Source organism: Leisingera sp. JC11 (genome assembly GCF_040704725.1).
Classification (GTDB): domain Bacteria; phylum Pseudomonadota; class Alphaproteobacteria; order Rhodobacterales; family Rhodobacteraceae; genus Leisingera.
In genome coordinates, this window is record NZ_JBFCVS010000001.1 from 1 (window position 1) to 109,250 (window position 109,250).

Consider the following 109,250-nt stretch of genomic DNA (forward strand, 5'->3'; position numbering starts at 1 on the left):
CCCCCTGCGCGGGCGCCCAAAATGCGCTATACTCCATGCGTACCGCGAGACGCGCGCCCCTTGGCGGGAGACACAAGCACAGGAGGACGATCCGCATGGATGCAATCAAAGCCGCTGAATATGCCCGCGCGCTCTACAGCGCGCATGGCGACAAGGCCGAGGCTGAAGCCGCGCAGAAAATGCGCGAATGCGAAGAGGCCGGCAAAGACAGCGAGGCGGCGGACTGGAAAGCCGTGCGCCAAGCCGTCCGCGCAATGCGCGGGCCGAACCAGACCTGAGCAGCAGCAGCGCTGGAGGGCCATGCCACGTGGCGCTCCAGCCCTCTTCATTCCCGTTTACCACGATTGAAAACGGCACCGGATTGCGCCATAGTACGGCCAATTCCGCGGGCAGCAGACCCGCTTGCCAAGAACGGGGCATGAGCAGATGAAACATTTCCTGACTTCCGCGCTTTGCGCAGGCTTTCTTGCAGCACTGGCGCCGGCGGGCGCCGAGGCCGGCGCGATCGAGCGCGCCTGCCGCCAGTCGGACCGCACCGCGGCCTCGCCCGGCTTGTGCAACTGCATCCAGAAGGTGGCCAACCGCAGCCTGACCCGGTCCGAGCGCAAGACCGTCTCCAAATGGTTTGCCGATCCGCACCAGGCCCAGGTGGTGCGCCAGTCCAGCAACCGCAACGACGAGCGGCTGTGGCAGCGCTACAAGGCCTTCGGCGATCACGCGGCGCGCAGCTGCGGCTGAACCGGCGGCACAGCAGTAAGGCAAGCGAGGGCGTCCCGGCGGGGCGCCTTTTTCGTTTGGATCTCCGGTGCGTGAAGTGCCGCGCCGGAACGCCGTTTCATTTGATGCATCGGCGCTGCGGCATTTTCGCAAGGGGGAAAGGCTGCGGCATTGCCACCCTTGACCGGGCCGGCTCAAACCGCAAAGAACGGCGCAAGGTATTGGAGCAGTTCATATGTTGATCAAGGGCGTTACCCTGCGCGGGCTGGAAGTGTTTGAAGCTTTGGCCAAAACCGGATCCGTGGCGCAGGCCGCCGAGATGACCGGCCTCAGCCAGCCCGCGGTCAGCCAGCAGATGCGCAACCTGGAAAAGGCATTGGACAGCGAGCTGATCGACCACGGCCGCCGCCCGATGGTGCTGACCGCCGCCGGGCGCAGCTTTCTGGCCCGGACCGAAGCGGTGCTGGGCGAGCTGCGGCTGGCGCAGAGCGAGCTGACGGTGATGGATCTCACCCACCTGCAGGCGCTTTCGATCGGGCTGATCGACGATTTCGACAATGACCTGACGCCGAGGCTGGCCACCATCCTGGCCGACAGCCTCACGCAATGCCGGTTCAAGATGATCACCGCCTCCAGCCACGACGTGGTGCGCGCGATGGAAGCCCGCGAGCTGCATATCGCCATTGCCGCCACCGCCGGGGGCTTGCACGAGGGTCTGGTGGAATACCCGCTGGTGCGCGATCCCTTCATCCTGGTGGCGCCGCGCGGCACGGTTTCCGATGCGGCGCAGGCGGCGGAGCAGCTGCAGGCGCTGCCGTTCCTGCGCTATGCCCGCGAGCAGCTGATCTCGCAGCAGATCGAGGGGCTCTTGAGCCGCCAGAAGCTGGAATTCGAGAACCGCTTCGAGGTCGGCTCGCACCTGGCGCTGATGGCGATGGTGGCGCGGCGGATCGGCTGGGCGATCACCACGCCGCTGGGCTACATGCGCGCCGGCCGTTTCCACGACCAGATCGACGCTTTCCCGCTGCCGTTCGGCGAGATGTCCCGCACGATCTCGCTGTTCACCGCCGCCGACTGGGCCGACCGGGTGCCGCGGGACGTGGCCGAGACCGTGCGCCGCCTGGTGCAGACCCAGATGATCGACCCGGCGGTGCAGCAGCTGCCGTTCCTGGCGGGCGGCTTCCGGGTGATCGCTGACTAAGTCAGAGTGCGGTTTTCAGCCCTCTCGCTGCCGCCTCGATCAGGTCGAGGCAGCCGTCGAAATCGCGGGTGTAATAGGGATCGGGCACGTGGTCCGCGCCGGTTTCCGGCGCATAGCCCGTGAACAGATGCACAGGGGTCTCGCTGCCAGAGGGGCGCAAGGCCTCGATGTCTTCCAGGTTGCTGGCATCCATCGCGATGATCAGGTCGAAAGCCTCGAAATCGCCGCGCCGGAACTGCCGCGCGCGCAGGTCGGAGATGTCCAGCCCCCGCGCCCGTGCCGCCGCCTGCATCGGGCCGTAGGGCGGCTCGCCCACGTGGTAGGAAGCGGTGCCTGCACTGTCGGTCTCCGCCTCGGGGCAGAGCGCGCGGAACACGCCCTCGGCGGCCGGGGAGCGGCAGATGTTTCCTAGGCAGACGAAGAGAATACGGGTAGGCATTGGCAAACGGCTCCTGTGATCCGGGGGTAGTGATAGGAGGTTTGCGGCCGATGGAAAAGAGCGCGAAGATCGTGATCCTGACCGGCGCCGGGATTTCCGCCGAGAGCGGGCTGGGCACCTTCCGCGACGAGGGCGGGCTCTGGGCGCGGCACCGGATCGAGGATGTGGCGACGCCGGAGGGCTTCGCGCGCAATCCGGACCTGGTGCACGGCTTCTACAACGCCCGCCGCACCCAGGCTGCAGCGGCAGCGCCCAATCCGGCGCATCAGGCGCTGGCGCGGCTGCAGCGGGAGCACAAGGGCGAAGTGGTGATCGTGACCCAGAATGTGGACGCACTGCATGAGTCCAGCGGTGCCGCGCAGGTGCTGCACATGCACGGCACCCTGGCAGGCGCGCTTTGTTCCGCCTGCGGCCACCGATGGGCTGCGCCGCTGCAGATGCAGACCGGCCAGCCCTGCCCCGCCTGCGCCGCGCCTGCGGGGCGACCCGACGTGGTCTGGTTCGGCGAGATGCCGTATTTCATGGAGGAGATCTATGCCCATCTGGCCGGGGCGGATCTGTTTGCCGCCATCGGCACCTCGGGCGAGGTCTACCCGGCGGCGGCCTTTGTCGATGAGGCACATCTGGCAGGCGCACATACGGTGGAATTGAACCTGGAGCCGTCGGCCACCGCCTCCCGCTTTGCAGAGCGCCGCTTTGGCCCGGCCAGCGAGATTGTTCCGGACTGGGTGGCTGAGCTGCTTACCTAGCACCAGATGGCAAAAAGCCCGCCAAAGGGCGGGCTTTGGGCGCGAAGGAGGGCTGCAGCGCGGCCTGACGCCGCGCCCGCCCTGCCCTGCGGCGCTTAGTTCGAGTGGCCGGAGTGATCGCCGTGACCGTGGCCTTCGGCCTTGCGCTCCAGATCCACCGGCACCTCGATCTCGACCTCACCCGCCTTCTCAAAGACCAGCGTGACCTTGACCACGTCACCGTGGTTCAGCGACTGGTTCAGCCCCATGAACATAATGTGATCGCCGCCGCGCTTCAGCATGTGGGTTGCGCCTGCGGGCACGGCAAAGCCTTCCTCCACATGCATCATCTTCATGACGCCGTCGTCGCCTTCCTTGTGGGTGTGCAGCTGCACCTTGGCCGCCACATCGGAGCGCACGTCGATCAGCTGATCGTCCGCTTCGCCCTTGTTCATGATCTCCATGAAGGCGGCGCCGGCCTTGGCGGTGGGCGACGAGACGCGCGCGTACTGGTCGTGCACCATGATCATGGCGTCGCCTGCAAAGGCGGAGGTGGCAAAGGCAGCAGCAGCCGCGGCTGCAAAGACAACAGACTTCAGGGACATGTTCTGTCTCCTCATTAGTTGGGTTTTCAAATGTCAGATGGGAAAGGGGGTGGCCGGTCAGGCGTAGGATGGCGGCGCGCGGGCGCTGGCATTCAGGATATGCTGAATGGAGGGTGGAATGGCCTGCCGACCCGCCGTGACTGAGCCGCAGAGCTCAACCGGCAGCACCAGCCCCGCGGGCTGCGCCACCGCGTCCAGCACATGCATCACGCAGTCGGGGCAGCTGTGCGGCGGCTTGGCCGGCTGGCCTTCGCTGTCCACATAGATGGTGACCGGGCCGGTGCCGGTGCAGATCACCATCTGCCCCGCCGCATCGCGCTCCCCCTGCCGGGCGGCGGCGCTGTGGGCGGTCAGGGCAACCGTCAGGGCCAGGAACAGGCCGAGGCATATGCGGAAGGCATGCATCATCACCGCAAGGTATGCCCCCAAGGCGTGCCGCCTGCAAGGCCCGGCTCTGCGGCAGATTGCGCAAACGCAAACACCGCGCAGGGGTGCCCCTGCGCGGTGTGTGTAATCCGATCCGGTGAAGGGATCAGGCCAAGGAATTAAGCCTGTGCGGCTTGTGCCTTGGCGATCTCTTTCTTCACCTTCAGCGCGTTTGCCGACAGCTCTTCGTCCTTGGCTTTGGCCAGGAACGCGTCCAGGCCGCCGCGGTGATCGACAGAGCGCAGGGCAGCTGCGGAGATGCGCAGCTTGACGCCGCGGCCCAGAACTTCGGACTGCAGAGTCACGTCGTTCAGGTTGGGCAGAAAGCGGCGCTTGGTTTTGTTGTTGGCGTGGCTGACATTGTTGCCAGTCATCGGGCCTTTTCCGGTCAGTTCGCAACGGCGCGACATATCTTCATCCTTCGTTTTTTGGAGGCTCCGGCAGTCCGGCGCCAAATCACAAGGGGCGCGGCCATTGGCTGCGCCCGAAAACTGGTCCGCTGCTCTTACGCTCAACCGGCAACAGCGTCAAGTGATTCAACTCAGCTTTCTTGCCGCGCTTACTGCACCTTTTCCTGCGCCGCCGCAAGCCTCTCCAGACCGGCTTCTGCAGCGGCCCCGAGCCCCGGCCGGCCGCGCTGCCGGGCCACCCGGGCGAGCTTCTGCCAATAGGTCTGCGACAGCCTGCGCCGGCTGCGGTGCAGCTCCAGCACCCGCGCCGCGTTCAGCGGGCCGTCGCGCAGCAGCGACTGCAGGTCCCAGAAGCTGCCGCCCTCGCGGATCACCTGGCTGGCCGGATGGCCGCCGCAGGACAGCCGGCACAGCTGCAGGTCCGGGAACACCGCCTGAATGAACAGCGCGTGGCTCAGGTCCATCTTGCGGAACGGGTCGAACAGCACCACCCCTTGCAGGTCATGGCGGCCATAGCGCACCAGATCGCCGAGCGCCGCATCAAAGGCCTCTGCCTCCTTGCGGCGGCGGTCGTGCGGCACTGCGCCCGGCGCAATGGTGTATTGCGGCGAGACCGCGATCAGGCGCCGCAGGTTCAGCGCCGCCGAGAACCGCAGCGCCCCGTAGCCGCCCATGGAAAACCCCATGGCAGAGACCTCGCCAAAGCCCTTGGACAGTGCCTTCAGGCTGCGCGACAGCGCCTTGGTCTCGCTGTTGATGTACCAGTCGTTGTGGCGGGGCTGGATGTGCAGATGGGCATAGCCGTGCCTGGTCATGTTCCTGACCGGGCCGCGGTCCTCGAACTCCCCGGCCACGGCAACCCGCTGGCGGAAGGTCACGAACAGCCGCTCTGCCTGCGGGTTGAACAGAGAGGCGCGCAGATGCGCGCCATCAAAAACCCGGGTTTCCTGCATGCCGCTCAGCCCTTCAAATGGTCCTGCAGCATCTGCTGTGCCGCCACCGCCGGGGTCAGCGCACCCTCCGCTACCTGGCCGGACAGCTCTGCCATCGCGGCCTGGGCGCTGGCGGTGTGCAGCCGCGCCAGCAGCGCCTGGCGCACCTCCTGGTCGAACCAGTAGCAGGACTGATCGGCGCGGCGGCGGTCCCAGTGGCCGTTCTCCTTGCGCCAGTCGGTCAGCATCTGCATTTCCTCCCAGGCCTGTTCCAGACCGTGTTCTTCAACAGCGGAGACCATCAGCGCCTTGGGAAAGCCCTCCGGATCCTGCGGGCGCTTGCGCAGCAGCCGCAGGGCGCCCGCGTAGTCGGCGCAGGTGCGGGTGGCGACGGGTTTCAGGGGGCCGTCGGCCTTATTCACCAGGATGAGGTCGGCCATTTCCATGATGCCGCGCTTCACCCCCTGCAGCTCATCGCCGCCGGCAGGCGCCAGCAGCAGCAGGAACAGGTCCGACATTTCCGCCACCACGGTTTCCGACTGGCCGACGCCGACGGTTTCGATCAGCACCACGTCAAAGCCTGCCGCCTCGCACAAGGCGACAGCTTCGCGGGAACGGCGGGCGACGCCGCCCAGGTGGCTCTGGCTCGGCGACGGGCGGATGAAGGCGTTCCTTTCGCGGCTCAGGCGCTCCATCCGGGTCTTGTCGCCCAGAATGGACCCGCCGGAACGGGCGGAGCTGGGATCGACCGCCAGCACCGCCACCCGCAGGCCGAGCCCGGTCAGCATCATGCCGAAGCTTTCTATGAAAGTGGATTTGCCGACGCCGGGCGTGCCCGACAGTCCGATGCGCAGCGACTGGCGCTTGTGCTTGGCCAGCTCCGACAACAGCTCGCCCGCCTTGGCACGGTGATCCTCGCGGCCGCTTTCCACCAGGGTAATGGCGCGGGCCAGCGCCCGGCGGTTGCCATCGAAGATCTTCTGAGTCAGCTGTTCGGTGTCCATGCGCGTCTTCCTGATGTGTTGGGCGGACCTTGGCGCAAGCCGTGCCGCAAAGTCCAGCCCCTGCCGTCTGCGGCGCACCCTACATCAGCGCACGCCGCAGGAAAGGCGGCAAATCCGCCGCGCCTGATGCGGTTTGCGGAGTGAAAGAATGGCGATTTGGCGCAGGAGAACCAAATTGCTACTGCGATCAACCGCCCGGCGGCACCGTCGGGCAGCGCCCGTCCGCCCCCACGGGCGGGCGCTTTGCTTCCCGCCCTCGGACGGCCACTGCCCTAAGTGGAGATTTCAAAGGCAGTTATCACGGACACACTGCTAGACCTCCCGCCCCCCTTTGGCGATAAGGCGGCATGACCAGATTGCCGATCGAAGACGCCCTCCCCGAACTCTTGGACGCCCTGCGCGCCCGCGGCCGTGCAGTGCTGCAGGCGCCGCCCGGCGCGGGTAAGACCACACGGGTGCCGCTGGCGATGCTGGAGGCCGGCCTCACCCGGGGCCGCATCGTGATGCTGGAACCGCGCCGCCTCGCCGCCCGTGCCGCGGCGGAGCGGATGGCGGAAACGCTGGGGGAGAAGCCCGGCCAGACCGTCGGCTACCGGGTGCGCGGCGATGCCAAGGTCTCCAAAGCCACCCGCATCGAGGTGGTGACCGAGGGCATCCTGACCCGGATGCTGCAATCGGCCCCGGACCTGCCCGGCGTCGGCGCGGTGATCTTCGACGAATTCCACGAACGCTCGCTGAATGCCGATCTGGGTCTTGCCCTGTGCCTGGAGGTGGCGGGCGCGCTGCGCGATGACCTGATGCTGCTGGCGATGTCGGCGACGCTGGACGCGGAGCCGGTGGCGGCCTTGATGGACGCGCCGATGGTGACCTCCGAGGGCCGCAGCTATCCGGTGGAGACGCGCTGGCTGGAGCGCCCCCTGCCCGCGCAGGCCCGCCGTGTCGATGCGCTGACGGATCTGGTGGTTCAGGCGGAGAGAGACACAAAGGCCCCAGGACCAAACAGTGGCGGCGGCATTCTGGTGTTCCTGCCCGGCGAGGGCGAGATCCGCCGCGCCGCCGGTGCGCTGGAAAAACGCCTGCCCGGCCACTGCCACATCCGGCCGCTGTTCGGCGCCCTGCCCTTTGCCGAGCAGCGCGCGGCGATCCAGCCGGAACCGCAGGGCCGCAAGGTGGTGCTGGCGACCTCGATCGCCGAGACCTCGCTGACCATTCAGGACATAAGGGTGGTGGTCGATATGGGCCAGGCGCGCCGGGCGCGGTTCGATCCCGGCTCCGGCATGTCGCGGCTGGTGACGGAGAAGGTGACCCGCGCCGAGGCCACCCAGCGCCAGGGCCGTGCGGGCCGGGTGGCGGAAGGCATCTGCTACCGGCTGTGGACCAGGGGCGAGGAAGGCGCGCTGATGGCGTTTCCGCCTGCCGAAATCGAAAGCGCCGACCTCACCGCGCTGGCGCTGGAACTGGCCCTGTGGGGCGCCGCGCCGGACGATTTGATGTTCCTGACCCAGCCGCCTGCGGGGGCGCTGGCGGAGGCGCAAGCGCTGCTAACCATGCTGGGGGCGCTGGATGCGCAGGGGCGGATCACGGAGCATGGCAAGGCGCTGGCCGCCCTGCCGCTGCATCCGCGGCTTGGGCATATGCTGCTGCAGGCCGGGCCTGCGGCGGCACCCTTGGCGGCACTGCTGGGCGAACGCGACCCGCTGCGCGGGGCACCGGCAGACCTTTCGCTGCGGCTGAAGGCGCTGCGGGACCCCAAGGGGTTTATGCGCGACCATCCTTATCAGCTGAACCGCCCCGTCGTGGAGCGGATCAAGAGCGAGGCGCGGCGGCTGGAGAAACAGGCGGGGCGGCGCGATGCCGGGCTGTCTGCTGCAATGATGGCCGCGCTGGCCTATCCCGACCGTATCGGCCAGCGCCGCAAGGGCGATAATCCTCGGTTCGTGCTCTCGGGCGGCAAGGGCGCCATTCTCGACGGCGGCGACACGCTGGCAGGCGCGCCGTTCATCGTGGCGCTCGATACCGACGGCAACCCGCGTGAGGCCAGGATCCGGATGGCGGCGCAGATCTCTCAAGGTGAAATCCGCGAGCTGTTTGCCGATCAGATTGCCTGGGAGGACAGCTGCGAATGGTCCAAACGCGACCGGCGGGTGGCGGCGCGCCAGCAGGAGCGCTTTGGCGCGGTGGTGCTGGACGACAGGATCTGGAAGGACGTGCCGCCGGACGCCGTGGCGCGGGCGATGCTGGACGGCGTGCGCGACCTGGGCCTGCGCCTGAGCGGGGCCGCAGCACGGCTGGCGGCGCGGGTGGAGCTGGTGCGGGCGGAAGGCTTTGACCTGCCGGATTTCTCCCTCCCCGGCCTGACGGAAACGCTGGAGGACTGGCTGCTGCCGATGCTGGACGGAGTGAAATCCGCGGACGACTGGAAACGCTTCGACCTGCTGCCCGCGCTCAAGGCCGCGCTCAGCTGGGAGCAGACGCAAGTGCTGGACCGCGAGGCGCCGGGCAGTTTCATCACCCCGCTGGGCCGTAAAATCCCGATCAGCTATGACGGCGAGATCCCGGAAATCTCGGTCCGCCTGCAGGAGATGTTCGGGGTGACCCGGCATCCGTCCGTTGGCGGCGTGCCGCTGAAGGTGTCGCTCCTGTCGCCGGCCCAGCGCCCGATCCAGATCACCCGCGACCTGCCCGGCTTCTGGGCCGGCTCCTATGCCGATGTGAGAAAGGACATGCGCGCCCAGTACCCCAAGCACCCTTGGCCCGAGGACCCCACCCAGGAAGACCCGACGCTCAGGGCCAAGCGGCGCAAGTAGGGGAACGCAGCGCGCCACAGGCGCGCTGCCCGGCCCAACGGCTGGCGGCGCATCTGTGATGCGCAGATCAGCGGGCGGGAGCGCCCCTGCCCTCCGCAGCCCGCGGTTTAACGGCAGTTTCACGGTTTCCTGCGGTAATGGGCGGCATCCGCCACGCGAGCGCAAAAAATATCTTTCCGATGCAGGATTTTCCGCCTGCCGGATGCGGCAATCTTGAAACTCCGGGCAATCAGGCATACTTTCCCACAACTACGCACAAAAACACGGGGCCAACCCAACACCAAAGGCTGAGCAGACATGACCCGCACCCTGACCCGCGCCTGGGAAGAGATCCTCAGGCCGATGCTGAAACGACCCAACCGCCTGCAAGTTGCCGCCCTGTGCTACCGCACCGGCGCGGACGGCAAGGAAGTGCTGATGATCACCAGCCGCGGCACCGGCCGCTGGATCATCCCCAAGGGCTGGCCGGTCGACGGCAAGGACGGGCCCGCATCCGCGCTGCAGGAAGCCTGGGAAGAAGCCGGCGTCAGGGCCGCGCGCATCTCCAAGCAGCCGATCGGCGAGTACCACTATGTCAAACGCCGCGAGCAGGGCCTGGATGAGCCGGTCACCACGCTGATCTTCGCCGCTGAGGTGGAGCAGCTGGAGGAGGACTATCCGGAATCCGCCGAACGGACCCGCCAGTGGATGACCCCGGCACAGGCTGCGGACCTGGTGCAGGAACCGCAATTGCAGGCCGTTTTGCGCCAATTGTAAAAGTTATGTGACATTTTTATGTCGAACGCTTGAACCGTCCCGGTGGCGGCGTTAGGCGCGTGCGCAGACCTCGGAATCAGGAATGCGACAATGAGCGACGCACCGCAGCGCACGCAATGGAACACGCTGGACAAGGATCTGAACAGGATCTCCCAGCTTGAACTGGCCGCGAGCTATGTCTCCCGCCCGCTGGTAGCGCCCGGCATCGCCCTGGCCTTCATCGTGCTGGCGGGTCTCGCCGCCGGCGTCTTCTTCGGCGGCTCGGCGATGAGCATGGTGGTGATCGCCGCCGCCGCCTTCGGCGCCTATATGGCGATCAACATCGGCGCCAATGACGTCGCCAACAACATGGGGCCGGCGGTGGGCGCAAACGCGCTGACCATGGGCGGCGCCATCGTGATTGCCGCCGTGGCCGAAAGCGCCGGTGCGCTCTTGGCGGGCGGCGACGTGGTCTCGACCATTTCCAAGGGCATTGTCGACCCCGCCGCGGTCTCCAGCAGCAGCGTGTTCATCTGGGCGATGATGGCGGCGCTGATCTCCTCGGCGCTGTGGGTGAACCTGGCAACCTGGGTCGGCGCGCCGGTCTCCACCACCCATTCGGTGGTCGGCGGCGTGCTGGGCGCTGGCGTGGCTGCTGCCGGCACCGCCGCGGTGAACTGGCCCACCATGGGCAAGATCGCTGCCAGCTGGGTGATCTCGCCGGTGCTGGGCGGTGTTATTGCAGCGCTGTTCCTCGCCTTCATCAAGGCCAAGATCATCTATCAGGACGACAAGATCGCCGCCGCGCGGCGCTGGGTGCCGGTGCTGGTCGCGATCATGGCGGGCGCCTTTGCCTCTTACCTGGCGCTGAAAGGCCTGAAGAGGATCGTCAAGATCGACCTGCAGACCGCGCTGCTGATCGGCGCCGGCATCGGGGCGCTGGCCTATGTCGTCACCGCGCCGCTGATCAAGCGCCAGTCCGAGGGCATGGAGAACCGCAACAAGTCGCTGAAGGCGCTGTTCGGCCTGCCGCTGGTGATTTCCGCCGCGCTTCTGTCCTTTGCCCATGGCGCCAACGACGTCGCCAATGCGGTCGGCCCGCTGGCCGCCATCGTGCACGCCACCGAGTTCGGCGATTTCGCCTCCAAGGTGGCGATCCCGACCTGGGTGATGGTGATCGGCGCCTTCGGCATCTCCTTCGGCCTGTTCCTGTTCGGCCCCAAGCTGATCCGCATGGTCGGCAGCCAGATCACCAAGCTGAACCCGATGCGCGCCTACTGCGTGTCGCTGTCGGCAGCCATCACCGTGATCGTGGCCAGCTGGCTGGGGCTGCCGGTCTCCTCCACCCACATTGCGGTGGGCGCGGTGTTCGGCGTCGGCTTCTTCCGCGAGTGGCACATGGAGCGCCGCCTGAAGAAATCCGCCGCAGGCCGCCCCGAGGCCAAGCGCATCGCGCCGGAGGAACGCCGCCGCCGCAAGCTGGTGCGCCGCAGCCACTTCATGACCATCGTGGCCGCCTGGGTGATCACTGTTCCGGCAGCGGCGCTGCTGTCGGCCGTGATCTACCTGCTGCTCAACACCTTCGTCGGCTGAGCCGCACCGCATTCACACAAGGAACCCCCGCGCCGTCCGGCTGCGGGGGTTTTTCTTTGCTTTCAGGGTCAGCCCCTAGAACCGCTCCACCCAGGGCCGCAGCACCAGCTCGTCGCTCCAGGCGGAGCGGTGCTGGCAGATCAGATGCATGTATTCCCGGGCGATGGCCTCCGGGTCGAGCATGCTGTCGGGATTGTCCGCTGCCTCAGCCCGTTCCGGCCGCGAGGCATTGCGGATGCCGCCGTCGATGTTGACCCAGGCCACATGGATGCCCTTGGGATGCAGCTCCCGCGCCATGGATTGCGCCAGGCCGCGCTGCGCGAATTTGCCCATCGCAAAGGGCGCGGAGTGCGCGAACCCCTTCACCCCGGCAGAGGCACCGGTGAACAGGATGGTGCCCTGCCGCCCGTTTTCCGGCTGCTGCGCCAGCATCCGTTTGGCCGCCGCCTGGCCGAGCACAAAGGCGCCAAAGGCTGTGATCTCCACCGCCTTGCGCACCGCCGCCGGGTCCAGCTCTGCCACCGGGCCGCGCAGCCGGGCCGACGGGTTGTAGCAGGCCACCCGCAAATCGCCCGGCAGACTGTCTATGAGTGCCGCGGTTCCCTCGGCATCGGTGCCGTCCAGCACGTGCAGCTCTGCCCCGGTTTCCGCCGCCAGCAGCTCCAGCTTGGCGGTATTGCGCGCTGCCAGATGCAGCGCATAGCCCGCGCCGGCCAGCTGCCGGGCAAAGGCCGCGGACAGGCCGGTCCCGGCCCCGACGATCAGCGCCTGCGGTGTTGCGGATGTTCCGTCCATGATGCACCTCCTTTGCTAAACAAGGAAATGCTGGCGGCAATCCGGTGCCGGCACAAGGGGTAATGGGACCCAGCCGTGGCTGGCGGCCCTGTCAGGCCTCTGCCCCGGCGGGCAGCTGCGCAAGCACATCCGCCGCCGTGACCACCTTGCCAAAGCCAGCGTGAAGGGCCGACAGGGTGACCTCCAGAACGGTCCCTGCGTCCAGCATGCCGCCGTTGCGCGCGGGCATGTCAAAGGCGATCAGCGCGTCCTCCGCCACCTCGACGCCGAACCCCAGATTGGCGGCAGAGCGCGCGGTCGAGTTGACGCAGAACGCCGCCACGCCGCCAACGATCACCAGCCGGCTGACGCCCGCGTCGCGCAGATGGCTGTCCAGCCCGGTGCCGTAGAACCCGGAAGAGCCGGTTTTCCAGAACACCGCCTCGCCCGCCTGCGGCACGGCGCAGGGCAAGGGCTGGCCGCTGGGCAGATCGCGGCGGAACTTGCTTTCGGGGCGCGGATCGTCGTGCATCACATGCACCACCGGCAGCCCCGCCGCACGGAACGCCGCGGCCAGGCCTGCCACCACCTCTTCCGCCTGCGGGTTGGCCTGCGGACGGCCCGAGGCGGCCACATTGGCCATCTCCTGCTGCATGTCGACGATCAATAGGGCGGTGCTGCGGTCCATGGGAAAATCCTTGTGGTGAAATCCATGGCAGAAGGTTTGCCGATCACGGCGGCAAGGGCCAGCGCAAAAGCCGGTGCCCCCGCGTCACGGGCGCTGTCCGCATGAAAAAGGCGCGCAGCAGCCCCGGCTGCGCGCGCCCTTCCAAATCAAATACCGCCTGCGGCTCAGCCGCCCAGGCACCAGCGCATGATGGCCTTCTGCGCGTGCAGACGGTTTTCCGCCTCGTCGAAGATCACCGACTGCGGGCCGTCCATCACGGCGCTTGTCACCTCTTCCTCGCGGTGGGCCGGCAGGCAGTGCATGAACAGCGCATCCGGCTTGGCATGGGCCATCAGCGCATCGTTGACCTGATAGGGGCGCAGCATGTTGTGGCGGCGCTCCTTGGAGGACTGGCTGTCATGCATCGACACCCAGGTGTCGGCGACCACCAGGTCGGCGCCTTCAACGGCCTTGGCCGCATCCCGCTCGACGACGATCTTGGAGCCGGCCTTGCGCGCCAGCCCCATGAACTCCTCCTCCGGGTCCAGCTGCGAGGGACCAGTGAAGGTGAGGTCGAAGCCGAACTGGCCGGCCGCATGAATGAAGGAGGCGCAGACGTTGTTGCCGTCGCCGCACCAGACCACCTTCTTGCCTTTGATCGAGCCGCGGTGCTCCTCGTAGGTCTGCACGTCGGCCATGATCTGGCAGGGGTGGGTGCGGTCGGTGAGACCGTTGATCACCGGCACGTCCGAGTATTCCGCCATCTCGGTCAGCACGGTCTCGTCGAAGGTGCGGATCATGATCATGTCGACATAACGGCTGAGCACCCGGGCGGTGTCGGCGATGGTCTCGCCATGGCCCAGCTGCATGTCCTTGCCTGACAGAACCATGGTCTGGCCGCCCATCTGCCGCACGCCGACGTCAAAGGACACCCGGGTCCGGGTCGAGGGTTTCTCGAAGATCAGCGCCACCATCCGGTCCTTCAGCGGCAGCTCATCATCCAGCGCCGCCTTGGGGCGACCCAGGCGCGCCTGCTTGGTGGCTTTGGCCTGGTCGATGATCGCCCGCAGGTCGGAAGGATCGGTTTTATGGATGTCGAGGAAATGGTTCATGGTCGTATCGCTTTGTTCTGACGAAGGCCGGGGGCTGCCTGCCCCCGGACCCCCGGGAGTATTTCTGCAAAGGTGAAGATCAGGAGGCTTCGACCTGGGCGGCGGTTTTTTCCAAGCGGCTGACGGCCTCGGCGATGTCCTCGTCCGTCAGGGTCAGCGGCGGCAGCAGGCGGATCACGTTGTCCGCAGCCGGGACGGTGATCAGCTCATTGCCGTAGCCGGCCTTCACCACATCGGCATTCACCGCCTTGCACTTGAGGCCCAGCATCAGGCCGGAACCGCGCACCTCCTCGAAGACGTCCGGGTGGCCGGCCACCAGCCCCTCCAGCTGCTGGCGCAGCAGGCCCGCCTTGCGGTTCACCTCGGCCAGGAAGGCCTCGTCGGCGATGTGGTCCATCACCGCGCAGCCCACCGCGCAGCCCAGCGGGTTGCCGCCGTAGGTGGAGCCATGGGTGCCCGCGGTCATGCCGCTGGCGGCCTCTTCCGTGGCCAGCACCGCGCCCAGCGGGAAGCCGCCGCCGATGCCCTTGGCCACCATCATGATGTCCGGGGTGATGCCTGCCCATTCATGGGCAAACAGCTTGCCGGTCCGCCCGACGCCGCATTGCACCTCATCCAGGATCAGCAACAGGCCGTTGTCGTCGCAGATCCGGCGCAGCGCCTTCAGCTCTGCATCCGGCACCACACGGATGCCGCCCTCGCCCTGCACAGGCTCGATCATGATCGCGGCGGTCTTCTCCGAGATGGCATTGGTGACGCCATCCAGATCGCCGAAGGTCAGATGCACGAAGCCGGGCAGCAGCGGGCCGAAGCCCTTGACCATCTTCTCGGACCCTGCGGCGGCGATGCCGGCCGAGGACCGGCCGTGGAAAGAGCCGTCGAAGGTGATGATCTCCACCCGCTCCTCCTGGCCCTTGTCATAGAAATACTTGCGCGCCATCTTCACCGCCAGCTCGCAGGCCTCGGTGCCGGAGTTGGTGAAGAACACGGTGTCGGCAAAGGTATGCTCCACCAGCTTGTCGGCCAGCGCCTGCTGCTGCGGGATCTGGTAGAGGTTGGAGACGTGCCACAGGTTCTGCGCCTGCGACGTCAGCGCCTCCACCAGCGCCGGATGGGCATGGCCCAGTGCGTTCACCGCAATGCCGGAGCCCAGATCCAGGAAGCGTCGCCCGTCCGCCGTGGTCAGCCAGGCGCCTTCGCCTTTGACGAACTCAAGCGGTGCACGGTTGTAGGTCGGCAGAACGGACGGGATCATCGGGATCATCCTTTTCAAAGGTGGAAGCCAAAGCTGTGACGTAAGCCTGGCCTTGGGTCAACGGTGGATCAATGGATTTCGAATGGGGGATGTGCTGCACGGCAGGCACAGGGGATCAGGGGCCGGTCACGCCAGGCGGCGTCGGCGTCGCAAAACGGGGGTATGTGCGCGTTTGATCATGGTGGGGTTCCATAGTGGAGGTTTCGGGGAAAGAAAACCCCTTTTGTGCAGCCCGCCCTGCCAATCCGCCGCAACCCGCTTCCATTTCACCTTTGCGCAAATACTCCGGGGTGAATTGGCCGCCAGGCCAAGAGGGGCAGCGCCCCTCTGAACTCAAGCCTGAGGGGCAGCGCCCCTCCCCCTGCCGGCAAAATGCGTCACCGGCCGGATCCTTTCCCCTTGCATCCCGCGGCGGCTTGCCGCACCGCTTGCGCCATGAGCATCGCCACACCGCAGAACCCGGCCCTGGCCGCCGCCCTGATCCTGGCGGCAACCACCTTCATTGCGGGCACCACGCTGATGGCCAAGGCGCTGGGAACGGATCTGCTGGGGGCGCCGCTGCACCCGCTGCAGATCAGCCACGGGCGGTTCCTGTTTGCCTTTATGGCGATCTCGACAGCGGTGCTGATCCTGCGGCCCAGGTTCATCCGGCCGCATTGGGGCTATCACATCGGGCGCACCTCCTTCGGCTGGGCCGGGGTCACGCTGATGTTTGCCTCGGTCGCCTATATCCCGCTGGCCGATGCCACCGCGATCACCTTCCTGAACCCGGTCTTCGGCATGCTGCTGGCGATCCCGCTCCTGGGCGAGCGGGTCGGCCCCTGGCGCTGGGGCGCGGCGCTGGTTGCGATGATCGGCGCGATGATCCTGCTGCGCCCCACCCCCGCCAGTTTTCAGCCCGCCGCACTGCTGGCGCTGGGGGCGGCGGCAGTGATGGGGCTGGAGCTGATTTTCATCAAGAAGCTGGCGGGCCGCGAAGGGCCGCTGCAGGTGCTGTGGTTCAACAACCTTCTGGGGATGATGATTGCCAGCTGCGCGGTGCTGCCGGTCTGGCAGATGCCCAGCCCGGCGCAATGGGGCGCGCTGGCCGCGCTGGGGCTCTTGATGGCCTGCGCCCAGGCCTGTTTCATCAACGGCATGGCGCGGGCCGATGCCTCCTTCGTGGCGCCGTTCAGCTATGCCACGCTGGTCTTTGCCGCGCTTTACGACTTTCTGGGTTTTGGCGCGGTACCGGACGCCGTTTCCTTCCTCGGCGCCTTCATCATTCTGGCCGGCGCGGCGATTCTGGCCTGGCGCGAAGGCCGGGTGCGGCCGCCTGCAGGCCGCGCGGCGGCGGCCGGGAAGTAACCCGCGCCCGCCCTCCTCACGAAAAGTTATTTTATTCCAATGACCCGGCGGCGACGCCGAGGTCGAAAACCGGCAATTTCCGCCTGCCCGGCGCGCCACCCTGCCTGTTAGCAGGACAGGAGAATACAGATGCACGAAAGGCGAATCCCCGAATGGCTGCGCCACGCGCCGGTGCCCTCGGTCCGGGATTTCGGGATCCTGGCGGGGCTTGAGGCAGTGGTGCGCGGCATCCTGATTTCGGTGTTTCCGCTGATCATGTACCGGGCGCTGGGGGATGCCGGGCTGGTCTCTGCCTCCTATTTCGCGATTGGCATCCTGTCGCTGCTGGCCGGGCTGATGGTGCCCGCGCTGATCCGGCTGGTGCCGCGCCGCTGGGCCTACAGCCTGGGCGCCCTGATGTTCGTGGCCTCGGCAGCCCTGGCGGTCGAGGGCAGCCCGGTTGCGGTGCTGGCGGCGCTGGCGCTCAACACGGTGGCGGCGGTCGCCACCTTCATCTGCTTCAACGCCTATGTGCTGGACTACATTGCCCGGGTCGAGCTGGGCAAATGCGAGACCTCGCGGATGTTCTATTCGGCGCTCGGCTGGACCGCCGGGCCGATGGCCGGCGTGCTGCTGCTGGAGGTCTGGGCGCCCGCCCCGTTCCTGATCTCCGCCGCGGCGGCGCTCATGATGCTGGCGGCCTTCTGGTGGATGCGGATGGGCAACGGCAAGCAGATCGCCCGCGCCCGCGGCCCCGCCTCCAACCCGCTGAAATACCTGCCGCGGTTTCTGGAGCAGCCCCGGCTGATCACCGGCTTTCTGTTTGCCGTGATCCGCTCCTCCGGCTGGTGGATCTATGTGGTCTACCTGCCGATCTTTGCCATCGAAAAGGGGCTGGGGCAGGAACTCGGCGGCATCCTGCTGTCAGTGACCAATGCCAGCCTGTTTGCCGCGCCGCTGCTGCAGCGCTGGGTGCAGCGGCATTCGATCCGCTTTGCGGTGCGCACAGGGTTCCTGGCCGTTACGGCCTGCTTCGGCGCCGCAGCAGCGCTGCAGGGCTGGCCCGATGTCTCCGTGGCCTTGCTGATGGCCGGTTCCGCGGCGCTGATCCTGCTGGATATCTGCGGCGGGCTGCCCTTCCTGATGGCGGTGAAACCCTCGGAGCGCACCGAGATGTCTGCGGTCTATTCCAGCTACCGGGATATCTCCGGCATCTTGACGCCGGGGGCCGCCTGGCTGGTGCTGATGGTGTCGCCGCTGGCCGGGATCTTTGCGGCGGGGGCCGCCGCCACCGCCTATGCCGCCTTCCTGGCCGGCAAGCTGCATCCGCGGCTGGGGCGCAAGAAGCCGGAGTCCCCGCCCGCGGACGGCGCGCTGCCTGCGGAATAGCGGCGTCAGGGTTTCAGCCGGTAGCCGGTGCGCAGCATCCCCCAGGCCAGCAGGCAGACGGCAAAGGTGGCGCCGCTGCACACCGCCAGCCCCAGCAACGGCGGGCTGTCGGAGGTGCCGATCACCCCGAATCGCACCCCGTCGATCAGGTAGAACACCGGGTTCAGGTGCGAGATCACCTTGAGAACCGGCGGCAGCGCCTCCACCGAGTAGAAAGTGCCGGACAGGAAGGCCAAGGGCGTCACGATAAAATTGGTGATCGCCGCCATCTGGTCGAACTTGTCCGCGAACACGCCGGCGACGATGCCTAGGCCGCCTAGGAACGCCGCCCCCAGCACGATGAACACCAGCGCCGTTACGGGATGCGCGGGCACGATCTGCAGCACCGCCATCAGCCCCAGCCCGATGCCCAGCGCCACCAGTGTGCCGCGCGCCACCGCGCCGGCCAGATAGCCCAGCAGGATCTCCAGCCCCGACAGGGGCGGCATCAGCGTGTCGACGATATTGCCCTGCACCTTGGCAATAACGATGGAGGATGAAGTGTTTGCAAAGGCATTCTGGATCACCGTCATCATCATGATGCCCGGCGCCAGGAAGGTCAGGAACGGCACCCCCATCACGTCGCCGCGCTTCGGACCGATGGCGATGTTGAAGATCATCAGGAACAGCGCCGCGGTCACCAGCGGCGCCAGCAGGGTCTGGGTCCAGACCGCCAGGAACCGCTTCACCTCGCGCCAGGCCAGCGCCTTGAGCCCCAGCCAGTTTACCCGCCCGAAGCGGCGCGCGCCCAATTCCACCTGATAGCCCTGGTCTGCCATGCTGCCCCCTGAAATTCCTTGGCCTGACTGCATAACGGCTGTGCCAATAGGCGCAAGATGCCTTGTAACTCCGCCCGCAGTGATTAGAATAGGGCGATCACACGGAATATGATGGCGGCCGCAGAACCCCTGGGGCCGCTATTAGCTTGGAAAGGCAACAGATGTCCTGGACAGACGAGCGCGTCGAACTGCTCAAGAAAATGTGGGGCGAGGGCCAGTCGGCCAGCCAGATCGCCAAGGAACTGGGCGGCGTCACCCGCAACGCCGTGATCGGCAAGGTGCACCGGCTCGGCCTGTCCAACCGCAACAGCGGCGGATCCAAGGCGGCCGAGCCCAAGGAAAAGCCGGCAGCCGCCCCCGCAGCCGCCGCGCCGAAACCAGCCGCCGCCGCCAAGCCCAAGCCGCAGCCCAAGACCGAACCGGCCCGCCCGGCCGCGGCGCAGCCGGCAGGGGACGCCAAGCCGGCAACGCCTGCGCGCCGCCAGATCATCCCGGCCGGCCAGCCGCTGCCGCCGCAGCCCTCGGCCAATGAGATCAGCCCGGAAGCGCTGGCCAAGGTCAACGAGATCGAGAAGAAAGCCAAGAAGCTGGGCCTGATGGAGCTGACCGAGCGCACCTGCAAATGGCCGGTGGGCGACCCGGCGACCGAGGACTTCTGGTTCTGCGGCCTGCCCGCCCAGCAGGGCAAGCCCTATTGCGAGGCGCATGTGGGCGTGGCGTTCCAGCCGATGTCCTCGCGCCGCGACCGCCGCCGCTGAGGCCGGCACGGCTTTTGGAGATTTGAAGGCGTCCGCAAGGGCGCCTTTTTTCTGTCCGGGCGGCTTGCCGGCCTCTCCGCCTCCCGGAAACATGCAAAAACGTGTATGATCGCGGGGTCCGCCACTGCCCTGGCGGCGGCGGGCCTGACTCTGCGAGGAGGCCACCATGAAACGCACAGCATCCGCGGCCTGCGCCGCCCTTGGCACGGCGATTGCCCTGTCTTTTGCCCCGGCATCAGCCGACACCGTATCCGAACCGGTCCTGAAGACTGAGCTGGAAGGCATGCCTGGAACCGAAGCCAATATCGTTGTCTTCGACGTTGATCCGGACTGGGAGACCGAGCACCACTACCACCCCGGGCACGTCTTCGTCTATGTGATCGAGGGGACGGTGAAGATTGATATCGACGGGGAAGACCCTGTCGAATACAGCGCCGGTGAAGCGTTTTATGAAAAGCCGAACATCAGCATGATCGGTTCAAACGCCAGCACCACGGAGCGGGCCAAGATCGTTGTCTTCCAGGTCGGCGAGGCCGGCAAGCCGCTGATGGTGGCCAACTAGCCTGCCTCCGCCGCAGAAGCCCAGCGCCTGACGCCGCCCGATGCTGCCTGCGCAGCCGGGAGCGGCGCCAGCGGATCTGTGCCCTCAGTTCGCGACCGGGCCTTCGGATGTGAATTTCGGGATCACGCTGTCAGAGGCCGCTTTCCCCTCGATCCCCGGCCAGTTGCCCTCGGCCAAGGTGATGTTGCCGGGGATGTCCTCTTCCCAGAAGCCGACCACCACATCGGTGATGTTCAGATAGAGCTTGTCGTCGACGATGCGCCACAGGTTCGGGTTGGCCGGCACCTTGCCGCCCTTGGAGACGCCATAGGCGCAGTGGCCGTCATACTGCGGCGCGTAATAGGCCGGGTTTTCCAGGAAGGTGTCGCGGTTCTCTGCCGAGGCGAAGGCCCAGGTTGCGCCGTTGTAGTCGGCGGTGAACGCGGTGCTGCCGCGCACCGGCGCCGTCTGCGGCGTGCCGACCGGGTTCATTTCCAGGCTGCGGTAGGCCACCACGTCATAGCCGGAAACCGCATAGCCGGTGCCGTCGACATACTGCTCGCCGGCAAAGGCCGGCAGGGCAAAGGACAGCGCTGCCGCAGCAGCAAATGCAAGACGCTTCATGAAATCATCCCTTTCCTCGGTGATCGCTTCAACTTGGGCACCGGCTCTCTGCACCGGCTTTGGCATCGACATTACCGCCCCGGCGGCAAATGCGAAGGGGGGCTCACGGCTCTGTGTCCGCGGACGAGAGGATGTGAGCGGATTGTAAAATTTCCGCGCGCAGACCTTCCAGTCATTGGAATTTCCGAAAATCCCCTTATCTCTGCCGGAACCGGTCGCCGCAGCGCGTGCGATTGAAACGCAACAGGAAACAATGAGAGCAAGGCCGACAGATGAGCGACACCCCCTATACCCCGCCGAAAGTCTGGAAATGGGAACAGGCGAACGGCGGCGAGTTTGCCTCCATCAACCGCCCCATCGCCGGCGCCACCCATGACAAGGAGCTGCCCGCGGGCAAGCATCCCTTCCAGCTCTACTCGCTGGCGACGCCGAACGGGGTGAAGATCACCGTGATGTTCGAGGAGTTGCTGGCGGCGGGCCACGCGGGGGCCGAATATGACGCCTGGCTGATCAAGATCGGCGACGGCGACCAGTTCGGCTCCGGCTTTGTCGAGGTGAACCCGAACTCCAAGATCCCGGCGCTTTTGGACCGCAGCGGCGCAGAGCCGGTGCGGGTGTTCGAGAGCGGCTCGATCCTGCTGCATCTGGCGGAGAAGTTCGGGGCGTTCCTGCCCAAGGAAGGCGCGGCCCGCACCGAGACCCTGAACTGGCTGTTCTGGCAGATGGGCAGCGCCCCCTACCTGGGCGGCGGCTTTGGCCACTTCTATGCCTATGCGCCGGAGAAATGGCAGTATCCGATCGACCGTTTCACGATGGAAACCAAGCGCCAGCTGGATGTGCTGGACCGGCAGCTGGCGGAGCACGAGTTCGTCGCAGGCAGCGAATACACCATTGCCGACATCGCCATCTGGCCCTGGTACGGCCAGCTGGTGCTGGGCCGCAACTATGGCGATGCCGCCGAATTCCTGGATGCCGGAAGCTACAAGAACGTGGTCCGCTGGGCCAAGGCCATCGACGCCCGCCCGGCGGTGCAGCGCGGCCGCATGGTGAACCGCACCTCCGGCGACCCGGCGTTCCAACTGCATGAACGCCACGACGCCAGCGATTTCGACACCCGCACCCAGGACAAGCTGGAACCGGCGGAGTAACCGCCCCGCCTGCAAACGGCCAGTTCAAGAGATGCCAAGCGCCCGCCAAGCTGCGGGCGCTTTTTGATCGGGACCTACATCCAGCCCAGCTGGGTCAGCGCGTGCACATCGTTCCAGACCTTGGTCATGTGGCGGATCTTGCCGCCGTCGAAATCCAGCACATAAACGTAATCCGAGGCCACTTTCTTGCCCGTCGGCGCGCCGTTGCCGGCATCCACCGTATGGGTGCCGTGGAAGACCGAAAACAGGACTGCGCGGCTTGCGTCCTCATCCACCGTGAGGGATTTGAATTCGGCATGGGCGTCCGGCATCGGGGTCAGCAGCCCCTTGGCCCATTCGGTATAGCCCGCAAGCGTCGTGATCTCCGCCAGCGCGTCCGACTGGACCGAGAATGTGGCGTCCGGCGTGCACCATTCCTGGCACACGTCCCATCCCTTCCCCGCGTCACAGGCCTCGCAGAAATCATGTGCGGTCTGCTTGATGGACATCGTTTTCTCCCTCCCGGCTGTGTGGCGGGCATGGCGCCTGGCCATGCCCTTGCAGCAGCAGATAAGGCGAAAACGGCAAAGGGCGAGGAATGCCTATTTCAGCCGCGGCGGCTTTTCAGGGTCGCTGCCGGGTTTCACCGGCTTCAATTCCTGCGGCGCCTTCGGCTGCGGCAGGTCGAACCGCAGGCCGACCCGGGCCAGGCTGGCCGCCACCGGATCCTCGGCCTCGAAGAAACCCACGTCCATCGCTCCGGCCTCGATGCCTGAGAATGTGAGCGCCTCGCTGGCGGCCTTGGCGAGCGAGGCCTGCGCGGCCTCCTTGGCGCCGACAAAGCCCAGCAGATGCCCCTGCCCGCCGCCGGCATAGCGCACGCCCGCAAGATAGGCCGCCGCGGCCAGACCGCCCGCGGTGGCGAGCTTGGCATCCAGCGCGGTCAGCAGCGCCTCCGGCAGCCCTTTGGGCGCGGTGAACTCCGTCACGCCGGCCTCGACTTCCTCCGGCGCATGGCCAAGGGTCTGGTGCAGCCAGGCGATGGCCTCCGCCGGGATCAGGAAGGCAGAGGGCGCCACCTCCAGGTTCAGCCCCAGCCCGATCCCCTGCCCGGCCAGCATCTGCGCAACCACCCGGCCCGACAGCGCCGCATAAGGAACAGGCTTGCCGGCAAATTGCGCCAGCCGCTCCTCGCGGTCGAACACCAGGACAAAAGCCCCGTCCGGCGTCTCGAACAGCTCCGGCGAGATCTGCTCCCCCGCGGCCTCTTCCGTCAGCATCAGGAACAGCTCGGCATCCGCCAGCCGCTCATAAAACCGCAGCCGGGCGGCATCGTCCTGCGGCGCGGCCTCCATCGCGGCATGGGCCAGATCCAGCGGGGTTTCATCTGTCATCGCATCAGCTCCTTCACCCGGGCCTGCAGAACCGGCAGCAGCTCCGCCTCGAACCAGGGGTTCTTCTTCAGCCATCCGGTATTACGCCAGGACGGATGCGGCAAGGGGAAGACCTGCGGCGCATGATCCCGCCAGCCGCGGACAACATCCGTCACCGGCCCTTTCAGCCCCAGGTGATAGCGCTGCGCATGGGCGCCGACCAGCACCTTCAGCTGCACATCCGGCAGATGCTCCATCACCTGATGGTGCCAGGTTTTTCCGCAGACGGCAGGCGGCGGCAGGTCGGCCTTCCTGTCGTTGTAGCCGGGAAAGCAGAAGCCCATCGGCACCACCGCCACCCGGTCCTTGTCATAGAACTCCGCCTCCGTCAGCCCCAGCCAGGCCCGCAGCCGGTCGCCGGAGGGATCGGTGAAGGGCCGCCCGCTTTCATGCACCCGCAGCCCCGGCGCCTGGCCGGCAATCAGGATGCGGGCGGAGGGGCGGAACCACACCACCGGGCGGGGGTCATGCGCGGTGGCGGTGGCGGCAAACCGCTCCGCACAGATCCGGCAGGCGCGAATCCGGTCCTTCAGCCGCCGGCTGGCCTTGATTGTTTCAGAACTGGAAACAGCCATCTTGCGCCCCGCAAATCTGTTGTGCCTGCAATTTCCGTCCCCTGCGGCCCGGATGCGGGGCAAATTGGTTAACACTTGGTTGATGATTTATGTCACAGTTCGACATAATAAGGCCAAATTCGCGGCGTAGGCCATTAACACTCTTTTGATATGAAGGGGCCAAGGGCGCGCCGCACGCGCCCGGGCAAGAGGCACACGAGAACCCGCGACAGGGCCGCACGGGCAGTACCGGAACAGGCGATGCTTGAGTTTGAAGACGTCAGCAAGTCCTTTTGGACAGGAACCCAGCGCAAGGTGATCCTTGACCGCGTGTCGTTCCGCATCGAGCCCGGCAATTCGCTGGGCGTGCTGGCGCCGAACGGCACCGGCAAGACCACCCTGATCAACATGATGGCCGGCCTCGAAAAGCCCGATGAGGGCGAGATCCGCCGCAACTGCAAGGTCTCCTTCCCGCTGGGGTTCATGGGCGGCGTCATCAGCCGCCTGTCGGCAATGGAAAACTGCCGCTACATCGCCAAGCTCTACGGCCTCGACCCGGATTACGTGGAGGCCTACTGCCGCTGGCTCTGCGGGCTCAAGGAGTATTTCGACCAGCCGGTCGGCACCTACTCGTCCGGCATGCGGGCGCGGTTCAGCTTTGCGCTGATGCTGGCGCTGGATTTCGACATCTACCTGATCGACGAAGGCATGCCCTCCACCACCGATGCGGAGTTCAACCGCAAGGCCGGCGAGATCCTGCAGGAACGGCTGGCGACCACCACCATCATCATCGTCTCGCACCAGGCCAGGACGCTGGAGAAATTTGCCCGTTCGGCTGCCGTCCTTCTGCAGGGGCAGCTGCATATGTTTGACACTTTGGAAGAAGCGAAACAGCTCTATGACTACGAAACCGAGAGCTAAGAAGTTCCGCATCCGCCGCAGCACCCCTGCCGGCGGCAGCGCCGCCGCCCAGCCGCAGGCGCCGGAGCAGCCGGCCGCCCCGGCCGCTGCAGCCCCAGGGGGCGCAGGCGCCGCAGGCGCGCCGCTGTCCGGCATGGTCAGCTCTGCCCGCGAAACCAGAATGGAAACCGATATCGACGCCATCCGCCAGGAGGGCCTGACCGGCCGCCAGCTGCGCCTGGCGCGGCGGATGGCGCAAAAGCACAACCTGCCCGCCACGTCCGATTTCGAGGCGGTGCGGATGCTGCGCGAGCGCGGCATCGACCCGTTCAAGCGCGCCAACATGCTGGAGCTGGTGGTGCCGCAGAACAAGGCGCAGCCCGCAGGCGCCCCGCCCGCCCCCGGCAAGGTCCAGCTGCCGCAGACGGTTCCCGCGGCCAAGACCACCCTGCCCTCGACAGAGCTGAGCCCGGCAGAGCGCCGCGCCCGCGAAATCCAGGACATCCAGCGCGACATCGCCCGCCGCCGCCGCCGCAAGCTGACGCTGCTGGCGGCGCGGCTGGCGTTCTTCGTGATGCTGCCGACCCTGGCCGCGGGCTATTACTTCTATTCGGTGGCGACGCCGATGTATTCCTCCAAGTCGGAATTCCTGGTGCTGAAGGCCGACAGCGCCGCGGGCGGCGTCGGCGGGCTGCTGTCCGGCACCCAGTTCGCCACCAGCCAGGATTCGATCGCGGTGCAAAGCTACCTGATGTCGAAGGAGGCGATGCTGCGGCTGGACCGCGAGGTCGGGTTCAAGGCGCATTTCACCCAGGAGTGGCTGGACCCGATCCAGCGGCTGGAGAGCGCGCCGACCAACGAGGAGGCCTACGCCACCTACAACCGCAATGTGAAGATCGGTTATGACCCGACCGAGGGCGTGGTGCGGATGGAGGTGTCTGCCGCCGATCCCGAAGTGGCGGCAGAGTTTTCGCGCAAGCTGATTTCCTATGCGCAGGAAAAGGTGAACAACCTGTCGCAGCAGAAACGCGCCGACCAGATGTCCGAAGCCGAAACCGCGCTTTCCGACGCCGAGGCCCAGCGCCGCGCGGCGCAGGAACGGCTGGTGGTGCTGCAGCAGCAGGGCGCGGTGCTCGACCCCGAGGGCGTGGTGGCCTCGCTGCGCACCCAGATCAGCACCTTTGAAATCCAGCTGGAGGAGAAACGGCTGGAGCTGGCGGCGCTGATGGACAACGCCCGCCCCAACCGCGCCAAGGTGTCCGGCGCCGAAGCCGACATCAAACGGCTGGAAGCGGTGATCGCCAGCCTCAACAACCGGATGGTCGATGCCTCAGCCGGCGAAAATTCGCTCGCCAATCTGCGGATCCAGATCCAGATGGCCCAGGCCGACCTCGCCACCCGCGACCTGATGCTGCAATCGGCCTTGCAGCAAGTGGAAACCACCCGCATGGAGGCCAACCGCCAGGTCCGCTACCTGACCACCGCGGTGGAGCCGGTCGCCAGCCAGGAACCCTCCTATCCGCGCAAGTTCGAGAATACCGTTTTGGCATTCCTGATCTTTTCCGGTATCTACCTGATGTGTTCGCTCACCGCGTCCATCCTGCGGGAGCAGGTGTCATCGTAAAGCCATCGGGTACCCATGAAAAACATCGATATCGCCGGCCTCACCGTTGGCAATGACCGTCCGCTGACCTTCATTGCCGGCCCCTGCCAGCTGGAAACCGCAGACCACGCCCGGATGATTGCCGGGCAGCTCAAGGAAGCCTGCGACAAGGCAGGCGCCCAGTTCGTGTTCAAGGCCTCCTACGACAAGGCCAACCGCACCTCGCTGTCGGGCAAGCGCGGCCTTGGCATCGACGAGGGGCTGAAGGTGCTGGACACCATCCGCCGCGAATTCGGCGTGCCGGTGCTGACCGATGTCCACACCGAGGCGCAATGCGCGGTGGCGGCTGAGGCCGTCGACATCCTGCAGATCCCGGCCTTCCTGTGCCGCCAGACAGACATGCTGCTGGCCGCAGGCAACACCGGCAAGGCGGTGAACATCAAGAAGGGCCAGTTCCTGGCGCCCTGGGACATGGCCAATGTGGTCGCCAAGGTCGAAAGCACCGGCAACCAGAACATCCTGCTGACGGAGCGCGGCACCTCCTTCGGCTACAACACGCTGGTGGCCGACATGCGCTCGCTGCCGCAGATGGCGCAGGGCGGCTACCCGGTGGTAATGGATGCCACCCATTCAGTGCAGCAGCCCGGCGGCAAGGGCGGCTCCACCGGCGGCCAGCGCGAGTTTGCGCCGCTGATGGCCCGCGCAGCGGTCTCGCTGGGCATCGCGTCGGTCTTTATCGAGACCCATCAGGACCCGGACAACGCACCGTCCGACGGGCCGAACATGATCTACCTCGACCAGATGCCGCAGCTGATCGAAAGCCTGATGCGCTTTGATGCGCTGGCCAAGGCCGACCCGATCCGTATTTGACCCCAAAAAGAGATTTCAAAAATGACCAAACCGCAGCCTGAGGTGACCCCGAACACCTGGAGCTTCCTGCGCGACGCGATGATCAAGCCCACCGGCTTCCGCGAATATGACGCGCGCTGGAAATACCCGGAGGAAATCAACCTCCCCGGCATGACCGCCCTGGGCCTCGGCCTCGGCACCCAGATGCGCAAGCGCGGCATCGAACCGGTGATTGCCGTCGGCAACGACTACCGCGACTATTCGCTGGCCATCAAGAACGCCCTGATCCTGGGCCTGATGCAGGCCGGCATCCAGGTGAAGGACATCGGCCCGGCGCTGTCGCCGATGGCCTATTTCGCCCAGTTCCACCTGGATGTGCCCGCGGTCGCCATGGTCACCGCGTCGCACAACCCCAACGGCTGGACCGGCGTCAAGATGGGCTTTGACCGCCCGCTGACCCACGGCCCGGACGAGATGGCGGAGCTGCGCGACATCGTGCTGAACGGCGAAGGCCGGCCTGCGCCCGGCGGCTCCTACGAGTTCGTCGACGGCGTCAAGGAAGCCTACATCGACGACCTGGCCGGCGATTTCAGAATGTCCCGCCCGCTGAAGGTGGTCTGCGCCACCGGCAACGGCACCGCCTCGGCCTTTGCGCCGGAGCTGTTCAAGCGCATCGGCGTGGAGGTGGTCGAGAGCCACAACCGGCTCGACTACACCTTCCCGCATTACAACCCCAACCCCGAAGCGATGGAAATGCTGCACGACATGTCGGCCAGCGTGAAAGCCTCCGGCGCCGATCTGGCGCTTGGCTTTGACGGCGACGGCGACCGCTGCGGCGTGGTCGATGACGAGGGCGAAGAGATCTTTGCCGACAAGGTCGGCGTGATCATGGCGCGCGACCTCAGCAAGCTCTATCCGAATTCGACCTTTGTCGCGGATGTGAAATCCACCGGCCTGTTTGCCTCCGACCCGGAGCTGCAGAAGAACGGCGTCACCGCCGATTACTGGAAGACGGGCCACAGCCACATGAAGCGGCGGGTCAAGGAAATCGGCGCGCTCGCAGGGTTCGAGAAATCCGGCCACTACTTCCTGGCCGAGCCGGTGGGCCGCGGCTACGACTGCGGCATGCGGGTGGCCGTCGAGGTCTGCAAGATGCTGGACCGAAACCCGGATCAGTCGATGTCGGACCTCAGGAAGGCGCTGCCCAAGACCTGGTCCACCCCGACCATGTCGCCCTACTGCGCCGACACCGAAAAATACGCCGTGCTGGAGCGGCTGGTGCAGAAGCTGGTGGCCAAGCATGAGGCAGGCGAGCAATTCGCAGGCCGGGCGATCAAGGACGTCGTCACCGTGAACGGCGCCCGGCTGATCCTGGACAACGGCTCCTGGGGGCTGGTGCGGGCGTCCTCCAACACGCCGAACCTGGTGGTGGTCTGCGAAAGCTCCGACAGCGAGGCCGAGATGCGGGCGATCTTTGCGGATATCGACGCGGTGATCCGTACCGAGCCGCTGGTCGGTGACTACGACCAGACCATCTGACCTTGGCAAGAGGTATTTCGCCTGCTGACGCAGGCGATCCGCGCCCGCCTCCGGCGGGCGCTTTTTCACTTGCTGAGAAGCGATGCAAGGGCAGGTCTGCCCTTGCATGCGCCAAATCAAGTGCAAGGTGCCTGCAGCCGCGTCAAGGACAAGCCGGGCGTTGCCCGGAGGCCTGCGGCCTTCCTTGACCCGGCCTCCGGCCGGGGGGCGTCAGTCGCCGCCCAGGAGCTTCAGCAGCTGGTCTCGGGCCTCCTGCTCGATGCGCTGCTGCAGCACATCGTTGATGTCCTGTTCCGGCGCGATCTCCGTTTCCAGGTTCAGCTCCTCGGCCAGCTTCTGGCGCACCCGGTCCTTGGCCTCCTGCTCGACGTCGTCGATCCGGGTCTGCAGCGCCTGGCCGAAGTCCGGGCGGATGTCCGGGTCCTCCCAAGGGCCGGTGATCCGCACCGGGATGGTCAGCACCTGGTCGCGGCCCGCCCGGACGATCTGCGGCGTGAACAGGTAATCGAGGTCGCGCGCCCCCAGCCCGATCCTGCCCTTGCCATCGGCCCGGAAGCCCTTGAGCAGCACCAGCAGGTCCTCGTTGCGCAGGTTGCCGCCCTCGATCGTATAGCTGGCGGTCAGCTGGTCGAACACGGTGCTGCCGCCGTTGCCGCCCGAGCGCATCAGCTGCTCCAGGTCGAAGCCGGTGAAGAACCCCTTGCCCGCCTCCAGCCAGCCCTTGCCGCTGAGGGAGCGCATGATGGCCGCAACCGAATTGCCGGAGCCGAGGAACTCCAGCGCGCCCAGCGCCTCGCCGTTCAGCCGGTCATATCCCGCGGTTTCGCCCAGCGCGCGCTCCAGCCGGATGCCGGTGAAGGTCAGATTGCCGCCCACCGACAGCCCGCTGCGGTTGTTGGCGACCACCTGCCCCTGCACCTGGCCGCCGAACATCGCCGCAGGCAGGAAATTCAGCACCGCGCGGCTGCGCTCTACCGTCAGGTTCAGCTTGCTGGCGCCCAGGGTCAGGCCGCCGGTGCGAAGGCTGTCAAACGTCAGGTCGACCGCCGCATCCGCCAGCCCCAGCGCCGAGGCGTCGATCACCCCCTCCGGCCAGCCGCGGCTTGCCGGTCCGCCGCTGCCGGCACCGCCCTGCCCGGCTGCATAGCGGGAGAAATCCAGCGCCCCGCCCTGCAGCTGCGCGGTGATGCTGGGACGGTCATTGAATTCCACATCAGCCGCGCCGGTCAGCCGGTTGGCGCCCAGCTCCAGCGCCAGGTCCCGCATCGACAGGCGCCCGTCGGCGGTATAGGTCACGTCGGCGCCGAACACCGCCTTCTGCGCCAGCGCATCGGGCAGGAACACCCCCAGCGCCACACCGGTCTGCAGCGCGTCTTCGGCGCCGAAGGTCAGCCGCCCGCTGGCCTCGCCGTTGATATCGGCGTGGCCGTCAAACCGCCCCTTGCCGCCGGGCGCCGTCACCGTTGCCCCGACCGAGGACACCTCACCGGCCAGAAAGGCCGCAAAGGTGCCGATCTCGGCGTCCACCTCCACCGGCTCCCCCGCCGGGCGCAGCGTGGCCTTGGCGTTCGCGGTGCCGGCCGGGTCCGGCCACAGCAGGCTGAGGTCGATGTTCTTCATTACCACCGGCTCCTGCCCGTGCGCCGCATAGCGCAGCGAGGCGCCGGTCAGCTCCACCGCCTCGATCCGGAGCGGCAAGGCACCGCTGCCGCCGCCCGGGGCGCTGCCGGGCGCCGCGCCGGTGCCGCCCATGACCCAGTTGCCGGTGCCCTCCGCGTTGGTGGCGAGGTTCAGATGCGGCAGGATGGCAGAGACCTCAGTGACCCGCACATCGCCCTGCAGCAGCTCTGCCGCGGAGACCCCGATGGTCAGCCGTTCGGCCCGCAGCATCGGCTCCGGCCCGGCCCAGTCCGCATTGGACAGCGTCACCGCATCGGCCTTGACGCCCAGCGTCGGCCAGAAGGTGAAGCGCACCTTGCCGCCGAAGTCCAGCTTGCGCCCGGTCTGGGTTTCCAGCTGATCGGCGGCCAGCCGCGCGATCTTCTCGCCCGGCAGCAAGAGCACCAGCGCCGCCAGCACGACCACCGTCAGCACCAGCGCCGTCACGACCCGGATTATCAGCTTCATCATCCCGCTCCTCTTGCCTTGTCCCCCTGTTCCCCGAGGGTCTTTTCCCCAGCTTACCGCCTGAGCGCGGGGGCGCAATGCATAGAGGGGTCAATGGATGGTGTTGTCACGTCTTCGAGAGCTCCGCGCCCGCCCCGGGGCGGGCGCCCTTCCGGCGTAACGGGGCGGGGAGAACCGGGCCGCAGCGGCCCGGGACGTTCATGTTTTCACCGCAGCCGGAACCGCTGCCGCAGGGCTTTCCGTGGAACGCCCAAAGCTTCGTCAGAACTCAACCTCGACATTCGGGTAGCCCCAGGGAAGCGTCGAACTCAGCCGGCCGGTCAGAACAACTGACGTGGGCTGGGAGTACGTCCCGGTGGATGCGTTGTACGTGGACACGCCTTGCGTCACAGCATGCCCCCGCCCCGATGCGGCCTCGGTCGTGAGCGTCACCACCTTGCCCTGGTAGGAGCACCGCCAGTTCAGTGCCGGGGGTTTGCCCTTTTTCGGGAACCTTTCCGCCTGCAGGTACATCGGCGTTTTCACCAATGCGGGGGTCGTCACGTTTTTCACCCTGATCAAGGCGTTCGAAGCCGAACAAACGGCCCCTTCGACCTCAACCCGTTTGCCGTCCTCGCCAGTGGCAAAGCTCCTGACCAGGGTGGAGTGCGATTTAAACTCATTCCCCAGCGCAGCCCGGCGGCTGGCAGTAAACGTCTCATCCACCGGAATAGAAGTTGCTCCGCACGCAGAAAGTGCAAGAACCGGGATCAGGTGTTTCCACATCATTCGACGCCTACCGCAACGGTTTCAGCATAACGCCAGTCGGCGGTGGTTGCCGCAATTGCGGATCCGGTGATCAGGATCAGGTCGGCAACAAGGTTGCCGGACCCGGAGATGATCTGCCCGGGTTTCGCGGCAAGCAAGGTTGAGCCTTTGAGGTCGCCGGCCTTGCAGGAAATCAGGATCGACGGCGGCACACCGCGCGCTTCCAAATCAGGGTCCTGATCGTACTTGGGCAGGACAACCTGTTGCGGGGTAACGATTTCCGCCCGCAGGTGGTCTGAGGTCAGAGTGCATTTCGCGCCCTCGATTTCCTTTCTGACCGTCTTTCCGCCGCTGTCCTGCACGCTCTTGTATGCACGAATGGTGGTTTTGGTGGTGCCGTCGCCCAGACGCTCCTTGGGAGCGCCGGCCAGGAATGCAAAGGATGCCGGTTCGGATTCGATTTCCAGCGCAGGCTCGACACAGGCAGTCAGAGACGTCAGCGCGAGCAGGCAAAAGGCTTTTTTCATCAGGTGTCCCTCAATTTTTCGGGGAAAATTTCATGAGCGAAAATACGGGTCAACCAAGCAGGCCCGAGATTGCCTTGGTGTGGCATTTTTCCCCTAATGCGTGAAATCTCAATAGCCGCTAGCCAAGGGCTTCAGCAGGCGGCGGGGCAGCCCCCTCCCGTTTTGCCACAGGCAAACCTCCGGCTTGACGGAGAGGCCGGGCGAAGGGCATTTGGCAGCCCCCCGGTGCACAGGGGGTGTACAGGCGGTGCACGGCTTGCACCCCCCGTTTTCCTTGCCTCCTGCCGCATTCCTGATATATGCGCGCGCATGACCAGTACCCCGTCCAGCAACCCGCCCAGCCTCCGCCCCGACCTTGCTCCGGAACCGCAGTTCCGCGAGGCGCCCCGTGACGGCCAGCCGACCCTCGGCATGGTGTCGCTCGGCTGCCCCAAGGCGCTGGTGGACAGCGAGCGCATCCTGACCCGGCTGCGCGCCGAGGGCTACGGCATCTCGCCCGACTACGCCGGTGCCGACGCGGTCATCGTCAACACCTGCGGCTTCCTCGACAGCGCCAAGGCGGAAAGCTTGGAGGCGATCGGCGAGGCGCTGAAGGAAAACGGCAAGGTGATCGTCACCGGCTGCCTCGGCGCCGAACCGGACTACATACGCGAGCATCACCCGCGCATCCACGCGGTGACCGGCCCGCACCAGTATGAGCAGGTGCTGGACGCGGTGCATTCCGCGGTGCCGCCCAGCCCGAACCCCTATGTGGACCTGCTGCCCGCGGCGGGTGTGAAACTGACCCCGCGGCACTTCAGCTATCTGAAGATCTCCGAGGGCTGCAACCACAAGTGCAAGTTCTGCATCATCCCGGACATGCGCGGCAAGCTGGCGTCGCGGCCGGTGCACGCGGTGCTGCGCGAGGCGGAGAAGCTGGTGGAGGCCGGCGTGCGCGAACTCCTGGTGATTTCGCAGGACACCTCCGCCTACGGGCTCGACCGCAAGTACTCCGCCCATCCCTGGAAGGGTGCCGACGTGCGCAGCCACATTCAAGACCTCTCCCGCGAGCTGGGCAAGCTGGCCCCGGCACAGGACCTGTGGGTGCGGCTGCACTATGTCTACCCCTACCCGCATGTGCGCGAGCTGATCCCGCTGATGGCGGACCCTGAGAACGCGCTGCTGCCCTATCTGGACATCCCCTTCCAGCACGCTCACCCGGATGTGCTGCGCCGCATGGCCCGCCCCGCAGCGGCGGCCAAGACGCTGGACGAGATCAACGCCTGGCGCGCGACCTGCCCGGACATCACCCTGCGCTCCACCTTCATCGTCGGCTTCCCGGGAGAGACCGAGGCGGAGTTCCAGCACCTGCTCGACTGGATGGACGAGGCGCAGCTGGACCGGGTCGGCTGCTTCAAATACGAAAACGTCGACGGCGCCCGCTCCAACGATCTGCCGGACCATGTGCCGGAAGAGGTGAAGCAGGAACGCTGGGAGCGGTTCATGGAGAAGGCCCAGGCGATCTCCGAGGCCAAGCTGGCGGCCAAGGTCGGCCAGACCCTGCAGGTGATCGTGGATGACATCGACGAAGACGGCATCGCCACCTGCCGCACCAAGGCCGACGCACCGGAGATCGACGGCAACCTGTTCATTGACGAGGGGACCGAGGGGCTGCAGGCCGGTGATCTGGTGACGGTCGAGGTGGACGAGGCCGGGGAGTATGACTTGTGGGGGTGCTTGCCGCAGTAGGCGGCTGCCCTGACATCAGTACCTGCACCAAAGGCGGCCCCGAACCCGGGCCGCCTTTTGCTTATCAGCTGCACCACTACGAAAAACCCGTTCCCGAATCTCCACTTTTAGTTATGTTTATTTCCTGACAGGAAATTCACAAACACAACCAGAAGACCCCAACAGTGGAGACAACCGTGACCAAACCTGCATTTACCAAACTGCCTGACCGCTCTGTCGATCCGGTTCTGGATGACCTTGAAGGCTGGACCAAAGCCGAGGGCAGCCCCACGATGAAAACCTGGATCGAATACACATCCGAGGACGGCGGCATCATCAGCGGCTGGTGGGAAGCCACGCCGGGCACCTATCACGCCACCTATGACGCCTGGGAATTCGTTCACATGATCGAAGGCCGGATCGTCATCACGGCTGAGGGCGAAGACCCGAACGAAGTTGGCCCGGGCGATGCCTTTGTTGTCGAAAAAGGCTTCGCTGGCACCTGGGAGATCAAGGAAAAAGTGCTGAAGCACTTCGTGATCAAGCTAAAGTAATCTTGCAGGGTGGCTGTAAAGAGCCGCCCCGCCCAAAGAATACAACCAGCCAGGGAGAGCGCCCAGCCATGTCAGATACTCCGGAAATCGCCCAGAAAGCCCCCTTCCCGGTCGAGGTGAAGGAGGGAAAGACCTATTTCTGGTGCGCCTGCGGCAGGTCCAAGCGGCAGCCGTTCTGCGATGGCTCGCACAAGGACACGGCGTTCGAGCCGGTGAAGTACAAGGCGGAAAAGGACGGCAAGCTGTTCTTCTGCGGCTGCAAGCACTCGGGCAAGAAGCCGCTGTGCGACGGGACGCACTCCAAGCTGTAGCAGGCCAAGCCGCAGGCGCCGCGCGGGCGGCGGATCAGGGCATCAGCCGCCTGAAGGCATCCGCGCTGGGGCAGAACTCCGGCACAGCGGGCGTATCGCCGCCCCGGCGGGCGGACAGCCACAGGGCGCAGGACTTGCCGCAGCCCGCGCCGCGGCAGCTTGTCACCATCCGGGCATAGTCCAGGCCGCCGAGGCGGCCCGCCTTCACCGCCTGGTCCAGATCGACGCCCGCGGCCTCTGCCACGGCACGCAACAGCCACAGGTGGCGGAAGATATTGCCGAGGCCTTCGGCCTCCGCCGCCATATCCTTCATCGGGCCTGCTCCTTGAGGCGCAGCAGGTCTTCGGTATTCAGGCAGCCGGGCATCGGGGCGCTGGCGTCCTCATGCTCTGCCAGGAAGGCAGCGCATTGGCCCGGTGCGCTGCAGCCGCGGCAGCGGGTGACCATGTCGGCCCAATCCTGATTGCTGATCCGGCCTGCGGCCAGGGCGCCGGACAGGTCGGCGCCGATGGCCTGTCCCATCCGGGACATCAGCCGCAAATGGCGCAGCGGCTCACCCAATGGCTTCATGTTTCGATCTCCTGGGATGTGGCGGAGCGGTCAGGCCTGCTGCTCGTTCAAATAGCCGAGCAGATCGCGGTTGCGGCAGAAATCCGGCGCGTCGGCGCCCGGGCGCAGGCCTTCGGCCAGCCATTTGCGGCAGGCGCCCACACCGCCGCAGCGGGTGCAGCGCAGCACCGCTTCGGCAATCTCGTCAAAGCGCAGATGGCCGCTGACTGCCTCTTCCTCCAGGTCCAGGCCAACGGCGCAGGCCATCCGGTCGAACAGTTCGGCGTGGGTTTTCAGATCAGCTTCGGCGGTCATCGCGCATACCCCGTAATCATGCATTGCCGGGGCAGCTTAGCGATTGGCGACGGGAGCGGATTTGACTCAGGTCAACCGGAGAGAATTTTCACGCGGGCTTACCGCCCCGGTGGTCCAGATAGGCGCGCACTGCATCCTGCACCCGGCGGAAACGGTCGCCGCCCAGCTTCTTGCCGCCATACCAGCGGGTGACGATGATGACGTGATCTGTGATCCCCTCGCGCTCCAGCATCCGCAGGATCACCATGCCCGCGCCGCTTTCGCCGTCATCAGCCTTGAGCCCGCCGCTGGGCAGCATCGCCGCCCAGGTGTTGTGGGTGGCCTTGGCATAAGCGCGCTCGCTCTTCAGCTCCGCCAGCACCGCATCCACCTCCTCGCGCGAGGTCACACGCGCGCCGCTCACCGCGTATTTCGAGCCGCGGTCGGTCAGCACCACGCCGAGCTTTTCCAGCCCGGGGGCAGAGGTGTCCCTGGCCGCCACGGTCAGTTCAGGTTGTTGCGTGCGATGGTGGCCTGCACCACCCGCACCCGGTCCGGGTTGGCCGGGTGGGTGCCGAGGAAGCGGTCGCCGGGATCCGGCAGCCGGTTGAAGAAGCGCACGCCGACGCTGGGCCGGTAGCCGGACTTGTGGGTGATGATGGTGCCCAGCTCGTCCGCCTCCAGCTCGAACTCCTTGGAATAGCTGCGGGCTCCGACAAAACCGCCGATATCCTGCGCCGTGGACACGCTGGCGGACCCGCCCCCCGCCAGCGCGGTGATCAGCCCGGCCCCGGCGCTGACCAGGGCCGAGTTCTGCGCCTGCCGCGCCAGGTGGCCGCGGATATGGTGGGCCGCCTCATGCGACATCACAAAGGCCAGCTCGTCGTGGTTGGCAATCTGCCCCAGCATCCGCTGGGTGAAGGTAATCACCGGCCGGCCGTTGCGGTCGAGGCTCTGATAGGCGTTGGGCGCGGCGTTCGGATTCGGGTCGATGCGGATCAGGAAGTCGCAGTTCAGGCCCTGGGTGCGGCTGCGGCACTCGCGCTCCGCCACCGGCTCCACCCGGCGGGTGACGGAGGCAAAGGCGCTGCGCGCCTCGCCCGGCGCCATCCCCTGCACCGGCTGCCGCTGCGCGGTCTGGACCGGCTGGGGCGCGGGTTCCACCACCATGTTGCAGGCGCTGGCGGCAAGGGCAATGAGACACAGGTAACGGCGCATGGCACATCCTTTTGAAATCCACCCGCACATTACCCTGCTCCCTCAGTGGAAGGCAATTGCCCGGCGGCGGAACCTTGCCGGCAGATCGGGATGATCGCCTGCAATTGCAAGGCCTTGCCAGCAGGCGGCCGGCAGTGCAGGCTGGGGGCATGTTTACCATCGAACATGAATTCGACTCGACGGTCATCACCCTTGTTGACGAGAACACAAGCCCGCTCAACGAGGATGTGACCATCAATTCCTTTGCCGAATGCGTCACGGTCGAGCAATACGACCCGCGCACCGACAGCGTGCAGAAAATCACGCTGTCGCACAACCAGGTGCGCGATCTGGCCGCTGCACTCGATCTGCCCGAGGGCGTCTACCGGCTGGTCGGCGACGACTAGCCCTCAGGCAGGCCCGGTATAGACAAACACCTTGCTGCGCGAGGTTGCGCCGCGGCGCAGTTCCAGATTCGCCGCAGCCGTGCCCATCGCCACGGCCAGCAGGCTGCGGATGGCCTCGGTCGCCTTGCCGTTCTCCGGCGCCGCGGTGACCGAGATCTTCAGCATCCCCTCCGCCTGCACAATGGCATTGCGCGCTGCCTTGGGCGCCGCCCGCACCGCGATCTCCGCGCCCGGCACGCACAGATGGCTCAGATCCGGCAGGTCTTTCTTCTTCGGCTTTCCCATGAGGCACTGATGCCCTGTGCAGGCGGCAAAAGCCATAGACTTTGCCGCCCTGACACCGCTATCACCCTGCCAGCGAAACCCAAGCCCCCGCCGCCTGCTGCATTTTCGGCACAGGCAGCGCGCAAGGCCCATTGGCTCTTGAAAAAACACCCAACGCCGCAGAGATAGGCAGCACCAGATGTAAAAAGGTTTCACATATGCCTGCATGCAATGACGCCGCCCTCGAATTCCTGCTGTCGCGCCGCTCGCGCCCGGCCAAGACGCTGGTGGCGCCAGCGCCTTCGCGGGACGAGCTGCTGCCGATCCTGACCGCCGCCGCCCGCTCCCCCGATCATGGCAAGCTGGAGCCCTGGCGCTTTGTCGTGGTGGAGCAGCCCGCGATGGCGCGGCTGGCCGGTCTGACCGAAGAAACCGGCCGGCGCCTTGGCAAAAGCCCTGAAGACATTGCCAAGGGCCGCAGCCAGTTCGACCAAGGCCAGCTTGCCGTTGTGGTGGTCGAAGTGCAGAAGGACAGCCCCAAGATCCCGGCCATTGAACAGACTTACTCCGCCGGCGCGGTCTGCCTCGCGCTGCTGAATGCGGCGCTGGCGGCAGGCTGGGGCGCCAACTGGCTGACCGGCTGGGCCAGCCATGACCGCGGCTTCTGCGAGGCTGCCTTTGGCCTGGCGGAAAACGAGCGCATCGCCGGCATCGTCCATATCGCCACCCAAAGCTCCGCCCCGCCCGAGCGGCCGCGCCCGGACCTGGACGCCATCACCACCTGGATGAGCGCATGATCTTCACAGCCTTTTTCAAAACCCTCGGCCAGACCGGCGACCCGCGCTTCCGCAAGGTGCTGTTTCTGGGTCTGGGCCTGACCGTCGCCCTGCTGATTGCAGCCTACGCCGGCTTCCTGATGCTGATCCAGTGGCTGGTCGGCCCCGAAGCAACGGTGCCGGTGCTGGGCGAGGTCACCTGGCTCGATGATCTGCTCTCGTTCGGCTCGCTGTTCTTCATGCTGTTCCTGTCGGTGTTCCTGATGGTGCCGGTGGCGTCTGCCATCACCTCGATGTTCCTTGAGGAGGTTGCCCAGGCGGTGGAGGACAAGCACTACCCCGCCCTGCCCCCGGCGGCCAAAGTGCCGTTCTGGGACGCGGTCAAGGACACGGTGAACTTCCTCGGCCTGCTGATTGCGGCCAACATCCTGGCGCTGTTCCTCTATGTGCTGTTCCCGCCTGCGGCGCTGTTCATCTTCTGGGGACTGAACGGCTTCCTGCTGGGGCGCGAATATTTCACCCTTGCTGCCGCCCGCCGGGTCGGAACCGCCGAGGCCAAGAAGCTGCGCCGCCGCCATTCCACCACCATCTGGGCGGCCGGCACGCTGATGGCGGTGCCGCTGTCGGTGCCGCTGGTGAACCTGGTGATCCCGATCCTGGGCGCCGCCACCTTCACCCACATCTACCACGCGCTGGCCCGCCGCTAGGCGGGCGGCGCCCCCTCCGGCCGCAGCCGGGTCAAGGCCGGCGCCAGCCGCCGCGCGGCACGCGCGGTTCAGCCTTGACGCGGTAAAGGCCGCAATACACTGGAGATGGCGCTTTCAAGGGCAGTCCTGCCCTTGAAGCGCTTCTCAGCAAATCTCTTCTGAGTTCAATCTTGCGCTGCCGTCCGCTCCAGCCCGCCGGGCTGGCCGCACCCGCGCCGCGCATCAGCGCGGCGCCACGCCCAAACCGGCGCAGAGGCATGCCAATGCCTTCAAGCCGGGCGGGAGGTCCTGTTATCCTGATTGTCTGGTGCCGAAACGGATTACTGCCGCTCCGGTAGCATTCCCATCCAGTCGAAATCATGCACCGAGATCACGCCGGAGATGACGATCGCGCAGATAATGGCCCACAGCACCGCCGCCACGCCGGTGGTGATCCAGGCCTTCTGTTTCAGGAAGTGCTTTTCCGGCGCGCCGGCATGGGTGCCCGGCACCACGTCGCCCCTGTCGCCCTGGGTTTCCAGCCGGATCGGGATGACCACCAGGAAGGTCATGAACCAGATCACCGCATACAGAACGATTGCTGATGTAATGCCCATGGCGCTGGCTCCTCCGGTTTGCCCTGCCCCGCAGCCGGGGCAGGACGCTCATAGCGTCAAACTTCTTCGAGTTCCACCAGGCAGCCGTTGAAATCCTTGGGATGCAGGAACAGCACCGGCTTGCCGTGGGCGCCGATCTTCGGCTCGCCCGAGCCCAGCACCCGCGCGCCCTGCGCCTTCAGGTGGTCGCGCGCCGCCAGGATATCCTCCACCTCATAGCAGACATGGTGGATGCCGCCCGCCGGGTTCTTTTCCAGGAAGCCGTTGATCGGCGAATTGTCCCCCAGCGGGTACAAGAGCTCGATCTTGGTGTTGGGCAGTTCGATGAACACCACGGTGACGCCGTGATCCGGCTCATCCTGCGGGTCGCCGACCTTGGCGCCCAGCGCGTTGCGGTATTGCGCCGATGCCGCCTCCAGATCCGGGACAGCAATGGCAACATGGTTCAAGCGGCCGATCATCTTTGTTGTGCTCCTCTCACAAACATTCCTCCGCAGCGGTTATGGGGGCTTTGCTGCGCCGCGGCAAGTGCGCCAATCCGCACGTCGGCTTCCGCGCGGCACCTGCGCACGCCCCGTTAACGAGTAATTAGCCTCGAATCCCTAGCGTTGGAGCATATCCCGCAAGGAGGATGCGTTATGGACGATTCGGAACTGTTTGCTGCCGCCCAGCGCCTGCCTGCCAGCCGGCGCCCGCTTCTGGGGCTGACCATCCTGGTGGTCGAGGACAGCCGCTTCGCCTGCGAGGCGCTGCGCCTGCTGTGCCTGCGCAGCGGCGCCCGCATCCGCCGCGCCGATTGCCTGAAGTCCGCCCGCCGCCATCTGCAGGTCTACCGCCCGTCGGTGCTGATCGCCGATGTCGGGCTGCCGGACGGTTCCGGCCTCGACCTGATCCGCGAACTGGCCGACGCCAGCCCGCGCCCCAGCGTGATCCTGGCCACCTCCGGCGATTCCGGCCTGGCGGATGCGGCGATCGAAGCAGGCGCCGCCGGCTTCCTGGAAAAGCCGATCACCTCGCTCGCCGCCTTCCAGCAGGCGGTGCTGTCCAGCATGCCGGCAGACCGCCAGCCCTGCGGCCCGCGCGCCTTGAACGACGAAACGGTGGAGCCGGACCTGATCGCCTACCGCGACGACATGGCCCACGCCGCCGATGTGCTGAACATGGGGCAGGAGGAAAAGACCCTGGCCTATCTGGCGCAGTTCCTGGGCGGCGTCGCCCGCAGCGCCGGCGACAGGCCGCTGGCCGATGCCGCCGACCGCCTGGCCCGCTCGCGGCAGAAAGGCAAGCCGCTCACCCAGGACGCCGCCACGCTGGCCGGGCTGGTGCAGGAGCGGCTGCAGCGCCGCGCGGCGATCTGACATGCTGGAAGCCTGCCTCATCGCCCTCGCCACGCTGATCATCGTCCTTTACGGCCAGGTCCGGCTGGAAGCCCGCACCATCCGCCGCAACCGCCGCAGCACCGCCGGCGGCCGCGCCCTGATCCTGCAGCCGCGCAGGCAGTAAGCCCGATCGGGCACAGCTTCGGGACCGCTTCGTCCTGCGGCAGCCTTTAACAGTCCAGCTGCCGGCAAGACCCTCCCTGTCTGCCGCCTGCGCGTACCGCAACGCGAATGGACCAGGCCCGGCACCAATCTCAATCCCGCAACTCTCCCGCGCCCGCAGCCGCACGGCTTGCGCCGCACCGCTTGGCGGCCTTGGGCCCGGCACCGCCTGCAGGGCGGTGCCGGGCCCAACGGGGCGGACTGTTCCCTGAACGGGCCGGACCGGCGGGAGCCGCTGCCTGAAAGACCGCCGGACATAGCGCCAAGCCGCAATAAGAACGGATGCCTGTCGCCCGCAAGGCGGGACAGGCGCTTCACGATCAGAGCAGCAGCCCCGGGTCGCCGCCCATGTCCAGTCCGGGGAACACAGTGGTTTCCAGCCCGCTCCGGCCGGCGCCGGTCAGCCCGTGCAGCAGCCAGGCAAGGGGGCTGCGCACATCCGCGGTCGGCATCAGGTCGCGGCGGTCATAGAGATCCGCCTCCGCCAGTCCCGGCCAGCGCCCCAGCACCCGGCCGCCGCGGATGGCACCGCCAGCCAGCAGCATCGCGCCGCCGGTGCCATGGTCGGTGCCGCCGGTGCCGTTTTCCCGCACGGTACGTCCGAACTCGCTGACAGCCACAATCGCCGTCTTCCCCCAGGCTTGCGGCCCCAAGCCGCTTTGCAGGGTCAGAATGGCCTCCGACAGCCGCCCCAGCGCATTTTTCAAGCCATTGGCCTGGCGCTGATGGGTATCCCAGCCGTTTATGGAAAACGCCGCAATCCGGGTCTCGCCGCGCAGCTGCTGCGCTGCATAGGCGGCAACTTCCTGAAGCGCCTTGCCCTTCGGCGCGGTCATCATGGACATCATCATGTCCTCGCCCTCATCGCCACTGTTCTCCCCTGTCCCCAAAGACAAGTCCTGCCGGGTCAGCTCCAGCGCCTCGTTCAGCGCGGCGTGGAACAGCGGATCCTCCTCCATCAAGAGGCCTGCCAGCCGCTCCGCCTGCGGGCTCATCGCCAGCCCGGCGCCCGGCGCCCATTGCGACACCGGCGCCGCGCCTTCCATCAGCAGCATCCGCTCCTGGCCGATGGCAAAGGCAGTGCGCGCCTCCGCCCCCGGCATCAGCTGCAGCAGCCGGTTCAGCCAGCCGCCCTCCGCCTGCCCCGGCCCGGCGGTGCCTGCCTCCAGCAGGTCCTGGCCGTCGAAATGGCTGCGCCGGTCGCGGTACGGGGTGGAGACCGCCTGCACAAAGCCCAGCTGGCCCGCGCGCCACAGCGGCAGCAGCGGCGCCAGCCCCGGGTGCAGCGCGTAGAACCCGTCCAGGTCGGCAGCGCCGGTGCCGGGCCCGCCGGGCAGGCTCTGCCGCAGGCCGGCATAATCCGGATCGCCATAGGGCTGCACCGCATCCAGCGCATCCATGCCGCCGCGCAGGATGATCACCACCAGCCGGGTGTCCCAGGGGGCAGCGGCAAAGGTGACCGGGGTCAGCAGCGGGCTGGCCGCCAAAGAACAGCCCACCGCAGCAGAGCGGGTCAGAAGGGAACGGCGGGAAATTTGCATCGGCAAGGCCTCCTGTTAGCGGCGCTGAAAGGCGGGAGAAGCGAGGATCAGGCCGATCCCTTCGGACTGGGTCTCCGCCGCGCGGGCGGCAAAGCGGACTCTCTCATTGGCGTATCCGCCCAGGGCGGCCGCCGCGAAATCCCGCGGGTCCGGCAGTTCCTGCAGCAGCCGCCGCGGCGCCGCCATCGCCCAGCGCAGCCGCGCCGCCAGCGCCTGCGGCGTGATCCAGGTCTGATCCGCCTCCGCCCAGCCGTCCGGGCCATTGGGAAATTCCCAGCGCTGCCCCATCGGGGTCAGCGGCGCCAGCAACAGCCGGTTTATCTGCCCCGGCTTCAGGCCTGCGATCCGCGCCTCCGGCACCGCCAGCGCCCGGCAGGCAGAGGCCACATAATCAAACGGCGGCTTTACATTGGCCAGCTGCGGCGCCCAGGCCGCCGGGTGCTCCAGCAAGGCTTCATAAACCGGCATCAGCGCTCCGCCCGTCGCCAGGTAGCGGGCGGCCAGATGGTCCACCAGCGCAGGCTCCGGCGTGTCGGAGGTGAAATGCACCGCCAGCTTCCAGGCGACATGGCGCGCGGTGGCGGGATGGCGGGCCAGATCGCGCAAGGCCGCCAGCACTTGCTCCAGCGCCGGCCTGCCGCCGCCGTAGGATTGCCCCAGCACGGTTTCCGGGCCGGGCTCGGCCATCTCGGGCCGGAACAGAAACCCGTCGCTGCCTTTGACGGACAGGCCCGTGAACAGCTCCGCCAATTGCCGCACGTCCGCCTGGCTATAAGGCCCATCCACGCCCAGCGTGTGCAATTCCAGCACCTCGCGGGCCAGGTTCTCATTCAGCCCGCTGATACGCTTGCGCCGCTGCGCCGCCCGGCTGCCCGGCCCGGCAGACCGCTCCTGATCCAGGTAGTGCAGCATCAGCGGGCTGGTGACGGCAGCGATCAGCATATCCTCAAACCGCCCCGCCACATGCGGCCGGATCACGGTTTCGGCGTAAGGGGACGCCAGAACACGGTACAAGCCGGTCTTGCCCTGCGCGGAAAAATGATCCGCCCAGAACAGCACCAGCCGTTCGCGCAGCCCGTCAGAGGTGTGTATGTGCCGCAGCAGCCGCTGCCCGTGCCAGCGCCGCCGCTCCCGGTTGCGCGCCCTGCGGTAGGCTTTGAAGGCTTCCTCAGCAGCCTCGTATCCGGGCTGGCCGCGCAGCTTGTAGCGGGCGCGGCGCAGGCGGCGGAATTCCCTGGTGCCTTGGAGAGCGGCATCGAAATCCGCAAGCGGAAACGCTTTCGCAGCCGCATCCGGCCCCTTCAGGCGCGCCAGCATCTGCTCTGCCGAGGCCGGCGGCGGCAGCAGGGGCGACAGCCCTGCCCCAAAGCGGATCTCAGCCAAATCCCCGTCAAACCGCATCGCCCTGCTCTCTCCCTGAACTGCCCTTGCACCTGCAAGTTAGAGCATCGCCGCCCAGGCCCACAGGTGAATTTCAAATGATACGCAAATCTCCGCGGGTTCCGCCGTCGGCACAGGCATTCTTATGGCGGCAAAGGAAAAGGCCCGGGCAACTGCCCGGGCCTCCCTGAATTCCTTGCGGCGGTTACTGCTCCTGCGGGATCACCCGCAGGCCCAGTTCCATCAGCTGCTCCGCCATCGGCTCGGACGGCGCCGCCATCATCAGGTCCTCGGCGCGCTGGTTCATCGGGAACATGATGACCTCGCGGATGTTGGCCTCGTCGGCCAGCAGCATCACCATGCGGTCGATGCCGGCCGCGCAGCCGCCGTGCGGCGGGGCGCCGTACTGGAAGGCGTTGACCATGCCGCCAAAGCGCTTCTTGACTTCATCTTCGCCGTACCCGGCAATCTCGAAGGCCTTGAACATGATTTCCGGCTTGTGGTTCCGGATCGCGCCGGAGACCAGCTCATAGCCGTTGCAGGCCAGGTCGTACTGGTAGCCGGTGACAGCGAGCGGGTCTCCTTGCAGCGCATCCATGCCGCCTTTGGGCATCGAGAACGGGTTGTGGTCGAAGTCCAGCTTTCCGGTTTCCTCGTCCTCCTGGTAGATCGGGAAATCCACGATCCAGGCAAAGGCGAAGCGGTCCTGTTCGGTCAGGCCCAGCTCCTCGCCGATCACGTTGCGCGCCTTGCCCGCCACGGTCTGGAACGTCTTGGGCTTGCCGCCCAGGAAGAAGGCGGCATCGCCCACGCCCAGCTCCAGCTGCTGGCGGATCGCCTCGGTGCGCTCGGGGCCGATGTTCTTGGCCAGCGGGCCTGCCGCTTCCATGCCGTCCGCGCCCTCGCGCCAGAAGATGTAGCCCATGCCCGGCAGGCCCTCTTTCTGGGCAAACGCATTCATCCGGTCGCAGAACTTGCGGGAGCCGCCGGTGGGCGCCGGGATGGCGCGGATTTCGGTGCCTTCCTGCTCCAGCAGCTTGGCAAAGATCGCAAAGCCCGAGCCGCGGAAGTGGTCGGAGACAACCTGCATCTTGATCGGGTTGCGCAGGTCCGGCTTGTCGGTGCCGTACCACAGCGCCGCGTCCTTGTAGGAGATCTGCGGCCAGGTCTGATCCACCTTGCGGCCGCCGCCGAATTCCTCGAACACGCCCTTCATCACCGGCTCGATGGTGTCGAACACGTCCTGCTGGGTGACAAACGACATTTCCATGTCGAGCTGGTAGAAGTCGGTCGGCGAGCGGTCGGCGCGCGGGTCCTCGTCGCGGAAGCAGGGCGCGATCTGGAAATACTTGTCAAAGCCCGAGACCATCATCAGCTGCTTGAACTGCTGCGGCGCCTGCGGCAGCGCATAGAACTTGCCCGGGTGCAGGCGCGACGGCACCAGGAAGTCGCGCGCGCCCTCGGGCGACGACGCGGTGATGATCGGGGTCTGGTATTCGTTGAAGCCGATGTCCCACATGCGGCGCCGGATCGAGGCCACCATGTTGGAGCGCAGCAGCATGTTCTTCTGCATCTTCTCGCGGCGCAGGTCCAGGTAGCGGTAGCGCAGGCGTGTTTCCTCCGGGTATTCCTGCTCGCCGAACACCATCAGCGGCAGTTCCTCGGATTTGCCCAGCACTTCGATGTCGCGGATGAAGACCTCGATCTCGCCGGTCGGGATCTTGGGGTTCACCAGGCTCTCGTCGCGCGCCAGCACGTTGCCGTCGATGCGGATGCACCATTCGCTGCGGACCTTCTCGATCTCGGCAAACACCGGGCTGTCCGGGTCGGCCATGACCTGGGTCATGCCGTAGTGGTCGCGCAGGTCGATGAACAGCAGGCCGCCGTGGTCGCGGACGCGGTGGACCCAGCCCGACAGGCGGACGGTTTCACCCACGTTGGATTTGTTCAGTTCGGCGCAGGTATGGCTGCGGTAGGCGTGCATGGCTCGGCCTTTCGTTATGCGGGTCGCGGGTCCTTCGGGACCGTCATTCGGGATAAGCGCAAAAGGGCGCGGAATTCGTCCGGGGTGGTACACAAGGTTGCAGCGCGCTTGTCAAGCAAACAGGGGCATTTCCGCGCGGTCTGACGCCTGAAATCAGCGGTTCCGTGCATCAGCCGGGGTCTCCCGCCCCCTCCGGCCCCGCCGCTGGCGCGGCAGGACCGCAAGCGTTGGGCCGGGCGCCCCGCCTGCGGCGCGGCGCGGGCGGCGCCCGGAGGCGGCGGCAGCGCACCTCAGGTGCGCTGCCGGACCCAAAGGGCACAGGCCCGCTGGCGCCAGCCAGCGGGACTCTTGGCCGCGGGAGCGCTGCGCTTCAGACCAGCGTTGCCGGGATCAGCCCGCGCAGGGAGTTGCCCATGTGTATGGCCTGCGCGCCGTGCAGGTCCTCGAGCCGCAGAACGGCCTCCGCGCACTGGCCGTTTTCCAGCAGTACCTGGCGCAGAACGCCCGGCAGCAGGCCGCAACTGAGCGGCGGCGTCACCATCCGCCCGTCCGCGCGGGTGACAAACAGATTGGTGATGGTGCCTTCGCAGAGCTCATCGCGCTGGTTCAGGAACAGCAGCTCGTCCAGCCCCGCCGGCAGCTCTGCCCGCGCGGTATCATAAAGCGTGCGGCGGGTGGTCTTGTGCTGCAGCCAGATGTCCCCGGCCTTCAGCCGGGTCTCCGCGATGCCCAGGCGCCATCCGGCAGGCGTGCGGCCCAGTGGCGCCGTGGCCAGCGCCAGTTGCCCGGCCGCGTCCAGCGTCAGCCGGCAGCGCAGCGGCGCCCCGCCCGCAACCCCGGCCAGCACGCGCTGCGCCTGCTGCGGGTCGAAATGAATGCCGAATTCGGCAGCGCTGCGCCCCATCCGGGCCAGGTGCTGCGCCTGGTGCCGGAACCCCGCGCCCGGGTGCCAGCCCAGGGTTTCGATCAGGCGGAAAGCGGGATCGTTCTGGTGGGCGTCACGCGGGCGAACCGGGCTTTCCATAGCGCTTCCTCATATTCGGACTCGGCGGTGCTGTCCCAGACCACGCCGCCGCCCACGTTGAGCGTTGCGCGGCCCTCCTCCAGCATCAGCGTGCGGATGGCCACGTTGAACTCAGACGACCCGTCCGGCGCCGCCCAGCCGATGGTGCCGCAATAGATATCGCGCGCCCAGGGCTCCAGCTCCGCCAGGATCTCCATCGACCGGATCTTGGGCGCGCCGGTGATCGAGCCGCAGGGAAACAGCGCCGCAAATATCTCTGCCAGCCCGGCATCGGGGCGCAGTTTCGCGCGCACCAGCGACACCATCTGATGCACGGTGGCATAGCTCTCCACCGCAAACAGCTCCGGCACATGCACCGATCCGGTCTGCGCCACCCGGCTGATGTCGTTGCGCAGCAGGTCGACGATCATCAGGTTCTCGGCGCGGTTCTTCTCGTCCTGGCGTAAAAAGTCGCGGCGGCGGGCGTCCTCAACGGGATCGTCGCTGCGCGGCTGGGTGCCTTTCATCGGGCGGGTCTCAATCACGCCCTCCGCGTCGGTGCGGAAAAACAGCTCCGGTGAGCGCGACAGCAGGTCCGGCAGCCCGTCCTGTTCGACCATCGCACCGTGGCCCACCGCCTGCTTGCCCTGCAGCGCGGCATAGAGCTCCTCGGCAGTGCCATAGGCCTCTGCATCAATCGGGAAGGTCAGGTTGGCCTGATAGATGTCACCCTTGCCGATATTGCGTTTCACTTCGGCAAAGGCCTCGGTGTAGCGCTCCTGGCCCCAACGAGGGGTAATACCTTCAAGACCCGCTTCGCCCCCCCTCGGCCGGGCGTTACCCTCGGTATTTTGCGGCAGCGGTTCCTCATAAACCCCGAAGCAGATCAGCGGCAGCCGCCGCTCCTGCGGCATCCGGCCCGCCAGCTTCTGCTCCAGCGCATAGCCCAGCTCATAAGACGCATAGCCCGCCAGCCAATGCCCGGCGTCCCGCGCCGCATCCAGCGCCGCCAGCGCAGCAGGCACCTCTTCCGGCCCGTCCGCGCGGATCATGCGCAGCGGCTGGTCAAAGCATGTGCCAGCCCCCTTGGGGCCCCGGTCAAAGCGAATCCGCACTGAAAAAATCTCCGCGAGTTTCTTGCCCCACATATATCTGTTCGCTATGCGAACAAAAGGGGTGGATGCGGCATTTCCAATTCCGTTTCCGATACCCCTTGAACCTTTCGGCGCGGTCCCTATAACGCAGGACAATTTGGGCGCACGTCGGCGCCCGTGATTCAAAGCCTGCTCGCGCGAAAAACCAAAGGAAGCCTGCCATGCCCAAGAGAACGGACATCCAGTCGATCATGATCATCGGAGCCGGTCCGATCGTAATCGGGCAGGCCTGCGAGTTTGACTACTCCGGCGCCCAGGCCTGCAAGGCGCTGCGCGAAGAGGGCTACCGGGTCATCCTGGTGAACTCCAACCCGGCCACCATCATGACCGACCCGGGCCTGGCCGACGCCACTTATATCGAGCCGATCACCCCGGAAGTGGTTGCCAAGATCATCGAGAAGGAGCGCCCCGACGCGCTGCTGCCCACCATGGGCGGCCAGACCGGCCTCAACACCTCGCTGGCGCTGGAAGAGATGGGCGTCCTGGAAAAGTTCGGCGTTGAGATGATCGGCGCCAAGCGCGACGCCATCGAAATGGCCGAGGACCGCAAGCTGTTCCGCGAAGCGATGGACCGGCTCGGCATCGAGAACCCCAAGGCCACCATCGTCACCGCGCCCAAGCGTGAAAACGGCACCGCCGATCTGGACGAAGGCGTCCGCATCGCGCTGGAAGCGCTGGACGAGATCGGCCTGCCCGCAATCATCCGCCCGGCCTTCACCCTCGGCGGCACCGGCGGCGGCGTCGCCTATAACCGCGACGACTACATCCACTTCTGCCGCTCCGGCATGGATGCCTCGCCGGTGAACCAGATCCTGGTGGACGAAAGCCTGCTGGGCTGGAAAGAATACGAGATGGAAGTGGTCCGCGACAAGGCGGACAACGCGATCATCGTCTGCTCCATCGAAAACGTCGACCCGATGGGCGTGCACACCGGCGACTCGATCACCGTGGCGCCGGCGCTGACGCTGACCGACAAAGAATACCAGATCATGCGCACCCACTCGATCAACGTGCTGCGCGAGATCGGCGTCGAGACCGGCGGCTCCAATGTGCAGTGGGCGGTGAACCCGGCCGACGGCCGCATGGTGGTGATCGAGATGAACCCGCGCGTCAGCCGCTCCTCCGCGCTGGCCTCCAAGGCGACCGGCTTCCCGATTGCCAAGATCGCGGCCAAGCTGGCAGTGGGCTACACCCTGGACGAGCTGGACAACGACATCACCAAGGTGACCCCGGCGTCGTTCGAGCCGACCATCGACTATGTCGTCACCAAGATCCCGAAATTCGCCTTTGAGAAGTTCCCGGGCTCCGAGCCCTATCTGACCACCGCGATGAAGTCGGTGGGTGAGGCGATGGCCATCGGCCGCACCATCCATGAATCGCTGCAAAAGGCGCTGGCCTCGATGGAATCGGGCCTCACCGGCTTTGATGAAGTCGCTATCGACGGCGTCGGCGCCGGTCCGTGGGAGCCCGCAGGCGACACCGCCGCGGTGATCAAGGCGATCGGCCAGCAGACCCCCGACCGGATGCGCACCATCGCCCAGGCAATGCGCCATGGCCTGTCTGACGATGAAATCCAGGCGGTCACCAAGTTCGACCCCTGGTTCCTGGCCCGCATCCGCGAAATCGTCGAGGCCGAGGCGGAAATCCGCGCGGCCGGCCTGCCATCTGACGAAGCGGGCCTGCGCGCGCTCAAGATGCTGGGCTTCACCGATGCCCGCCTGGCCAAGCTGACCGGCCAGAAAGAAGCAGACGTCCGCAAGGCCCGCCGCGCCCTGGGCGTCAACGCCGTGTTCAAGCGGATCGACACCTGCGCCGCCGAGTTCGAGGCGCAGACCCCCTATATGTACTCGACCTACGAGACCCCCGCCTTCGGCGACGTCGAGTGCGAGGCGCGCCCGTCGGACAAGAAGAAAGTCGTCATCCTCGGCGGCGGCCCCAACCGGATCGGCCAGGGCATCGAGTTCGACTACTGCTGCTGCCACGCCTGCTTTGCGCTGACCGATGCGGGCTATGAGACCATCATGATCAACTGCAACCCGGAAACGGTGTCGACCGACTATGACACCTCGGACCGGCTGTATTTCGAACCGCTGACGTTCGAGCATGTGATGGAAATCCTGCGGGTCGAACAGGACAACGGCACCCTGCACGGCGTCATCGTGCAGTTCGGCGGCCAGACCCCGCTGAAACTGGCGAATGCGCTGGAGGCCGAGGGCATCCCGATCCTGGGCACCTCCCCCGATGCCATCGACCTGGCCGAGGACCGCGAGCGCTTCCAGGCGCTGGTCAACCAGCTGGGCCTGAAGCAGCCGAAGAACGGCATCGCCTCCACCGATGAGCAGGCGCTGGAAATCGCAGGCGAAATCGGCTTCCCGCTGGTGATCCGCCCGTCCTATGTTCTGGGCGGCCGGGCGATGGAAATCGTCCGCGACATGGACCAGCTGAAGCGCTACATCGCCGAGGCGGTGGTGGTCTCCGGCGACAGCCCGGTGCTCTTGGACAGCTACCTGGCCGGCGCGGTCGAACTGGACGTGGACGCGCTCTGCGACGGCAAGGACGTGCACGTGACCGGCATCATGCAGCACATCGAGGAGGCCGGCGTGCACTCCGGCGACTCCGCCTGCTCGCTGCCGCCCTATTCGCTTGAGAAGGACATGATCGAGCAGATCAAGGTCCAGACCAACGCCCTGGCGCTGGCGCTGAACGTGGTCGGCCTGATGAACGTGCAGTTCGCCATCAAGGACGATGAAATCTACCTGATCGAGGTCAACCCGCGCGCGTCGCGCACCGTGCCGTTTGTCGCCAAGGCGACCGACAGCGCCATCGCCTCCATCGCCGCCCGCGTGATGGCCGGGGAGCCGCTGTCGAACTTCCCGATGCGCCCGCCCTACGGGCCCGATGCAGGCTATGACGTCGACACCCCGATCGCCGACCCGATGACCCTGGCCGACCCGGACATGCCCTGGTTCTCGGTCAAGGAAGCGGTGCTGCCGTTTGCCCGTTTCCCGGGCGTCGACACCATTCTCGGCCCGGAAATGCGCTCCACCGGCGAAGTGATGGGCTGGGACCGCTCCTTTGCCCGCGCCTTCCTGAAGGCGCAGATGGGCGCCGGCATGGTGCTGCCGTCCAAGGGCCGCGCCTTCATCTCGATCAAGGATGCCGACAAGGGCAAACTGATGCTGGAAGCGGCGCAGATCCTGGTCGAGCAGGGCTTCACCCTGGTCGCCACCCGCGGCACCCAGTCCTGGCTGGACAGCCAGGGCGTCGCCTGCGATCTGGTCAACAAGGTCTATGAAGGCCGCCCGCACGTGATCGACATGCTGAAGGACGGCGACGTCCAGCTGCTGATGAACACCACCGAGGGCGCGCAAGCGGTTGAGGACAGCAAGGAAATGCGCTCCGTCGCGCTCTATGACAAGATCCCCTACTTCACCACCGCGGCCGGTTCCAACGCCGCCGCCCGCGCGATCAAGGCGCAGGCCGAAGGGGACGTCGAGGTGAAGTCGCTGCAGGGCTAACCCGCTGCGCCTGCACTTCAGCTGCGCCACATTCGAAAAGCCCCGGCACAGTCCGGGGCTTTTTCATTTCCGTGCTGAAGCCGCACAGGGATGCAGTGGATTGCGTCGTCCTTTATTTTAAGGAGGCCGTGAATTCGGGACGTCCCGAAGCAAAAATAGGAAGCAGCCCCGGGGGGGACCAAGCGGGGCTGCTTCACACTCTGCCGCCGCTGTCCGGCGGCAACAGTATCTGTACGCGGGCCGGTCTCAGCCCGCCTGCCGGATCAGCGCCTGCAGGTCAAGCCCCAGCGGCGCTGCCAGCGACACGCCCTTGCCGCCCATCCGCGCCTTGGAGGAAATCACCGACACCAGCTGCGGCAGCCGTCCCGGGCGCGTCTGCAGCACCGGCGAGCCGGAGGCGCCGTAATCGACCCGGCAGGAAGTGATGACAGAGCTTTGGCGCGCTGCAATCACCTGGCAGGCGCTTTGCAGCCGCGGAGAGGTGGCATTGCTGTGGGAATAGGACATCACATCCACCTGCGCACCCTTCTGCGGCGCTGCGGCCAGGGACAAGGGGCGGACGATATCGCCGCTGATCGCGCGGTCCAGGCGCAGCACGGCAATGTCGGTGCCGGTCTGGAACTGGCTGGTCTGGCCGTGACGGTAACCGGGGTGGATCACCGCCTTGGCGACCTTGCGCGCCGCCTTGGACTGGCGGCCGTTGAGGCCCGCTTCGAACTTTATTCTGCGCGGGTTCACCTGGCGGCCATTGCGGATGTCAAACATGCAATGGGCGGCGGTCAGCACCAGATCGGGCGCTATCAGTGTTGCGGTGCACATCGCGCGGCCGCCGATGTTCAGGCGGCCCACCGCCTGCCAGCCCGGCACCGTCTGCACGGCGCTGCCCTGCCCGCCTGCCGCGGCACTGCCCGCGCTGGAGGCCAGGGTAACGGCGATGGCGGCAGCTATTCCCAGTAGTCGTCTCATGACACTCACTCCATGTTCCCACACCGCCAATGTCGGTGAGCTGTGAGGCCGGAATGGGGCCTGCTGCGGTGCCGCGCTGGCAGAAAGATGCGCAGAATGAGACAGGCTTAACAAAAGGTTAACCGGCGCCCGTTCCGCCGGTGCTGGCGCGCGTAAACACCTTATTTACTTAACGGGCACCGTCAATTTTCAGAAAAACCGATTTAAAACAAGGGAAAATCCCACCTGTTTCGTTAGGAGAAAAATCCATGGTTTTCGCTGGTTTAACGGCTTTTCCGGCGCGGCTGGTAACTTCGCGGCCCAATTGCGGCGCAAATGAGCCTTAACAATCGGCTAAAGCCCGCACTCCGGCCCGCCCAAATGCTTAACCGCTCCCCGCCACCATAGGATGAGCCGGCATGCCCCGTATCGCCCGATGCTTCACCGCCGCTGCGCTTGCGCCGCGGGCCTGCCTGCGGCAAGGATAGGCAACCCTCATGAACGGAGCCCCCGAATGCGCCTGACCCTGTTCCTGACTGCCCTGCTGGCCCTGGCCGCTTGCGACGTGCCGCTGATCCCGCTGATCTAAGACAAAAAAGCCCCGGCACTGCCGGGGCTCTGTTCATTTGGCCTGGGGCACCCTGCCCCGGGTTATTTCTGCGACACCCGCTTGTGGACTTCGGCGGCGCTCTCCACCCGCTCGGAATAACGGTCGGTCAGGTAGTCCTTGCGGCCCCGCACCAGCCAGGTGAATTTCACCAGCTCTTCCATCACATCGACCAGGCGGCGGTAGAACGGGCCGTCGGGCAGCCGTTCGCCTTCCTCGAATTCCAGCCAGGCCTTGGGGATCGAGCTCTGGTTCGGGATCGTCACCATCCGCATCCAGCGGCCCAGGATGCGCATCTGGTTGACCGCGTTGAAGCTTTGCGAGCCGCCCGACACTTGCATCACCGCCAGCGTCTTGCCCTGAGTGGTGCGGATGCCGCCCTGCAGCGACAGCGGCAGCCAGTCGATCTGCAGCTTCATGATGCCGGTCATCGCGCCGTGGCGCTCCGGGCTGGACCAGACCATGCCCTCGGACCATACCGCCAGCTCGCGCAGTTCCGCCACCTTGGGGTGCTCCGCCGCGCCGGCATCGTCGGGCAAAGGCAGGCCGGAGGGGTCGAAAATCCGCGTCTCGCAGCCCAGGGCCCGCAGCACCCGCGCCGCCTCCTCTGCCGCCTTGCGGGAATAGCTCACCTCGCGCAAACTCCCGTAAAGCAGCAGGATGCGCGGCGGGTGGCGCGGATCATCCGGCGCCGCCAGCAGGTCCACGTCGATCGCATGCAACTGCCCGTCCGCAATCCCGGGCAGGTCGCTCACATCAGGCGTGTCAGGCACTTTCTTCTTCCAGATGCAGTTTCATATCCAGCAGCACCTGCTGCAGCAGCACCGTTTCCCGCAGCAGCCGCTTGGCCTCATTGACGGTGATGATGCCGTCTTCCATTGCCGCCTGGTATTCGCACATCAGCTGGGCAAACCGCTGGCTGAGAGCAATCACATCCGAGTTCACGCCGCCGCTGCGGCCGGTTTCCTCGGCACTGCCATTTCCGTTGTAGGACAGGGTGATGTTCTTCAGATCCGCCAGCGCCGAGGTCACATGCGGATAGGACGACGCGCTTTCCAGCTTGGCCACCGCATCCACCGGCATGAACCGGTCGGCATGCTCTGCATTGTCCGAGTAATACCGCCCCAGTGTCGCCTTGGACTTGCCGGTGATCTGACAGGCAGCTTCGATGCCCACGTCCTTGACCAGCGCCTCTGTGTGCTTTTTCAGATACGTCCCGATTTCCGCCATAAAATTCCTGCTTGGCTTGACCGCCGCGCCCCATGGGGAACGAACCAGTTAATTTCCCATATCCGAGTTGTAGAGGAATTGCGATACCTTATCCATCCCTCAGGTTTTCAGGGATTTAGCAAGTGACATGGTGCGATTGGCATCTGTTGTCCAGTGCAAAGCAGGATGGGTGAGTGACATCCTGCCTTCAGGGTAATTGGTCTGCCCGCAACTTGTGCTCTCCGGGGCTATGGCGATGGCCGCCTAAAGGGGTTTTGTTCCACCCTGGCCGCGTCTGCCCTGGAGAGACTTCCCTCCCCGCGGACGCATCGCGGCTTCCGCCAAGAATCCGGTTTCCCCCACGCCTTCGGGCAGGTAAACCCGCCGCCATGGCCAAGCTCTATTTCAATTACTCGACCATGAACGCGGGCAAGTCGACGGTGCTGCTGCAGGCGTCGCACAACTACCGCGAAAACCATATGGAGACCTATCTGCTGACCGCCCGGCTGGATGACCGGGCCGGCGCCGGCAGGATCGCGTCGCGCATCGGCATCGGCGAGGATGCGGATATGTTCGCCGCGGGCGACGACCTTTATGCCCGCATCGGACAGCGCCTGGCCCGCGGCCCGCTGGCCGCGATTTTCGTGGATGAAGCCCAGTTCCTGGAGCCTGAGCAGGTCTGGCAGCTGGCCCGCGTGGTCGATGATCTGCGGGTGCCGGTGCTGGCTTACGGGTTGCGGGTGGATTTCCAGGGCAACCTGTTTCCCGGCTCCGCCACCCTGCTGGCGCTGGCGGATGAGATGCGCGAGGTGCGCACCATCTGCCACTGCGGCAAGAAGGCCACCATGGTGGTGCGCCAGGACGATCAGGGCCGGGTGATGACCGAAGGCGACCAGGTGCAGATCGGCGGCAATGAGACCTATGTCTCGCTCTGCCGCCGCCACTGGCGCGAGGCCACCGGCGACACCCCGAAAGACAGAACAGCCGCCCTGTAGGGCGGCTGCGTCTTTGCGGCTGCTGGACCAGCCGGAGTTACACCCGGTTCGGCAGCGCCTCACCCGCGAGATAGGCGGCAACGTTGTCCAGCGCCATATGGCCCATGTTGCTGCGCACCTCCTCGGTGGCGGTGCCCAGATGCGGCAGCAGGGTGGCGTTGTCCAGGTCGATCAGCGCCTGCGGCACCTTCGGCTCGAACTCATAGACATCCAGACCGGCACCGCCGATGCGGCCCTGCTGCAGCGCGTCGATCAGCGCCGCCTCTTCCACCACTTCGCCGCGGGCGATGTTGATCAGATGCGCGTTGGACTGCATGGCGTTCAGCACCTCGGCGTTGATCAGGTGATAGGTCTCGGCGCCGCCCGGCACCGCCACCACCAGGAAATCCACCTGCCCCGCCATCGCGGTCAGGCTTTCGGCGCGGTCCGCCGGGAAGTCCAGATCCTTCTCCGAACGCGCCACATAGGACACATCCATGCCAAAGCCGAAATGGCAGCGCCGCGCAATCGCCTGGCCGATGCGGCCCATGCCGGCGATGCCAACACGCTTGCCGGTGGCATGCAGGCCCAGCATCTGGGTCGGGTGCCAGCCCTCCCAATCGCCCTTGCGCAGCATCCGCTCGCCCTCGGAGGCGCGGCGCGCCGACATCAGGATCAGCGTCATCGCGATATCGGCGGTGGCATCGGTCACCGCGCCCGGCGTGTTGGTCACCTCGACGCCCGCCGCCCGCGCGGCCTCCACGTCGATGTGGTTGTAACCGACCCCGAAGTTGGCCAGCAGCTTGCAGCGGGGCGTGCCCGCCTTGGCAAAGATCTCCGCCGTGAACCGGTCGCCCAGCGTCGGCACCACGATGTCGAACTCGGACAATGCGCGCAGCATCTCCGCCTCGCTCATCACCGCGTTGGTCTCGCGGATTTCCAGATCAGCAAAGGCCTCCCGCGCCCGTGCCGTGACCGCTGCCGTCATCGGCCGCGCAATCCAGATTTTCATCTCAGTGCATCCTCCCGCCCAGCGGGACCTTTCCATCAGGCCCGGCCAGGAATATCTCTCCGTTTTCATCCGGCAGGCCCAGAACCAGGATCTCTGACATGAACTTGCCGATCTGCCGCGGCGGGAAGTTTACGACGGCCAGAACCTGCTTGCCCACCAGCGTTTCCGGCATGTAATGCGCCGTAATCTGCGCTGAGCTCTTTTTTACGCCGATTTCGGCCCCGAAATCGACCCAGAGCTTGATTGCCGGCTTGCGCGCCTCGGGAAACGGCTCCGCACGGACCACTTCGCCCACGCGGATGTCGACCTTCATGAATTCATCGAAGTTGATCTCAGCCACGCGACAGCTCCTTGGAGCGGTTGGTGGCCGCGGCAACGGCACGGTTCAAGAGCGCCGGGAAACCGTCGTCATCATCCATCAGCACTTCCAAAGCGGCCTGGGTGGTGCCGTTGGGGCTGGTCACATTGATGCGCAGCTGGCCGGGGCTTTCCTCTGCCGCCTCCGCCAGCGCACCGGCACCGCCCACGGTGGCCTTGGCCAGCTTCATCGCCAGCTCCGCAGGCAGCCCCTGCGCCTCGCCCGCGGCGGCCAGGGTCTCGATCAGGTGGAAGACATAGGCAGGGCCGGACCCGCTGACGCCAGTGACGGCATCCATCTGGCCCTCGTTTTCCAGCCGCACGGTCTGGCCCACGGCCTGCAGCAGCCCCTCGGCCCGGCCGATATCCGCGTCACTGGTATGGGCATTGCCGATAATCGCGGTGATTCCCCGGCCCACGGCGGCCGGCGTGTTGGGCATTGCCCGCACGATCGGCGACTGCGCGCCCAGAACATCTTCGAAACTCGCGATAGAGGTGCCCGCTGCAACGGAAATGAACAGGGTGGAGCCGTTGCCGTAGCTCTGCAGCACGGGCAGCGCGGCGCCCATCATCTGCGGCTTCACCGCGATCAGCACGATCCCAGGCGCCGCGGGCAGCTCTGCGTTGATATGAACGCCGGTGCCCTTCAGCCAGTCCGACGGGTGCGGATCAATCACCCAGACCGAGGATGCGGGCAATCCGCCCTCCAGCCATCCGGCCAGCATCGCCGATCCCATCTTGCCGCAGCCCAGCAGCACCAGGCCGCGTGCAGAAATATCCTGCATATCCATGTTTCGCCCCTCCCCTTCGTATCAGGTTCAGGGCAAGGTTTACGCCCGCCCGTAAGCCTCTGCAATGGCGACCTGCATCGCCTCCTGCGGGCTGCGCTGGCCCCAGACCGCCAGCTGGATCGCCGGGTAGTAGCGCTCCGCATTGGCCACCGCCGCGTGCAGCATCGCGTCGATCTGCTGCGGCGTTGCCATCTGGCCGCCGGACAGCATCAGCCCGTACCGGAACAGCATCAGCTTGTGGTCCGCCCAATAGGTGAAGGAGCCTTCCCAGCACTGGTCGTTCATGCAGTTGATCAGCTCATAGAGCCGCGGCAGCTCCGCCTCCGGCGGCTCCATCTCGAAGCTGCAGACCAGCCGCAGGCATTCTTCATAGCCCGACCAGGCCAGCGTCAGCGAATAGGTGCGCCACTGCCCTTCCACCGACATCGCGATCTGATCGTCCCCGACCCTGTCGAAGTCCCAATCGTGATGCGACGCCAAGGTCTCAACGATGTCGATCGGATGGACGTCTTCTTCCAGGTGAAGCTCGGATAGTGCCATGATGCCACCTCTCATTTTGCCTAGCGCATCGGGGCACAGCGGCGCCCTATAGCTAGGTTTTTGTGCTACGGGCCGGGGAGGCATCCCCGCTCCCATACTAGATATGGTGGGGCCGAAAAGGTGATCTGGCAACCCTTTATTTTGGGGATATCTGCAATAACTTGTGGATGAACAATCCACAGCCCCCTAAATGCCGGCTGCGTGACTATGGAGCCGGCGGGCGCAGAGGTAAAGCCCGGAGCACCGCCCCAGGCCCGGATTTTGCGGTCAGTGAAAGGCCAGGATCAGGACGGCTGCGCCAGCTCCGCATCCATCGCATCAAAGGAGACCGGCCAGAATTCCGACAGGAAGCCTACTGCCTCCTGCTCCGAGACCTCCGACCGGTTGCCTGCACTGTCATAGGCCCGGCCCATGGTATAGCGCAGCGCGGTCCCGTCCCCGTCCGGCGTCAGATGGTAGGTTTCGGGCAATTCGATGCCGTCGCGGCCAGGGTCCTTGATCCGGGTCGAGAAATACTCGAACGGCTGCCAGTCGGTGACGCGGTAGACAAACTCCGCCAGGGAATGGCCGCAATGATAGACCGACCCCGGCCCCAGGCGGCCGTCCGGATTGTCCATCTCCATGGTGCTGACCTGATCCATCCAGCGCAACTTGAATTCCGGCGCGGTCAGCGCCTCCCAGACCAGTTGCGGCGGCGCCTTGAACCGGCGCCGGTAGGTCCAGATCCCGTCCGCCTCCTCCAGGAAATCCCGCTCCTGCCCCGCCCGGAAGTGCTCCCAGGCGCGGGCCAGGTCATAGACCTGCATGGACACGTCGCCGAAATGCTCGATTTCTTGTGAATAGGGCTTCATCGCCGCCTGCAACTGCATTGCCTGCACCGCGGCATCGCTGAACAGCGCATAGCTGCGCACGCCGGTTTCCGCCGCGGCCTCGGTCTTGGTCATCCGGTGCACCAGAATCACGTCGGCGCCCGACAGATCCTTGACCGGCCCCACCTGCATCTCGTCAAAGGCGCCGTAGTGGACGATGACCTTCAGATCCAGCCCGCCCGCATTGGCGCAGGCGCGGCAGGGGCATGTGGTATTGGCCACGATATCCTGCCGCCGGGTGGCAAAGGCGTTATAGAGGTTTTCGCAAAACGTCAGCAGCAGATCGCCGGAGACCAGCTCAGCCCGGGTCGAATAGGCCAGCACCGCGTCGCCTTCCAGCTTCCAGAAATGCAGCGGCTCGCCGACCTGCTCCGCCACCGCCTGCAGCAGCGACTGCAGGATCGGGTTGGCGTGGTCCAGCTCCGACGAGGTCAGGAATTGCGTGTAGCCGGAAATATCCGCAATCAGCATATAGCCGTTCTGTGCCGTCATCTTACCTGTCCCCCGCTAAAAAAACCCGGGCGCCGCATGGCAGCCCGGGGCAAGTATAGCAGAACACATCAAGAATTGCGCATACATCGCGGATCCGCGCCCGCGGGGCCGCGGATCGCGCCAAGGCCAGCCCCGGAACGAACTGGCCGAATGATCAGCGAAAGGCCGGCCCGTGCGCCCAGACGGTCAGCGACTTGCGGGTGCCGCGGGTAACCGGGGTCACCTGATGCAGCAGGAAGCTGGGAAACACCGTGGCGCTGCCCTGCACCCGGCTGGCCGCCACCACATGGGCGCCCGGCATGATCTCCAGATCGCCGCCGTCATAGGAGCCGGGCTTGCTCAACTGCACCACCAGGCTCAGTTTGCGCTTGCCCGCCACCGGCCCGTCGCCGATGTCGGAATGCCAGGCGAAATGGCCGCTGTCTTCGGATTTGTAGCTGGCCGCCTGCGGGCTTTCGGCAAACTCGCGCAGGTCAAAGCCGAAGCGCTCCTTGTTGGCCCGCCGCACCAGCGAGATCAGCCGGTCCATCACCCAGCCGGTGCCCGGCACGTCGTCCAGCCACACCACGCTGGCGCGGCGCAGGTTGTGGTCCCGGGTCTGCCCCACCAGCAGCGCCTCGCTGTCCGGCTCCACCTCCGTCTTGCGGATAATCTCCGCGCATTCCTGCGCGCTGAATGCATTGGGCACCGAATAGACAGACACCATGCTGCGATCCCTTTGTAGAAGATAGCGCAGCATGCACCGGACGCCGCAAACCGCGCTAAGCCGATTTCGACCATGCGGGCGGAAAGCGACCTGTTTTTATCCACAGCCCCGCAGGACAGCTATGCGCCGGATGCAGACCGCCGCAGGGCGGGTAATCTGCCCCCCATTCCACCCGGCATGCGAAAAACAAAAAGCCCGCCGCAGCACCACGCCGCAGCAGGCTTCCATTCACCGCAGGGCGGACAATCCGCCCGCCAGCGCCTTGGCTTACTTCTTCGCCGCCTCCAGCGCGTCCAGCCGCGCCTTCAGCGCCTCGTTCTCCTCGCGCGCCTTCTGCGCCATTGCGCGCACCGCGTCGAACTCCTCGCGGGTGACGAAATCGCGGTCGGCCAGCCAGCGGTCGATCATGCTCTTCATCGCGGTTTCCGCCTCGTCCCTGGCGCCCTGGGCCACGCCCATCGCATTGGTCATAAGCTGCGAAATATCGTCCAGAATCTTGTTGCGGGTCTGCATGTTCTTCTCCGTCTCGGGGTTGTGTCCTATATGGGCAAGCACACGCCCGGCTGCAAGCCGTTGACTTCCCCCGGAGAGCAGAGGCATTCAGACGCACATGCAGGCCATGATCCAATTCCCCGACCTCTCGCCCGAGATCTTCTCGATCGCCATCGGCTCCTTCGAGTTCGCCCTGCGCTGGTACGCGCTGGCCTATATCGCGGGCATCGTCATTGCCTGGCGCCTGGCCGTCGTGGCGCTGCGCCGCCCCGCGCTGTGGCCCGCAAACCAGCCGCCGATGAAACCGCAGCAGGTCGAGGATCTGCTGACCTGGATCATCCTCGGCGTGATTGCGGGCGGGCGGCTCGGCTTCGTGCTGTTCTATCAGCCCGCCTATTACCTGGCGAACCCCGTGGAGATCCTGAAGATCTGGCAGGGCGGCATGGCCTTTCACGGCGGCCTCATCGGCGTGGTCCTGGCAACGCTGATCTATGCCGCGCGCCACAACATTCCGAAACTGCAGATCGCCGATCTGGTCGCCCACACCGTGGCGCCCGGCCTGCTGCTGGGACGGCTCAGCAATTTCGTCAACGCAGAGCTCTGGGGCCGCCCGACGGACCAGCCCTGGGGCGTCGCCTTCCCCGGCCCGGCGGCGCAGGACTGCGGCCAGGCCCTGGGGGAGCTTTGCGCCCGCCACCCCTCGCAGCTTTATGAAGCGCTGATGGAGGGGCTGATCCTTGGCGCCCTCCTTCTGTATCTCGCCTGGCGCCGCAATGCCTTCCACAGCCCGGGCCGCCTGCTGGGCGTGTTCCTGGCCGGCTACGGGCTGGCCCGCTTCATCGTTGAATTCTTCCGCCAGCCGGACGCCCAGTTCGTCACCCCCGGCAACCCGCTGGGGCTGGCCTGGCACATCGACGGCATCGGCCTGACCCAGGGCCAGGCGCTGTCGCTGCCGATGATCGCGATCGGCCTCTGGTTCCTGATCCGCGCCCGCCACCCGGCCCGGAGCGCGGCATGAGTCTCAGCGACCACCTGACCGCCCGCATCCGCGCCGATGGCCCGATGTCGGTGGCGGATTACATGGCCGACTGCCTGCTGCACCCGCAGTTCGGCTATTACACCACCCGCGACCCGCTGGGCGCCAAGGGCGATTTCACCACCGCGCCGGAAATCAGCCAGATGTTCGGCGAGCTTCTCGGCCTCGCCCTCGCCCAGGCCTGGCTCGACCAGGGATCGCCCGCCCCCTTCACGCTGGCGGAACTCGGCCCCGGCCGCGGCACCCTGATGGCGGACCTCTTGCGCGCCACCCGCGGCGTGCCCGGTTTCCACGCCGCCATGCGGATCCATCTGGTCGAGGCCTCCCCCGCCCTGCGCACGGCCCAGGCCAAGGCGCTGGACGGCTACGCGCCCCAATGGCTGGACACCGTGGATGCCCTGCCCGATCAGCCGCTGTTCCTGGTCGCCAACGAGTTCTTCGATGCGCTGCCCATCCGCCAGTTCATCCGCGCAGGCGACGGCTGGAGCGAGAAGCGCATCGGCCTGCAGGACGGCGCCCTCAGCTTCGGCCTCAGCCCCGCTGCGCCGCAGTCTGCGCTGGACCACCGGCTGGCCGACACCCGGGACGGCGATGTGGTCGAGATCTGCGAAGCCGCCGCCCCGGTCACCCAGTCCATCGCCGCCCGAATCGCTGCCCATGGCGGCGCCGCGCTGATCGTGGACTACGGCGACTGGCGGGCGCTGGGGGACACCCTGCAGGCCCTGCGCGCGCATGAACCCGCCGATCCGCTGCAGACCCCCGGCGAGGCCGATCTGACGGCGCATGTGGATTTCGAGGCGCTGGCAATGGCTGCAAAAACCGCAGGTTGCGCCTTTACCCGCCTCACCCCCCAAGGCGTGTTCCTGGAACGGCTCGGCATCACCGACCGCGCCCGCGCCCTGGCCGCCCCGCTGCAGGACGCGGCGCTGGACTCCCTGATCGCCGCACATCGGCGGTTGACGCACCCGGAGGAAATGGGAAACCTGTTCAAAGTGCTCGGCCTCTGCCCGCCCCGGGCTGCCCCTTTGCCAGGATTGAACCCATGACGCTTGAAATTCTCACGTCCGATCTGCTTGGCAGGGTGCGGCACGGGTTCTTCACCCGCAAGGGCGGCGCGTCCTCCGGCATCTACAAGGGTCTGAACTGCGGCCTCGGCTCCACCGACCAGCGCGAGGCGGTGCGGATCAACCGGGCCCGCGTGGCCGCCGCAATGGAGGTTCCGCCGGAACACCTGAGCGCCGTGCACCAGGTCCACAGCGCCGATGTGCAGGTGGTGACAGAGCCGTCGCAGGAGCGGCCGCAGGCAGACGCAATGGTCACCAATGTGCCGGGGCTGGCGCTGTCGATCCTGACCGCCGACTGCCAGCCGGTGCTGTTCTCCGACCCCGGGGCCGGCGTCATCGGCGCCGCCCACGCGGGCTGGCGCGGCACCCTGGACGGGGTGCTGGAGGCAACGCTGGACGCGATGGAGGGCCTCGGCGCCCGGCGCGAAAACACCGCCGCGGTGATCGGCCCGACCATTTCCCAGCGCGCCTATGAGGTCGGCCCGGAGTTCTTCGACGACTTCATGATGCAGGACGACGCCTACGCCCGTTTCTTTGCCAATGGCGAGGGCGACCGCTACCTGTTCGACCTGCCCGGCCTCGGCCTCCACAAGCTGCGCCAGGCCGGCATCGGCGCCGCGGAATGGAGCCGCTACTGCACCTATTCCGATGCGGAGAAATTCTTCTCCTACCGCCGCGCCACCCACGCCAAGGAGGCCGACTACGGCCGCCTGATTTCCTGCATCCGGCTTTAAGGCCCTGTTAACCAGCGCAATTGTGGCGGATTTTGTTAAATTCCGCCGCAATCCCGGCTGCTGCCGCGCCCGGCCCTCAAGGCACGTCGGCATTTCCCTTTGAAATCAGCCGGCTGGCACGATCAGCCCGTATTGCGCACCATGCGCGGAACATGCCCCGCGGGGGCTGAAAATGCCCCCTGCGGGTCATAATCAGGGCGCAAAGATTACCCATAAACAGGTCAGACCAATAAAAACAGCAGCCGCCCGGCACGCAGGGTGCAGCTGCCGGGCGAAGGACAGACTGACCATGAAGATGAACAAGCGTTTCATTGCCTCGATCATCCGCTCCGCCAGGAGCGAAACCGTGACCCTGCCCTGGGTTGCCGCCCGCCGCTGCCGCGGCCAGGCGCTGCACCAGGGCGGATTGCGCAAACTGGGTTAACGCCGGGGACGGATGCCCCTGCGGCGGCACCCCTGGCGCAGCCGCGCCAGCCCGGCCAGCCACCGCAGGGGCATCCAACCGGCCTGTTCGCGCGGCCGGCTGATGCCGCGTCAGCCCGCGACCCGGCATTAACCAGTTTGCTTCAGATTTTTTGACAATTCGAATTAAATCCGGCCAATGTGGCCACATCATATCGTTCAAGCACGTCTGTGTTGCCGGTGGGGGCCGATGCAAGCGGGCAGTTTGAAAGGAGAGGTCTGCTGTCATGACCATCCCCCAGTCGCTGCACAGGGCTGCAGCCAATGCCGTCGAGGCCACTGCAATCCTGCAGGACCCCGCTGCGCTGCGCAGCGCAAACAAGCCGCAGCTGCGCCGCTATGAGGTCAGCTGCCTGCTGGCCGGCGGCGGCATCTCGGAAACCCGCCACATCGCCCCGGCCCTGCCGCTGTTCGAGAACGCCTTCAGCGCCTTCACCCGCGGCTCGCTGGTGGAAACCGCGCAGGGCCCGATCGCGGTCGAGGACCTGTTTCCCGGCGACGAGATCCTGACCCGGGACGGCGGCAGCCAGCCCTTGCTCTGGATCGGCCGCACCAGCGTGCTGCCCGGCCGCTCCGGCAGCCGCAACTGCACCCTGACCAGTTTCATGGCCGACAGCCTGGGCCTGCAGAAACCCTCAGCCAGCCTGGTGGCCGGCCCTGCCGCGCGCCTGCTGCGCACGCCGCCGCACATGCAGGGCTGCGGCGACGGGCAGCTGCTGACACTGGCATCGGAATTCCAGGACGGCATGAGCATCTTTGAAACCGCGCCGCCGGCGCCGGTCGATCTCTACCACCTGTGCCTGCCGCGCCATGCGGTGATCACCGTGGGCGGCCTGGCGTTTGAGACCTACCACCCGGGGCCGGATGCGCTGAAACTGGCAAGCTATGCGATCAAGACGCTGTTTTTGAACCTGTTTGCCCATACCGACAGCATCCAGGGCTTCGGCCCGCTGGCCCATCCCAGGGCCGACAGCGCCAGCCAGCCGGGGCCTGCCATTCTGTAACGAGGCAGCCCCGCCGCCAGCGGTCAATTCATGCCGCGGACGTAGCGCACCAGCTGGTCGGCGTTGAAATGCTCCTCTTCGATGATCGCCTTCATCAGGTCGCCGATCGAGACGATCCCGGCCAGCTGCCCGTCCTTCAGGACCGGCAGATGCCGCACCCGCTTCTCGCTCATCACGGCCATGCAGGCCTCGGCGCTCTGGCCGGGGTCAACGCTGGTGAAATCGGTTGCCATGACATCCGCCAGCGGTGTCGAGGGAGAGGTCTTCCCGGCCAGGAAAACTTTGCGGGTATAGTGCCTTTCGGTGAAGATGCCGGCCAGCTGCCCGCCGGACACCACCAGCACCGAGCCCACGTCTTGCTCTGACATCAGTTTCAGGGCGTCGACCACCATCGCCTCGGGCGGAAGCGTGTGGAGCGTCTTGCCCTTGCCATCAAGGATTTGCTGAACAATTGCCATCGCTGCACCTCCAGTCGGCGGAACAACGGCCGGGTCAAACCGATTGCACCGGCCTGCCCCGCCTTTCCAGCATCCGGGGTTTTCCCGTTCTGTCAATGACTTGGATCAAGATGCGCAGCGGCAGCCCGCAAATCAGCTCCCCTGCCAGCGGCGGCTGAAGCTCAGGCCTCGCGCGCCAGCCGCTCTTCCAGCACTTCAAACGGCACGCCAGGTTCGTCCTTGGCGCCGCGGATCACCAGCGAGGTCTTGACGCTGGCCACATTCGGGGTGGTCAGCAGATCGCCGGTCAGGAAACTCTGGAAGGTGCTCAGGTCCGGCGACACGCATTTCAGGATGAAGTCCACCTCGCCGTTCAGCATGTGGCACTCCCGCACCAGAGGCCAGCCGCGGCATTTCTCCTCAAAGGCGCTCAGCTCCGCCTCGGCCTGGCTTTCCAGCCCCACCATGGCAAAGACCTGCACCTCGAAACCCAGCTCGCGGGAATTCACATCCGCGTGGTAGCCGTGAATCAGACCGGCCTCCTCCAGCGCCCGCACCCGGCGCAGGCACGGCGGGGCGGAAATGCCGACCCGCTTGGCCAGCTCGACATTGGTCATCCGCCCATCGGCCTGAAGCTCCGACAAAATCTTGCGATCAATCGGATCAAGACGGGTTGTGACCATGCCGGAAACTCCTGTGAACTTTGCGTTTCTTATAGCACCGCCGCCGGGCTGCGCAATATTGTTTCATCGCCGCGCAATATTCTTTGCAGCTCGGACGCGCAAGCCGCAATGCGCAATTGTGCGGCAAATTTGTATCCCGCGGCATGCAGTCCCTTGGGGGTTTAAGCCTGCCCGCCCTGCCGCTATATGCATTGCCTGACGGCGGCACGCCCGCCAGGCTGCATTACGTGGGGAACACACATGAGCGAGACGCGCCACACCAAGGTTCTGATCATCGGCTCCGGGCCTGCCGGCTATACCGCGGGGGTCTATGCCGCCCGTGCCATGCTGGAGCCCGTCCTGGTCCAGGGGATCGAGCCCGGCGGCCAGCTGACCACCACAACCGAGGTCGAGAATTATCCCGGCTTCACCGAGGTGCAGGGCCCTGACCTGATGATCAAGATGCAGGAGCACGCCCAGGCGATGGGCTGCGAGGTGATCGGCGACTACATCACCTCGCTCGACACCTCCGTGCGCCCGTTCGTGGCCAAGGCCGACAGCGGCACCACTTTCACCGCCGACGCGGTGATTCTGGCCACCGGCGCCCGCGCCAAATGGCTGGGCCTGGAATCGGAAGAGAAGTTCAAGGGCTTCGGCGTCTCCGCCTGCGCCACCTGCGACGGCTTCTTCTACCGCGGCCAGGAGATCGTGGTGATCGGCGGCGGCAACACCGCCGTGGAAGAGGCGCTGTTCCTCACCAACTTCGCCTCCAAGGTGACCCTGATCCACCGCCGCGACGAGCTGCGCGCCGAGAAGATCCTGCAGGACCGCCTGTTCAAGAACGAAAAGATCGAGACCCTGTGGTTCCACACCCTCGAAGAGGTGGTGGGCACCGACAACCCGCTGGGGGTCGAAGGCGTCGTGGTCAAGAACGTGCAGACCGGCGAAATCAAGGAAATCCCCTGCAAGGGTGTCTTTGTCGCCATCGGCCACGCCCCCGCCAACGAACTGGTGAAGGACGTGCTGGAGCTGCACAACGGCGGCTATGTGAAGGTCAAGCCCGGCTCCACCGAGACCTCGATCCCCGGCATCTATGCCGCCGGCGACCTGACCGACCACAAGTACCGCCAGGCGGTCACCTCGGCCGGCATGGGCTGCATGGCGGCGCTCGATGCCGAGCGCTTCCTGGCTGAGCAGGAGTAAAGAGGATGCCGCATGATTTCGACGCGCAGCGGGCTGAAACCGTTGCGGCATTCAACGAACTGCAGGCCGAACACGGCCTGCCGGAGGCGGCGGACGTGGATTATTTCTTCGTCCCCGCCCGCGACGGCGCCGACTGGCGCCCGCTGGCCGAGGAGCTGAGCCGCGAAGGCTACGCCTGCCAGTTCTTCGAGGCCGACGGCGAAGACCCCGCCTATCTGGCCGCCACACTGCCGGACCAGATCATCTCTGCCACCGGCATCTGGATCGGCGAGGAACTGGCCACCCGCACGGCCCTCTCGCACGGGTTTGCGCCGGACGGCTGGGGGCTGGAGGGCTGATCCCGCTTCTGCGGCAGGCTCCGGAGCCGATTGCGGGCGCAGGATCTAGCGGCAGCCCAGCAGCTGTTCCTGTGCCTTCAGCCTGCTGACCTCCGCCCGTTCCGCCGCGCTCAGCGGCACCTCACCCGCACGCATCCCCGGAATGCATCCGGCGTTGGAAAACGCCGCCTGCCCGCGCGGGCTTTGAAAACAATAGCCGCGGCGTGCAAAGATCGAGTTGCGCTGGAACCACAGGGCATCGCACTGGTTCTGCGCAACCGGCGCGGCGGCGCTGGCCGCAGCGTCCTTGCGGATCCAGTTGGAATGGGCCCAGCCCTCCAGCCCGGTTTCGGTCCGCACCCGCAGCCAGCGCCCGCGCTGCGCCAGAACCGCCAGCCGCGTGCCCTCGCCCATCTTGGCCAGCCGCCGCGCGCCGGAGGTGGTGCCGTCGCGCAGCGCCAGAAACCCGTCGCCGTTCGGGTCCAGGCCGGATACCCGGTAATCAAACTGCTGCGCCCGCGGCTGGATCTGCCCGGAAGGCACCGCCTGAACGGCTGCACCGGCTCCGGCAGCCGGGTCAGGCGCAGCTTGCCCGCGCGCCGCCAGATAGACCTCGTCAATCAGCGAGGAGTTTTCCCAGGGCACCTGGCTGCCGCCGGTTTCCGCCACCACATCGGCCCGCACCCGCCGCATCATCGCGTGCAGATCCTCGTGGCGCGTGATGTGCCGCAGCAAGGCCGCCGTGAACGGGCTGTTCTGGCCGCTGCCGTCCAGCGCTACATTGCCCGGCTGGGTGGAAAACGCGATGTAGGAGCCGACGCCCGCATCCACCCGGGCCAGCCCCCGCGCCGCGCCGCCCAGGCTGCGCGCCGCCATCCGGGACTGGAACGGGTTGTTGCGGCAGGCGTCCAGAACAATGATATTGCGCCCGGCGCGCAGCTCCATCTCGCGCAGGATCGCCTGCAGGCTCACCGACGCCGCCTTCAGCTCCTGCTCATCCGATCCCGCAACATCGACCGGCAGCACGAAATTCTCTGCCCCCAGCTGCACCCCGTGGCCGGAGTAGTAGAACAGCGCCGTGTCCTCCTCCCGCAGCTGGCCGGTGACTTGCTGGGCGAGGCGCAGGGTGTCCCGGCGGCCCAGGTTATAGCCGTCATGCACCTCGAACCCGATGCCGCGCAGCGCCGCCGCGATATCGCGCGCATCCCGCTCGGCATTGGGCAGGTAGGAGGCATTCTGATACTCCGAATTGCCCAGCACCAGGGCGATCCGCCGCCCGGCCTCCGCCAGCGGCGCCGACCAGACCAGCGGCAGCACCGCCAGCAGCAATGCCTTCAGGAAATTCAACGCCATATCTATCCCCGCAAAACCAATGTGCGGCCACCGTGGCACAGGCCGCAGGGCGCAATCAAGACAGCCGCTGGCTTGACCGCCCCGCCCGCCGGGGCCAGTTTGGCAGCAGCACCGGCTAAAGAACGGGCAGGCAGAAAGGCACAACGTGGCAAGCGCACTCTGGCAGGGCAACTGGATCACCCGCACCCGGATCATCACCGGGCTGGTGCTGCTCACCTTTGCCTTCTTTCACTTCCTCAACATCGGCGTTGGGCTGATCTCGCCCGAATGGATGGACGAATTCCAGGACGCCCGCCAGGTCATCACCCGCAGCCTGACCGGCAGCCTGATCCTTGGCACGTCCCTGATCCTGCACGCGGGGCTGGCACTATGGAACCTGGCCCGCCGCCGCAGCTTGCGGATGCGCTGGGGCGAGGCGCTGCAAACCGTGCTTGGCCTGCTGATCCCGCTGCAGCTGCTCGCCCATCTGGTCTTCACCCGCTACTCGCATGAGGTCTACGGCACCAATGACGAGATGCCCTACCAGATCATCCTGATGTGGAACTCGCCCGAGGTCTGGCAGCAAAGCCTGCTGTTGCTGGCGGTCTGGATCCACGGCTGCATGGGGCTGCATTACTGGCTGCGGCTCACCCGCTGGTGGCGCCCGCTGATCCCCTGGATGGCGGGCATTGCCGTGTTCATTCCTGCCTTTGCCTTTGCCGGCCTGCTGACAGAGGGCCGCCGCATCTACGGCCTGTTTACCGAAGGCACCGAACGCGCCGCCCTGATGGAGGAGTTCAACTGGCCCAGCCAGCAGGCCTTTGCTGAGATGTTTGCGACCGAGCGCCTGTGGCTTTCGATCTTCTTTGCGCTGCTCGGCCTCACCGCCGCCGTCTACCTGCTGCGCAAGCTCATCCGCCGCCGCCGCGCCGTCACCATCCGCTATGCCTTCGGGCCGGAAATCCGGGCCGAGCGCGGCATGACGCTGCTGGAGATGTCGCGGGCGGGCGGCGTCCAGCACACGTCGCTCTGCGGCGGCAAGGGGCGCTGCACCACCTGCCGCGTGGTGGTGGATGAGGGCGGCGAGCACCTGCCGCCCCCGGAACCGCCCGAGGCCCGCAGCCTGGAACGGGTCAAGGCCCCTGCCAACATGCGGCTGGCCTGCCAGATCCGCCCGCAGGCGCCGCTGACCGTCACCCGCCTGTTCCGCCCGGACGGCCGCAAGGGCCGCGCCCATGCCAGCCAGGGCAGCGAACAGCAGCTGGCGGTGCTGTTCCTCGACATGCGCGGCTTCACCGCCCGCACCGCAGGCCAGCTGCCCTATGACGTGGTGTTCCTGCTGAACCGCTTCTTCGACGCCATCGTGCCCGCCATCACCAGCGCCGGCGGCACGGTGGACAAATACCTCGGCGACGGCTTGCTGGCGCTGTTCGAAGCGCCCACCCCCGCCCGCTCCGCCGCCGCCGCGCTGGACGCCGCCGCCGCCATCGGCACCGCGCTGCAGGACTTCAACGCGCAGCTGGCCGCCGACGGCGAGCCGGAGGTCCGCATCGGCATCGGCGTGCATCTGGGCGAGCTGGTGCTGGGGGAGATCGGCAGCGCAGGCCACGCGCCGCGCACCATCATCGGCGGCAGCGTCCACACCGCCAGCCGACTGGAGGCCAAGACCAAAGAGCTGGGCGTCGAGCTGCTGATCTCGGCCCGGGTGCTGGAGGCCGCAGGATATGATTCGGGGCATCTGGCGCTCGAAACCTTCCAGCTGCGTGGCGTTTCCAGGCCGCTGGACGCCCTGCCCGTGCCCCACGCCGCCGCCCTGCCGCGCACTCTGGCCGGAGAACAGCATTAGGCCCAAGGCCCGAAGCGCAAAACGCCTGTTTCCCGCGCCGCCCCGGCCCGAGCCAGCCATCCGGCTCAGCACGCCGGAGGAGAACAAGCAGCCCTGCCACCCGCAGCCGTTGCAGCCCTGCAACGCGGCGGAAAATCGCCGCCTGCGGCCAATTCACCCTTTGCATCCTCGGCAAACCATGCAATGCGTTCACGCGTGAACACACTTTTAACCCGCTGACCGTACTGCTGCCCGCGATGACCGACACCGCTTCCACACCCACCCCGGACGGCGAAGACCTGCTGTTCCGCCTCCTGCGCCAGCTCGACACGGCGCCGGATGCGTCGCAGCGCGCAACCGCCGCGGCGGTGGGGATTTCGCTGGGGCGGCTCAACACCTTGCTGCGCTCTGCCGCGGACAGCGGCCTGATCACCATCAGCGCCCGCCCCGGCCCGGACAAGCGGCAGCGGTTCGCCTATTCGCTGACCACCCGGGGCGCCGCGGAAAAAGTGCGGCTCACCGATCAATTCCTTGCCCGCAAGCTCGCAGAATACAACGCGCTGCACGCGGAACTCACCGGCTCCGCTAGCGGCCTCCCCCCTCTCAAACACAGGACCAACCCGATGCAAAGCAACCTGGCTCCGATTCCCGAGCTTTATGTCTCCTATGAAAGCGCCCAGAAACTGAAGGTCGAAGCGGCCGACCTGGTCAGCTGGGACCTGACCCCGCGCCAGATCTGCGACCTGGAACTGCTGATGAACGGCGGCTTCAACCCGCTGAAGGGCTTCCTGTCCGAGGCCGACTACGACAGCGTCGTCGACACCATGCGCCTGACCGACGGCTCGCTGTGGCCGATGCCGATCACCCTGGACGTCTCCGAAGACTTCGCGTCCAAGCTGGAAGCCGGCCAGGACATCGCCCTGCGCGACCAGGAAGGCGTGATCCTCGCCACCATGACCGTCACCGACAACTGGGTGCCGAACAAGGCCCGCGAAGCCGAGAAGGTCTTCGGTGCCGATGACGACGCCCACCCGGCGGTGAACTACCTGCACAACACCGCAGGCAAGGTCTATCTGGGCGGCCCGGTGACCGGCATCCAGCAGCCGGTCCACTATGACTTCCGCGCCCGCCGCGACACCCCGAACGAGCTGCGCGCCTACTTCCGCAAGGTCGGCTGGAACAAGGTTGTCGCCTTCCAGACCCGCAACCCGCTGCACCGCGCCCACCAGGAGCTGACCTTCCGCGCCGCGCGCGAGGCCCAGGCCAACCTGCTGATCCACCCGGTGGTCGGCATGACCAAACCGGGCGACGTCGACCACTTCACCCGCGTGCGCTGCTACGAGGCAGTGCTGGACAAGTACCCGGCCGCCACCACCTCCATGTCGCTGCTGAACCTGGCGATGCGCATGGCCGGCCCCCGCGAGGCGGTCTGGCACGGCCTGATCCGCAAGAACCACGGCTGCACCCATTTCATCGTCGGCCGCGACCACGCAGGCCCCGGCAAGAACTCGGCCGGCGACGATTTCTACGGCCCCTATGACGCGCAGGACCTGTTCCGCGAGTTCCAGGGCGAAATGGGCATCGAAATGGTCGACTTCAAACACATGGTCTATGTGCAGGAGCGCGCCCAGTACGAGCCGAACGACGAGATCGCCGACCGCGACAACGTCACCATCCTGAACATCTCCGGCACCGAACTGCGCCGCCGCCTGGCCGAAGGCCTGGAGATCCCCGAGTGGTTCTCCTTCCCCGAGGTAGTGGCCGAGCTGCGCAAGACCAAGCCGCCGCGCTCCAAGCAGGGCTTCACCGTGTTCTTCACCGGTTTCTCCGGCTCCGGCAAATCCACCATCGCCAACGCGCTGATGGTCAAGCTGATGGAGATGGGCGGCCGCCCGGTCACCCTGCTGGACGGAGACATCGTGCGTAAGAACCTCAGCTCCGAGCTGGGCTTCTCGAAAGAGCACCGCGACCTCAACATCCGCCGCATCGGCTATGTGGCCTCCGAGATCACCAAGAACGGCGGCATCGCCATCTGCGCCCCGATCGCGCCCTACGCCACCACCCGCCGCGCCGTGCGCGAGGACGTGGAACAGTTCGGCGCCTTTGTCGAAGTGCACGTCGCCACCTCGATCGAGGAATGCGAGCGCCGCGACCGCAAGGGCCTGTATAAACTGGCCCGCGAAGGCAAGATCAAGGAGTTCACCGGCATCTCCGACCCCTACGACGTGCCGCAGAACCCGGAGCTGTCGGTCGAGACCGAAAACGTCGACGTCGACAACTGCGCCCACCAGGTTCTGCTGAAGCTGGAAAGCATGGGGCTCATCAAGGCCTGAGCCTGACGGCAGTTAGAAATGAGAACGGCCCGCCATCCGGCGGGCCGTTTTGCTGTGGAACACAGCCGGTCAAACCATCAATTTCATTTTAATTGATTTTCAATGCTTGCTTTTCAGAATGAAAACCCGGTTTTACTTTCTTGAAAACCGGCATCATTTGCTAGCAACGCCCCTAACGCACCGGAGTGTAAATGACACAGCAGCGCATCACCCGGCGATACCTCCGGCTGCGCAGTGGCATCGCCTTGGCGATCCTGCTGGCCGCTGCGGTGGCCGCTTTCTGCGTTACCCTGTCCGGGCAGAGGAGCGTGGCCAAGCGGGTGGAAAACACCAGGGTGCTGGACCAGCTTCTGGTTTCTCTTGCTGAACTGTCGCTCGCATTTGATGAACTTAAGAACGACCCCGGCAGCCAGAGGGCGCTGATCGCACGGGGGCGCATCCGCCGCAGCGCCAGACCTGCCGCCGACTCGCTGGCAGAGCTTTCCGGTGCCGATGCGCTCGCTGCGTTTTCCCCGAAAGCTCAGGAAATCCTGTCCCAGCCGACGCTCAATCCTGTGCATGAGCTGAAAGACATCCTGTTTCTATCGGAGGTTCTCACAGACCCGGATAGAGACCGGGGAGCGTCCTCCGATACCAAGGCCGCCGCGCTGGCCTCGGACCTGTCCAGGCGGCTGCTGCCGGTCTTCATGAAGGTCAAGGAGGCAGAAGCGCAGACCGCCCGGATCGCAGCCGAGGTGCAGCTGATTTATGCGCTCGTGGCTGTCGCCATCGGGGCTGTTGGCGTCTACGTCGCCGGCCGTTACGTGCATCTGCCGATGGAGCGGTTCATCATCAGTGCCCAGGCCGAGATTGAAGCGAACCGGCGCAAGGCCGAAGCCGCATCAGAGGCGAAGTCGGTGTTCCTGGCGACGATGAGCCACGAAATCCGGACCCCGCTGAACGGCGTTCTGGGCTTGGCGGAGCTGCTGAACGACACCCAGCTTGACGATAAGCAGAGGCACATGATCCGCATGATGATCGTGAGCGGGAATTCCCTGCTCAGCATTATCAATGATGTGCTGGACCTGTCCAAGGCTGAAGCCGGCAAGCTGGACATTGAGGCTGAGGCGTTCAACGTCCGCGCAACCTGCCTGGAGGTCATAGACCTGTTTTCCGCACGCGCCCAAAGCGCCAGGATCGCCCTGAATCTGACCGCGGACCCACAGGTCAGCAGCTGGCACGTGCTGGGCTACAGCACAGCGATCCGTCAGATCGTCGTCAACCTGATCAGCAACGCGCTGAAGTTCACCGAAAACGGGGCCGTCGAGGTGAAGCTGCAGGAATTGGCTCCCGGCCCGGACGGGACGCGGCTGCTCCAGATAGCCGTGAAAGACAGCGGGATCGGGATTCCGGCGGACGCACAGGAGCGGATTTTCGAGCAATTCGCGCAGGCGGATGCCACCACCACCACGCGGTTCGGCGGCACCGGGCTGGGTCTTGCCATCGTGAAGAACCTCGCAAAGGCGATCGGCGGCACGATCTCGTTGCAAAGCGCGGAAGGGGAAGGCGCGGAGTTCATTCTGCAATTTCCGGTGGAGGATGTCCCGCCGCCTGCCGAAGCCCCTGTGCAGGCGCCTGTCAGCGCTTCGTTCAACAAGAAAGTGCTGGTCGTTGACGACAACAGAGTGAACCAGATGGTCGCGGGCAAAATGCTGGAGAAACTGGGATGCACCGTCGTCACCGCAGGCAACGGGTTTGAAGCGGTGGAGCTGACGCAAAACTGGGCACCGGATCTGGTGCTGATGGACGTCCGGATGCCGGAATTGGACGGCTTGGGCGCCACCCGGGCGATCCGGGAGTGGGAGATGGCGCAAGGCCTGCCGCCGGTGCCGGTCATCGGCCTGTCCGCCAACGCGATGAGCGAACAACGCTCCGAGGGCCTGGACGCGGGCATGAATGACTACCTTGCCAGACCCGTCAACAAAGCGGCGCTCGCCGCTGCTCTGGCCTGTCTCTGGCCGGAGGAAGCCGGAACCGCCACTCAGGAGGACACAAGATGCGCCTGACAACATGCTTTTCTGCGGCTTTCGCCGCTGCAGCCGCTATGGCTGCCCCGGCCGCAGCAGAGACAAAGGAAGTCTGGCTGTACAACTGGAGCGGCTACATCGCCCCGGAAACCGTCGAGAGCTTCCAGGAAACCACAGGCACCAGGATTGTTCTGGACACCTATGGCGAAGCGGATGAGGCAGAGGCGCGCCTGATTGCCCGCGGCACTGGTTACGACCTTGCGGTGACCGCCTCCGAAACTGTTGGCCGCCTGGTTAATGCCGGAGCAATCCAGGAAATCAGCCTGGCCGGCATTCCGAATGCGGCCGCGATCGACGGTGAGCTGATGAAGATGTTTCTGGCCTCTGCTCCGCAGGCTGAAGGCTATGCGCTGCCCTACCTGTGGGGCACGACGGGGATCGCCTTTGACCGGAACGCGGTTCTGGAACGCCTGCCGGATGCGCCGCTTGACAGCTGGGCGCTGGTCTTCGACCCCGCCAATGCCCGCGCGCTGGCGGATTGCGGCATTACGATCGTCAATTCGGTAGAGGAGGTTGTGGCGGCAGCGCTTGCCTATCTTGGTTTGGATCCGCAGTCACACTCGGAGCAGGATCTTCAGGCCGCATTCGGCGTGCTGTCTTCAATCGCGCCCTATGTCCGCTCGTTCGATTCCGATCAGTACGACGCGCTGCTGGACGAAGAAGTCTGCCTGGCAATTGCCTGGAGCACGGACGGGCTGGCGCCGCGGCTGGAAGAGGATAGTGACAGGTACCACTACGTCATCCCCAAAGAAGGCGCCAATCTGTGGGCCGACCTGTTTGTCATTCCCAGCGATGCCAAAGACACCGGCGCAGCGCACCGGCTTATCGACTATGTGCTGCGGCCTGACATGATGGCCCAGGCGACGGCCTACACCAATGCCACCAACAGTGTTCCGTCCTCGCGGCAGGAAATCAGCGATCCCGGTTACCACATCCCCGAGATTGTCCTGCCGCAGGATCTCCGCAGCAGGCTCTTTTTCGTCAATCCCCGCAGCGGTGAGCAAAAGCGCGATCTCGACCGCCGCTGGAAGCTGCTTCAAATCGGGTTGTGAGGCCTCGGGACGCGGCGGCCCTGGCGCTGATGCCGGCCTCTGCCCCGCTGCGCTTCGGCGCCGTGCCCATGGCACAGCCGTTGCTTTTCATCAGAACCGGCGGGAGGCTGAACAGTTTGCACGGACACAGCTGAGACCCGTCCTGCGCCGAATTGCCTGCACCGGACTGGATACCGTCCGGTGCAGGCTGCGGTTCAGCCGAAGCTGACGCCGTTCAGGTTCATCGGCAGCGCCGTCACCCGCGGGCCGTTGACCGCGATGGCATTGGCCAGCGCCGGGGCCGAGGGCGGCGTGCCGGGCTCGCCAACCCCGGTGGGCATCTCGGCGGAGGGCACGATGTGCACTTCGATGGCGCCGATGTCGCCGATCCGCAGCGGCTCGTAGTCCGGGAAGTTGAACTGGTCCACTTCGCCCCCGGTCAGGGTGATCTCGTTGCGCATCACATGGCCCAGGCCATAGCCGATGCCGCCCTCCATCTGCGCTTTGATCACATCCGGGTTGACCGCGATGCCGCAGTCCACCGCGCAGGTGACCTTCTCGATCTTCACCCCGTCATCGGCATTGCCGGAGATCTCCACCAGTTCGGCCACATAGCTGCCAAAGCTCTTGTGGACGGCGATGCCCTGGCTGCGGCCCTCCGGCGCGCTGCCCCAGCCGCCCTTCTCGGCGGCCAGTTTCAGCACTCCTGCCAGGCGCTGCTGGTCGGCACCGCCGCCCTCCAGCAGGGCGAGGCGGAATTCGACCGGGTCGCGACCCGCGGCGCGGGCGGCCTCGTCCAGCATTGTCTCCATCACATAGGCAGTGTGCGTGTGCCCGACCGAGCGCCACCACAGAACCGTGGTTGCCTTGGCCACATCGGTAAGGCCGACATGCTGCCCGGGAATCCGGTAGGGGCTGTCACCCACGCCCTCGACCGAGCTGTGATCGACGCCGTCATGCACGAGCATGCTCTCGAAGGCGGTGCCTTTCAGGATCGGCTGCGCGGCGATGCGGTGGTCCCAGCCGGCGATATTGCCGTCCGCGTCCAGGCCCACGCGGACCTTATGCGCCACTGCGGGGCGGTAATAGCCGCCGGTGATGTCATCCTCGCGCGACCAGACCAGTTTCACCGGGCGCGAGCGGTCGGTCAGGGCAAAAGCCAGTGCCGCCTCCACCTGGTAATCCGCGGTGGGTGTGGCGCGGCGGCCGAAGGAGCCGCCTGCAAACATCGTGTTGATGCGGACCTTCTCCATCGGCAGCTGGAAGATCTGCGCCATCGCCATATGCGGGCCGGTGGGGAACTGGCAGCCGTCGTGCAGGGTGACGCCGCCGTCCTCATCGGCCTCGATGGTGCAGGTCAGCGGCTCCATCGGCGCATGCGCCAGCAGCGGGAAGTAGAAGGTCTGCTCCACCACCTTCGCGGCCCCCTCGATCTGCGCCGCGGTGGCGGCCTGGTCGGTGCCGGTCACGTTGTACTCCGGGTCACTGTTCACCGCGGCCAGCAGCTCCTCGCGGATCTGGTCAGAGCTGCGGCTTTCGGCGTTCGTGAAATCCCAGTCCACGGTGATCGCTTCGCGGGCCTGGAACGCGCCCCAGGTGTCCTCGGCATAGACCGCGACACCCGCCTGATTGGGCAGCACGGCAGCGCGGATGTAGCCTTTGACTTCCTTGGCGCCGGCGTCGTCAAACCCGTTGGCCAGCCCGCCCATGCGCGGGCTGCGGATGATCACCGCAACCATCTGGTTCGGCAGATGCAGATCCATCGCATACATCGCGGTGCCATTGGTCTTGGGCAGGGAGTCCTTGCGCTTGACCGAGGCGTTGCCGATCAGGCGGAATTCGCTGGGGTCCTTCAGCCGCGGCTCTGCCGGGGCCTCCATCTGCGCAGCGGCGGCAACAAACCCTGCCAGCGGCGCCTCCTGGCCGGCGCCCTTGATGAGGCCGTCTTCAAGGGTCAGCTCTGCCGGGTCGGCGCCCCAGGCCTCGGCCGCGGCCTTTATCAGCATCTCGCGGGCGGCGGCCCCGGCCTGGCGGTACTGCAGGAAGGAATTGGCCATCGCGGTGGAGCCGCCGGTGCCCTGCATCTGGCCGAACGCCAGGTTGGCATAGCGCGAGGGGTCGGAGGGTGCGAATTCGTACTGGATGTCCTCCATCGAAACACCCAGCTCCTCGGCGATCAGCGTGGTGAGGCCGGTGGCCGGGCCCTGCCCCTTCTCGAAGTGCTTCACGATGGCGGTGACGGTGCCGTCTGCGTCGATCTTCACAAACGGGTTCAGCTGCGCCGGTGCGGCGCCCGCGGACAAAGCGCCGTCGGGACGGACGCCGACATAAAGAACCGCAGCAGCGGCGGCAGCGGATTTCAGGAAGCCGCGGCGGGAGGTATTGAGGGTCATATCAGGCCTCCATCATTTCAGATGCGCGCTGGATCGCGGCGCGGATGCGCTGGTAGGTGGCGCAGCGGCAGGCGTTGCCGTTCATGTAATCGTCGATCTCTTCCACCGTCGGCTTGGGGTTTTCGCTCAGCAGCCCCACGGCGGACATGATCTGGCCCGACTGGCAGTAGCCGCACTGCACCACGTCCAGCTCGACCCAGGCGTCCTGCACGGCCTTGGACACCTTGGAGTTCAAGCCTTCGATCGTGGTGATCTCGGCGCCCTCGGCGTCCTCGACATAGGTCTGGCAGGAGCGCACCGGCTGACCGTCCAGATGCACGGTGCAGGCGCCGCAGGCGGCGACGCCGCAGCCGAATTTGGTGCCGGTCAGCTTCAGTTCATCCCGGATCACCCACAACAGCGGGGTTCCGGGCTCGGCCTCGACCTGATGCGTCCGGCCGTTGAGTTTCAGTGATAGTGCCATGGCTATGGGGCCTCCCCTTGGCTGGAATTTCTGGTTCAGGATTTTTCGAAGTCTGCAAAGGCACCGGCGTAGTCGGGATGCCAGCGCGACAAGGCCGGGCGGTTCTCCAGGATATCGCCCAGGGCCCAGGCAACCCGGCGCCGGTCGCGGGCCGGCGTCACGTCGTTGTCCGGGCAAAGAATGTAGAAATCGCCCGCTGCCATGCGCGTCAGCAGGTGATCCACGGTCTGTTCCGAGGTCCAGGCAGAGGCGGGCTTCTCCGGAATGTGGCGGGCGACCATGCCGGTATAGGTGAAGCCGGGGACGAACAGATGCGCAGTGACCGGCGCATCCGCCTGCCGCAAGTCATGCGCCAGCATCTCTGTCAGCACCTTCACACCGGCCTTGGAGACATTGTAGCCCGGGTTGCCCGGCGGCGTGGTGATGCCCTGTTTCGAGCCGGTGTTGATGACAACCGCCGGGCGTGCGGCGGCGATCATCCGCGGCAAAAAGGCCTGCACGCCGTTCAGCACGCCGAACAGGTTCACCTCGATCATCGCGCGCCAGGCCTCGGGTTCTTCCCAGCTGCCGGAGGGGCGGCCGATGCCTGCGTTGTTCATCAGCACCGCCACCTCGCCCGCGGCGAAGGCAGCATCCGCCAGGGCCTGAACGGCCTTTGCGTCGCTGACATCGGTGGGAACGGCCAGAACCACTGCTCCGGACTGGGCCAGGCTGCGCAGCTTCTCAGCCGCCTGATCCAGCGCCTCGCCCGGCAGATCGGCCAGAACCACGCCCAGCCCGGCCCGGGCAAAGCGTTCCGCGGCGGCAAAGCCAACCCCGCTGGCGCCGCCGGTCACAACCGCCAGGCCGCCTGCTGCAAGTGCGTCTTCATACATGGATGCGTCCTCCCTGAAATGCCGTGCTGCCGGTCAACCGCCGGGCTTTGGCTATGCTGCTGGACCTTAACCTAGTGCCCGCCGGGCCGGTTCCTGTGCCCGATCCTCCGGATGATCTGCCTGATCCTCCGGGATGCCGGGATTTGCGGTTCTTCCCCTGCCCCTGCCCGCCTATAGTCTGATCAAAGAGGAGGAGCGCCGATGGTACCGCAGGACCTGATTTCCGATGTTGCGGCATTTGTCCGGGAGCAAGGCGCCCTGGACACCGGCTGCGAAACCGGCGTGGGCGGGCTTTTTGCCTTTTGCAGCGAGAAGCGGACTGAATTTCAGGCGATGATCTATGAGCCGGTGATGTGCCTGGTCCTGCAAGGCGCCAAGGAGGCGCAGCTGGAGGACCGAACGGTCCGCTACGGCGCCGGCAAATCGCTGATCGTCAGCCATGCCTTGCCGGTGTCGGCCGGGGTGATCGATGCTTCGCCGGACAAACCCTATGTCTCGCTGGCGCTGCAGCTGGATCTGGCGATGGTGCGCAGCCTCTATGACGAGATCGGCACCCTGCCGGATGCAGGGCGGTCCTCTCATTCGATGAGCGTGGCGGACGGCGATGCCGCTTTGTTCGATGCGGTCGGGCGGCTGTTCCGGCTGGCGCAGGACCCGGTGGAGGTGCAGGCGCTGGCGCCCCTGGTGCTGAAGGAGATCCATTTCCGCCTGCTGCGCGCCCAGCACGGCGGGATGCTACGCCAGTTGCTGCTGCACGAAAGTCCGGCAAGCCGGATCACCAAGGCGATTGCCCTGATCCGTGAACAGTACAAGTCCCCCCTGCCGGTGGCCGATCTGGCCGCGGAGGCAGGCATGAGCCAGTCCACCTTTCACGAGCACTTCAAGGCGCTGACCTCCACCACGCCGCTGCAATACCAAAAGGAGCTGCGGCTGATGGAGGCGCGCCGCCTGCTGCTGGGCGGCGGCAAGTCGGTGGCTTCGGCGGCCTACGATGTCGGTTATGAAAGCCCGACCCAGTTCAGCCGGGAATACGTGCGGAAATTCGGGGTTCCGCCGCGGCACGAGAAACTGCCGTCTTTGCCGGCCGCCGACTAGACCGCTCTGGCAAGGGCCGCGCTTTACATGGTCGCGGCTCCTCTGACCTACGCCCCGAAGCCCGGAAAACGTTGCCCTGCCTGGAGCTGCCGCGTCTGCCAGAGGCTGGCGTTTCCGCCGCCGGAGTGGTTTGCTGCACGTGCCGCCGTGCAACCTGGAAACCGCTGTGTAGAGGCCATGCTGAAGAACAGGGAAACCACAGAAATTCTGGTCTTGGTCACACCGCATTTCAACCTCGCGGCGACGATGGCGTTTCTGGACCCGTTCCGGGCCGCGAACTATCTGGCCGGGAAGCAGCTGTTCCAATGGCATATCGCCAGCGAGGCCGGGGCGCTCTGCCGGGCCAGCAATGGCCTGGAAATTGCCACCCAGCCGCTGGAAACGCTGAAGCAAACGCAGCCCGATATCGTTGCCGTTTCCAGCAGCTGGACGCCCGAGGCCTTCTCCAGCGAACCTTTGCTGTCCGCGATACGGAAACACGCGCGGACGGGCAGCTATATTGCCGGGCTCGATACAGCCGCCTTCATCCTGGCCGAGGCAGGCCTGTTGCGGGGTCGGCGGGCGACCGTTCACTATGAGCACATCGATGCCTTCGGGGAAAAATACCCGCAAACCGAGGTCAGCGAGGATCTGTTTCTGCACGAAGGCAGTACCGGAACCTGTTGCGGCGGCTCTGCCGCGGGAGAATTCGCCTTGTTCCTGCTGCACGGGATCGTTGGCGGCGCGCTGACAAACGACTGTGCGAAATATCTGTTCTACCAGAATCTGCGCGGCCCCGGCGCGCATCAGACCGACGCCCAGCTTGAGCCCCTGGGGAATACCGCCCCGCCCAAGGTCCGGGAAGCCATCGCGATCATGGAACGCCATCTGGAAACGCTGATCAGCATTCCCGATCTGTGCAGGCTGGCTGGGGTGTCGCAGCGGCAGCTGAACCGGCTGTTCCAGGAATACGTGCGGACAAGCCCGCAGCTGTACTACCGCGACATCCGGCTGGACCGGTCGCGCGGGCTGGTCACCCAGACGGAGCTGCCGATCTCCGAGATTGCCCAGGCCTGCGGCTTTCCCAGCCATGTGCACTTTGCGCGCGCTTACAAGCAGCGGTTCGGGCTGCCGCCAAGGCAAGACCGGATCGAGGGAAGAGTGCCCTTTGAATTCCGGGCCTGGCCCATGTACCGGCCATCAAAAGCCCCGCAGAATGGCGAATGAAGTTCAATTGACGGCGATTTGAGTTCCGTACGGGTGCCGGTTTTTCGCCGAACATATCTTTGACGCCCTCAACAGGCAGGCAAAGGAGTGTTCGGCGTGACAGACCTACCGACCAAGGCCCAGTTCGCAACCATCGCTGACGGCTATTCCGCCGATGCGGGCAATTCGCAATCGCTGAAGGCTGATGCCTACGTTCAGCGGGAATGGTTTGCCGCCGATCAGCGCGAAATCATTGCCAAGTCCTGGCAATGGGTCTGCCACGTGGAGAAGCTGCGCGACCCCGGGTCCTATGTCACCATTGATATTGCGGGCCAGCCGGTTGCCGTGGTCCGGGACCGCGAGGGCGTGCTGCGCGCTTTTTACAACGTCTGCAAGCACCGCGCGCATGAGCTGCTGAACGGCGAAGGCAGCACCACCCGCATCATGTGCCCCTATCATGCCTGGGTCTACAAGCTGAACGGCCAGCTGGTGCGGGCGCCGGAAACCGAACATCTGGAGAATTTCAGCACCGGTGACATCTGCCTGGATCAGGTGCAGGCCGAGGAGTTCGCGGGCTTTGTCTACGTCAACCTGGATCCAACCGCCGCGCCGCTCAGAGAGCAGTCCGGCAATCTGGAAACCGAAATCCGCCATTGGGCGCCGGATATCGATCAGCTGACCTTCGGCCACCGGCTGACCTATGACATCAAGTCGAACTGGAAGAACGTCGTCGACAACTTCCTGGAATGCTACCACTGCCCGACCGCGCACAAGGATTTCTGCGATCTGGTGGACATGGACACCTACAAGGTGACCACGCACGGGATTTACTCCAGCCACATGGCGGATGCGGGGAAATCCGCGAACACGGCCTATGACGTGTCCAATGCCACCGTGCGCACCCATGCGGTCTGGTGGCTGTGGCCGACCACCTGCCTGATGCGCTATCCGGGGCGGTCCAGCATGATTGTCCTGAACATCATTCCCGTCGGGCCGGACCGGACGCTGGAGACCTATGATTTCTTCCTGGAAACGCCGCAACCCGACGCGGGCGAACTGGACGCCATCCGCTACCTGGATGAGGTGCTGCAGGTCGAGGACATCAATCTGGTGGAAAGCGTCCAGCGCGGCATGAATACGCCAGCCTTCACCCAGGGGCGCATCGTCAACGACCCCACAGGGTCGGGCAAATCAGAGCACGCGGTGCACCATTTCCACGGGCTGGTGCTGGAGGCATATGCCGGGGCCGCGGGATGACGCAGCCTAATATCGTTGTCATCATGGCCGACCAGCTGGCGCCGCATTGGACCGGCGCCTATGGCCACCCGGTGGCGAAGACCCCGCATATCGACGCGCTGGCGGCGCGCGGCATGCGGTTTGATGCGGCCTACTGCAACTCGCCGCTGTGCGCGCCGTCGCGCTTCGCCTTCATGTCCGGGCAGCTGATCAGCCGCATTGCCGCCTATGACAACGCCAGCGAATTCCGCGCCTCGGTCCCGACCTTTGCCCATTATCTGAAGGCGCTGGGATACCGCACCTGCCTGTCCGGCAAGATGCATTTTGTCGGCCCGGACCAGAAGCACGGGTTTCAGGACCGGGTGACCACCGACATCTACCCGGCCGATTTTGCCTGGACCCCGGATTGGGAGGCGCCGGATGAGCGCATCGGCAAGTGGTATCACAACATGGAAACGGTCAAGGAAAGCGGTGTCGCGGTTGCCACCTACCAGACCGATTACGATGACGAAGTCGGATTTGCCGCGCGCCGCTGGCTGATCGACCGGGGCCGCGCGCGGGCGGCGGGGGAGGAGACGCCGTTCTGCCTGGTGGCCAGCTTCATCCATCCGCACGACCCCTATGTCGCCAAACCCGAGTGGTGGGATCTTTATGAGGGTGAAGAGATCCCGATGCCCGAATATGTGCCTGGCTTTGAGGAACAGGACCCTTTCTCGCGCCGTGTCATGGACGGAATTGAAGCCAGTGTTGTCCCCCTGAGCGAGGAGGAAGTGCGCCGCGCCCGCCGCGCCTATCTGGCCAATGTCAGCTATTTCGACAGCAAGGTGGGTGAAATCGTCAAAGCCATCGACGGCATCGGCGCGCGTGAGGACACGATCATCATCGTCACCGCCGACCACGGCGACATGCTGGGCGAGCGCGGGCTGTGGTACAAGATGAACTTCTTTGAGCACTCCGCCCGGGTGCCGCTGGTGATGGCAGGGCCGGGCATCGCGCAGGGCACAGCCGCCAATGCCTGCTCGCTGATCGACCTGCTGCCCACGTTCGTGGACATCGCCGGCGGCGATGCGGCGATCCTGGGTGAACCGGTGGACGGCCGGTCGCTGCTGCCGCTGGCCCGCGGTGACGCGGACCCGGCGGATGAAGCGATCGGCGAATACTGCGCCGAGATGACCCCCTGCCCCGTTTTCATGATCCGGCGCGGGAGCCTCAAGTACATTCACTGCGACGCCGATCCGCCGCAGCTTTATGATCTGGCCAAGGATCCGCTGGAGACCAGAAACCTTGCCACCGATCCGGCCTATGCGGAGGCCGCCGCCGGTTTTGCGGCGGAGGCCGGCAGACGCTGGAACAGCGAGGAGCTGCGCCGCAACATCATTGCCACCCAGAAATCCCGCCGCATCCTGCATGCCGCAATGGAGGCCGGAGCCGGAGAGCATTGGGATTACAACCCGCCCTCCGACGCCAGCCAGCAGTATGTGCGCAACCACATGGACTGGACCGTTGCGGCTGAGCATTACCGTTTGAACCCGGGGAACACAGATGACAGGAAAACTTGAAGGCAAAACCGCATTGGTCACCGGCGGCCGCGGCGGCATCGGGCGCGCAATTGTTGCGCGGTTTCTGCGCGAAGGCGCGCGGGTTTATGCGGCAGACCTGACCCCGCAGGGATCATTAGCGGCGCATGACGAGGACGGCAGCATTTTCGTCAGGCTGGATGTCACCCAGGAGGCCGATGCCACTGCCGCGATGGAGCAGGTGAAATCAGATTCCGGAAGACTGGACATTCTGGTCAACGCCGCCGGGATCGAGATTGAAAAGACCATCGAGGACACCACGCTGGAGGACTGGAACCGCAGCTTTGCGGTGAACTGCACCGGCACCTTCCTGGCGTCGAAATACGCGCTGCCATTGCTGCGCGCCGCGGCCAAATCGGGCAGCAGCGCCAGCATCATCAACTTCGGCTCCTACGACGGGTTCATCGCCGATCCCGGTCTTGCCGCCTATTGCGCGACCAAGGGCGCGGTGCATGCGCTGACCCGGGCGATGGCCTGCGACCACGGCCCCGAGGGCATCCGCGTCAACGCCATCTGCCCCGGTTATATCGACACGCCGATGCTGCAAAGCTTCTTCACCGGCGACGGCTCGGGCGGCGGTGGCAAGACGATTGACCAGCTGCAGCAGGCGGTGCGCGATGTCCATCCGATGCGTACCTACGGGACCCCGGAGGATATCGCCAACCTGGTCAACTGGCTGGCCTCGGACGAGGCGCGTTATGCCTCTGGCCAGCTGTGGGTGCTGGACGGCGGATTGTCTGCCCAGGTGCAGCAAATGAAGCTCTGAGGACGCAGCCATGGCCAAGCAGAAATCCGTCATCATCACCTGCGCCCCGACCGGCGGGATCCATACCCCGACCATGTCCGAGCATCTGCCCATCACGCCCGGCGAGATCGCCGCGGCCTCGATCGAGGCGGCGGAGGCGGGAGCGTCGATCATCCACCTGCATGCGCGCGACCCGGAAACCGGCAAGCCCGATCCGGACCCGGATCTGTTCATGGACTTCCTGCCGCGGATCAAGCAGGCGACCGATGCGGTGATGAATGTCTCCACCGGCGGCGGGCTGGGCATGACCCGCGAGGAGCGCCTGCGCGCCGCCACCCGCGCCTCGCCCGAGATGGCCAGCATGAACATCGGCTCGATGAACTTTGGCATCTTCCCGATGAAGGACAAGTATTCAAACTGGAAACACGCTTGGGAGCCGGAATTCCTGGAGATGACCCGCGACTTCATCTTCCGCAACACATTTGCGGATATCGAGTACTGCCTGAAGGAACTGGGTCAGGGCCACGGCACCAGGTTCGAGTTCGAATGCTATGACCTGGGCCACCTCTACAACCTCGCCTGGATCCGCGACCAGGGCTGGATCGACGGCCCGATCTTCGTGCAGATGGTGTTTGGCATCCTGGGCGGCGTCGGGGCCGATCTGGACAACCTGATGCATATGCACACCATCGCCAACAAGCTGTTCGGCGACGATTATGAATGGTCGGTTCTGGCGGCCGGGCGCCACCAGATGCCCTTCACCACCCAAAGCGCCCTGCTGGGCGGCAATGTCCGCGTCGGGATGGAGGACAGCCTGTATATCGGGCCCGGGGAAAAAGCCGTGTCCAGCGCGCAGCAGGTCAGGAAGATCCGCAGCATCATCGAAAACCTGGGCCACAAGGTTGCCACCCCGGCAGAGGCGCGCGCGCGCCTGGGCCTGAAGGGCGGCGATCAGGTCGCATTCTAAGGGGGAGAGACCATGCAGACTAAGATGCTGATCAACGGCGAACTGGTTGCCGGTGACGGAGCGGCGCTGCCGGTCACCGATCCGGCCACCGGGACTGAGATCACCCAAGTGCGTGAAGCCAGCCCGGAACAGGTGGAAGCCGCGGTGCGGTCCTCCGAGGAGGCATTCGGGAGTTTTTCGCGCAGAACGCCGGCGGAACGGTCGGCCCTGCTGCTGGCAATTGCGGACTGCCTGGAGGCACATCAGGATGAGCTGGCCGGGCTTGAAAGCCTGAATGCCGGCAAGCCCTGGCCCTCTGCCCGCGACGACGAGATGCCGCTGACCATCGACACGTTCCGCTTCTTCGCCGGCGCGGCGCGCACCATGACCGGTTCCGCCGCGGGGGAATATGTGGCAGGCCACACCAGCATGATCCGCCGCGATCCGGTGGGGCCGGTGGCCGCCATTGCACCCTGGAACTACCCGCTGATGATGGCGGCCTGGAAACTGGCGGCGCCGATCGCGGCGGGCTGCACCGTGGTCCTGAAACCCTCGGAACTGACGCCGCTGTCCACCCTGCGTATGGCGGAGCTGCTGAACGGGATCCTGCCGAAGGGCGTGCTGAACGTGATCCACGGCACCGGGCCGGGTGTCGGCGATCAGCTGATCAACAGCCCCCAGATGGAGGCCATCACCGTGACCGGCAGCCCGGCCACCGGCATGGCGGCGATGCGCGCGGCGGGCAATCAGATCCGCCATGTGCATCTGGAACTGGGCGGCAAGGCCCCGGTGATCGTCTTTGACGATGCCGATATCGAGGCGGTTGCCGAAACCATCCGCTACGGCAGTTTCTTCAATGCGGGCCAGGACTGCGCCCAGCCCTGCCGGGTGCTGGCGCAGGAGGGTGTCTACGACAGGCTGGTCGCGGCGATAGAGGCGCAGGTCAGCCGGATCCGCACCGGTGCGCAAAAGGCCGAGGGCACGGAAATGGGACCGGTAATCTCAGCCGCTCAGCGCGACCGTGTGGCCGGGTTTGTCGACCGCGCCCGCGCGGCTTGCGAGGTTGTGGCCGGCGGCACGGCAGAAGAAGGCGCAGGCTATTTCTACCGCCCCACTGTGCTGGCCAATGTCAGCAACGATGCCGAGGTTGCAACCAGCGAGGTCTTCGGCCCCGTCGTTTCCATCTCCCGTTTCAGCGAGGCCGAAGACGCCCTGCGCATCGCCAACAGCGGGCGCTACGGGCTGGCGTCGTCGGTCTGGACCGCCAAGGTCGGGCGCGCGATGGAAATGACCAGCCGCCTGCGCTATGGCTTTACCTGGGTCAACACCCACGGCATCGCCACACCGGAGATGCCCTGGGCGGCGATGAAAGGCTCCGGCACCGGCTGCGACATGAGCGTCTATGCGCTCGATGCGTACACCTCGGTCCGGCATGTGATGGTGGCGCACTGATGCGGCTTGCAGGGAAAACAGCACTGGTCACCGGCGGCCGTCAGGGGATCGGCCGCGGCATTGCCGACGCGTTCCTGACTGAGGGCGCAACTGTCATCACCTGCGGCCGCGGCGGCCGGCCCGAGGGGCTGCCGGATGCCGTTGCCTGGCACAGCGTCGATGTCGCGGATGTTCAGCAGGTGGCAGAGCTGGCACAGGCTGCCGGAACCATAGACGTTCTGGTCAACAACGCGGGTGTCCAGGTCGAGAAAACCGTCGTGGACAGCACCGACGCCGACTGGGAGCTGGTCATGGGCGTGAACTGCCGGGGCGTGTTCAACATGTGCCGGGCGTTCATTCCGGTCCTGTCCAAGGGCGCGTCGATCATCAACATCGGTTCCATCTCAGGCAACACCGCGGATCCCTCCATGGCGCTTTACAACGCATCCAAGGCCTTTGTGCACGGGCTGACGCGCTCCATTGCGGTGGACCACGGCCCCGATGTCCGCTGCAATGCGATCTGCCCGGGCTGGATCGAAACCGGCATGCTGGAGGCAGGATTTGAGCTCGCGGACGATCCGCAGGCCGCGCGCCGGGACGCGCTGGCCCGCCATGCGGCGCACCGGTTCGGCCAGCCTGCCGATATTGCCGCCATGGCGGTCTGGCTGGCCTCGGACGAGGCCGGGTTCGCCACCGGGCAGCTGTTCACCATTGACGGCGGCATGACCGCTGCGTCACCAATCAACACCGGGTTGTTCTAATCGAAACGGGGCTGTTCTGATGGCAGATATCACACATACCGCAGTGCTGGGCGCCGGCACTATCGGCGCCAGCTGGACTGCGCTGTTCCTGGCCTCCGGCCGGTCGGTTGCGGTCTACGACCCGGCGGAAGGCGCGCAGGACACGGTGCGCGCCTATATTGACCAAGCCTGGCAGACCATGGGCGCGCTGGGGCTGACCGCGCGCGGCAACCCGGACCGCGTCACCTTCGTGCGCTCGGCGCGGGAGGCTGTTGAAGGCGCTGGTTTCATTCAGGAAAACGTGCCTGAACGGCTGCCGGTCAAACATGCCCTCTTTGCGGAAATCGAACCCGCGGTTGCGCCGGATGCGATCGTGGCCAGCTCGGCCTCCGGGCTGACGCTGGGCCAGATGCAGGCCGGGTGGGAAAACCCCGGCCGCTTCATTCTGGGCCACCCCTTCAATCCTCCCCACCTGATCCCCCTGGTCGAGGTGATGGGAAACGGGCTGACCGATCCGGGCGCGGTGCCGGCGGCGGAGCAATTCTACAAGGACATCGGCAAAGTCACGATCCGGGTGAACAAGGAAGTCCCCGGCCATGTTGCCAACCGGCTTCAAGCCGCCGTCTGGCGCGAGGCGATCCATCTGGTGCTGTCCGGCGTGGCCAGCGTTGGCGATGTCGACAAGGCGATGTCCGCGGGTCCCGGGCTGCGATGGGCGGTGATGGGGCCGACAACACTCTTCAGCCTGGGGGCCGGATCGGGCGGGCTGGCGGCTTTCTGCGAGCATTTCGCTGATACCTTCAACGGCTGGTGGGATGATCTCGGGTCGCCGAAACTCACCCCTGAAGTCTCCGAAATCCTTGTAAACGGCCTTGCCGAAGCGAAGGGAGACATGTCTGTCGAGGAACTTGCAGCCCAGCGCGACGCGAAAATAGTGAAGCTGCAAAGGGCCCTGGCAGACATGGAAAAGGAACAGGAATAAGCAAAGGAACGGCGGCAACGGCCGCTGTTCCAGCCGATCAGGAATGCAGTGATCTGGAGTTGCGGGCCGCCCCCTCTTGCCGGCCCGCGCCGGTCAGCGCGGCGTTCCTGCCATCCCCGATGCCTCTTTCATGAGAGCCCCGAGTTTCCTTGATCAGCCCCGCGATGGCATCGCATTTTTCGCCGCAAGCGGCGATCTGTAACGTGCTGCAAGACGGCCGCGCCGGTTCCCGGCCGGGCAGCCCCCCTACCAGTAGTAGGGAACCCCGAAGTGATCATGCGCCCGGGTTTCATACTGGCGGTCCCGCTCCCAGCCGCGGGGCCGTTCAGGTGCATTCTGCAGTTGTTCAGGGGTGATATCGGTCACGTAGCCGTCCAGCCCTGCGTCATAGCTGAGACTGTTCCAGGGGATGGCTTGCTCCTCTGCTCCCATCCCCAGGAAGCCGCCGAAGGTCATGACAGCATAGGCGACCTTGCCCGAATGCTGGTCGATCATCAGATGGCCGATGTCGCCCACCTGTTCGTGATTGCGGTTGTAAACCTTGGCCCCTGTCACGTCCTGGGACGCGACAAGGGCAGCTTGCGAATCCGGCTGAGCCGTCTTCATCTGGCAGTCCTCCTCATTAACAATGTGCAATGGCACTCACCGCACAGTTTTCAACTCGTTACAGAGACCGAGCCTGCCACCCTCCGCGTCAGGCGTCATTCATCTATGACATAGCCGGGGTTTGCGGTGCCGAAGGGCGGCGCTTTTCCGCCGGGCGCGGCAGGCCGCAGCGGGAACTTTCTGCCGCGTCACGCGTTTCTGCCCCGCCTGATGAACCCGTGCTAACCTGAAAGGCCCGGCATGCCGCAACCCTCCGCTCCGCCTGCCCGCCCCGGGAAACCGCCGCAAGCGCCGTCACCGCCCGGCGATTTCGCCTGGGCAGTTCCCATCATGCGGGCCGGCTACGCCGGGCGCGGACTGGTCTACCTTCTGGTGGCCTCCCTCTCGCTCTGGTCAATCTGGCAGGGCGGCGACGCCAAGGGCACCGAGGAGGCAATGGGACGCCTGCAGGGCGGCGCCGGCATTGCTGTTCTGGTTCTGATCGCCCTTGGCATGTTCGCCTACGCAGCCTGGCGCGCCGTGGACTGCATCTGGGATCTCGAAGACTACGGAAGCGATCTCAAGGGCCTGACTGCGCGGGCCGGCATGATCACCACCGGCCTGATCCATCTTGGCCTCGGGGTGCTGGCAATCACCGTGATGTTCGGGCGCGCCAATGACACAGGCGGGTCGCAGATGATCGGCCGCCTGCTTGCCGCGCCCGGCGGCCAGGCCATTGCCGCCGTTGCAGGCGGGCTTACGGTCATTGCGGGCGGCTATTATCTGCACAAGGCCTGGACCGAAGGATACCGCAGCCACCTGAAGGGCAACCCGGCCACCGTGCATCTGAACTTGGCCCTGAAGGCCGGCGTGGCGGCACATGGCATTGCGATCGGAATCATCGGCCTGCTGATGGCGCAGGCGGCGTTCCTTGCCTCGCGCAGCCAGGCGGGCGGCCTAGGCACCGCCTTTGACTGGCTGCAGGACAAAACATACGGCCAGATACTGGTCACCCTGCTGTGCCTTGGGCTGCTGGCCTTTGCCCTGGTGTGTTTTGTGAACGCGGCCTGGCGCATCGTGCCAAAGGCAGATGACCGGGGCATCCGGTCCCTCAGCGATATGCTGAACGCGCCGCAGCCGCGGGGGTGAGACGGCGGCTTCAGACCGTGTCCGGCAAATCCACCGTGCCGCGCATCAGCACAAAGCCCTCGCCCGCGACCCGCACCCCTTCGATGGCGCCCGCCGGGCCGACCCGCGCCACCCGCGCCTGGCCGGGGCGGCCCATGCTGTGGCCCTGCTCGGCGGTGAATTCCGCCTTGTCCGTAAGCCCGTGCTTCCACAGGTACGACGCCATCGCGCCGGTGGCGGAGCCGGTGAAGGGATCCTCCGGCGGGCTCGGCGGCGCCATCAGGAGGCGCGAGAAGGTGTCGCCCGCCTCCGTTGCCCCCTCCAGCGTCACCAGAAACGGCTCCATCATGTCGATGCCGTCGGCGCCCAGCGACTTGCCCAATGCGGCCAGCGCCTCCAGGTTCAGCTCCGCCGCCTCCAGCGCCGCGCGGTCGCGCAGCACGGTGACGCAGAACGGCAGCCCGGTGGAGACCTTCTGCGGCTGCCCCACGATCGCCTCCACAGGCAGCGACACCGCCGCCGCCACCAGCGCCGGATCGGCAACGGGGCCGAACTCCGGCGCAATCTGGGTCATCTCGATCAGATCGCCATCGAGCCGCACCGGCACGATCCCGGCACCGGTTTCCAAAGAGATGCTATCGCCCGCGATCAGCCCGCGGTCCCGCATCGCCGCCACTGTCGCAATGGTCGGATGGCCGGCAAAGGGGATCTCCCGGCTGGCCAGGAAATAGCGCACCTTGACGTCCGCCACCTCCGACGGGCCGGTGAAGGTGCATTCCACCAGCGAGGTCTCCCGCACGTAGGCGGTGCAGACCTCCACCGGCAGATGCGCGCCGTCATGCACCACCGCACAGCCATTGCCGCCAAATGCATGGGAAGAAAACGCATCCACCCAGTCGAAATTCAGAAGGCTCATTGATTCTTTCCTTTTCCGGCCTCTTTGCCGCGCCCATTCCCAAGCGGTGCCTGCAAGCGGCGCTCCACCACCTCTTCGAAGGCCTCAACCGGCATTGCGAAACTGCTGGCAAAGGCCTGCCGCCAGCCCATACCCTGCCCGAGCTTGTGCCAGTATTCAAATACCGCCGCCCTGCTGTGCTCCTCGGCCAGCAGCCGCACGGCAAAATGCGCCAGCGGGTAGTTGTCTGCATCGAATGCCACCTCCGACAGGCGCATCTCCTGCAAACTGCGGGAGGATCCCTTTGCTTCCCGGCGCAGCTCTCCGAGAGACGCCCTGGGTTCATCCAGCACCTCGAAGGCATACTCCTCCTGCACCATCTCGGCGGCGCCCTCGACCAGCCACAGGGGATGGGCCAGGGACCAATTCGCCTGGTTCGGCTTCAGCATGCCGAACTCGCCCGAAACTTCCGCCTGCCAAAGATGCATGTACTCATGCGCCAACACGGGGCCAAGCCAGCGGTATGACGCCTCCAGCCATTCCGCATCGTATTTTTCCACCTTCTCCCAGCAGAGAATGAAGAGGCCGGGAAACGCCCGTCCCGCATATCCGCCTTCAATGGAGCAGACCTCATCTATAACTGCTGAAAAATCTATTGGCGGCAGCCCCAGGTCCTCCAGCATGTAGCGGGTTTGCAGCGCCAGGCTGCTGCGGTCTTCCCCCGCCGCGATGCCGGGCCGCGACGCCATCGGCATCTTCAGGCTGTTGTGGAAGAAGTTCCGAACCTTCCGGTAGTTCACCATCAACGCGGTGCGCGCCATACCTTGCTGCGCGTGAATGACCGGGCGCTGATCGTTCGGCATGTGCCGCGCCAGTTGCGGGCGCAGGGTGGCCAGTTCCCGGCACCAGTGCACGGCACTTCGCTGCGAAAGCCCCGGCAGGCGGCCCAGACGTCCGGGCAGCCGGTCCCCCTGGTTGCCGGTCATCTTTTTCCAGGCCTGCCAATGCTGGTAGGTGACCCGGTCACTCTCCGCTCCCGGATCATACCCCAGCTCCGCCAGCTGCTTCTGCACGCAGGCGACAAACGGGTCCGCCGCAGCCGGGACGGCCGCCAGGGCCAGTCCCGCCGCCAGCATAAGCCGCCGCAGCCCCCCGCCAGCCCTCAAGACTGCCTCCGCCGCATCTTGGAAATATAGGCGCGCGCGGTGCCGGGGCGCTTGCGCAGCTCCATCACCTGCGCCTCGAACTCACCCATGCGGATGCCAAAGGCGCCCTCGAACGCCTGATCCCAGTTCTGGCCGGCGCCGAGCCGCCGCCAGAAGGTGAACAGCGCCTCCTCGCCGCTGATCCGGGTCAGGATATGCACCGCGTAATGGGCAAAGTCATAATCGCCGCCGGTGCGGACCGTCTTATGCGCCCGCATGCCGTTCAGGCTCTTCTTCGACTCCAGCGACATCTCGTGCAGCTCCGCCAGCCCCGGTGCGCGCAGCCGCAGGGCCCTTTTGCCGAACCGCGCCGCCACCACTTCGGCGCTGCCCTCCACCAGCCAGGCCGGCCCCATGCGGGCGCGCAGCGAGCCGCCGTTGAACCCTTCGGCGCGGGCGCCGCCCAGTTCCGCCTGCACCAGGTGCATGTACTCATGCGCCATCATCATCCCCAGCCACTTGCGCGACCGCTTGAGCCAGGCGCCGTCCGCCTGATGCGGGTTGTCCCAGCAGATGTACATGAACTTGAGATAGGCCGCGCCCGCGACGCCAAAGGGCTTGTTGCAATGGGCCGCGATGGAGGCGTCCGGGTTGAACCGCGCGCTGGACATATCCCTCAGCAGGCGGCGCACATAGCCCTGCACGTCCTTGGTACTGCCCGCCGCCGCAATACCGATATGCCCGGCCAGCACGATGCCGTATTCCCGGTCCATGAAACGCAGCACCTTGCCGTAGGCCTGGCGGATGCCTTTTTCCACGTTGGGCGTGTCCGCCAGGATCCGCACCGGCGCCGCCGACGGCATATGCCGCTCCAGGCCGTTCTTCAGCGCCGGCAGCTCCCGGCACCAGTGGATCGCGGTTTTCGGGGCCAGCGGCGGCAGCGCGGCCAGCGGCCCGGCGCCCGCCTTTGCCTGACGCATCGCCTGCCAGGCGCCCCTGGTCTGCGGCGTCAGCTGCCCGTCAGGCCGGCCGGGGGCATAGCCCAGATCCGTCAGCTGCTGCTGCACGCATGTCACGAAAGGGTCAGCATTTGCGGGGGCGGCCAGGGCTGACAGCCCAAGCGCCAGCCCCAGCGCCTGAATCAGCGGACGGAAACTGCGGATCATCCAATGCCTCTCTTGCAATATCAGCGGTTCAAAACAAATCAGGCCCCCAAGATGGGAGCCTGTCTGCTGAAATATCAAGCGTTTCCCGGCAGATGCGCCGGAACCTGTGGCAGGATCAATGCACCGCGACCGGCGTCATGTCGTTCTGCCGCGCCAGCACAAAGGCCAGCTGCCGGTCGGCCACCAGCGCCAGCTGGCCGCCCTCGGCGTCGTGCACCGCATAAAGCTGCTCACGCCCGCCGGCGCTCTTCTGCACCTCCTTGGGAAGATCTGCCACCGCAACCGCCTTCACATAGACGGTCCGGTCGCCGGCATCCTTGAAGTCAAACGGTGTATGCATTGCTCTTACCCCTTTCTGATACTGATTGTCTGAACCACGGTTTCCGGGCGCGCGCGGGTCAGATCCACATGCAGCAGCCCGTTTTCCATCACCGCCTCGCCCACTTCGACGCCATCGGCCAGCACGAACATGCGCTGGAACTGGCGCGCCGCGATGCCGCGGTGCAGGAACACCCGGCCCTCGCTGTCGTCGCGCTGGCGGCCGCGGATCACCAGCTGGCGGTCCTCGACGGTGATCGCCAGATCCTCTTCGGCGAAACCGGCCACGGCCAGGGTGATGCGGTAGGAATGATCGGAAGTCTGTTCGATATTATAGGGGGGATAGCCCTCGTTGCCCGACTTGGCCGAGCGTTCCAGGAGGCGTTCCAGCTGCTCGAACCCCAGCATATGCGGGTAAGAGCCCAAGGTTAGTTTCGACACGCTGTTCGTCCTTTATGCCAAAGCGACGGATATCCGCGGCCCCGCTTCCGGCAGCCGCTTCCCGAAGAATATGGGAAGTTCTTTCTGGTTTCACAAGACCATGTGCCCATAGGTCTAGCGGAAAAGCCCTTAACGAAGTATCTTCACCCTCACTTCATTCATCAGCCGAATTGAGTCGCCCATGAACGCACCTACAGATGTGTCGATGAAGACAGATGAGGTTTTGAAGGTCGAGTTAGAGGTTTTCCGCAGGCAGCACCGTGATCTGGACGAGGCAATCAGCGCGCTGGAAGAGCGCGGCACCGCCGATCAGCTGACGATCCGCCGCCTGAAGAAGCAGAAACTGATCCTGAAAGACAAGATCGCCCTGATCGAAGACCGGCTGACCCCGGACATCATCGCCTGACCCCGCGCCGGGCTGCCGGCGCGCCAGCCGGTGCCACAGCCGCACGGGCGAAAGCTGCAGAACGCGGCGGTTTCACTTGATTAAACAGGGGCTCCCGCCCCCTTCTCCGCGCAGGCAAGCTGCGCCGCGAGGCGTCGGGCCTGGCAGCGCGCCCGGCGGCGCACTGCGGTCGTGCTATGCGGCTGTGTCAGAGATCCTTGCACAGCCGCAGCGCGTCATAGACGGCGGCGTGGATATTGCGCCCCGCCACCGCGTCGCCTGCGCGGGCCAGCCAGAATTCCCCTGCGGGGTTCGCCTTTGCAAAGGGACTGCGCCCGGCAATCATTTTCTGATGGTCCAGCTGCCCCAGATTGCGCGATTTGGGCTTCAGCACGTGGTACAAGTCCTCCGCCGGCGTGATTCCGTGCTCAGAGACCACATGGTCCGCGAGCCGCTCCTGCACCTCTCCGGTCAGCACATGGCGCAGGGTCACGCGCTTGCGGCTGCCCTCGGCAGCAACGGACACGGGTTCCAGCAGGCTCTCGAACGCCACCCCCTGCCGCGCCAGATCGCGCAGGACCACGGCAGAATTGGTCGGCCCCAGATCATGCCCCGCCATCCGGTCCGGCGTGGCCAGCGTGACCGCGCAGCCCATCCGTGCCATCACATCCGCACAGACCAGCGCCGCATGGTCGCCAACTTCGTCCAGCAGCAGCACCTCGCCCGACACCCGCGCCTCGCCGGACAGCACCTCCCAGCTGGAGGTCACCAGATGCCCGCCCGGAATATCCAGCGGCTCCGGCCAGCCGCCGGTGGCCACGATCACCGCATCCGGGGCCTCCGCCAGCACATCCTCCGCCTCGGCATAAGCATTGAGGCGCACATCCACGCCCAGCCGCTCCACCTCGGAGATCAGCCAGTCCGCCACGCCCCAGATCTGCCGCCGGGTCATGCCCTTGGCCGCCAGCGCAATCTGACCGCCAAGCCTGCTGCCGGCCTCAAACAGCACCACCTGATGGCCGCGCTCCGCCGCCACGCGCGCCGCCTCCAGCCCGGCCGGACCGCCGCCGGCAACCACCACCTTGCGCCGCACCTCCGCGGGTGCAATCACATGCGGCATCACCGCCTCGCGCCCTGTTGCCGCGTTATGACCGCAAACCGCGGGCTTGCCCTGATTGACCCGGTCGACGCAATAGCCCAGCGCCACGCAAGGCCGGATGCGCTCCTCCTCGCCCCGGCGCAGCTTCTGCACCAGATAAGGGTCGGCCATATGCGCCCGGGTCATGCCGATCATGTCGGCCCGGCCCTCGCGGATGGCATGGCGGGCGGTGGCAACATCCGCCACCCCGCCGGCATGGAACACCGGCAGCTCCACCGCCGCGCGGATCGCGCCCGCCACATTCAGATCCGGCGCCGCCGGCATCCCCATCGGTGCCACCCAGCCGGCCAGCCCCAGATCGTCATAGGGCGCGCCTGCCAGCACATTCAGGAAGTCCACCGCGCCGGTGGCGGCAATCTTCTGCGCTGCCTCTATACAGTCCGCCACGCTGAGGCCGCCCTCCGCCAGCTCATCGCCGGTCACCCGCATCCCCAGGATCAGATCCGGCCCCACCGTCTCGCGCACCGCCTCCAGCACCTGCAGCGTCAGCCGCAGCCGGTTATCCAATGAGCCGCCGTAATCATCCTGCCTTGTGTTCACCAGCGGCGACAGGAACTGCCCCAGCAGATGCGAGTGCGACAGGATCTCGATGCCGTCGAACCCGCCCTCCCGGCAGCGTTCCGCCGCCGCGGCGAAGTCGCTGATAATGCGGGAGATATCCTCCATCTCCATCACTTTCGGGAAGGCGCGGTGCGCCCGCTCCCGCCGCCCGGACGGCCCCAGCACCGGCAGCCAGTGCCCGTCGTCCCAGGCGGTGCGCCGGCCCATATGGGTGATCTGGCACATCACCGCCGCGCCATGGCTGCGCACGCCTTCGGTCAGCTCCCGGAACCACGGGATGATGCTGTCATCGCCCGCATAAAGCTGCCCGAAGACCGAGGGGCTGTCCGGCGCGATATTGGTCGAGCCGCCGATCATCGTCAGCGCAATGCCGCCCTTCGCCTTCTCCTCGTGATAGAGCCGGTAACGGTCGCGCGGATGGCCGCCTTCCTGGAACGAGGGCGCGTGCGCCGTGCTCATGATCCGGTTGCGCAGGGTCAGGTGGCGCAACTGCAAGGGCTGGAGGAGCGGGTCGGTCTGCTGGCTCATGGGAAGGCTTTCCGGGCAAAATTTCCCCGCCAGCACAGCTGCCCGCCCGCCACTTGGCTTGCAGAAAACCGGCATCCCCCCGGCCCTGTTGCGACACCCTGTCCGCAGGCACAGAAAACCCTTCCTGACCGGATGGTCAAAGCGGTCTTTTCCGTTTAGGAGCACTGCAATTTTGCCCGCACCCCCGGCAGCAGCCCGGCCCGGGCCTGAGCGAAGACCCAAGATACGAGCGAGAAGAATGACCGCCACCAGCGACCATACACCGGTGCCCGCCGCCCCGAGCGCCGACTACAAATTCACCCCGAAACAGGCGCTGGTCGGCGCCCAGATGCTGTTTGTCGCCTTCGGCGCGCTGGTGCTGGTGCCGCTGCTGACAGGGCTAGACCCCAGCGTCGCGCTGTTCACAGCGGGCCTTGGCACGCTGATCTTTCAGATCGTGACCCGCGGCCAGGTGCCGGTGTTCCTCGCCTCCTCCTTTGCCTTCATCGCGCCCATCATCTACGGCGTGCAGACCTGGGGCATGGCCGCCACCACCGGCGGTCTTGCCGCGGCCGGCCTGCTGTATGTCGCGCTCTCCTTTGCCATCCGCGCCTTCGGCGCCGGCTTCCTGCACCGGCTGCTGCCGCCGGTGGTGGTCGGCCCCGTCATCATGGTGATCGGCCTGTCGCTGGCGCCGGTTGCGGTCAACATGGCCACCGGCCTGGCGGGCGACACCCAGGTGATGCCGCGCAACATCGCGCTCTTGCTCGCCGCGATCTCGCTCGGCGCCACCATGCTGACGGCGATCCTCGGCCGCGGCATCATGCGGGTGGTGCCGATCCTCGCAGGCGTCGCCGCCGGCTACATCGCCGCGCTGGTGCTGGGCGCCGTCTCTGGCGAGGCGCTGGTCAACACCGCCCCGCTGGTGGACGCGCCCTGGTTCAAGGTCCCCGGCTTTGTCGCGCCGGAATTCAACCTCGCTGCCATCCTGTTCATCCTGCCGGTCGCCATCGCCCCCGCGATCGAACACTTCGGCGACATCATGGCGATCTCCAGCGTGACCAAGCGCGACTACATGGAGAAGCCCGGCATCCAGAACACCATGCTGGGCGACGGCCTCGCCACCGCCGCCGCGGGCCTGCTCGGCGGGCCGCCCAACACCACCTATTCCGAGGTCACCGGCGCCGTCACTCTGACCCGCGCCTTCAACCCGGCGATCATGACCTGGGCGGCAATCTTTGCCATTGCGCTCTCCTTTGCGGGCAAACTGTCCGGTGCGCTGTCGACCATCCCGATGCCGGTGATGGGCGGCATCATGATCCTGCTCTTCGGCATGGTCACCGTGGTCGGCCTGTCGGTGCTTGCCAAACTGGGCGAGGCGCTGTCGGAGGCCCGCAACATGGTGATCATCTCCACCGTGCTGATCATCGGCCTCGGCGGCCTGACGCTGCAATTCGGCGAAGGCTTCACCCTCGCAGGCATCGGCCTGTCGGGCGTTGCGGGGCTCCTGCTGAACCTGATCCTGCCGCAGCAGCGGAACTGATCCCGAAAAGACGCGGGGCCGCTGCAAAGGCGGCTCCGCTCAACGCTCCTCCGGCCTCAAGTGCCGGATGCGCGCCACATGCGCGGCAATATCCTCGCGTGTGAACTTCGAATGCACCCGGCGGGTTGACGCCGGGTGGTTCCCCAGCCCCAGCTTCAGCGCCTCCCGCCAGGCCCGCTTGGGCCGGATCGGCCGCGGCGCAAAGCCGCCGCCGCAGGTCGGGCAGACATTGTGCAGCACCCGCTCCACGCAGTCCGCGCAATAGGTGCACTCATAGCTGCAGATCCGCGCCTCCGCAGCCTCCGGCGGCAGATCCTTGTCGCACAGCTCGCAATTGGGGCGCAGTTCCAGCATCCTATCCTCCCTGATCCAGCCGCCACACTGCCCCCCTTCCCCGTGTCCCGCAAGCCCCGCCACCGGCGCCCGCGCGGCGCCAGGCCCAACCGCGGGGGCGGTGCAGCCCCGCTGCATCCCCGCGCGGGCGGGAGCCGCCCCCTGCGGCATAGCGCCAAAGCCTCTGAATCCGCGCATATCCCGCGGTTTTCCCGCCCAAGCCGGATTGCGCAAAACCCAGCATTCCCTATAGTGCGCGCTCCACAAGCCGCGACAGGAGCCACCAGCCATGGCCGACATCAAAGTGGGCATCATCATGGGCAGCCAATCCGACTGGCCGACCATGAAGGAAGCCGCCAATATCCTCGATGAACTGGGCGTCGAATACGAGGCCAGGATCGTCTCCGCCCACCGCACCCCGGACCGGCTGTGGAGCTACGGCAAATCCGCAGCGGACCGCGGCTTGCAAGTGATCATCGCAGGCGCCGGCGGCGCCGCCCACCTGCCCGGCATGGTCGCATCGAAAACCCGCGTCCCCGTTGTGGGCGTGCCAGTCCAAACCCGCGCCCTCTCGGGCGTCGACTCGCTTTATTCCATCGTGCAGATGCCCAAGGGCTTCCCGGTCGCCACCATGGCGATCGGCTCTGCCGGCGCCGCCAACGCGGGCCTGATGGCCGCAGGCATCCTGGCGCTGCAGGACCCCGCCCTGGCCCAGCGCCTGGACGACTGGCGCGAGGCGCTCTCTGCCTCGATCCCGGAGGAGCCCGCCGATGACTGACGTGCTTGCCCCCGGTTCCACCATCGGCATTCTCGGCGGCGGCCAGCTCGGCAGGATGCTCTCCGTCGCGGCCTCCCGCCTCGGCTTCAAGACCCATATCTTCGAGCCCGGCGCCAACCCGCCCGCAGGCCATGTCGCCGACCGCGTGACCACCGCAGGCTACGAGGACGCCGAGGCGCTGGCCGCCTTCGCCGCCTCCGTCGATGTGATCACCTATGAGTTCGAAAACATCCCGACCTCCGCGCTGGACCTGCTGGAATCGCAAAAACCGATCCGCCCGGGCCGCGAGGCACTGCGCATCAGCCAGGACCGGCTGACGGAAAAAACCTTCCTGCAGGACCTCGGCCTGCAAACCGCGCCTTTTGCCGACATCACCGACCAGGCCAGCCTCGACGCGGCGCTGGCAGAGATCGGCGCGCCCTCGATCCTGAAAACCCGCCGCTTCGGCTATGACGGCAAGGGCCAGGCCCGCATCAAGGCACCGGAGGACGCTGCCGAGGCGCTCGCCGCCATGGCAGGTGCGCCGTCGATCCTCGAAGGCTTCGTCAATTTCAGCCACGAGGTCTCGGTGATTGCCGCCCGCGGCACCAGTGGCGAGATCGCCTGTTTCGACCCCGGCGAAAACGTCCACCGCGACGGCATCCTGCACACCACCACCGTGCCGGCGAAACTCAGCACCGGCCAGCGCATGGACGCGGTGCTGATGGCAGGCAAGATCCTGAACGCGCTGGAGTATGTCGGCGTCCTCGGCGTCGAGCTGTTCGTCACCCCCAAGGGCCTGATCGTCAACGAGATCGCCCCGCGCGTCCACAACTCCGGCCACTGGACCCAGAACGGCTGTACCGTGGATCAGTTCGAACAGCACATCCGCGCGGTTGCCGGCTGGCCGCTCGGCGACGGCCAGCGCCATTCCGACGTGGTGATGGAAAACCTGATCGGCGATGACGTGGACCGCATCCCGGAACTGGCGAAAGAGGCTGACTGCGCCATCCACCTTTACGGCAAGGCCGAGGCCAAGCCGGGCCGCAAGATGGGCCACGTGAACCGGGTTCAGAAGCCGCAGAGCTGACGGATTGGGGCAGTGCCCCAATCCCCGTAGTATTTCAGACCATAAAGAAGCGGTTGGGCGGTGAAACCGGCCCCGCCGGTTTCACGCGCCGCAAAGAGGGCCATCCGGCCTGATGCGCGGCGCTCCCCCTCAGGCGAGGAAACGGCCCGCCACCTCCCCCGACATATAGCTGACCTGCCCGCCGGAAATCGTTGCCGCAACCCGCTGGCTCTGCTTGTCCAGCACCAGAATATCAGCGCGCTTGCCCGCCTCCAGCCGCCCGCGGTCCGTAAGCCCCAGCAGCTGCGCAGGCCCTTCCGAGACCAGCCGCCACGCCCCCGCCAGATCCAGCAGGCCGGAGCGTTCCAGCATCAGCGCCGCACGGCGCGGGCTGGGGTAGTGATAGTCGGAGGCCAGCGCATCGCACAGCCCCATGGCGATCAGCTCGACAGCCGAGGCATTGCCCTTGTGCGAGCCGCCCCGCACCACGTTGGGCGAGCCGAGGATCACCGGATCGCCCGCCGCCCGCGCCGCCTCCGCCGCCTCCAGCGTCTCGGGGAACTCGGCAATCCGGGCGCCGCGCTCGCGCCAGACGGCGCGGTCCTCGGCGGTCTGGTCGTCATGGCTGCCAAGGCGCACATCCAGCGCCGCGAGCTCCGCGCACAGCGCATCCAGCCGGTCCGGCACCTCAGCCCGGCGCGCGTGCATGTCCTTCAGCATCTGCCAGTGAACCTCCGGATTGCGCCCCGCCTTCAGCGCCTGGCCGGTGAGGCGCGGCGGCTTCTTGCCCGCCGCCAGCCGCTCATGCGGCAGGTGGTCGTTGAACACCACATAGGGAACGCCCCACTCGGCCGCCTTGGCGGCCAGCCCGGCGTAATCCTCCAGCATGTGGATCTCGAACCGCAGCTGCGGCAGCAGATCGGTCACGACAGAGCCGCGCACCGCCTTGACCGCCTCGAACACCTGCGCCGCAAACTCAGGGCCCCGCAGGCCGCCTTCCCAGGAATAGAACTGCGCCAGAACCGCGGTGGTGATGCCGTTGGCCGCCAGCTCTGCCTCGGCGGCGACAACGCCCTCCGCCATCTGCTTCATCGCGCCCCGGCGCGGCGCCAGGTGGCGCTCGAACCCGTCGCCATGGGCGTCCACGATCCCCGGCAGCACCAGATAGCCGGTCAGGTCCACAACCCGCCCGGCGGGCGCCTCCGCCACCAGCCCGTCCGCAAAGGCCAACTCGCCGCCGCGCTCCAGCCCGCCGGGCCGCAGCACATCACCGCCTTGCAGGGTCAGTTCCAAAGTCATTCGTTCACGCCTTCTTCGCAGCCGCCATTCAGCTGGCAGGCCTCGCCAATGATCTCTTCCACCGCCGCCAGCCAGCCCAGGCTGGGCTCAAACCGCCCCTCCTCCAGGAAATGCAGCGCCTGCGCCATAACCTGCGGGTTGTTCATCATGTAGGTGTGGGTGACCGGCAGCGACAGATGCGCCGCCATGCCCGCAACCTTGGTGCTTTCGACCGAGACCTTGCCGTCATCCGCCCCCGGGATCAGCGACGAAAACAGCGGGTTCAGCGTCTCGCTGCCCGCAATCACCCCCAGCTCGAAATCCACCGGCGGCAGTTTCCTGGGCAGGCTCTCCGCCCCGGTGCCCAGCTGCAGCCCGGCGGGCCCGTTCAACAGGCCGAACACCTCCCAGTCGCCCAGCTCATCCACCAGCTCGCTGCCCTGGTTCGGCGGCCCCATCATCACCACCCGGCCCAGATTTTCCGGGCGGTTGTTCTGCAGCCAGTGGCGCAGCAGAATACCGCCCATCGAGTGGCTGACCACATGGGTTGCCGCCTCGCCGCAGGCGGCAAAGGCTGCGGGCAGGGTCTTCTCCGCCAGCACCTCAACCGGCTCCTCGGTCGAGGGATAGCCGGGCCGCACCACGGAGTATCCGCGCGACTGCAAGACCTCCTCCATCACCGCAAAGGAGGTTTCAGAGCGCGCCAGCCCGTGCAGCAGGATCACGCAATCGGCCGCCGCAGGCAGCGGCAGCAGCACCGCAGCGGCGGCAAGCAGGGGTTTCAATAGATCACGCATGACGCCCAGATAAGCGCAAGCGGCAGCACAGGGAAGCCCCCGCGTCTACTTGGCGGCCTGCACCTTGCGCCCGGGCGCCAGCCGCACCACCAGCGCAATGCCGCCCAGCACCGCGGCGCTGCCGAAGACCAGCCGCAGACCGATGCTTTCGCCCAGCAATGCCGCACCCGCCAGGATCGCAATCACCGGCACGCTCAGCTGCACCGTGGCCGCCACCGCGGGCAGGATCTGCGGCAGCAGCCGGTACCACAGCGCATAGCCCATGCCGGAGGTCACGGCGCCCGACAGCACTGCCAGCACCGCGCCGTACAGGCTCACCGTGCTGCCGCCCAGCCATAAGGCTACTGGCAGGAACATCGCCGTCGACCACAGGAAATTCACCGCCGTCGCCGCCAGCGGCTGCGCAGCACCCCGGCCCAGGATGCTGTAGATCCCCCAGCCCAGCCCCGCTGCCGCCATCAGCAGCGACGCGCCCAAGGGCGCCGTGCCGGAGCCGTCGGGCCAGACCACATAGGCCAGCCCCAGAAACGCCAGCACTGCGCCCGCCACCTGGCCCGCGCCGACCGGCGTGCCCCGCACTGCGCCCCACAGGAACATCGACACCTGCACCACCCCGAACAGGACCAGCGCGCCAAGGCCCGCGTCAAGCTGCTGATAAGCCAGCGAAAACCCGGCAATATAAAGCGTCAGCGCCGCGCCGCCCTTCAGGCTCGCCGCCAGCCCCTGCCGCACCGCCAGCCCCTGCACCCGGCACAGGATCACCAGCATCGCCGCGCCGGAGGCCAGCCGCAGCAGCCCGAAACTGCCCGCATCCATATGCCCGTCCCCGATCGCCAGCCGGCTGAGGATGGAATTCGCGGCAAAAGCGATCATGGTCAGGGAGACGAGAAGAAACAGGCGCATGGAACAGGGGTAGCGCGCAAGCCTCTGCGGGGCCACTGATTTCTTCGTGTCAGCCATTGATCCACAGCTGAACACTTGCCGCTGCCAAGGAACTCTAACCCTTGAACACGTTTTCCCGATGCCAGCGAAGATATGACCTGTGTGGTTTGAATGCCGGGTTCACAGGTTCGATCAATCGCCTTTCCGGTAGCAGCAAGCGGTCCAGTGTCGCCTCATCAACTGCCTGTTTCGCAACAAGCACCTCATTGTCGTCACTGATAGACAGAAGACCACGGTCAAACATCCAATGCACGGTTCCTGACAGGGCCAGCCCATTCCGCACCGTATCCGGGCCGTGCTCCGAAACCGGCACGATATGCGCGGCCTCGACCTCCGGCCGCCCGCCGCCATTGCGCAACTCCAGTCCCGACATTGAACAGCGGCCGCCATAGGCATGTTTGACCTGTCTTGCAAAACTGCGATCCCGGAAGGCCCGCTGGGACAGCAGAACCTCCCGTGGCTGATCCAGCGGCTCAAAGGCGGCCTGGTCCTCAGCGAAACCAGGCTCCAAGGTGAAATCTCCGGTTCGAGGGATGGCATTCGGCTCTTCGCGCGCTGCCAGACCGGCGTTGATAATACGCGCGAAATCAGTATCGGAGATCAGCCGGACCGCGCTGGTGTTGCTGCCGCGCGACCTGGGCAACCCGGTTTCATACGGCCCTTGCCCCTCCACCCATCGGGGAACAAAATTCTCGAAGGACAGCTCACTGCCTGTGTCCAAAAGCGCATAAGCCAATGCGGGATCCTTTGGGTCATCCTGCACCTGCAGCACTCGCTGTACAGAATGGTAGCCTTTACCGCCGCCGCGCCGCCCCTCATAGAAGACAACCCAGTCGCCGACGGTTTGCTCGACCCGGCTCAGATAGTGTTTTTTCGGGAAATGATACGCTTTGCCAGGCTGGTCGTCATAACCAGAATGCGAAGACTGAATAAAAACCGCTTTGACCATGGCGTTGACTTTAGGGCGCTGTTTCCAAAACGAAAAGAGGGGAGAAAAGAAGCCTCCCCAATTCACCTTTGCCCAAATACTCCCGCCGGAGGCAGGCCCGCAAGGCGGGCCTTCTTCCCCCCCCCCTCAAACCGAAAAGGGGCTGCCCTCTCAGGCAGCCCCCAAAGTCATCCGGATGGATGGCTGATGCTTACATCATGCCGCCCATGCCGCCCATGCCGCCCATGTCGGGCATGCCGCCGGCTGCCGCGCCTTCTTTGGCGGGCTTGTCGGCAACCATGGCTTCGGTGGTGATCAGCAGGCCTGCAACCGATGCCGCGTCTTCCAGCGCGGTGCGGGTCACTTTCGCCGGGTCGATCACGCCGAAGGAGAACATGTCGCCATATTCACCGGTCTGCGCGTTGTAGCCGAAGTGGTTGTCCGCGGATTCGCGGATCTTGCCGGCCACCACGGCGCCGTCGACGCCTGCGTTCTCGGCGATCTGGCGCAGCGGCGCTTCGATCGCTTTGCGGACGATGTTGATGCCGGCGTTCTGGTCGGCGTTGGCGCCTTCCAGGCCTGCCAGCGCCTTGCCGGCCTGCACCAGGGCAACACCGCCGCCGACGATCACGCCTTCCTGCACGGCTGCGCGGGTCGCGTTCAGCGCATCGTCCACACGGTCCTTGCGCTCTTTCACTTCCACTTCGGTCATGCCGCCGACGCGGATCACGGCCACGCCGCCTGCCAGTTTGGCAACGCGTTCCTGCAGCTTCTCGCGGTCGTAGTCAGAGGTGGTCTCTTCGATCTGGGTGCGGATCTGGGCAACACGTGCTTCGATCTCGGCCTTCTCGCCAGCGCCGTCGACGATGGTGGTCTCGTCTTTGGTGATGGTGATTTTCTTGGCGGTGCCCAGCATGTCCATGGTGACGGACTCGAGCTTCATGCCCAGATCCTCGGAGATCACCTGGCCGCCGGTCAGGATCGCGATGTCCTGCAGCATGGCCTTGCGGCGGTCGCCGAAGCCCGGTGCCTTGACGGCTGCGATTTTCAGGCCGCCGCGCAGCTTGTTGACAACCAGGGTTGCCAGCGCTTCGCCTTCGACGTCCTCAGCAATGATCAGCAGCGGCTTCTGCGACTGGATCACCTGCTCCAGCAGCGGCACCATCGGCTGCAGCGAAGACAGTTTCTTCTCGTGCAGCAGGATCATGCAGTCTTCCAGATCCGCGACCATCTTGTCGGGGTTGGTGACGAAGTAGGGCGACAGGTAGCCGCGGTCGAACTGCATGCCCTCGACCACGTCGGTCTCGGTTTCCATGCCTTTGTTCTCTTCGACGGTGATGACGCCTTCGTTGCCGACTTTCTGCATCGCGTCAGCGATCTGGCGGCCGATTTCAGCTTCGCCGTTGGCAGAGATGGTGCCAACCTGCGCAACCTCGTCGGAGTCTTTCACTTCGCGGGCCATGTCCTTGATGCCCTGCACGACTTTGGCGGTTGCCAGGTCGATGCCGCGCTTCAGGTCCATCGGGTTCAGGCCGGCCGCAACCTGCTTCAGGCCTTCTTTGACGATCGCCTGCGCCAGAACGGTTGCGGTGGTGGTGCCGTCGCCGGCTTCGTCGTTGGTGCGGGAAGCAACTTCCTTCACCATCTGGGCGCCCATGTTCTCGAACTTGTCTTCCAGTTCGATTTCCTTCGCCACGGACACGCCGTCCTTGGTGATGCGCGGTGCGCCGAAGGATTTGTCCAGAACCACGTTGCGGCCTTTCGGGCCCAGGGTCACTTTCACGGCGTCGGCCAGAATGTTGACGCCTTTCAGCATGCGGTTGCGGGCATCGGTGTCGAATTTGACGTCCTTAGCAGCCATTTTTCACTCTCCTAGAGAAATTCTGTGGGTTTCAGCGATCAGGGATCAGAGCAGCCGGAGGGCTTACTCGATGATGCCCATGATGTCGCTTTCCTTCATCATCAGCAGCTCTTCACCGTCGACGGTCACTTCGGTGCCGGACCACTTGCCGAACATGATGCGGTCGCCAGCGGACACGGCCATCTCGATCAGTTCGCCGCTGTCCTTGCGGGCGCCTGCGCCGCATGCAACCACAACGCCTTCGCTCGGCTTTTCCTTGGCGGAATCGGGGATGATCAGGCCGCCCGCGGTTTTCTCTTCGCTTTCGGTGCGGCGCACCAGCACGCGGTCATGAAGCGGTTTCAATGCCATCTTTGCAGCTCCTTAAAAAGGCTCAAAGGTTGTTATCAGTTGGACCTCCGCCTCCCCGGCGGGGCCGTTATCACTCATCAGGGCTGAGTGCTAACGAGGGGAAGCTAGGAATGCCCCCGCATGTTGTCAACACGGAATCAGCAAAAAAATGAGGGCGCCGGAGCACCCTCTGATTGCCGCAGGTTCACCCCCTTATGCAGCCTTGTTTTTCAGGTGCGGAAAGCTGTCCTTGAAGCGGCCGAATTTATGCGCGCCGCAGGCCACCGGCGCATAGCGCGCGGGGTTTCCGGCACTGACGCAGCTGTCCAGCGGCTGGAACACCGCGTCCGCGTCCGCGTCGATGAAGAACGGGATCGAATAGCGTTCCCGGCCCGAGGCATTCACCACCCGGTGCAGGTTGGCCAGATACAGGTCATTGGTCAGCCGCTGGATCAGATCGCCGATATTGATCACGAAAGTGCCGGCAATCGGCGGCCCCTCGACCCATTGGCCGTCGCGGTTCATCACCTGCAAGCCGCCCACATCGTCCTGCGCCAGAATGGTCAGGCTGCCATAGTCGGTATGCGCGCCGATCCCCATCACGCTTTCGTCGATCCGCCCCTCCTGCGGCGGGTAGTGCAGCAGCCGCTGGATGGTGATCGGATTCTGCATCCGCGGCGCAAAGAAATCCGCCTCAAGATCCAGGCTGACCGCAATCGCCCGCATCAGCCGCTGCGCCAGGCCCTTCATCTCCTGATGATAGCCATAAACCGCGCGTTCAAATTCCGGCCGCGCCGCGGGCCACAGGTTGGGGCCGAAGAACGGCGCGTCCCCGGCCGGGCTTTCCGGCCCGATATCAAAGCACTCCTTCAGATCCTTGGTCTTCTTGGGGTCGGTGTTCTCGCCGAAAATCTCGATATAGCCGCGCAGGGCAAGGCCGGATTTGGAGATATGCAGGTCCATCTTGTCCTGCAGCGGCAGGTCAAAGAACGCCCGGGTCTCATCAAAGGCACCGTTCACAACCGCCTCCGGCACCCCGTGGTTCTTCACATAAAAGAAGCCGGCGTTGGTCAGCGCCCAGCGGATTTCCTTGGCCACCTCAAACAGGCTGCCGCCCGTATTCAGCGCGCTGATGTCGATCACCGGGATCTTGTCGAAAGAAACCCGCTGCGCCCGCAAGCGGTCCTGAAGCCGGTCGATGTCC

At 66.0% G+C, this 109,250-nt stretch carries 113 protein-coding genes (1 of these 113 running past the window's edge); 51 read left to right on the forward strand and 62 right to left on the reverse strand.

The genetic code is table 11. The features are described 5' to 3' along the window. The first annotated feature begins 95 nt into the window (after positions 1–95). From AB1A62_RS00005 to AB1A62_RS00015, 3 genes are all read left to right on the forward strand, one after another. Complete coding sequence (locus tag AB1A62_RS00005) at positions 96–278, forward strand: hypothetical protein (RefSeq protein WP_174146526.1); 183 nt, start codon at positions 96–98, stop codon at positions 276–278. A gap of 148 nt (positions 279–426) precedes the next feature. Further along, positions 427–738 (forward strand): hypothetical protein, encoded by a 312-nt coding sequence (locus AB1A62_RS00010; protein WP_366659015.1) that lies wholly within the window; start codon positions 427–429, stop codon positions 736–738. Positions 739–952: 214 nt separating this feature from the next. Then, entirely contained in the window at positions 953–1,918 is a 966-nt protein-coding gene (locus tag AB1A62_RS00015) for a LysR family transcriptional regulator (RefSeq protein WP_366659016.1), read from the forward strand. A gap of 1 nt (position 1,919) precedes the next feature. Here the strand turns inward: AB1A62_RS00015 and AB1A62_RS00020 are convergent, their stop codons facing one another. Further along, the gene (locus tag AB1A62_RS00020) at positions 1,920–2,357 is read right to left on the reverse strand and encodes a low molecular weight protein-tyrosine-phosphatase (protein WP_366659017.1); all 438 of its coding nucleotides are present in this window, start codon (positions 2,355–2,357) and stop codon (positions 1,920–1,922) included. A 50-nt stretch (positions 2,358–2,407) separates the two neighbouring features. Here AB1A62_RS00020 and AB1A62_RS00025 point away from each other — a divergent pair, with 50 nt between their 5' ends. After that, complete coding sequence (locus tag AB1A62_RS00025; protein WP_366659018.1) at positions 2,408–3,106, forward strand: NAD-dependent deacylase; 699 nt, start codon at positions 2,408–2,410, stop codon at positions 3,104–3,106. Between the two features lie 95 nt (positions 3,107–3,201). Here the strand turns inward: AB1A62_RS00025 and AB1A62_RS00030 are convergent, their stop codons facing one another. The 5 genes from AB1A62_RS00030 to meaB all read right to left on the reverse strand — a co-directional run bounded on the left by AB1A62_RS00030 (position 3,202) and on the right by meaB (position 6,462). Beyond that, a complete protein-coding gene (locus AB1A62_RS00030) occupies positions 3,202–3,690 on the reverse strand; it encodes a copper chaperone PCu(A)C (protein ID WP_366659019.1) in 489 nt (162 codons plus the stop codon). A 57-nt stretch (positions 3,691–3,747) separates the two neighbouring features. Further along, on the reverse strand, positions 3,748–4,119 hold the full coding sequence (locus AB1A62_RS00035; RefSeq protein ID WP_366659020.1) for a hypothetical protein: 372 nt from the start codon (positions 4,117–4,119) through the stop codon (positions 3,748–3,750). Between the two features lie 116 nt (positions 4,120–4,235). Beyond that, positions 4,236–4,526, reverse strand: coding sequence for a 50S ribosomal protein L28 (gene rpmB, locus AB1A62_RS00040; protein ID WP_019296104.1), 291 nt, complete (start codon positions 4,524–4,526; stop codon positions 4,236–4,238). 149 nt (positions 4,527–4,675) lie between these two features. Beyond that, complete coding sequence (locus tag AB1A62_RS00045; protein ID WP_366659021.1) at positions 4,676–5,479, reverse strand: alpha/beta hydrolase; 804 nt, start codon at positions 5,477–5,479, stop codon at positions 4,676–4,678. A 5-nt stretch (positions 5,480–5,484) separates the two neighbouring features. Next, positions 5,485–6,462, reverse strand: a complete 978-nt coding sequence (gene meaB, locus AB1A62_RS00050) for a methylmalonyl Co-A mutase-associated GTPase MeaB (RefSeq protein WP_366659022.1) — start codon at positions 6,460–6,462, stop codon at positions 5,485–5,487. 347 nt (positions 6,463–6,809) lie between these two features. Here meaB and hrpB point away from each other — a divergent pair, with 347 nt between their 5' ends. The 3 genes from hrpB to AB1A62_RS00065 all read left to right on the forward strand — a co-directional run bounded on the left by hrpB (position 6,810) and on the right by AB1A62_RS00065 (position 11,597). Then, positions 6,810–9,269 carry an ATP-dependent helicase HrpB gene (gene hrpB, locus AB1A62_RS00055; RefSeq protein ID WP_366659023.1) on the forward strand — a complete coding sequence of 820 codons (2,460 nt, stop codon included), beginning with the start codon at positions 6,810–6,812 and terminating at the stop codon, positions 9,267–9,269. Positions 9,270–9,566: 297 nt separating this feature from the next. Next, entirely contained in the window at positions 9,567–10,025 is a 459-nt protein-coding gene (locus AB1A62_RS00060; protein WP_366659024.1) for an NUDIX hydrolase, read from the forward strand. A gap of 90 nt (positions 10,026–10,115) precedes the next feature. Beyond that, positions 10,116–11,597: an inorganic phosphate transporter gene (locus AB1A62_RS00065; protein ID WP_366659025.1), complete on the forward strand. Its 1,482-nt coding sequence runs from the start codon at positions 10,116–10,118 to the stop codon at positions 11,595–11,597. A 75-nt stretch (positions 11,598–11,672) separates the two neighbouring features. Here the strand turns inward: AB1A62_RS00065 and AB1A62_RS00070 are convergent, their stop codons facing one another. From AB1A62_RS00070 to AB1A62_RS00085, 4 genes are all read right to left on the reverse strand, one after another. Next, entirely contained in the window at positions 11,673–12,392 is a 720-nt protein-coding gene (locus tag AB1A62_RS00070; RefSeq protein ID WP_366659026.1) for an SDR family NAD(P)-dependent oxidoreductase, read from the reverse strand. Between the two features lie 91 nt (positions 12,393–12,483). After that, complete coding sequence (locus AB1A62_RS00075; RefSeq protein WP_366659027.1) at positions 12,484–13,059, reverse strand: isochorismatase family protein; 576 nt, start codon at positions 13,057–13,059, stop codon at positions 12,484–12,486. A gap of 164 nt (positions 13,060–13,223) precedes the next feature. Next, positions 13,224–14,150, reverse strand: a complete 927-nt coding sequence (gene argF / locus AB1A62_RS00080) for an ornithine carbamoyltransferase (protein WP_366659028.1) — start codon at positions 14,148–14,150, stop codon at positions 13,224–13,226. A 79-nt stretch (positions 14,151–14,229) separates the two neighbouring features. Then, positions 14,230–15,405 (reverse strand): aspartate aminotransferase family protein, encoded by a 1,176-nt coding sequence (locus AB1A62_RS00085; RefSeq protein WP_366659029.1) that lies wholly within the window; start codon positions 15,403–15,405, stop codon positions 14,230–14,232. Between the two features lie 435 nt (positions 15,406–15,840). On the opposite strand from AB1A62_RS00085, the gene AB1A62_RS00090 reads away from it, so the two are divergent. Continuing rightward, the gene (locus AB1A62_RS00090; RefSeq protein WP_366659030.1) at positions 15,841–16,752 is read left to right on the forward strand and encodes a DMT family transporter; all 912 of its coding nucleotides are present in this window, start codon (positions 15,841–15,843) and stop codon (positions 16,750–16,752) included. 129 nt (positions 16,753–16,881) lie between these two features. Further along, the gene (locus AB1A62_RS00095; protein ID WP_366659031.1) at positions 16,882–18,120 is read left to right on the forward strand and encodes an MFS transporter; all 1,239 of its coding nucleotides are present in this window, start codon (positions 16,882–16,884) and stop codon (positions 18,118–18,120) included. 5 nt (positions 18,121–18,125) lie between these two features. On the opposite strand, the gene AB1A62_RS00100 is transcribed toward AB1A62_RS00095, so the two are convergent. Next, complete coding sequence (locus tag AB1A62_RS00100) at positions 18,126–18,938, reverse strand: ABC transporter permease (protein ID WP_366659032.1); 813 nt, start codon at positions 18,936–18,938, stop codon at positions 18,126–18,128. 161 nt (positions 18,939–19,099) lie between these two features. Here AB1A62_RS00100 and AB1A62_RS00105 point away from each other — a divergent pair, with 161 nt between their 5' ends. Both AB1A62_RS00105 and AB1A62_RS00110 read left to right on the forward strand, forming a co-directional pair. Continuing rightward, complete coding sequence (locus AB1A62_RS00105; protein WP_366659033.1) at positions 19,100–19,696, forward strand: GcrA family cell cycle regulator; 597 nt, start codon at positions 19,100–19,102, stop codon at positions 19,694–19,696. A 166-nt stretch (positions 19,697–19,862) separates the two neighbouring features. Continuing rightward, entirely contained in the window at positions 19,863–20,258 is a 396-nt protein-coding gene (locus AB1A62_RS00110; protein ID WP_366659035.1) for a cupin domain-containing protein, read from the forward strand. A gap of 84 nt (positions 20,259–20,342) precedes the next feature. Here AB1A62_RS00110 and AB1A62_RS00115 read toward each other — a convergent pair whose 3' ends face one another. Continuing rightward, positions 20,343–20,861 carry a YHS domain-containing (seleno)protein gene (locus tag AB1A62_RS00115; protein WP_366659460.1) on the reverse strand — a complete coding sequence of 173 codons (519 nt, stop codon included), beginning with the start codon at positions 20,859–20,861 and terminating at the stop codon, positions 20,343–20,345. 272 nt (positions 20,862–21,133) lie between these two features. On the opposite strand from AB1A62_RS00115, the gene yghU reads away from it, so the two are divergent. Next, on the forward strand, positions 21,134–22,009 hold the full coding sequence (yghU, locus tag AB1A62_RS00120; RefSeq protein ID WP_366659036.1) for a glutathione-dependent disulfide-bond oxidoreductase: 876 nt from the start codon (positions 21,134–21,136) through the stop codon (positions 22,007–22,009). 74 nt (positions 22,010–22,083) lie between these two features. Here the strand turns inward: yghU and AB1A62_RS00125 are convergent, their stop codons facing one another. From AB1A62_RS00125 to AB1A62_RS00135, 3 genes are all read right to left on the reverse strand, one after another. Next, a complete protein-coding gene (locus AB1A62_RS00125; protein WP_366659038.1) occupies positions 22,084–22,497 on the reverse strand; it encodes an ester cyclase in 414 nt (137 codons plus the stop codon). 93 nt (positions 22,498–22,590) lie between these two features. Continuing rightward, the gene (locus AB1A62_RS00130; protein WP_366659040.1) at positions 22,591–23,382 is read right to left on the reverse strand and encodes an SseB family protein; all 792 of its coding nucleotides are present in this window, start codon (positions 23,380–23,382) and stop codon (positions 22,591–22,593) included. Beyond that, positions 23,379–23,996 (reverse strand): uracil-DNA glycosylase family protein, encoded by a 618-nt coding sequence (locus AB1A62_RS00135; protein ID WP_366659041.1) that lies wholly within the window; start codon positions 23,994–23,996, stop codon positions 23,379–23,381. The genes AB1A62_RS00130 and AB1A62_RS00135 overlap by 4 nt, the downstream gene beginning before the upstream one ends. A gap of 240 nt (positions 23,997–24,236) precedes the next feature. Between AB1A62_RS00135 and AB1A62_RS00140 the strand changes: the two genes are divergently transcribed. From AB1A62_RS00140 to AB1A62_RS00155, 4 genes are read left to right on the forward strand one after another with little or no spacing between them, the layout of a single operon-like run. Beyond that, the gene (locus AB1A62_RS00140; protein WP_366659042.1) at positions 24,237–24,896 is read left to right on the forward strand and encodes an ATP-binding cassette domain-containing protein; all 660 of its coding nucleotides are present in this window, start codon (positions 24,237–24,239) and stop codon (positions 24,894–24,896) included. Further along, positions 24,874–26,499, forward strand: coding sequence for a capsule biosynthesis protein (locus AB1A62_RS00145; protein ID WP_366659044.1), 1,626 nt, complete (start codon positions 24,874–24,876; stop codon positions 26,497–26,499). Before AB1A62_RS00140 ends, AB1A62_RS00145 begins: the two co-directional genes overlap by 23 nt. Positions 26,500–26,514: 15 nt before the next feature. Next, a complete protein-coding gene (kdsA, locus tag AB1A62_RS00150) occupies positions 26,515–27,348 on the forward strand; it encodes a 3-deoxy-8-phosphooctulonate synthase (protein WP_366659046.1) in 834 nt (277 codons plus the stop codon). 21 nt (positions 27,349–27,369) lie between these two features. Then, on the forward strand, positions 27,370–28,866 hold the full coding sequence (locus tag AB1A62_RS00155) for a phosphomannomutase/phosphoglucomutase (protein WP_366659048.1): 1,497 nt from the start codon (positions 27,370–27,372) through the stop codon (positions 28,864–28,866). Between the two features lie 210 nt (positions 28,867–29,076). Here the strand turns inward: AB1A62_RS00155 and AB1A62_RS00160 are convergent, their stop codons facing one another. The 3 genes from AB1A62_RS00160 to AB1A62_RS00170 form a co-directional block, all read right to left on the reverse strand. Then, positions 29,077–30,993: an AsmA family protein gene (locus AB1A62_RS00160; protein WP_366659049.1), complete on the reverse strand. Its 1,917-nt coding sequence runs from the start codon at positions 30,991–30,993 to the stop codon at positions 29,077–29,079. Between the two features lie 261 nt (positions 30,994–31,254). Next, positions 31,255–31,761 carry a hypothetical protein gene (locus AB1A62_RS00165; RefSeq protein WP_366659050.1) on the reverse strand — a complete coding sequence of 169 codons (507 nt, stop codon included), beginning with the start codon at positions 31,759–31,761 and terminating at the stop codon, positions 31,255–31,257. Continuing rightward, positions 31,758–32,267, reverse strand: coding sequence for a hypothetical protein (locus AB1A62_RS00170; protein WP_366659052.1), 510 nt, complete (start codon positions 32,265–32,267; stop codon positions 31,758–31,760). The genes AB1A62_RS00165 and AB1A62_RS00170 overlap by 4 nt, the downstream gene beginning before the upstream one ends. 309 nt (positions 32,268–32,576) lie before the next feature. Here AB1A62_RS00170 and rimO point away from each other — a divergent pair, with 309 nt between their 5' ends. From rimO to AB1A62_RS00185, 3 genes are all read left to right on the forward strand, one after another. Then, positions 32,577–33,995, forward strand: coding sequence for a 30S ribosomal protein S12 methylthiotransferase RimO (gene rimO, locus AB1A62_RS00175; protein ID WP_366659053.1), 1,419 nt, complete (start codon positions 32,577–32,579; stop codon positions 33,993–33,995). 176 nt (positions 33,996–34,171) lie between these two features. After that, on the forward strand, positions 34,172–34,528 hold the full coding sequence (locus AB1A62_RS00180; RefSeq protein WP_366659054.1) for a cupin domain-containing protein: 357 nt from the start codon (positions 34,172–34,174) through the stop codon (positions 34,526–34,528). A gap of 68 nt (positions 34,529–34,596) precedes the next feature. Then, positions 34,597–34,839, forward strand: a complete 243-nt coding sequence (locus AB1A62_RS00185) for a CDGSH iron-sulfur domain-containing protein (RefSeq protein ID WP_366659056.1) — start codon at positions 34,597–34,599, stop codon at positions 34,837–34,839. A 34-nt stretch (positions 34,840–34,873) separates the two neighbouring features. On the opposite strand, the gene AB1A62_RS00190 is transcribed toward AB1A62_RS00185, so the two are convergent. The 5 genes from AB1A62_RS00190 to AB1A62_RS00210 all read right to left on the reverse strand — a co-directional run bounded on the left by AB1A62_RS00190 (position 34,874) and on the right by AB1A62_RS00210 (position 36,900). After that, complete coding sequence (locus AB1A62_RS00190; protein ID WP_366659057.1) at positions 34,874–35,152, reverse strand: DUF6455 family protein; 279 nt, start codon at positions 35,150–35,152, stop codon at positions 34,874–34,876. Next, positions 35,149–35,409, reverse strand: coding sequence for a DUF6455 family protein (locus tag AB1A62_RS00195; protein WP_366659059.1), 261 nt, complete (start codon positions 35,407–35,409; stop codon positions 35,149–35,151). Before AB1A62_RS00195 ends, AB1A62_RS00190 begins: the two co-directional genes overlap by 4 nt. Before the next feature lie 30 nt (positions 35,410–35,439). After that, positions 35,440–35,703, reverse strand: coding sequence for a DUF6455 family protein (locus AB1A62_RS00200; RefSeq protein ID WP_366659061.1), 264 nt, complete (start codon positions 35,701–35,703; stop codon positions 35,440–35,442). Between the two features lie 88 nt (positions 35,704–35,791). Then, positions 35,792–36,184: a YigZ family protein gene (locus AB1A62_RS00205; RefSeq protein ID WP_366659063.1), complete on the reverse strand. Its 393-nt coding sequence runs from the start codon at positions 36,182–36,184 to the stop codon at positions 35,792–35,794. A gap of 2 nt (positions 36,185–36,186) precedes the next feature. Beyond that, positions 36,187–36,900: a M48 family metalloprotease gene (locus tag AB1A62_RS00210; RefSeq protein WP_366659065.1), complete on the reverse strand. Its 714-nt coding sequence runs from the start codon at positions 36,898–36,900 to the stop codon at positions 36,187–36,189. 149 nt (positions 36,901–37,049) lie between these two features. Here AB1A62_RS00210 and AB1A62_RS00215 point away from each other — a divergent pair, with 149 nt between their 5' ends. Next, positions 37,050–37,286, forward strand: a complete 237-nt coding sequence (locus AB1A62_RS00215) for a hypothetical protein (protein ID WP_366659066.1) — start codon at positions 37,050–37,052, stop codon at positions 37,284–37,286. Between the two features lie 3 nt (positions 37,287–37,289). Here AB1A62_RS00215 and AB1A62_RS00220 read toward each other — a convergent pair whose 3' ends face one another. Then, positions 37,290–37,571 carry a DUF167 domain-containing protein gene (locus AB1A62_RS00220; protein ID WP_366659068.1) on the reverse strand — a complete coding sequence of 94 codons (282 nt, stop codon included), beginning with the start codon at positions 37,569–37,571 and terminating at the stop codon, positions 37,290–37,292. Between the two features lie 197 nt (positions 37,572–37,768). Between AB1A62_RS00220 and AB1A62_RS00225 the strand changes: the two genes are divergently transcribed. Together AB1A62_RS00225 and AB1A62_RS00230 are read left to right on the forward strand one after the other, a co-directional pair. After that, on the forward strand, positions 37,769–38,347 hold the full coding sequence (locus AB1A62_RS00225; RefSeq protein WP_366659069.1) for a nitroreductase family protein: 579 nt from the start codon (positions 37,769–37,771) through the stop codon (positions 38,345–38,347). After that, positions 38,344–39,033, forward strand: a complete 690-nt coding sequence (locus AB1A62_RS00230) for an EI24 domain-containing protein (RefSeq protein ID WP_366659070.1) — start codon at positions 38,344–38,346, stop codon at positions 39,031–39,033. Before AB1A62_RS00225 ends, AB1A62_RS00230 begins: the two co-directional genes overlap by 4 nt. Before the next feature lie 320 nt (positions 39,034–39,353). Here the strand turns inward: AB1A62_RS00230 and AB1A62_RS00235 are convergent, their stop codons facing one another. Beyond that, complete coding sequence (locus AB1A62_RS00235) at positions 39,354–39,629, reverse strand: DUF1467 family protein (protein ID WP_366659072.1); 276 nt, start codon at positions 39,627–39,629, stop codon at positions 39,354–39,356. 56 nt (positions 39,630–39,685) lie between these two features. Further along, complete coding sequence (gene mce / locus AB1A62_RS00240) at positions 39,686–40,090, reverse strand: methylmalonyl-CoA epimerase (RefSeq protein ID WP_366659074.1); 405 nt, start codon at positions 40,088–40,090, stop codon at positions 39,686–39,688. A gap of 177 nt (positions 40,091–40,267) precedes the next feature. Here mce and AB1A62_RS00245 point away from each other — a divergent pair, with 177 nt between their 5' ends. Both AB1A62_RS00245 and AB1A62_RS00250 read left to right on the forward strand, forming a co-directional pair. Then, a complete protein-coding gene (locus AB1A62_RS00245; protein ID WP_366659076.1) occupies positions 40,268–40,987 on the forward strand; it encodes a response regulator in 720 nt (239 codons plus the stop codon). Position 40,988: 1 nt separating this feature from the next. Further along, on the forward strand, positions 40,989–41,132 hold the full coding sequence (locus AB1A62_RS00250; protein ID WP_366659078.1) for a hypothetical protein: 144 nt from the start codon (positions 40,989–40,991) through the stop codon (positions 41,130–41,132). A gap of 358 nt (positions 41,133–41,490) precedes the next feature. On the opposite strand, the gene AB1A62_RS00255 is transcribed toward AB1A62_RS00250, so the two are convergent. From AB1A62_RS00255 to AB1A62_RS00275, 5 genes are all read right to left on the reverse strand, one after another. After that, positions 41,491–42,711 (reverse strand): DUF1501 domain-containing protein, encoded by a 1,221-nt coding sequence (locus AB1A62_RS00255; RefSeq protein ID WP_366659079.1) that lies wholly within the window; start codon positions 42,709–42,711, stop codon positions 41,491–41,493. Between the two features lie 15 nt (positions 42,712–42,726). After that, entirely contained in the window at positions 42,727–44,112 is a 1,386-nt protein-coding gene (locus tag AB1A62_RS00260; RefSeq protein WP_366659080.1) for a DUF1800 domain-containing protein, read from the reverse strand. A gap of 184 nt (positions 44,113–44,296) precedes the next feature. Continuing rightward, entirely contained in the window at positions 44,297–46,075 is a 1,779-nt protein-coding gene (gene aspS, locus AB1A62_RS00265) for an aspartate--tRNA ligase (protein ID WP_366659081.1), read from the reverse strand. Between the two features lie 370 nt (positions 46,076–46,445). Further along, positions 46,446–47,099 (reverse strand): aminotransferase class IV family protein, encoded by a 654-nt coding sequence (locus tag AB1A62_RS00270; RefSeq protein ID WP_366659083.1) that lies wholly within the window; start codon positions 47,097–47,099, stop codon positions 46,446–46,448. After that, positions 47,042–48,193 (reverse strand): aminodeoxychorismate synthase component I, encoded by a 1,152-nt coding sequence (locus tag AB1A62_RS00275; RefSeq protein ID WP_366659085.1) that lies wholly within the window; start codon positions 48,191–48,193, stop codon positions 47,042–47,044. Before AB1A62_RS00275 ends, AB1A62_RS00270 begins: the two co-directional genes overlap by 58 nt. 200 nt (positions 48,194–48,393) lie before the next feature. Here AB1A62_RS00275 and carB point away from each other — a divergent pair, with 200 nt between their 5' ends. Then, positions 48,394–51,750 carry a carbamoyl-phosphate synthase large subunit gene (gene carB, locus AB1A62_RS00280; protein WP_366659087.1) on the forward strand — a complete coding sequence of 1,119 codons (3,357 nt, stop codon included), beginning with the start codon at positions 48,394–48,396 and terminating at the stop codon, positions 51,748–51,750. A 246-nt stretch (positions 51,751–51,996) separates the two neighbouring features. Here the strand turns inward: carB and AB1A62_RS00285 are convergent, their stop codons facing one another. From AB1A62_RS00285 to AB1A62_RS00295, 3 genes are all read right to left on the reverse strand, one after another. Then, positions 51,997–52,716 (reverse strand): S1 family peptidase, encoded by a 720-nt coding sequence (locus AB1A62_RS00285; RefSeq protein ID WP_366659088.1) that lies wholly within the window; start codon positions 52,714–52,716, stop codon positions 51,997–51,999. A gap of 630 nt (positions 52,717–53,346) precedes the next feature. Next, the gene (gene arsH / locus AB1A62_RS00290) at positions 53,347–54,075 is read right to left on the reverse strand and encodes an arsenical resistance protein ArsH (protein WP_366659089.1); all 729 of its coding nucleotides are present in this window, start codon (positions 54,073–54,075) and stop codon (positions 53,347–53,349) included. Continuing rightward, positions 54,068–54,532, reverse strand: a complete 465-nt coding sequence (locus AB1A62_RS00295) for a hypothetical protein (RefSeq protein WP_174146469.1) — start codon at positions 54,530–54,532, stop codon at positions 54,068–54,070. The genes arsH and AB1A62_RS00295 overlap by 8 nt, the downstream gene beginning before the upstream one ends. A 368-nt stretch (positions 54,533–54,900) precedes the next feature. On the opposite strand from AB1A62_RS00295, the gene AB1A62_RS00300 reads away from it, so the two are divergent. Beyond that, the gene (locus tag AB1A62_RS00300; RefSeq protein ID WP_366659090.1) at positions 54,901–55,506 is read left to right on the forward strand and encodes a thymidine kinase; all 606 of its coding nucleotides are present in this window, start codon (positions 54,901–54,903) and stop codon (positions 55,504–55,506) included. A 37-nt stretch (positions 55,507–55,543) separates the two neighbouring features. Here the strand turns inward: AB1A62_RS00300 and AB1A62_RS00305 are convergent, their stop codons facing one another. The 7 genes from AB1A62_RS00305 to AB1A62_RS00335 all read right to left on the reverse strand — a co-directional run bounded on the left by AB1A62_RS00305 (position 55,544) and on the right by AB1A62_RS00335 (position 60,765). Beyond that, the gene (locus AB1A62_RS00305) at positions 55,544–56,497 is read right to left on the reverse strand and encodes a D-glycerate dehydrogenase (RefSeq protein ID WP_366659092.1); all 954 of its coding nucleotides are present in this window, start codon (positions 56,495–56,497) and stop codon (positions 55,544–55,546) included. Between the two features lies 1 nt (position 56,498). Then, positions 56,499–56,837 (reverse strand): tRNA-binding protein, encoded by a 339-nt coding sequence (locus AB1A62_RS00310; RefSeq protein WP_366659093.1) that lies wholly within the window; start codon positions 56,835–56,837, stop codon positions 56,499–56,501. Continuing rightward, complete coding sequence (proC, locus tag AB1A62_RS00315) at positions 56,830–57,645, reverse strand: pyrroline-5-carboxylate reductase (RefSeq protein WP_366659094.1); 816 nt, start codon at positions 57,643–57,645, stop codon at positions 56,830–56,832. Before proC ends, AB1A62_RS00310 begins: the two co-directional genes overlap by 8 nt. A gap of 39 nt (positions 57,646–57,684) precedes the next feature. Further along, entirely contained in the window at positions 57,685–58,185 is a 501-nt protein-coding gene (locus tag AB1A62_RS00320; protein ID WP_366659095.1) for a YbjN domain-containing protein, read from the reverse strand. A 284-nt stretch (positions 58,186–58,469) separates the two neighbouring features. Next, complete coding sequence (locus AB1A62_RS00325) at positions 58,470–59,546, reverse strand: DUF2652 domain-containing protein (RefSeq protein WP_366659096.1); 1,077 nt, start codon at positions 59,544–59,546, stop codon at positions 58,470–58,472. Between the two features lie 154 nt (positions 59,547–59,700). Further along, entirely contained in the window at positions 59,701–60,252 is a 552-nt protein-coding gene (locus AB1A62_RS00330; protein ID WP_366659097.1) for a 2OG-Fe(II) oxygenase, read from the reverse strand. A gap of 267 nt (positions 60,253–60,519) precedes the next feature. After that, on the reverse strand, positions 60,520–60,765 hold the full coding sequence (locus AB1A62_RS00335; protein WP_222504593.1) for an accessory factor UbiK family protein: 246 nt from the start codon (positions 60,763–60,765) through the stop codon (positions 60,520–60,522). 97 nt (positions 60,766–60,862) lie between these two features. On the opposite strand from AB1A62_RS00335, the gene lgt reads away from it, so the two are divergent. The 5 genes from lgt to AB1A62_RS00360 all read left to right on the forward strand — a co-directional run bounded on the left by lgt (position 60,863) and on the right by AB1A62_RS00360 (position 65,044). After that, positions 60,863–61,762: a prolipoprotein diacylglyceryl transferase gene (gene lgt / locus AB1A62_RS00340; protein WP_366659099.1), complete on the forward strand. Its 900-nt coding sequence runs from the start codon at positions 60,863–60,865 to the stop codon at positions 61,760–61,762. Further along, entirely contained in the window at positions 61,759–62,826 is a 1,068-nt protein-coding gene (locus AB1A62_RS00345) for an SAM-dependent methyltransferase (protein WP_366659100.1), read from the forward strand. Before lgt ends, AB1A62_RS00345 begins: the two co-directional genes overlap by 4 nt. After that, on the forward strand, positions 62,823–63,578 hold the full coding sequence (gene pgeF / locus AB1A62_RS00350) for a peptidoglycan editing factor PgeF (RefSeq protein WP_366659101.1): 756 nt from the start codon (positions 62,823–62,825) through the stop codon (positions 63,576–63,578). Before AB1A62_RS00345 ends, pgeF begins: the two co-directional genes overlap by 4 nt. 289 nt (positions 63,579–63,867) lie before the next feature. Next, positions 63,868–64,002, forward strand: coding sequence for a hypothetical protein (locus tag AB1A62_RS00355; RefSeq protein WP_366659103.1), 135 nt, complete (start codon positions 63,868–63,870; stop codon positions 64,000–64,002). 265 nt (positions 64,003–64,267) lie between these two features. After that, positions 64,268–65,044 carry a Hint domain-containing protein gene (locus tag AB1A62_RS00360; protein ID WP_366659104.1) on the forward strand — a complete coding sequence of 259 codons (777 nt, stop codon included), beginning with the start codon at positions 64,268–64,270 and terminating at the stop codon, positions 65,042–65,044. Between the two features lie 23 nt (positions 65,045–65,067). On the opposite strand, the gene AB1A62_RS00365 is transcribed toward AB1A62_RS00360, so the two are convergent. Then, positions 65,068–65,502, reverse strand: a complete 435-nt coding sequence (locus AB1A62_RS00365) for a CBS domain-containing protein (protein WP_366659105.1) — start codon at positions 65,500–65,502, stop codon at positions 65,068–65,070. Between the two features lie 161 nt (positions 65,503–65,663). Continuing rightward, the gene (locus AB1A62_RS00370) at positions 65,664–66,164 is read right to left on the reverse strand and encodes an Lrp/AsnC family transcriptional regulator (RefSeq protein WP_366659106.1); all 501 of its coding nucleotides are present in this window, start codon (positions 66,162–66,164) and stop codon (positions 65,664–65,666) included. A 240-nt stretch (positions 66,165–66,404) separates the two neighbouring features. Here AB1A62_RS00370 and trxB point away from each other — a divergent pair, with 240 nt between their 5' ends. Together trxB and AB1A62_RS00380 are read left to right on the forward strand one after the other, a co-directional pair. Beyond that, a complete protein-coding gene (trxB, locus tag AB1A62_RS00375; protein ID WP_366659107.1) occupies positions 66,405–67,346 on the forward strand; it encodes a thioredoxin-disulfide reductase in 942 nt (313 codons plus the stop codon). Between the two features lie 5 nt (positions 67,347–67,351). Continuing rightward, positions 67,352–67,684, forward strand: a complete 333-nt coding sequence (locus AB1A62_RS00380) for a ribonuclease E inhibitor RraB (RefSeq protein WP_366659108.1) — start codon at positions 67,352–67,354, stop codon at positions 67,682–67,684. A gap of 45 nt (positions 67,685–67,729) precedes the next feature. Here the strand turns inward: AB1A62_RS00380 and AB1A62_RS00385 are convergent, their stop codons facing one another. Further along, positions 67,730–69,016, reverse strand: a complete 1,287-nt coding sequence (locus AB1A62_RS00385; protein WP_366659110.1) for a caspase family protein — start codon at positions 69,014–69,016, stop codon at positions 67,730–67,732. A gap of 145 nt (positions 69,017–69,161) precedes the next feature. Here AB1A62_RS00385 and AB1A62_RS00390 point away from each other — a divergent pair, with 145 nt between their 5' ends. From AB1A62_RS00390 to AB1A62_RS00405, 4 genes are all read left to right on the forward strand, one after another. Continuing rightward, positions 69,162–70,841, forward strand: a complete 1,680-nt coding sequence (locus AB1A62_RS00390; RefSeq protein WP_366659111.1) for an adenylate/guanylate cyclase domain-containing protein — start codon at positions 69,162–69,164, stop codon at positions 70,839–70,841. A 236-nt stretch (positions 70,842–71,077) separates the two neighbouring features. Beyond that, positions 71,078–73,153 carry a bifunctional sulfate adenylyltransferase/adenylylsulfate kinase gene (locus tag AB1A62_RS00395; protein ID WP_366659113.1) on the forward strand — a complete coding sequence of 692 codons (2,076 nt, stop codon included), beginning with the start codon at positions 71,078–71,080 and terminating at the stop codon, positions 73,151–73,153. A 191-nt stretch (positions 73,154–73,344) separates the two neighbouring features. Next, a complete protein-coding gene (locus AB1A62_RS00400; RefSeq protein WP_366659115.1) occupies positions 73,345–75,198 on the forward strand; it encodes an ATP-binding protein in 1,854 nt (617 codons plus the stop codon). Next, positions 75,189–76,271 carry an extracellular solute-binding protein gene (locus AB1A62_RS00405; protein WP_366659117.1) on the forward strand — a complete coding sequence of 361 codons (1,083 nt, stop codon included), beginning with the start codon at positions 75,189–75,191 and terminating at the stop codon, positions 76,269–76,271. The genes AB1A62_RS00400 and AB1A62_RS00405 overlap by 10 nt, the downstream gene beginning before the upstream one ends. Positions 76,272–76,465: 194 nt before the next feature. Here the strand turns inward: AB1A62_RS00405 and AB1A62_RS00410 are convergent, their stop codons facing one another. From AB1A62_RS00410 to AB1A62_RS00420, 3 genes are read right to left on the reverse strand one after another with little or no spacing between them, the layout of a single operon-like run. Continuing rightward, positions 76,466–78,643, reverse strand: coding sequence for a xanthine dehydrogenase family protein molybdopterin-binding subunit (locus tag AB1A62_RS00410; protein WP_366659118.1), 2,178 nt, complete (start codon positions 78,641–78,643; stop codon positions 76,466–76,468). A 1-nt stretch (position 78,644) separates the two neighbouring features. Then, positions 78,645–79,106, reverse strand: coding sequence for a (2Fe-2S)-binding protein (locus AB1A62_RS00415; RefSeq protein WP_366659119.1), 462 nt, complete (start codon positions 79,104–79,106; stop codon positions 78,645–78,647). Between the two features lie 35 nt (positions 79,107–79,141). Then, positions 79,142–79,981, reverse strand: a complete 840-nt coding sequence (locus AB1A62_RS00420) for an SDR family NAD(P)-dependent oxidoreductase (protein ID WP_366659120.1) — start codon at positions 79,979–79,981, stop codon at positions 79,142–79,144. 201 nt (positions 79,982–80,182) lie between these two features. Between AB1A62_RS00420 and AB1A62_RS00425 the strand changes: the two genes are divergently transcribed. The 9 genes from AB1A62_RS00425 to AB1A62_RS00465 all read left to right on the forward strand — a co-directional run bounded on the left by AB1A62_RS00425 (position 80,183) and on the right by AB1A62_RS00465 (position 89,918). After that, complete coding sequence (locus tag AB1A62_RS00425) at positions 80,183–81,076, forward strand: AraC family transcriptional regulator (protein ID WP_366659121.1); 894 nt, start codon at positions 80,183–80,185, stop codon at positions 81,074–81,076. 177 nt (positions 81,077–81,253) lie between these two features. After that, a complete protein-coding gene (locus AB1A62_RS00430; protein ID WP_366659122.1) occupies positions 81,254–82,282 on the forward strand; it encodes a GlxA family transcriptional regulator in 1,029 nt (342 codons plus the stop codon). Positions 82,283–82,378: 96 nt separating this feature from the next. Then, a complete protein-coding gene (locus AB1A62_RS00435; protein WP_366659124.1) occupies positions 82,379–83,518 on the forward strand; it encodes a ring-hydroxylating oxygenase subunit alpha in 1,140 nt (379 codons plus the stop codon). After that, positions 83,515–85,056, forward strand: a complete 1,542-nt coding sequence (gene betC / locus AB1A62_RS00440) for a choline-sulfatase (protein ID WP_366659125.1) — start codon at positions 83,515–83,517, stop codon at positions 85,054–85,056. Before AB1A62_RS00435 ends, betC begins: the two co-directional genes overlap by 4 nt. Then, entirely contained in the window at positions 85,040–85,840 is an 801-nt protein-coding gene (locus tag AB1A62_RS00445; protein WP_366659126.1) for an SDR family oxidoreductase, read from the forward strand. The genes betC and AB1A62_RS00445 overlap by 17 nt, the downstream gene beginning before the upstream one ends. Positions 85,841–85,850: 10 nt before the next feature. Next, positions 85,851–86,786, forward strand: a complete 936-nt coding sequence (locus AB1A62_RS00450) for a 3-keto-5-aminohexanoate cleavage protein (protein WP_366659127.1) — start codon at positions 85,851–85,853, stop codon at positions 86,784–86,786. 12 nt (positions 86,787–86,798) lie between these two features. Beyond that, positions 86,799–88,217 (forward strand): aminobutyraldehyde dehydrogenase, encoded by a 1,419-nt coding sequence (locus AB1A62_RS00455; RefSeq protein WP_366659128.1) that lies wholly within the window; start codon positions 86,799–86,801, stop codon positions 88,215–88,217. Further along, entirely contained in the window at positions 88,217–88,957 is a 741-nt protein-coding gene (locus AB1A62_RS00460) for an SDR family oxidoreductase (RefSeq protein WP_366659130.1), read from the forward strand. Before AB1A62_RS00455 ends, AB1A62_RS00460 begins: the two co-directional genes overlap by 1 nt. A gap of 19 nt (positions 88,958–88,976) precedes the next feature. Further along, a complete protein-coding gene (locus AB1A62_RS00465) occupies positions 88,977–89,918 on the forward strand; it encodes a 3-hydroxyacyl-CoA dehydrogenase NAD-binding domain-containing protein (RefSeq protein ID WP_366659132.1) in 942 nt (313 codons plus the stop codon). 246 nt (positions 89,919–90,164) lie between these two features. Here the strand turns inward: AB1A62_RS00465 and AB1A62_RS00470 are convergent, their stop codons facing one another. Beyond that, positions 90,165–90,524: a PRC-barrel domain-containing protein gene (locus AB1A62_RS00470; protein ID WP_366659133.1), complete on the reverse strand. Its 360-nt coding sequence runs from the start codon at positions 90,522–90,524 to the stop codon at positions 90,165–90,167. 330 nt (positions 90,525–90,854) lie between these two features. On the opposite strand from AB1A62_RS00470, the gene AB1A62_RS00475 reads away from it, so the two are divergent. Continuing rightward, complete coding sequence (locus AB1A62_RS00475; protein WP_366659134.1) at positions 90,855–91,652, forward strand: DUF1206 domain-containing protein; 798 nt, start codon at positions 90,855–90,857, stop codon at positions 91,650–91,652. Positions 91,653–91,662: 10 nt separating this feature from the next. Here AB1A62_RS00475 and AB1A62_RS00480 read toward each other — a convergent pair whose 3' ends face one another. From AB1A62_RS00480 to AB1A62_RS00500, 5 genes are all read right to left on the reverse strand, one after another. After that, positions 91,663–92,547 (reverse strand): PhzF family phenazine biosynthesis protein, encoded by an 885-nt coding sequence (locus AB1A62_RS00480; protein WP_366659135.1) that lies wholly within the window; start codon positions 92,545–92,547, stop codon positions 91,663–91,665. Continuing rightward, entirely contained in the window at positions 92,544–93,692 is a 1,149-nt protein-coding gene (locus AB1A62_RS00485) for a hypothetical protein (protein WP_366659136.1), read from the reverse strand. Before AB1A62_RS00485 ends, AB1A62_RS00480 begins: the two co-directional genes overlap by 4 nt. After that, a complete protein-coding gene (locus AB1A62_RS00490) occupies positions 93,689–94,837 on the reverse strand; it encodes a hypothetical protein (protein ID WP_366659137.1) in 1,149 nt (382 codons plus the stop codon). The genes AB1A62_RS00485 and AB1A62_RS00490 overlap by 4 nt, the downstream gene beginning before the upstream one ends. Before the next feature lie 115 nt (positions 94,838–94,952). Beyond that, positions 94,953–95,177 (reverse strand): DUF1150 family protein, encoded by a 225-nt coding sequence (locus tag AB1A62_RS00495; protein ID WP_366659138.1) that lies wholly within the window; start codon positions 95,175–95,177, stop codon positions 94,953–94,955. A gap of 5 nt (positions 95,178–95,182) precedes the next feature. Continuing rightward, the gene (locus AB1A62_RS00500) at positions 95,183–95,596 is read right to left on the reverse strand and encodes an Hsp20 family protein (RefSeq protein WP_019298576.1); all 414 of its coding nucleotides are present in this window, start codon (positions 95,594–95,596) and stop codon (positions 95,183–95,185) included. 181 nt (positions 95,597–95,777) lie between these two features. On the opposite strand from AB1A62_RS00500, the gene AB1A62_RS00505 reads away from it, so the two are divergent. Then, on the forward strand, positions 95,778–96,002 hold the full coding sequence (locus AB1A62_RS00505; RefSeq protein ID WP_174148795.1) for a DUF465 domain-containing protein: 225 nt from the start codon (positions 95,778–95,780) through the stop codon (positions 96,000–96,002). Positions 96,003–96,189: 187 nt separating this feature from the next. Here AB1A62_RS00505 and AB1A62_RS00510 read toward each other — a convergent pair whose 3' ends face one another. Beyond that, a complete protein-coding gene (locus AB1A62_RS00510; RefSeq protein ID WP_366659141.1) occupies positions 96,190–98,229 on the reverse strand; it encodes an FAD-dependent oxidoreductase in 2,040 nt (679 codons plus the stop codon). A 238-nt stretch (positions 98,230–98,467) separates the two neighbouring features. On the opposite strand from AB1A62_RS00510, the gene AB1A62_RS00515 reads away from it, so the two are divergent. Continuing rightward, complete coding sequence (locus AB1A62_RS00515; RefSeq protein WP_366659142.1) at positions 98,468–99,751, forward strand: uracil-xanthine permease family protein; 1,284 nt, start codon at positions 98,468–98,470, stop codon at positions 99,749–99,751. Between the two features lie 39 nt (positions 99,752–99,790). Here the strand turns inward: AB1A62_RS00515 and AB1A62_RS00520 are convergent, their stop codons facing one another. After that, the gene (locus AB1A62_RS00520) at positions 99,791–100,105 is read right to left on the reverse strand and encodes a DUF1272 domain-containing protein (protein WP_366659144.1); all 315 of its coding nucleotides are present in this window, start codon (positions 100,103–100,105) and stop codon (positions 99,791–99,793) included. 268 nt (positions 100,106–100,373) lie between these two features. Between AB1A62_RS00520 and purE the strand changes: the two genes are divergently transcribed. Beyond that, positions 100,374–100,862, forward strand: a complete 489-nt coding sequence (purE, locus tag AB1A62_RS00525; RefSeq protein WP_366659146.1) for a 5-(carboxyamino)imidazole ribonucleotide mutase — start codon at positions 100,374–100,376, stop codon at positions 100,860–100,862. Further along, positions 100,855–101,931, forward strand: a complete 1,077-nt coding sequence (locus tag AB1A62_RS00530) for a 5-(carboxyamino)imidazole ribonucleotide synthase (protein WP_366659148.1) — start codon at positions 100,855–100,857, stop codon at positions 101,929–101,931. The genes purE and AB1A62_RS00530 overlap by 8 nt, the downstream gene beginning before the upstream one ends. Before the next feature lie 129 nt (positions 101,932–102,060). Here the strand turns inward: AB1A62_RS00530 and AB1A62_RS00535 are convergent, their stop codons facing one another. The 7 genes from AB1A62_RS00535 to AB1A62_RS00565 all read right to left on the reverse strand — a co-directional run. Continuing rightward, the gene (locus tag AB1A62_RS00535; protein WP_366659150.1) at positions 102,061–103,209 is read right to left on the reverse strand and encodes an alpha-D-ribose 1-methylphosphonate 5-triphosphate diphosphatase; all 1,149 of its coding nucleotides are present in this window, start codon (positions 103,207–103,209) and stop codon (positions 102,061–102,063) included. Further along, entirely contained in the window at positions 103,206–103,985 is a 780-nt protein-coding gene (locus AB1A62_RS00540; RefSeq protein ID WP_366659151.1) for an alpha/beta fold hydrolase, read from the reverse strand. The genes AB1A62_RS00535 and AB1A62_RS00540 overlap by 4 nt, the downstream gene beginning before the upstream one ends. Positions 103,986–104,030: 45 nt before the next feature. Then, entirely contained in the window at positions 104,031–104,888 is an 858-nt protein-coding gene (locus AB1A62_RS00545; RefSeq protein WP_366659152.1) for a DMT family transporter, read from the reverse strand. 94 nt (positions 104,889–104,982) lie between these two features. After that, positions 104,983–105,876, reverse strand: a complete 894-nt coding sequence (locus AB1A62_RS00550) for an HNH endonuclease (RefSeq protein WP_366659154.1) — start codon at positions 105,874–105,876, stop codon at positions 104,983–104,985. Positions 105,877–106,066: 190 nt separating this feature from the next. Beyond that, positions 106,067–107,716, reverse strand: a complete 1,650-nt coding sequence (gene groL, locus AB1A62_RS00555) for a chaperonin GroEL (protein ID WP_366659156.1) — start codon at positions 107,714–107,716, stop codon at positions 106,067–106,069. 63 nt (positions 107,717–107,779) lie between these two features. Then, positions 107,780–108,067, reverse strand: coding sequence for a co-chaperone GroES (locus AB1A62_RS00560; protein WP_366659158.1), 288 nt, complete (start codon positions 108,065–108,067; stop codon positions 107,780–107,782). Between the two features lie 192 nt (positions 108,068–108,259). Beyond that, positions 108,260–109,250 carry the 3' portion of a 2-oxoglutarate and iron-dependent oxygenase domain-containing protein gene (locus AB1A62_RS00565; RefSeq protein ID WP_366659160.1) on the reverse strand. Its footprint extends 11 nt past the window's final position, so the window shows 991 of its 1,002 coding nt (coding positions 12–1,002); the start codon falls outside the window, past its right edge; it ends in the stop codon at positions 108,260–108,262.

Bases quoted from the DNA above. Each gene is read 5' to 3' on its own strand.
- AB1A62_RS00005 (WP_174146526.1), top strand. From the start codon at position 96: ATGGATGCAATCAAAGCCGCTGAATATGCCCGCGCGCTCTACAGCGCG.
- AB1A62_RS00010 (WP_366659015.1), top strand. From the start codon at position 427: ATGAAACATTTCCTGACTTCCGCGCTTTGCGCAGGCTTTCTTGCAGCA.
- AB1A62_RS00015 (WP_366659016.1), top strand. From the start codon at position 953: ATGTTGATCAAGGGCGTTACCCTGCGCGGGCTGGAAGTGTTTGAAGCT.
- AB1A62_RS00020 (WP_366659017.1), bottom strand. From the start codon at position 2,357: ATGCCTACCCGTATTCTCTTCGTCTGCCTAGGAAACATCTGCCGCTCC.
- AB1A62_RS00025 (WP_366659018.1), top strand. From the start codon at position 2,408: ATGGAAAAGAGCGCGAAGATCGTGATCCTGACCGGCGCCGGGATTTCC.
- AB1A62_RS00030 (WP_366659019.1), bottom strand. From the start codon at position 3,690: ATGTCCCTGAAGTCTGTTGTCTTTGCAGCCGCGGCTGCTGCTGCCTTT.
- rpmB (WP_019296104.1), bottom strand. From the start codon at position 4,526: ATGTCGCGCCGTTGCGAACTGACCGGAAAAGGCCCGATGACTGGCAAC.
- AB1A62_RS00045 (WP_366659021.1), bottom strand. From the start codon at position 5,479: ATGCAGGAAACCCGGGTTTTTGATGGCGCGCATCTGCGCGCCTCTCTG.
- meaB (WP_366659022.1), bottom strand. From the start codon at position 6,462: ATGGACACCGAACAGCTGACTCAGAAGATCTTCGATGGCAACCGCCGG.
- hrpB (WP_366659023.1), top strand. From the start codon at position 6,810: ATGACCAGATTGCCGATCGAAGACGCCCTCCCCGAACTCTTGGACGCC.
- AB1A62_RS00060 (WP_366659024.1), top strand. From the start codon at position 9,567: ATGACCCGCACCCTGACCCGCGCCTGGGAAGAGATCCTCAGGCCGATG.
- AB1A62_RS00065 (WP_366659025.1), top strand. From the start codon at position 10,116: ATGAGCGACGCACCGCAGCGCACGCAATGGAACACGCTGGACAAGGAT.
- AB1A62_RS00070 (WP_366659026.1), bottom strand. From the start codon at position 12,392: ATGGACGGAACATCCGCAACACCGCAGGCGCTGATCGTCGGGGCCGGG.
- AB1A62_RS00075 (WP_366659027.1), bottom strand. From the start codon at position 13,059: ATGGACCGCAGCACCGCCCTATTGATCGTCGACATGCAGCAGGAGATG.
- argF (WP_366659028.1), bottom strand. From the start codon at position 14,150: ATGAACCATTTCCTCGACATCCATAAAACCGATCCTTCCGACCTGCGG.
- AB1A62_RS00085 (WP_366659029.1), bottom strand. From the start codon at position 15,405: ATGATCCCGTCCGTTCTGCCGACCTACAACCGTGCACCGCTTGAGTTC.
- AB1A62_RS00090 (WP_366659030.1), top strand. From the start codon at position 15,841: ATGAGCATCGCCACACCGCAGAACCCGGCCCTGGCCGCCGCCCTGATC.
- AB1A62_RS00095 (WP_366659031.1), top strand. From the start codon at position 16,882: ATGCACGAAAGGCGAATCCCCGAATGGCTGCGCCACGCGCCGGTGCCC.
- AB1A62_RS00100 (WP_366659032.1), bottom strand. From the start codon at position 18,938: ATGGCAGACCAGGGCTATCAGGTGGAATTGGGCGCGCGCCGCTTCGGG.
- AB1A62_RS00105 (WP_366659033.1), top strand. From the start codon at position 19,100: ATGTCCTGGACAGACGAGCGCGTCGAACTGCTCAAGAAAATGTGGGGC.
- AB1A62_RS00110 (WP_366659035.1), top strand. From the start codon at position 19,863: ATGAAACGCACAGCATCCGCGGCCTGCGCCGCCCTTGGCACGGCGATT.
- AB1A62_RS00115 (WP_366659460.1), bottom strand. From the start codon at position 20,861: ATGAAGCGTCTTGCATTTGCTGCTGCGGCAGCGCTGTCCTTTGCCCTG.
- yghU (WP_366659036.1), top strand. From the start codon at position 21,134: ATGAGCGACACCCCCTATACCCCGCCGAAAGTCTGGAAATGGGAACAG.
- AB1A62_RS00125 (WP_366659038.1), bottom strand. From the start codon at position 22,497: ATGTCCATCAAGCAGACCGCACATGATTTCTGCGAGGCCTGTGACGCG.
- AB1A62_RS00130 (WP_366659040.1), bottom strand. From the start codon at position 23,382: ATGACAGATGAAACCCCGCTGGATCTGGCCCATGCCGCGATGGAGGCC.
- AB1A62_RS00135 (WP_366659041.1), bottom strand. From the start codon at position 23,996: ATGGCTGTTTCCAGTTCTGAAACAATCAAGGCCAGCCGGCGGCTGAAG.
- AB1A62_RS00140 (WP_366659042.1), top strand. From the start codon at position 24,237: ATGCTTGAGTTTGAAGACGTCAGCAAGTCCTTTTGGACAGGAACCCAG.
- AB1A62_RS00145 (WP_366659044.1), top strand. From the start codon at position 24,874: ATGACTACGAAACCGAGAGCTAAGAAGTTCCGCATCCGCCGCAGCACC.
- kdsA (WP_366659046.1), top strand. From the start codon at position 26,515: ATGAAAAACATCGATATCGCCGGCCTCACCGTTGGCAATGACCGTCCG.
- AB1A62_RS00155 (WP_366659048.1), top strand. From the start codon at position 27,370: ATGACCAAACCGCAGCCTGAGGTGACCCCGAACACCTGGAGCTTCCTG.
- AB1A62_RS00160 (WP_366659049.1), bottom strand. From the start codon at position 30,993: ATGAAGCTGATAATCCGGGTCGTGACGGCGCTGGTGCTGACGGTGGTC.
- AB1A62_RS00165 (WP_366659050.1), bottom strand. From the start codon at position 31,761: ATGATGTGGAAACACCTGATCCCGGTTCTTGCACTTTCTGCGTGCGGA.
- AB1A62_RS00170 (WP_366659052.1), bottom strand. From the start codon at position 32,267: ATGAAAAAAGCCTTTTGCCTGCTCGCGCTGACGTCTCTGACTGCCTGT.
- rimO (WP_366659053.1), top strand. From the start codon at position 32,577: ATGACCAGTACCCCGTCCAGCAACCCGCCCAGCCTCCGCCCCGACCTT.
- AB1A62_RS00185 (WP_366659056.1), top strand. From the start codon at position 34,597: ATGTCAGATACTCCGGAAATCGCCCAGAAAGCCCCCTTCCCGGTCGAG.
- AB1A62_RS00190 (WP_366659057.1), bottom strand. From the start codon at position 35,152: ATGAAGGATATGGCGGCGGAGGCCGAAGGCCTCGGCAATATCTTCCGC.
- AB1A62_RS00195 (WP_366659059.1), bottom strand. From the start codon at position 35,409: ATGAAGCCATTGGGTGAGCCGCTGCGCCATTTGCGGCTGATGTCCCGG.
- AB1A62_RS00200 (WP_366659061.1), bottom strand. From the start codon at position 35,703: ATGACCGCCGAAGCTGATCTGAAAACCCACGCCGAACTGTTCGACCGG.
- AB1A62_RS00210 (WP_366659065.1), bottom strand. From the start codon at position 36,900: ATGCGCCGTTACCTGTGTCTCATTGCCCTTGCCGCCAGCGCCTGCAAC.
- AB1A62_RS00215 (WP_366659066.1), top strand. From the start codon at position 37,050: ATGTTTACCATCGAACATGAATTCGACTCGACGGTCATCACCCTTGTT.
- AB1A62_RS00220 (WP_366659068.1), bottom strand. From the start codon at position 37,571: ATGGGAAAGCCGAAGAAGAAAGACCTGCCGGATCTGAGCCATCTGTGC.
- AB1A62_RS00225 (WP_366659069.1), top strand. From the start codon at position 37,769: ATGCCTGCATGCAATGACGCCGCCCTCGAATTCCTGCTGTCGCGCCGC.
- AB1A62_RS00230 (WP_366659070.1), top strand. From the start codon at position 38,344: ATGATCTTCACAGCCTTTTTCAAAACCCTCGGCCAGACCGGCGACCCG.
- AB1A62_RS00235 (WP_366659072.1), bottom strand. From the start codon at position 39,629: ATGGGCATTACATCAGCAATCGTTCTGTATGCGGTGATCTGGTTCATG.
- mce (WP_366659074.1), bottom strand. From the start codon at position 40,090: ATGATCGGCCGCTTGAACCATGTTGCCATTGCTGTCCCGGATCTGGAG.
- AB1A62_RS00245 (WP_366659076.1), top strand. From the start codon at position 40,268: ATGGACGATTCGGAACTGTTTGCTGCCGCCCAGCGCCTGCCTGCCAGC.
- AB1A62_RS00250 (WP_366659078.1), top strand. From the start codon at position 40,989: ATGCTGGAAGCCTGCCTCATCGCCCTCGCCACGCTGATCATCGTCCTT.
- AB1A62_RS00255 (WP_366659079.1), bottom strand. From the start codon at position 42,711: ATGCAAATTTCCCGCCGTTCCCTTCTGACCCGCTCTGCTGCGGTGGGC.
- AB1A62_RS00260 (WP_366659080.1), bottom strand. From the start codon at position 44,112: ATGCGGTTTGACGGGGATTTGGCTGAGATCCGCTTTGGGGCAGGGCTG.
- aspS (WP_366659081.1), bottom strand. From the start codon at position 46,075: ATGCACGCCTACCGCAGCCATACCTGCGCCGAACTGAACAAATCCAAC.
- AB1A62_RS00270 (WP_366659083.1), bottom strand. From the start codon at position 47,099: ATGGAAAGCCCGGTTCGCCCGCGTGACGCCCACCAGAACGATCCCGCT.
- carB (WP_366659087.1), top strand. From the start codon at position 48,394: ATGCCCAAGAGAACGGACATCCAGTCGATCATGATCATCGGAGCCGGT.
- AB1A62_RS00285 (WP_366659088.1), bottom strand. From the start codon at position 52,716: ATGAGACGACTACTGGGAATAGCTGCCGCCATCGCCGTTACCCTGGCC.
- AB1A62_RS00295 (WP_174146469.1), bottom strand. From the start codon at position 54,532: ATGGCGGAAATCGGGACGTATCTGAAAAAGCACACAGAGGCGCTGGTC.
- AB1A62_RS00300 (WP_366659090.1), top strand. From the start codon at position 54,901: ATGGCCAAGCTCTATTTCAATTACTCGACCATGAACGCGGGCAAGTCG.
- AB1A62_RS00305 (WP_366659092.1), bottom strand. From the start codon at position 56,497: ATGAAAATCTGGATTGCGCGGCCGATGACGGCAGCGGTCACGGCACGG.
- proC (WP_366659094.1), bottom strand. From the start codon at position 57,645: ATGGATATGCAGGATATTTCTGCACGCGGCCTGGTGCTGCTGGGCTGC.
- AB1A62_RS00320 (WP_366659095.1), bottom strand. From the start codon at position 58,185: ATGGCACTATCCGAGCTTCACCTGGAAGAAGACGTCCATCCGATCGAC.
- AB1A62_RS00325 (WP_366659096.1), bottom strand. From the start codon at position 59,546: ATGACGGCACAGAACGGCTATATGCTGATTGCGGATATTTCCGGCTAC.
- AB1A62_RS00330 (WP_366659097.1), bottom strand. From the start codon at position 60,252: ATGGTGTCTGTCTATTCGGTGCCCAATGCATTCAGCGCGCAGGAATGC.
- AB1A62_RS00335 (WP_222504593.1), bottom strand. From the start codon at position 60,765: ATGCAGACCCGCAACAAGATTCTGGACGATATTTCGCAGCTTATGACC.
- lgt (WP_366659099.1), top strand. From the start codon at position 60,863: ATGCAGGCCATGATCCAATTCCCCGACCTCTCGCCCGAGATCTTCTCG.
- AB1A62_RS00345 (WP_366659100.1), top strand. From the start codon at position 61,759: ATGAGTCTCAGCGACCACCTGACCGCCCGCATCCGCGCCGATGGCCCG.
- pgeF (WP_366659101.1), top strand. From the start codon at position 62,823: ATGACGCTTGAAATTCTCACGTCCGATCTGCTTGGCAGGGTGCGGCAC.
- AB1A62_RS00355 (WP_366659103.1), top strand. From the start codon at position 63,868: ATGAAGATGAACAAGCGTTTCATTGCCTCGATCATCCGCTCCGCCAGG.
- AB1A62_RS00360 (WP_366659104.1), top strand. From the start codon at position 64,268: ATGACCATCCCCCAGTCGCTGCACAGGGCTGCAGCCAATGCCGTCGAG.
- AB1A62_RS00365 (WP_366659105.1), bottom strand. From the start codon at position 65,502: ATGGCAATTGTTCAGCAAATCCTTGATGGCAAGGGCAAGACGCTCCAC.
- AB1A62_RS00370 (WP_366659106.1), bottom strand. From the start codon at position 66,164: ATGGTCACAACCCGTCTTGATCCGATTGATCGCAAGATTTTGTCGGAG.
- trxB (WP_366659107.1), top strand. From the start codon at position 66,405: ATGAGCGAGACGCGCCACACCAAGGTTCTGATCATCGGCTCCGGGCCT.
- AB1A62_RS00380 (WP_366659108.1), top strand. From the start codon at position 67,352: ATGCCGCATGATTTCGACGCGCAGCGGGCTGAAACCGTTGCGGCATTC.
- AB1A62_RS00385 (WP_366659110.1), bottom strand. From the start codon at position 69,016: ATGGCGTTGAATTTCCTGAAGGCATTGCTGCTGGCGGTGCTGCCGCTG.
- AB1A62_RS00395 (WP_366659113.1), top strand. From the start codon at position 71,078: ATGACCGACACCGCTTCCACACCCACCCCGGACGGCGAAGACCTGCTG.
- AB1A62_RS00400 (WP_366659115.1), top strand. From the start codon at position 73,345: ATGACACAGCAGCGCATCACCCGGCGATACCTCCGGCTGCGCAGTGGC.
- AB1A62_RS00405 (WP_366659117.1), top strand. From the start codon at position 75,189: ATGCGCCTGACAACATGCTTTTCTGCGGCTTTCGCCGCTGCAGCCGCT.
- AB1A62_RS00410 (WP_366659118.1), bottom strand. From the start codon at position 78,643: ATGACCCTCAATACCTCCCGCCGCGGCTTCCTGAAATCCGCTGCCGCC.
- AB1A62_RS00415 (WP_366659119.1), bottom strand. From the start codon at position 79,106: ATGGCACTATCACTGAAACTCAACGGCCGGACGCATCAGGTCGAGGCC.
- AB1A62_RS00420 (WP_366659120.1), bottom strand. From the start codon at position 79,981: ATGTATGAAGACGCACTTGCAGCAGGCGGCCTGGCGGTTGTGACCGGC.
- AB1A62_RS00425 (WP_366659121.1), top strand. From the start codon at position 80,183: ATGGTACCGCAGGACCTGATTTCCGATGTTGCGGCATTTGTCCGGGAG.
- AB1A62_RS00430 (WP_366659122.1), top strand. From the start codon at position 81,254: ATGCTGAAGAACAGGGAAACCACAGAAATTCTGGTCTTGGTCACACCG.
- betC (WP_366659125.1), top strand. From the start codon at position 83,515: ATGACGCAGCCTAATATCGTTGTCATCATGGCCGACCAGCTGGCGCCG.
- AB1A62_RS00445 (WP_366659126.1), top strand. From the start codon at position 85,040: ATGACAGGAAAACTTGAAGGCAAAACCGCATTGGTCACCGGCGGCCGC.
- AB1A62_RS00450 (WP_366659127.1), top strand. From the start codon at position 85,851: ATGGCCAAGCAGAAATCCGTCATCATCACCTGCGCCCCGACCGGCGGG.
- AB1A62_RS00455 (WP_366659128.1), top strand. From the start codon at position 86,799: ATGCAGACTAAGATGCTGATCAACGGCGAACTGGTTGCCGGTGACGGA.
- AB1A62_RS00460 (WP_366659130.1), top strand. From the start codon at position 88,217: ATGCGGCTTGCAGGGAAAACAGCACTGGTCACCGGCGGCCGTCAGGGG.
- AB1A62_RS00465 (WP_366659132.1), top strand. From the start codon at position 88,977: ATGGCAGATATCACACATACCGCAGTGCTGGGCGCCGGCACTATCGGC.
- AB1A62_RS00470 (WP_366659133.1), bottom strand. From the start codon at position 90,524: ATGAAGACGGCTCAGCCGGATTCGCAAGCTGCCCTTGTCGCGTCCCAG.
- AB1A62_RS00475 (WP_366659134.1), top strand. From the start codon at position 90,855: ATGCGGGCCGGCTACGCCGGGCGCGGACTGGTCTACCTTCTGGTGGCC.
- AB1A62_RS00480 (WP_366659135.1), bottom strand. From the start codon at position 92,547: ATGAGCCTTCTGAATTTCGACTGGGTGGATGCGTTTTCTTCCCATGCA.
- AB1A62_RS00490 (WP_366659137.1), bottom strand. From the start codon at position 94,837: ATGATCCGCAGTTTCCGTCCGCTGATTCAGGCGCTGGGGCTGGCGCTT.
- AB1A62_RS00495 (WP_366659138.1), bottom strand. From the start codon at position 95,177: ATGCATACACCGTTTGACTTCAAGGATGCCGGCGACCGGACCGTCTAT.
- AB1A62_RS00505 (WP_174148795.1), top strand. From the start codon at position 95,778: ATGAACGCACCTACAGATGTGTCGATGAAGACAGATGAGGTTTTGAAG.
- AB1A62_RS00510 (WP_366659141.1), bottom strand. From the start codon at position 98,229: ATGAGCCAGCAGACCGACCCGCTCCTCCAGCCCTTGCAGTTGCGCCAC.
- AB1A62_RS00515 (WP_366659142.1), top strand. From the start codon at position 98,468: ATGACCGCCACCAGCGACCATACACCGGTGCCCGCCGCCCCGAGCGCC.
- AB1A62_RS00520 (WP_366659144.1), bottom strand. From the start codon at position 100,105: ATGCTGGAACTGCGCCCCAATTGCGAGCTGTGCGACAAGGATCTGCCG.
- purE (WP_366659146.1), top strand. From the start codon at position 100,374: ATGGCCGACATCAAAGTGGGCATCATCATGGGCAGCCAATCCGACTGG.
- AB1A62_RS00530 (WP_366659148.1), top strand. From the start codon at position 100,855: ATGACTGACGTGCTTGCCCCCGGTTCCACCATCGGCATTCTCGGCGGC.
- AB1A62_RS00535 (WP_366659150.1), bottom strand. From the start codon at position 103,209: ATGACTTTGGAACTGACCCTGCAAGGCGGTGATGTGCTGCGGCCCGGC.
- AB1A62_RS00540 (WP_366659151.1), bottom strand. From the start codon at position 103,985: ATGCGTGATCTATTGAAACCCCTGCTTGCCGCCGCTGCGGTGCTGCTG.
- AB1A62_RS00545 (WP_366659152.1), bottom strand. From the start codon at position 104,888: ATGCGCCTGTTTCTTCTCGTCTCCCTGACCATGATCGCTTTTGCCGCG.
- AB1A62_RS00550 (WP_366659154.1), bottom strand. From the start codon at position 105,876: ATGGTCAAAGCGGTTTTTATTCAGTCTTCGCATTCTGGTTATGACGAC.
- groL (WP_366659156.1), bottom strand. From the start codon at position 107,716: ATGGCTGCTAAGGACGTCAAATTCGACACCGATGCCCGCAACCGCATG.
- AB1A62_RS00560 (WP_366659158.1), bottom strand. From the start codon at position 108,067: ATGGCATTGAAACCGCTTCATGACCGCGTGCTGGTGCGCCGCACCGAA.